This is a genomic window from Herbaspirillum sp. SJZ106, from assembly GCF_006715495.1.
In the GTDB taxonomy this organism is placed as follows: domain Bacteria; phylum Pseudomonadota; class Gammaproteobacteria; order Burkholderiales; family Burkholderiaceae_D; genus Herbaspirillum.
The window spans coordinates 1-115,343 of record NZ_VFNI01000001.1 but is presented as its reverse complement, the minus strand read 5'-3'; the positions used below and the strand labels follow the sequence as shown (position 1 = coordinate 115,343).

At 64.3% G+C, this 115,343-nt stretch carries 105 protein-coding genes (1 of these 105 running past the window's edge); 40 read left to right on the top strand and 65 right to left on the bottom strand.

Translation table 11 applies throughout. From position 1 onward, the window contains the following. The 4 genes from hpxZ to FB598_RS00510 all read right to left on the bottom strand — a co-directional run. Positions 1-47 carry the 5' end (the start) of an oxalurate catabolism protein HpxZ gene (gene hpxZ, locus FB598_RS00525; protein WP_141911539.1) on the bottom strand. Its footprint begins 352 nt before the window's first position, so 47 of the gene's 399 nt are visible here — the first part of the coding sequence; its start codon is at positions 45-47; its stop codon lies off the left edge, out of view. A gap of 11 nt (positions 48-58) precedes the next feature. Next, the gene (locus FB598_RS00520; RefSeq protein ID WP_141911536.1) at positions 59-2,641 is read right to left on the bottom strand and encodes an ATP-binding cassette domain-containing protein; all 2,583 of its coding nucleotides are present in this window, start codon (positions 2,639-2,641) and stop codon (positions 59-61) included. Next, on the bottom strand, positions 2,638-3,516 hold the full coding sequence (locus FB598_RS00515; protein WP_141911534.1) for a branched-chain amino acid ABC transporter permease: 879 nt from the start codon (positions 3,514-3,516) through the stop codon (positions 2,638-2,640). The genes FB598_RS00520 and FB598_RS00515 overlap by 4 nt, the downstream gene beginning before the upstream one ends. A gap of 139 nt (positions 3,517-3,655) precedes the next feature. Beyond that, positions 3,656-4,843, bottom strand: coding sequence for an ABC transporter substrate-binding protein (locus FB598_RS00510; protein ID WP_141911531.1), 1,188 nt, complete (start codon positions 4,841-4,843; stop codon positions 3,656-3,658). 278 nt (positions 4,844-5,121) lie between these two features. Here FB598_RS00510 and FB598_RS00505 point away from each other — a divergent pair, with 278 nt between their 5' ends. Genes FB598_RS00505 through FB598_RS00495 form a run of 3 tightly spaced genes read left to right on the top strand, consistent with a single transcriptional unit; the run spans position 5,122 to position 8,296 of the window. Then, positions 5,122-6,093 (top strand): polysaccharide deacetylase family protein, encoded by a 972-nt coding sequence (locus tag FB598_RS00505; protein WP_141911528.1) that lies wholly within the window; start codon positions 5,122-5,124, stop codon positions 6,091-6,093. A 15-nt stretch (positions 6,094-6,108) separates the two neighbouring features. Beyond that, the gene (locus FB598_RS00500) at positions 6,109-7,329 is read left to right on the top strand and encodes an amidase (RefSeq protein ID WP_255463939.1); all 1,221 of its coding nucleotides are present in this window, start codon (positions 6,109-6,111) and stop codon (positions 7,327-7,329) included. A gap of 58 nt (positions 7,330-7,387) precedes the next feature. Next, a complete protein-coding gene (locus FB598_RS00495; RefSeq protein ID WP_370454978.1) occupies positions 7,388-8,296 on the top strand; it encodes a GntR family transcriptional regulator in 909 nt (302 codons plus the stop codon). Positions 8,297-8,403: 107 nt separating this feature from the next. Here the strand turns inward: FB598_RS00495 and FB598_RS00490 are convergent, their stop codons facing one another. The 4 genes from FB598_RS00490 to FB598_RS00475 form a co-directional block, all read right to left on the bottom strand. Further along, complete coding sequence (locus tag FB598_RS00490; RefSeq protein ID WP_141911524.1) at positions 8,404-9,414, bottom strand: LLM class flavin-dependent oxidoreductase; 1,011 nt, start codon at positions 9,412-9,414, stop codon at positions 8,404-8,406. Between the two features lie 78 nt (positions 9,415-9,492). After that, on the bottom strand, positions 9,493-10,521 hold the full coding sequence (locus FB598_RS00485) for an NADP-dependent oxidoreductase (protein WP_141911522.1): 1,029 nt from the start codon (positions 10,519-10,521) through the stop codon (positions 9,493-9,495). 69 nt (positions 10,522-10,590) lie between these two features. Continuing rightward, a complete protein-coding gene (locus FB598_RS00480; protein ID WP_141911519.1) occupies positions 10,591-11,190 on the bottom strand; it encodes a TetR/AcrR family transcriptional regulator in 600 nt (199 codons plus the stop codon). 224 nt (positions 11,191-11,414) lie between these two features. After that, positions 11,415-12,686 (bottom strand): MFS transporter, encoded by a 1,272-nt coding sequence (locus FB598_RS00475; protein WP_141911516.1) that lies wholly within the window; start codon positions 12,684-12,686, stop codon positions 11,415-11,417. 99 nt (positions 12,687-12,785) lie between these two features. On the opposite strand from FB598_RS00475, the gene FB598_RS00470 reads away from it, so the two are divergent. Then, entirely contained in the window at positions 12,786-13,766 is a 981-nt protein-coding gene (locus FB598_RS00470) for a GlxA family transcriptional regulator (protein ID WP_141911513.1), read from the top strand. 26 nt (positions 13,767-13,792) lie between these two features. Here the strand turns inward: FB598_RS00470 and FB598_RS00465 are convergent, their stop codons facing one another. Then, positions 13,793-14,950: a metallophosphoesterase gene (locus FB598_RS00465; RefSeq protein ID WP_141911511.1), complete on the bottom strand. Its 1,158-nt coding sequence runs from the start codon at positions 14,948-14,950 to the stop codon at positions 13,793-13,795. A 118-nt stretch (positions 14,951-15,068) separates the two neighbouring features. Continuing rightward, the gene (locus tag FB598_RS20590; protein ID WP_183405779.1) at positions 15,069-15,242 is read right to left on the bottom strand and encodes a hypothetical protein; all 174 of its coding nucleotides are present in this window, start codon (positions 15,240-15,242) and stop codon (positions 15,069-15,071) included. Between the two features lie 55 nt (positions 15,243-15,297). Here FB598_RS20590 and FB598_RS00460 point away from each other — a divergent pair, with 55 nt between their 5' ends. Then, positions 15,298-15,840, top strand: coding sequence for a hypothetical protein (locus tag FB598_RS00460; RefSeq protein ID WP_141911508.1), 543 nt, complete (start codon positions 15,298-15,300; stop codon positions 15,838-15,840). 103 nt (positions 15,841-15,943) lie between these two features. On the opposite strand, the gene ppk2 is transcribed toward FB598_RS00460, so the two are convergent. Next, positions 15,944-16,855 (bottom strand): polyphosphate kinase 2, encoded by a 912-nt coding sequence (gene ppk2, locus FB598_RS00455; RefSeq protein ID WP_141911505.1) that lies wholly within the window; start codon positions 16,853-16,855, stop codon positions 15,944-15,946. A 195-nt stretch (positions 16,856-17,050) separates the two neighbouring features. Between ppk2 and FB598_RS00450 the strand changes: the two genes are divergently transcribed. Then, on the top strand, positions 17,051-17,998 hold the full coding sequence (locus FB598_RS00450) for a LysR substrate-binding domain-containing protein (protein ID WP_141911503.1): 948 nt from the start codon (positions 17,051-17,053) through the stop codon (positions 17,996-17,998). Between the two features lie 148 nt (positions 17,999-18,146). On the opposite strand, the gene FB598_RS00445 is transcribed toward FB598_RS00450, so the two are convergent. From FB598_RS00445 to ugpB, 4 genes are all read right to left on the bottom strand, one after another. Continuing rightward, a complete protein-coding gene (locus FB598_RS00445) occupies positions 18,147-19,235 on the bottom strand; it encodes a sn-glycerol-3-phosphate import ATP-binding protein UgpC (RefSeq protein ID WP_141911501.1) in 1,089 nt (362 codons plus the stop codon). Positions 19,236-19,252: 17 nt separating this feature from the next. Then, the gene (gene ugpE / locus FB598_RS00440; RefSeq protein WP_141911498.1) at positions 19,253-20,104 is read right to left on the bottom strand and encodes a sn-glycerol-3-phosphate ABC transporter permease UgpE; all 852 of its coding nucleotides are present in this window, start codon (positions 20,102-20,104) and stop codon (positions 19,253-19,255) included. Further along, the gene (ugpA, locus tag FB598_RS00435; protein WP_141911495.1) at positions 20,101-20,985 is read right to left on the bottom strand and encodes a sn-glycerol-3-phosphate ABC transporter permease UgpA; all 885 of its coding nucleotides are present in this window, start codon (positions 20,983-20,985) and stop codon (positions 20,101-20,103) included. The genes ugpE and ugpA overlap by 4 nt, the downstream gene beginning before the upstream one ends. Positions 20,986-21,119: 134 nt before the next feature. Next, complete coding sequence (ugpB, locus tag FB598_RS00430; RefSeq protein ID WP_370454977.1) at positions 21,120-22,439, bottom strand: sn-glycerol-3-phosphate ABC transporter substrate-binding protein UgpB; 1,320 nt, start codon at positions 22,437-22,439, stop codon at positions 21,120-21,122. Between the two features lie 249 nt (positions 22,440-22,688). Between ugpB and ubiA the strand changes: the two genes are divergently transcribed. Beyond that, positions 22,689-23,543, top strand: coding sequence for a 4-hydroxybenzoate octaprenyltransferase (gene ubiA, locus FB598_RS00425; RefSeq protein ID WP_141911493.1), 855 nt, complete (start codon positions 22,689-22,691; stop codon positions 23,541-23,543). Between the two features lie 47 nt (positions 23,544-23,590). Beyond that, positions 23,591-24,250, top strand: coding sequence for a thiopurine S-methyltransferase (locus FB598_RS00420; RefSeq protein ID WP_141911490.1), 660 nt, complete (start codon positions 23,591-23,593; stop codon positions 24,248-24,250). 384 nt (positions 24,251-24,634) lie between these two features. On the opposite strand, the gene FB598_RS00415 is transcribed toward FB598_RS00420, so the two are convergent. From FB598_RS00415 to FB598_RS00400, 4 genes are all read right to left on the bottom strand, one after another. After that, the gene (locus FB598_RS00415) at positions 24,635-24,862 is read right to left on the bottom strand and encodes a hypothetical protein (protein ID WP_141911488.1); all 228 of its coding nucleotides are present in this window, start codon (positions 24,860-24,862) and stop codon (positions 24,635-24,637) included. Between the two features lie 17 nt (positions 24,863-24,879). After that, positions 24,880-25,620 carry a peptidoglycan DD-metalloendopeptidase family protein gene (locus FB598_RS00410; protein WP_141911486.1) on the bottom strand — a complete coding sequence of 247 codons (741 nt, stop codon included), beginning with the start codon at positions 25,618-25,620 and terminating at the stop codon, positions 24,880-24,882. After that, positions 25,620-26,432 carry a pyrroline-5-carboxylate reductase gene (gene proC / locus FB598_RS00405; protein ID WP_141911484.1) on the bottom strand — a complete coding sequence of 271 codons (813 nt, stop codon included), beginning with the start codon at positions 26,430-26,432 and terminating at the stop codon, positions 25,620-25,622. The genes FB598_RS00410 and proC overlap by 1 nt, the downstream gene beginning before the upstream one ends. 68 nt (positions 26,433-26,500) lie before the next feature. After that, positions 26,501-27,202 (bottom strand): YggS family pyridoxal phosphate-dependent enzyme, encoded by a 702-nt coding sequence (locus tag FB598_RS00400; protein WP_141911482.1) that lies wholly within the window; start codon positions 27,200-27,202, stop codon positions 26,501-26,503. A gap of 75 nt (positions 27,203-27,277) precedes the next feature. Here FB598_RS00400 and FB598_RS00395 point away from each other — a divergent pair, with 75 nt between their 5' ends. Together FB598_RS00395 and FB598_RS00390 are read left to right on the top strand one after the other, a co-directional pair. Beyond that, positions 27,278-28,321 carry a type IV pilus twitching motility protein PilT gene (locus tag FB598_RS00395; protein WP_141911479.1) on the top strand — a complete coding sequence of 348 codons (1,044 nt, stop codon included), beginning with the start codon at positions 27,278-27,280 and terminating at the stop codon, positions 28,319-28,321. A 48-nt stretch (positions 28,322-28,369) separates the two neighbouring features. After that, complete coding sequence (locus FB598_RS00390) at positions 28,370-28,855, top strand: glutathione peroxidase (protein WP_141911477.1); 486 nt, start codon at positions 28,370-28,372, stop codon at positions 28,853-28,855. 37 nt (positions 28,856-28,892) lie between these two features. On the opposite strand, the gene FB598_RS00385 is transcribed toward FB598_RS00390, so the two are convergent. The 3 genes from FB598_RS00385 to FB598_RS00375 all read right to left on the bottom strand — a co-directional run bounded on the left by FB598_RS00385 (position 28,893) and on the right by FB598_RS00375 (position 32,312). Further along, the gene (locus tag FB598_RS00385) at positions 28,893-29,537 is read right to left on the bottom strand and encodes a glutathione S-transferase (protein ID WP_141911474.1); all 645 of its coding nucleotides are present in this window, start codon (positions 29,535-29,537) and stop codon (positions 28,893-28,895) included. Between the two features lie 485 nt (positions 29,538-30,022). Then, positions 30,023-31,039 carry a ketol-acid reductoisomerase gene (gene ilvC / locus FB598_RS00380; RefSeq protein WP_141911472.1) on the bottom strand — a complete coding sequence of 339 codons (1,017 nt, stop codon included), beginning with the start codon at positions 31,037-31,039 and terminating at the stop codon, positions 30,023-30,025. Between the two features lie 154 nt (positions 31,040-31,193). Then, entirely contained in the window at positions 31,194-32,312 is a 1,119-nt protein-coding gene (locus FB598_RS00375; protein WP_141911469.1) for a sigma-54-dependent Fis family transcriptional regulator, read from the bottom strand. 175 nt (positions 32,313-32,487) lie between these two features. Between FB598_RS00375 and FB598_RS00370 the strand changes: the two genes are divergently transcribed. After that, positions 32,488-33,390, top strand: coding sequence for a LysR family transcriptional regulator (locus FB598_RS00370; protein WP_141911467.1), 903 nt, complete (start codon positions 32,488-32,490; stop codon positions 33,388-33,390). A gap of 466 nt (positions 33,391-33,856) precedes the next feature. On the opposite strand, the gene FB598_RS00365 is transcribed toward FB598_RS00370, so the two are convergent. The 4 genes from FB598_RS00365 to FB598_RS00350 form a co-directional block, all read right to left on the bottom strand. Further along, on the bottom strand, positions 33,857-34,654 hold the full coding sequence (locus FB598_RS00365) for an SDR family NAD(P)-dependent oxidoreductase (protein ID WP_141911465.1): 798 nt from the start codon (positions 34,652-34,654) through the stop codon (positions 33,857-33,859). A 14-nt stretch (positions 34,655-34,668) separates the two neighbouring features. Next, entirely contained in the window at positions 34,669-35,439 is a 771-nt protein-coding gene (locus FB598_RS00360) for an SDR family NAD(P)-dependent oxidoreductase (protein ID WP_141911463.1), read from the bottom strand. A gap of 100 nt (positions 35,440-35,539) precedes the next feature. After that, positions 35,540-37,423 carry a TRAP transporter large permease subunit gene (locus tag FB598_RS00355; protein ID WP_141911461.1) on the bottom strand — a complete coding sequence of 628 codons (1,884 nt, stop codon included), beginning with the start codon at positions 37,421-37,423 and terminating at the stop codon, positions 35,540-35,542. 29 nt (positions 37,424-37,452) lie between these two features. Next, positions 37,453-38,487, bottom strand: a complete 1,035-nt coding sequence (locus tag FB598_RS00350; RefSeq protein ID WP_141911459.1) for a TRAP transporter substrate-binding protein — start codon at positions 38,485-38,487, stop codon at positions 37,453-37,455. A 514-nt stretch (positions 38,488-39,001) separates the two neighbouring features. Here FB598_RS00350 and FB598_RS00345 point away from each other — a divergent pair. From FB598_RS00345 to FB598_RS00330, 4 genes are all read left to right on the top strand, one after another. After that, on the top strand, positions 39,002-40,183 hold the full coding sequence (locus tag FB598_RS00345) for an acetyl-CoA acetyltransferase (protein ID WP_141911456.1): 1,182 nt from the start codon (positions 39,002-39,004) through the stop codon (positions 40,181-40,183). Positions 40,184-40,289: 106 nt separating this feature from the next. Further along, positions 40,290-41,912, top strand: coding sequence for an acyl-CoA synthetase (locus tag FB598_RS00340; RefSeq protein WP_141911454.1), 1,623 nt, complete (start codon positions 40,290-40,292; stop codon positions 41,910-41,912). Then, complete coding sequence (locus tag FB598_RS00335; RefSeq protein ID WP_141911452.1) at positions 41,909-42,475, top strand: PCC domain-containing protein; 567 nt, start codon at positions 41,909-41,911, stop codon at positions 42,473-42,475. The genes FB598_RS00340 and FB598_RS00335 overlap by 4 nt, the downstream gene beginning before the upstream one ends. Then, on the top strand, positions 42,472-42,927 hold the full coding sequence (locus tag FB598_RS00330) for a PPC domain-containing DNA-binding protein (protein WP_370454731.1): 456 nt from the start codon (positions 42,472-42,474) through the stop codon (positions 42,925-42,927). The genes FB598_RS00335 and FB598_RS00330 overlap by 4 nt, the downstream gene beginning before the upstream one ends. 106 nt (positions 42,928-43,033) lie before the next feature. On the opposite strand, the gene FB598_RS00325 is transcribed toward FB598_RS00330, so the two are convergent. From FB598_RS00325 to FB598_RS00300, 6 genes are all read right to left on the bottom strand, one after another. Next, positions 43,034-44,323 (bottom strand): dicarboxylate/amino acid:cation symporter, encoded by a 1,290-nt coding sequence (locus FB598_RS00325; protein ID WP_141911449.1) that lies wholly within the window; start codon positions 44,321-44,323, stop codon positions 43,034-43,036. A 330-nt stretch (positions 44,324-44,653) separates the two neighbouring features. Continuing rightward, the gene (gene glcF / locus FB598_RS00320; RefSeq protein WP_141911446.1) at positions 44,654-45,898 is read right to left on the bottom strand and encodes a glycolate oxidase subunit GlcF; all 1,245 of its coding nucleotides are present in this window, start codon (positions 45,896-45,898) and stop codon (positions 44,654-44,656) included. 21 nt (positions 45,899-45,919) lie between these two features. Further along, entirely contained in the window at positions 45,920-46,993 is a 1,074-nt protein-coding gene (gene glcE, locus FB598_RS00315; RefSeq protein WP_141911444.1) for a glycolate oxidase subunit GlcE, read from the bottom strand. 1 nt (position 46,994) lies between these two features. Continuing rightward, positions 46,995-48,482, bottom strand: a complete 1,488-nt coding sequence (locus FB598_RS00310) for an FAD-linked oxidase C-terminal domain-containing protein (protein WP_141911441.1) — start codon at positions 48,480-48,482, stop codon at positions 46,995-46,997. A 384-nt stretch (positions 48,483-48,866) separates the two neighbouring features. Beyond that, positions 48,867-49,757 carry a LysR substrate-binding domain-containing protein gene (locus FB598_RS00305; protein ID WP_141911439.1) on the bottom strand — a complete coding sequence of 297 codons (891 nt, stop codon included), beginning with the start codon at positions 49,755-49,757 and terminating at the stop codon, positions 48,867-48,869. Between the two features lie 98 nt (positions 49,758-49,855). Next, positions 49,856-51,271, bottom strand: a complete 1,416-nt coding sequence (locus tag FB598_RS00300) for an FAD-binding oxidoreductase (RefSeq protein WP_141911437.1) — start codon at positions 51,269-51,271, stop codon at positions 49,856-49,858. 293 nt (positions 51,272-51,564) lie between these two features. On the opposite strand from FB598_RS00300, the gene FB598_RS00295 reads away from it, so the two are divergent. Then, positions 51,565-52,122, top strand: coding sequence for a cob(I)yrinic acid a,c-diamide adenosyltransferase (locus tag FB598_RS00295; protein ID WP_141911434.1), 558 nt, complete (start codon positions 51,565-51,567; stop codon positions 52,120-52,122). A gap of 73 nt (positions 52,123-52,195) precedes the next feature. Here the strand turns inward: FB598_RS00295 and dxs are convergent, their stop codons facing one another. The 3 genes from dxs to FB598_RS00280 all read right to left on the bottom strand — a co-directional run bounded on the left by dxs (position 52,196) and on the right by FB598_RS00280 (position 55,337). Then, a complete protein-coding gene (gene dxs / locus FB598_RS00290) occupies positions 52,196-54,061 on the bottom strand; it encodes a 1-deoxy-D-xylulose-5-phosphate synthase (protein ID WP_141911432.1) in 1,866 nt (621 codons plus the stop codon). Between the two features lie 83 nt (positions 54,062-54,144). Further along, the gene (locus tag FB598_RS00285; RefSeq protein ID WP_141911429.1) at positions 54,145-55,077 is read right to left on the bottom strand and encodes a polyprenyl synthetase family protein; all 933 of its coding nucleotides are present in this window, start codon (positions 55,075-55,077) and stop codon (positions 54,145-54,147) included. Beyond that, entirely contained in the window at positions 55,077-55,337 is a 261-nt protein-coding gene (locus FB598_RS00280; RefSeq protein ID WP_141911427.1) for an exodeoxyribonuclease VII small subunit, read from the bottom strand. The genes FB598_RS00285 and FB598_RS00280 overlap by 1 nt, the downstream gene beginning before the upstream one ends. A gap of 267 nt (positions 55,338-55,604) precedes the next feature. Between FB598_RS00280 and FB598_RS00275 the strand changes: the two genes are divergently transcribed. The 3 genes from FB598_RS00275 (at position 55,605) to FB598_RS00265 (ending at position 58,829) form a co-directional block, all read left to right on the top strand. Then, positions 55,605-56,723, top strand: coding sequence for an aromatic ring-hydroxylating dioxygenase subunit alpha (locus FB598_RS00275; protein ID WP_141911424.1), 1,119 nt, complete (start codon positions 55,605-55,607; stop codon positions 56,721-56,723). A 292-nt stretch (positions 56,724-57,015) separates the two neighbouring features. After that, positions 57,016-57,933, top strand: a complete 918-nt coding sequence (locus tag FB598_RS00270) for a DMT family transporter (protein ID WP_141911422.1) — start codon at positions 57,016-57,018, stop codon at positions 57,931-57,933. Between the two features lie 38 nt (positions 57,934-57,971). Beyond that, positions 57,972-58,829 (top strand): sulfurtransferase, encoded by an 858-nt coding sequence (locus tag FB598_RS00265; RefSeq protein WP_141911419.1) that lies wholly within the window; start codon positions 57,972-57,974, stop codon positions 58,827-58,829. Positions 58,830-58,859: 30 nt separating this feature from the next. On the opposite strand, the gene FB598_RS00260 is transcribed toward FB598_RS00265, so the two are convergent. From FB598_RS00260 to FB598_RS00230, 7 genes are all read right to left on the bottom strand, one after another. Then, positions 58,860-59,783: a LysR family transcriptional regulator gene (locus FB598_RS00260; protein WP_141911416.1), complete on the bottom strand. Its 924-nt coding sequence runs from the start codon at positions 59,781-59,783 to the stop codon at positions 58,860-58,862. A 282-nt stretch (positions 59,784-60,065) separates the two neighbouring features. Then, positions 60,066-65,126 (bottom strand): Hpt domain-containing protein, encoded by a 5,061-nt coding sequence (locus FB598_RS00255; RefSeq protein WP_141911414.1) that lies wholly within the window; start codon positions 65,124-65,126, stop codon positions 60,066-60,068. A 37-nt stretch (positions 65,127-65,163) separates the two neighbouring features. Next, complete coding sequence (locus FB598_RS00250; protein WP_141911411.1) at positions 65,164-67,347, bottom strand: methyl-accepting chemotaxis protein; 2,184 nt, start codon at positions 67,345-67,347, stop codon at positions 65,164-65,166. Positions 67,348-67,421: 74 nt separating this feature from the next. Then, entirely contained in the window at positions 67,422-68,054 is a 633-nt protein-coding gene (locus FB598_RS00245) for a chemotaxis protein CheW (RefSeq protein WP_141911409.1), read from the bottom strand. Further along, positions 68,051-68,416: a PleD family two-component system response regulator gene (locus tag FB598_RS00240; RefSeq protein WP_141911406.1), complete on the bottom strand. Its 366-nt coding sequence runs from the start codon at positions 68,414-68,416 to the stop codon at positions 68,051-68,053. The genes FB598_RS00245 and FB598_RS00240 overlap by 4 nt, the downstream gene beginning before the upstream one ends. A gap of 32 nt (positions 68,417-68,448) precedes the next feature. Next, positions 68,449-68,847 carry a response regulator gene (locus FB598_RS00235; protein WP_183405781.1) on the bottom strand — a complete coding sequence of 133 codons (399 nt, stop codon included), beginning with the start codon at positions 68,845-68,847 and terminating at the stop codon, positions 68,449-68,451. A gap of 370 nt (positions 68,848-69,217) precedes the next feature. After that, positions 69,218-69,370 carry a rubredoxin gene (locus tag FB598_RS00230; protein WP_141913301.1) on the bottom strand — a complete coding sequence of 51 codons (153 nt, stop codon included), beginning with the start codon at positions 69,368-69,370 and terminating at the stop codon, positions 69,218-69,220. Positions 69,371-69,580: 210 nt separating this feature from the next. On the opposite strand from FB598_RS00230, the gene FB598_RS00225 reads away from it, so the two are divergent. Beyond that, the gene (locus FB598_RS00225) at positions 69,581-70,411 is read left to right on the top strand and encodes a hydroxymethylpyrimidine/phosphomethylpyrimidine kinase (RefSeq protein WP_141911400.1); all 831 of its coding nucleotides are present in this window, start codon (positions 69,581-69,583) and stop codon (positions 70,409-70,411) included. A 44-nt stretch (positions 70,412-70,455) separates the two neighbouring features. After that, entirely contained in the window at positions 70,456-71,742 is a 1,287-nt protein-coding gene (gene hemL / locus FB598_RS00220) for a glutamate-1-semialdehyde 2,1-aminomutase (RefSeq protein WP_141911397.1), read from the top strand. Between the two features lie 115 nt (positions 71,743-71,857). Here the strand turns inward: hemL and erpA are convergent, their stop codons facing one another. The 6 genes from erpA to rplM form a co-directional block, all read right to left on the bottom strand. Next, complete coding sequence (gene erpA, locus FB598_RS00215) at positions 71,858-72,223, bottom strand: iron-sulfur cluster insertion protein ErpA (protein ID WP_141911395.1); 366 nt, start codon at positions 72,221-72,223, stop codon at positions 71,858-71,860. Between the two features lie 57 nt (positions 72,224-72,280). Further along, positions 72,281-72,676, bottom strand: coding sequence for a polymer-forming cytoskeletal protein (locus tag FB598_RS00210; RefSeq protein ID WP_141911394.1), 396 nt, complete (start codon positions 72,674-72,676; stop codon positions 72,281-72,283). Between the two features lie 9 nt (positions 72,677-72,685). Further along, a complete protein-coding gene (locus FB598_RS00205; protein WP_141913300.1) occupies positions 72,686-73,390 on the bottom strand; it encodes a DUF6776 family protein in 705 nt (234 codons plus the stop codon). Between the two features lie 23 nt (positions 73,391-73,413). Beyond that, positions 73,414-74,451: an N-acetyl-gamma-glutamyl-phosphate reductase gene (argC, locus tag FB598_RS00200; protein ID WP_141911393.1), complete on the bottom strand. Its 1,038-nt coding sequence runs from the start codon at positions 74,449-74,451 to the stop codon at positions 73,414-73,416. A 263-nt stretch (positions 74,452-74,714) separates the two neighbouring features. Next, complete coding sequence (rpsI, locus tag FB598_RS00195) at positions 74,715-75,107, bottom strand: 30S ribosomal protein S9 (protein ID WP_050469370.1); 393 nt, start codon at positions 75,105-75,107, stop codon at positions 74,715-74,717. A 9-nt stretch (positions 75,108-75,116) separates the two neighbouring features. Next, a complete protein-coding gene (gene rplM, locus FB598_RS00190) occupies positions 75,117-75,545 on the bottom strand; it encodes a 50S ribosomal protein L13 (protein ID WP_050469369.1) in 429 nt (142 codons plus the stop codon). A gap of 641 nt (positions 75,546-76,186) precedes the next feature. On the opposite strand from rplM, the gene FB598_RS00185 reads away from it, so the two are divergent. Continuing rightward, the gene (locus FB598_RS00185) at positions 76,187-76,645 is read left to right on the top strand and encodes an OsmC family protein (protein WP_141911392.1); all 459 of its coding nucleotides are present in this window, start codon (positions 76,187-76,189) and stop codon (positions 76,643-76,645) included. A gap of 69 nt (positions 76,646-76,714) precedes the next feature. Here the strand turns inward: FB598_RS00185 and coq7 are convergent, their stop codons facing one another. The 10 genes from coq7 to FB598_RS00135 all read right to left on the bottom strand — a co-directional run bounded on the left by coq7 (position 76,715) and on the right by FB598_RS00135 (position 88,230). Continuing rightward, positions 76,715-77,341, bottom strand: a complete 627-nt coding sequence (coq7, locus tag FB598_RS00180; protein ID WP_141911391.1) for a 2-polyprenyl-3-methyl-6-methoxy-1,4-benzoquinone monooxygenase — start codon at positions 77,339-77,341, stop codon at positions 76,715-76,717. 22 nt (positions 77,342-77,363) lie between these two features. Continuing rightward, positions 77,364-78,398 (bottom strand): dihydroorotase, encoded by a 1,035-nt coding sequence (gene pyrC / locus FB598_RS00175; protein ID WP_141911390.1) that lies wholly within the window; start codon positions 78,396-78,398, stop codon positions 77,364-77,366. A gap of 228 nt (positions 78,399-78,626) precedes the next feature. Continuing rightward, a complete protein-coding gene (locus tag FB598_RS00170) occupies positions 78,627-79,355 on the bottom strand; it encodes an amino acid ABC transporter ATP-binding protein (protein ID WP_141911389.1) in 729 nt (242 codons plus the stop codon). A gap of 71 nt (positions 79,356-79,426) precedes the next feature. After that, the gene (locus FB598_RS00165; RefSeq protein ID WP_141911388.1) at positions 79,427-80,122 is read right to left on the bottom strand and encodes an amino acid ABC transporter permease; all 696 of its coding nucleotides are present in this window, start codon (positions 80,120-80,122) and stop codon (positions 79,427-79,429) included. Between the two features lie 3 nt (positions 80,123-80,125). Continuing rightward, entirely contained in the window at positions 80,126-80,875 is a 750-nt protein-coding gene (locus FB598_RS00160; RefSeq protein ID WP_141911387.1) for an amino acid ABC transporter permease, read from the bottom strand. 246 nt (positions 80,876-81,121) lie between these two features. Further along, complete coding sequence (locus tag FB598_RS00155; RefSeq protein WP_141920713.1) at positions 81,122-82,072, bottom strand: amino acid ABC transporter substrate-binding protein; 951 nt, start codon at positions 82,070-82,072, stop codon at positions 81,122-81,124. 463 nt (positions 82,073-82,535) lie between these two features. Further along, positions 82,536-83,465 carry an amino acid ABC transporter substrate-binding protein gene (locus tag FB598_RS00150; protein WP_183405782.1) on the bottom strand — a complete coding sequence of 310 codons (930 nt, stop codon included), beginning with the start codon at positions 83,463-83,465 and terminating at the stop codon, positions 82,536-82,538. Between the two features lie 79 nt (positions 83,466-83,544). Beyond that, entirely contained in the window at positions 83,545-84,837 is a 1,293-nt protein-coding gene (locus FB598_RS00145; protein ID WP_141911380.1) for a Glu/Leu/Phe/Val dehydrogenase, read from the bottom strand. Between the two features lie 374 nt (positions 84,838-85,211). Continuing rightward, complete coding sequence (locus tag FB598_RS00140) at positions 85,212-86,222, bottom strand: LysR family transcriptional regulator (RefSeq protein ID WP_141911377.1); 1,011 nt, start codon at positions 86,220-86,222, stop codon at positions 85,212-85,214. 124 nt (positions 86,223-86,346) lie between these two features. After that, on the bottom strand, positions 86,347-88,230 hold the full coding sequence (locus tag FB598_RS00135; protein WP_141911375.1) for an ABC transporter ATP-binding protein/permease: 1,884 nt from the start codon (positions 88,228-88,230) through the stop codon (positions 86,347-86,349). 252 nt (positions 88,231-88,482) lie between these two features. On the opposite strand from FB598_RS00135, the gene FB598_RS00130 reads away from it, so the two are divergent. The 4 genes from FB598_RS00130 (at position 88,483) to FB598_RS00115 (ending at position 91,710) form a co-directional block, all read left to right on the top strand. Continuing rightward, on the top strand, positions 88,483-88,950 hold the full coding sequence (locus FB598_RS00130) for an acyl-CoA thioesterase (RefSeq protein WP_141911372.1): 468 nt from the start codon (positions 88,483-88,485) through the stop codon (positions 88,948-88,950). A 141-nt stretch (positions 88,951-89,091) separates the two neighbouring features. Beyond that, positions 89,092-90,033 carry a 2-hydroxyacid dehydrogenase gene (locus FB598_RS00125; protein ID WP_141911370.1) on the top strand — a complete coding sequence of 314 codons (942 nt, stop codon included), beginning with the start codon at positions 89,092-89,094 and terminating at the stop codon, positions 90,031-90,033. 8 nt (positions 90,034-90,041) lie between these two features. Next, positions 90,042-91,013: a 2-dehydro-3-deoxygalactonokinase gene (locus tag FB598_RS00120; RefSeq protein WP_141911368.1), complete on the top strand. Its 972-nt coding sequence runs from the start codon at positions 90,042-90,044 to the stop codon at positions 91,011-91,013. Between the two features lie 70 nt (positions 91,014-91,083). After that, entirely contained in the window at positions 91,084-91,710 is a 627-nt protein-coding gene (locus tag FB598_RS00115) for a 2-dehydro-3-deoxy-6-phosphogalactonate aldolase (protein ID WP_141911365.1), read from the top strand. 112 nt (positions 91,711-91,822) lie between these two features. Here the strand turns inward: FB598_RS00115 and FB598_RS00110 are convergent, their stop codons facing one another. The 3 genes from FB598_RS00110 to FB598_RS00100 all read right to left on the bottom strand — a co-directional run bounded on the left by FB598_RS00110 (position 91,823) and on the right by FB598_RS00100 (position 97,059). Then, entirely contained in the window at positions 91,823-93,526 is a 1,704-nt protein-coding gene (locus FB598_RS00110; protein ID WP_141911362.1) for a long-chain fatty acid--CoA ligase, read from the bottom strand. A 304-nt stretch (positions 93,527-93,830) separates the two neighbouring features. After that, positions 93,831-94,943 carry an aminopeptidase gene (locus FB598_RS00105; RefSeq protein WP_141911359.1) on the bottom strand — a complete coding sequence of 371 codons (1,113 nt, stop codon included), beginning with the start codon at positions 94,941-94,943 and terminating at the stop codon, positions 93,831-93,833. A gap of 10 nt (positions 94,944-94,953) precedes the next feature. Further along, entirely contained in the window at positions 94,954-97,059 is a 2,106-nt protein-coding gene (locus FB598_RS00100; protein WP_141911356.1) for a molybdopterin-dependent oxidoreductase, read from the bottom strand. A 107-nt stretch (positions 97,060-97,166) separates the two neighbouring features. Here FB598_RS00100 and FB598_RS00095 point away from each other — a divergent pair, with 107 nt between their 5' ends. Beyond that, positions 97,167-98,009 (top strand): AraC family transcriptional regulator, encoded by an 843-nt coding sequence (locus FB598_RS00095; RefSeq protein WP_141911353.1) that lies wholly within the window; start codon positions 97,167-97,169, stop codon positions 98,007-98,009. On the opposite strand, the gene FB598_RS00090 is transcribed toward FB598_RS00095, so the two are convergent. Continuing rightward, entirely contained in the window at positions 97,995-98,624 is a 630-nt protein-coding gene (locus FB598_RS00090) for a LysE family translocator (RefSeq protein ID WP_141911351.1), read from the bottom strand. The two genes, FB598_RS00095 and FB598_RS00090, sit on opposite strands and share 15 nt — an antisense overlap. Before the next feature lie 165 nt (positions 98,625-98,789). Continuing rightward, entirely contained in the window at positions 98,790-99,257 is a 468-nt protein-coding gene (locus tag FB598_RS00085) for a hypothetical protein (RefSeq protein ID WP_141911349.1), read from the bottom strand. 318 nt (positions 99,258-99,575) lie between these two features. Between FB598_RS00085 and FB598_RS00080 the strand changes: the two genes are divergently transcribed. Together FB598_RS00080 and FB598_RS00075 are read left to right on the top strand one after the other, a co-directional pair. Then, complete coding sequence (locus FB598_RS00080) at positions 99,576-99,929, top strand: DUF1304 domain-containing protein (protein ID WP_141911346.1); 354 nt, start codon at positions 99,576-99,578, stop codon at positions 99,927-99,929. A gap of 173 nt (positions 99,930-100,102) precedes the next feature. Further along, on the top strand, positions 100,103-100,822 hold the full coding sequence (locus FB598_RS00075; RefSeq protein WP_141911343.1) for a DUF4088 family protein: 720 nt from the start codon (positions 100,103-100,105) through the stop codon (positions 100,820-100,822). A gap of 72 nt (positions 100,823-100,894) precedes the next feature. Here FB598_RS00075 and FB598_RS00070 read toward each other — a convergent pair whose 3' ends face one another. Further along, positions 100,895-101,701, bottom strand: coding sequence for a DUF3047 domain-containing protein (locus FB598_RS00070; protein WP_255463941.1), 807 nt, complete (start codon positions 101,699-101,701; stop codon positions 100,895-100,897). A gap of 204 nt (positions 101,702-101,905) precedes the next feature. Next, positions 101,906-102,880, bottom strand: a complete 975-nt coding sequence (locus tag FB598_RS00065; protein WP_141911338.1) for a LysR family transcriptional regulator — start codon at positions 102,878-102,880, stop codon at positions 101,906-101,908. Between the two features lie 283 nt (positions 102,881-103,163). On the opposite strand from FB598_RS00065, the gene araD1 reads away from it, so the two are divergent. From araD1 to FB598_RS00005, 11 genes are all read left to right on the top strand, one after another. Then, positions 103,164-104,159, top strand: coding sequence for an AraD1 family protein (gene araD1 / locus FB598_RS00060; protein ID WP_141911335.1), 996 nt, complete (start codon positions 103,164-103,166; stop codon positions 104,157-104,159). 269 nt (positions 104,160-104,428) lie between these two features. Further along, on the top strand, positions 104,429-105,112 hold the full coding sequence (locus tag FB598_RS00055; RefSeq protein WP_141911333.1) for an amino acid ABC transporter permease: 684 nt from the start codon (positions 104,429-104,431) through the stop codon (positions 105,110-105,112). Between the two features lie 276 nt (positions 105,113-105,388). After that, on the top strand, positions 105,389-106,039 hold the full coding sequence (locus tag FB598_RS00045; RefSeq protein WP_141911330.1) for an amino acid ABC transporter permease: 651 nt from the start codon (positions 105,389-105,391) through the stop codon (positions 106,037-106,039). Then, positions 106,023-106,757 (top strand): amino acid ABC transporter ATP-binding protein, encoded by a 735-nt coding sequence (locus FB598_RS00040; protein ID WP_141911328.1) that lies wholly within the window; start codon positions 106,023-106,025, stop codon positions 106,755-106,757. The genes FB598_RS00045 and FB598_RS00040 overlap by 17 nt, the downstream gene beginning before the upstream one ends. Positions 106,758-106,845: 88 nt before the next feature. Beyond that, positions 106,846-107,652 (top strand): transporter substrate-binding domain-containing protein, encoded by an 807-nt coding sequence (locus FB598_RS00035; protein WP_050469340.1) that lies wholly within the window; start codon positions 106,846-106,848, stop codon positions 107,650-107,652. A 66-nt stretch (positions 107,653-107,718) separates the two neighbouring features. Further along, positions 107,719-109,254, top strand: coding sequence for a UxaA family hydrolase (locus tag FB598_RS00030; protein WP_141911325.1), 1,536 nt, complete (start codon positions 107,719-107,721; stop codon positions 109,252-109,254). A 196-nt stretch (positions 109,255-109,450) separates the two neighbouring features. Beyond that, positions 109,451-110,626, top strand: a complete 1,176-nt coding sequence (locus FB598_RS00025) for a fumarylacetoacetate hydrolase family protein (RefSeq protein ID WP_141911323.1) — start codon at positions 109,451-109,453, stop codon at positions 110,624-110,626. Positions 110,627-110,636: 10 nt separating this feature from the next. Then, positions 110,637-111,401 carry an SDR family oxidoreductase gene (locus FB598_RS00020; protein ID WP_141911320.1) on the top strand — a complete coding sequence of 255 codons (765 nt, stop codon included), beginning with the start codon at positions 110,637-110,639 and terminating at the stop codon, positions 111,399-111,401. A 185-nt stretch (positions 111,402-111,586) separates the two neighbouring features. Continuing rightward, on the top strand, positions 111,587-112,495 hold the full coding sequence (locus tag FB598_RS00015) for an SMP-30/gluconolactonase/LRE family protein (RefSeq protein WP_141911317.1): 909 nt from the start codon (positions 111,587-111,589) through the stop codon (positions 112,493-112,495). Between the two features lie 67 nt (positions 112,496-112,562). Continuing rightward, complete coding sequence (gene glpK / locus FB598_RS00010) at positions 112,563-114,068, top strand: glycerol kinase GlpK (RefSeq protein WP_141911315.1); 1,506 nt, start codon at positions 112,563-112,565, stop codon at positions 114,066-114,068. A gap of 203 nt (positions 114,069-114,271) precedes the next feature. Next, the gene (locus FB598_RS00005) at positions 114,272-114,826 is read left to right on the top strand and encodes an acyloxyacyl hydrolase (protein WP_141911313.1); all 555 of its coding nucleotides are present in this window, start codon (positions 114,272-114,274) and stop codon (positions 114,824-114,826) included. The last annotated feature ends 517 nt before the right edge of the window (positions 114,827-115,343 follow it).

Genomic DNA, 115,343 nt, shown 5'->3' with positions numbered 1-115,343 from the left:
GCCAGCACTTCCGGGATGTTCACCTCGAACGGCAACGTCGGTTCCACTACGAATCTCCTCAATGCCCGCCAAGATAAGCCTTGGCCAGCGCATCATTGGCCGCGATCTCGGCCGCACTGCCCTGCGCCACCACCCGCCCGCCTTCGATCACATAGGCGCGGTCGGCCAGCGACAAGGCCAGCGCCGCCATCTGGTCGACCAGCACGATGGTCATGTTCTCGTTGCGCAGCCGATCCAGCGCCGCGAACAGTTCGGCAATCACCTTCGGCGCCAGGCCCAGCGACGGCTCGTCCAGCAACAGCACGCGCGGGCGCGACATCAAACCGCGCGCGATCGCCAGCATCTGCTGCTCGCCGCCGGAGAGCAGGCCGGCGCGCTGGTGCAGGCGCTCGCGCAAACGCGGGAAACGCCCCAGCATTTCCTCCACGCGCGCCTCCACATCCTGCGGATAAAGGAAAGCGCCAAGGCGGATGTTGTCCAGCACGCTCAGTTCCGGGAAGACCTGCCGTCCCTCCGGCACCAGCACCACGCCATGGCGCACGATCTCTTCGGCGCGCAGGTCCATCAGGTTGACGCCGCCGGCATGGATGCCGCCCTGCACCGGCCGGTGCAAGCCGGCCAGCGCGCGCATGAGCGTCGACTTGCCGGCGCCGTTGGCGCCCAGCAAAGCCACCATCTCGCCCTGCTTCACCTGCAGGTTGATGCCGTGCAGCACCGGCTCGGCGCCATAGCCGGCGACCAGCTCGCCCACGCCCAGCAATTCAGCCGCGCCCGGCGTCGCCACGCGCGCCGCAGTGGCCGCCGGTTGCTGCGCCTCCTCGCCAAGATAGGCCTGGCGCACCGCCGGGTCGTTCTGCACCTCTTGCGGAGTGCCGATGGCCAGGCGCTGGCCGGCGTCCAGCACCACGATGCGGCTGGAGATCTGCATCACCAGCTCCATGTCGTGCTCGACCACCACCACGCTGATGCCCGCGGCGGCGATCTTTTGCAGCAGGCGCGCCAGCATCGACTTGTCCTCGCGCGACAGGCCGGCGGCCGGCTCGTCCAGCAACAGCACATCCGGATCGGCGGCCAGGGCGCGCGCGATTTCCACCAGGCGGCGGTCGACGTGCGCCAGGTCGGCCGCGGCGATATCGATGGCGCCGCGGTAACCGCAATACGCCAGCAGGCTGGCGCAGCGCGCACGCACCGCGGCATCGCCGAAACCGCGCGCCGACAGCAGCCCGCCCAGGCGGCCGCGGCCGCAGGCCAGCGCGACGTTGTCGGCCACGCTGAGGCTGCCGAACAGTTGCGAGGTCTGGTAGGTGCGCGCCACCCCGTGGCGGGCGATGCGAAAGGCCGGCAAGCCCGCCAGCGCCACCCCGCCCAGCGCGAAGCTGCCGGAGGTCGGGCGGTAGAAGCCGGAAAGCATGTTCAGCGCCGTGGTCTTGCCGGCGCCGTTGGGGCCGATCAGGCTGGTGACGGCCGCTGCCGGCACTTCGAATCCCAGGTTGCCGACCACGCGCACGCCGCCGAACACCATGGTCAGGCCGTCGGCCGAGAGGGTGCGGCGGGTGCGCATTGGCAGCGCCGCCTCATCGCCTGCCGGCGCCAGCGGAGGAATGGCCGCGGCTGGCTGGCGCAATGCGGCCACCAGCTTGCGCAACAGGCCGGTCACGCCGTCCGGCGCGATCCACAGCACCAGCAGCAGGAGCGCGCCGAAGAACAGCAGGCGATAGTCCTCCATGCTGGATAGCAGTTCGGGCAGCGCGCCGACGATCACCGCGCCGACCACCGGCCCCATGATGGAACCGGCGCCGCCGATCACCACCACCAGCACGAACAGGATGGATTGCATGAAACTGAATGTGTCCGGCGTGACGAAGGTCGACAACGGCGCGAACAATCCGCCGGCCAGGCCGGCCAGGGCGGCCGAGATGGCGAAGGCGGCAGCCTTGACCACCAGCGGGTTCAGGCCGATCGATTCGGACGCGGTCTCGCTGTCGCGCACCGCGCGCATGGCAGCGCCCCAGCTGCCGCGCGAGAGCCAGCAGTAGCCGGCCAGCACCACCGCCACCGACGCCAGCCCCAGGATGGCGATGGCGCGCTCGCCCTGCAGCCCGAGGAAGGCGGGAGCGGCCAGGCCCATGATGCCGTTCTGGCCGCCGGTCACATCCCGCATCTCGATGATGGCGTGCTGCACGATGAAGCTGAAGGCGATGGTGATCATGGCCAGGTAGGGACCCTTCACGCGCAGCGCCGGCAAGGCCAGCAGCACGCCCAGCGCCCCCGCGGCCAGCGCCGCCAGCGGCCACGCCAGCCAGAACGAGAAGCCGGCCTTGGTGGTCAGGATGGCGACCGTATAGGCGCCGATGGCGTAGAAGCCGATATGGCCGAACGAGACCTGCCCGGTCAGGCCGATCAGCACGTTCAGGCCGATGCCGACGATGGCCACCAGCGCGATGCCGGCCAGCACGAAGACGTAATAGCTGTTGACCGACAGCGCCAGCGTGGCGGCGGCGATGAAGCCGAGCACGCACCAGGCCAGCGCGGCCGGCGTGCCCAGCCCCAGGCGCACCTGGGCGCGCGGGGCGGCGGCCGGCGGCGCGGGTTGGGCCGCGCGGCGCAGCGCCGCGGTCACGGAATGCGGAAGATTGTTCATACCTTTTTCACCTGTGCGCGGCCGAACAGGCCGTTGGGACGAATCGCCAATACCGCGATCACCAGCGCGAAGGTGATGATCTGGGTATAGCCGGAACCGAGGGTGGCGGTGATCAGCGCCTCGGCGATGCCGAACAGCAGGCCGGCGATCATCACGCCCCAGGCGCTGGTGATGCCGCCCAGGATGGCCACGGCGAAGGCCTTCAGGCCGAACAGCGTGCCCATGTCGGCGTTGACGTTGAACAGCGGCGCGATCAGCACGCCGGCCACGCCGGCCAGCAGGGTCGACAGCGCGAAGGCGGCGGCGATGGCGCGGGTGATGGGGATGCCCATCAGGCGCGCGGCGTCGCGGTTCTGCACCACCGCCAGCAAGGCCGTGCCCCAGCGGGTGCGGCGCGAGACGGTATGCAGCAGCGCCGCCAGCGCCAGGCCGACGGCGGGGATCAGCAGGTGCAGCGGATACACGCCCAGGCCGATGCCGCCCACTTCGATGGACGACAGCGCCAGCGGCGACGGCAGGCTGCGCGGTTCCTTGCCGAAGGTGTGCATGACCAGGTTGTCCAGCACGATGCCCAGCGCCACGGTGGACATCAGCCAAGCGTTCGAACCCTGCCGGGCGAAGGGGCGCACCGCCAGCACTTCGACCAGCACGCCATAGGCGGCGCACAAGGCCAGCGCCAGCACGACGGCCAGCCACATCGGCCAGCCCAGCGTCTGGGCGAAGGTGAAGCACAGCACGGCGCCCAGCATCATGGAGCTGCCCTGCGCGAAATTGACGGTACCGGAGACGGCATACGTCATGTAGAAACCGAGCGCCATCAGACCGTACATGCTGCCCAGTCCGAATCCGCTGATGAGTGCCGACAGCAGCAACATCGTGTTCTCCCTGCCCCGCCGCGTTGCCGGCGGCGGCTGTTGATCGTTGGTATTGCGCTGATGCGTTGCCCGCATTGCGCATGGATTGGCCGCCGCGCAAACCGCTGCTCCCGGCCGGCGCGGCGCTGCCGGGGCGGCCTTATTGCGCCAGGCCTACCGGCAGGATGCGGTTGTCGATGAACTGCGCCCAGACGTAGTCGTCGGCCTGCAGCGCATCGTGCACGGCCGGGCTGAACGGCTTGACGTAGGTCTTGATCAGGCCTTCGTAGCGGTCGATCTTGTAGAAGCCCTCACGCACCGCGTCGCCGTTGGTGGAACCTGCCTTGGCGATGGCCAGCGCGGCCAGCTGCATGCCGTCATAGGCGTTGGCCACGCCGACGGCCGGGGTGATGTCGTCCGGCCCCTTGATCGCGGGGTACTTGGCCTTGAGCTCGCTCACTACCTTCTCGCCCACCGGCGAGAGCTTGCCGAAGAAGCTGAAGGTCTGGATGAAGTGCACGTTCCTGGCGTTGGGGCCGGCCAGTTCGGTGAAGCGGCCGCCGGCCGGGCCCCAGTGCGACACCACCGGCACCTTCCAGCCCATGCGGTCGAGCGACTTGACCACCTGCGCCGAGGGGCCGACGTTGCCGACCAGGTACAAGGTGTCGGCGCCGGCGGCCTTCAGGCGCGTGAGCTGCGGCACAATGTCGACGTCGCTGCCTTCGAACTTCTCCACCCCGGCCGGCTTCAAGCCCTTCTCTGCCAGCGCGGCGACGATGCCCTTCTCGTTGGATTCGCCCCAGGGATTGTTGACCAGGATCAGGCCGGCCTTGCTGCTCTTGAAGGTCTTCTGCGCGTAGTTCAGCATGGCCTTGTCGACCAGTTCATCCACCGCCGACACGCGGAACACGTAGTTCGGGTTGGCGCCGTTCTTGGTCACTCCGGTGCCGGCCGCCCACGGGCCGACGAAGGGCACCTTCTCCTGGTTGACGATGGGCACGATGGCCATCGACACCGGGGTGTCCAGGCCGCCGAACAGCACCGCCACCTTTTCCTTGAAGATCAGTTCGCGCGCGGCCACCACGCCCTTGGCCGGATTGCCTTCGTCGTCGCGGCGCACCAGCTCCAGCTTGCGCCCGCCCAACAGGCCGCCCTTGGCGTTGATCTCGTCGATGGCGATGGACATGCCGCGGGTCAGCGCCTCGCCGGCTTGCGCCGACTGGCCCGACAGCGCGGTGACCAGGCCGATCTTGATGGGGTCGGCGGCCAGGGCCGGCGAGGCAAAGGTAGCAGCGGCGACGGTGGCGGCTGCGGCGGCAATCAGGGTACGGCGGGTGAAATGGATCATGGTGGCTTCCCTCCAGGTTGGCTAAGAGACGGTTGGCATTGTTCCCGGCATGACTTATGCAAGGGCTATGCCAAGCGCCGCATGCGAAGATAATTTTTGCCGACAATATTTACCTTATATAGGCAGCAAATATCTTCATTTATTGCCGCTGATAACCAATCAAGTTTGCAGCCAATAACGCACGACTCTTGTGCAGAAGATGGAGAAAATGATGCACGCCGCACCATCATCAACCACGATCCAGGGCGCCGGCCTGGCCGCATCGTGAGGGAACCGGCATGAACCAGCCCACCCTCCCGCCCACCGTCCCTGCCGTCGAAGGCATCGCCCGCCCCTTCGGCCCGCTGCCCGGCCACGGCCGTTTCGGCTATTCGGCCATCCACCGCCGCCCCGGCTATCGCTGGCCCAACGGCGCGCGGCTGGCGGTCTACCTCGGCTTCAACATCGAGCACTTCGCCTTCGGTTCGGGCCTGGGCGCGCGCCTGGGCCCGGCCTGCCCCGAGCCCGACGTGCTCAACTATGCCTGGCGCGAATACGGCAACCGCGTCGGCGCCTGGCGCTGCCTGGAACTGTTCGAACAGCTGGCGCTGCCGGCCGGCGTGCTGGTCAACACCGCGCTGTACGACCATTGCCCGGAACTGGTGGCCGCCTTCGCCGCGCGCGGCGACGAGATCATCGGCCACGGCCACAGCAATTCGCAACAGCAGGGCACGCTGCCGGAAAGCGCCGAACTGGCGCTGCTGCGCCACTGCCGCGACCGCATCGCCGCCGAAAGCGGAGCGGCGCCGGCCGGCTGGCTTTCGCCGTGGATCTCGGAAAGCCTGCTCACCCCCGACCTGCTGCGCGAGTCGGGTTACCGCTACAACCTGAACTGGGCGCACGACGACCAGCCGGTGCGCATGCGCACGCGCGACGGCGGCAGCCTGTGGTCGATCCCCTATCCGCAAGAACTCAACGACATCCCGATGATCGTGGCGCGCCAGATGGACGGGAAGGATTTCGCGCAGATGATCGTCGACAACTTCGACGAGATGCTGGAGCAATCGACGCGGCAGCCGCTGGTGATGGGTATCGCCCTGCATCCTTACCTGGTGGGCCAGCCCTATCGCCTGCGCCACTTGCGCCGCGCGCTGCAACACCTGGCCGCGGCGCGCGACCGCGGCCAGGTCTGGTTCACCACGCCGGGCGCCATCTGCGCGCACGTGGATGCGCTGGAAGAATTGCAGCAGCCTCCTGCGCTGCTGCCCTGATCATTGGAGAACCGCTTGAACCATCCCCGCTTCGCTCCCGTCCCGGACGGTATCGGCGCCTTCGTGCCGCACGGGCGCTTTCGCATCGCCGGCGCGGCCGCCGGCCCGCTGGCCGGCCTCGCCTTCGGCGCCAAGGACCTGTTCGACGTGGCCGGCCACGTCACCGGCGCCGGCAATCCGGACTGGCTGCGCACGCATGCCCCGGCCACCGCCACCAGCCCGCTGGTGACGGCCCTGCTCAACGCCGGCGCCACCCTGGTGGGCAAGACCCTGACCGACGAGATCGCCTACAGCATCCACGGCGACAACCACCACTACGGCACCCCCATCAACCCGGCCGCGCCGGGCCGCGTGCCGGGCGGCTCCTCCAGCGGTTCGGCGGCGGCGGTGGCGGCGCGCCTGTGCGACTTCGCGCTGGGCACCGACACCGGCGGCTCGACCCGGGTGCCGGCCAGCTACTGCGGCATCTGGGGCCTGCGCACCACGCACGGCCTGCTGTCCTGCGAGGCCATGGCGCCGCTCTCCCCCAGTTTCGATACCGCCACCTGGCTCGCGCACGAGGCCGGCGCCTTCGCCCGCGTGGGCGAGGTGCTGCTGCCGCAGACCGCCGGCCGCGACTTGCGGCGCGTCCTGCTGCCCCTGGATGCGCTGGAACAGGCCGACCCGGTGTTCCAGCCGGCCGTGCAGCGCGTCTACCAGGCGCTGTGCGCGCGCATGCAGGGCCGGCACTGCCGCCTGTCCGGCGACGGCCCGGATGCACTGGAACGATGGCGCCGCGCCTACGTCGTGGCCTCGGCGCACGAAGCCTGGCAAACCCACCGCGACTGGATCGAGCGCGAAACGCCGCGCTTCGGCCCCGCCGTGCAGGGCCGCTGGGACATCGCGCGCGCCATCGACATCCAGGCCGAACGCCAGGCGCGCGAGCGCCAGCAGGTGGTGCGCCGCCAGGTGCATGCGCTGCTGGGCGATGACGCGGTGGCGGTGATCCCGTCCGCGGCCAGCGTGGCGCCGCCACTGGACGCCGCCCCCGGCGAGGTCGACCTGGTGCGCGCACGCACCTTCCGCATCACCTGCATCGCCGGCCTGTGCGGTTTGCCGCAGGTCAGCATCCCGCTGGCCACGCCCGCCGGGCTGCCGATCGGCGTATCATTGCTGGGGCCCGCGGGCAGCGACCTGTCCCTGATCAGGCTGGCCGCCGAGGTATGGCGCATGCTGCAGCAGGGCGCGCCGCACTGACCCGCGGCGCATGCCCAACCGGGCGCCGCGCCTTCCGCGCCAAAGGAAGCGCGGCGCGATGAACACCAAGTACAAGACGATGAGCGAAACCTCTCCCCGCAACGCGGGCAAGCGCACCGCCGGCACGGCCGCCAAGTCCGCGGCCAAGAGCGCCAAAAGCACCAAGAGCACCAGGGGCGCGGCCGCGCACCCTGCCGACGACGCCCCGGCCCCAGCTCGCCAACAACGCGCCGGCCGCCCGCGCGTGCGCCACGACACGCTGGCCGATGCGCCGGCCCTGCAGCCCGACGCCGAGGCCGGCGACGACATCATCGGCCGCATCTATGCCACCGTGTTCGACAGCGTGATGAGCCAGCGCCTGGCGCCCGGCACCAAGCTGCCCGAGGCGGCCCTGTGCGAATTGTTCGGCGTGGGCCGCACGGTGGTGCAGAAGGCGCTGCAAAAGCTGGCGCACGAACACATCGTCGAGCTGCGCCCGAATCGCGGCGCGGTGGTGGCCATGCCGACGCCGGAAGAAACGCGCGAGATCTTCGAGGCGCGGCGTTCGCTGGAAGCCGCCATCATGCGGCTGGCGGTACGCAACGCCACGCGCGCCGACCTGGCCCGGCTGCGCCGCCAACTCAAGGAAGAACACCAGGCGATGCACAGCTACGCGCAGACGCGCTGGGCGCGGCTGGCCTCATCCTTCCACATGCAGGTGGCCGAACTGGCGCGCAACGCCACGCTGCAGCGCTACCTGGGCGAACTGGTGTCGCGCTGCTCGCTGATCGTGGCGCTGCACGAACCGGCCGGCTACGCCTCCTGCGAGCATGAGGAACACACCCGCATCGTCGACCTGATCGAGCGCGGCGACACCGAAGGCGCGGTGACGGCGATGGAGTCGCACCTGGTGACGCTGGAGGAACACATCCACCTGGTCAGCGGCAAGAGCGGGAACAACCTGGCGCGCATGCTGGGGATGGAATAGGGATTTCTCTTCCTCAAAGAAAAAACGGCATTGCCTGTTGCGGGCAATGCCGTTTTTCTTGTCGTGTTCCTTGTCGTTTTTCTTTTATCGGAGCCTGAACAGCGAACTCAGATCGCCACCCGGCCCTCCAGCTCCTGGCGCACCTCGGCCACGATTTCAAAGGAATGCAGGCGCGCCGCATGGTCGTAGATCTGGGCGGTGATCATCAGCTCGTCCGGCGCGGTGTCGTCGATGAAATTCTGCAGGCCCTCGCGCACGCTCTCGCGGTCGCCCACCACGGCGCATGCCAGCGAGCGTTCCACGTGCGCCTGCTCGCCCGGCTGCCAGTAGTCGGCGATGTCGTCCACCGGCGGGTTGAGCTGGCCCGGCGTACCGCGGATCAGGTTGATGAACTGCTGCTGCAGCGAACTGAACAGGCGCACCGCTTCGCGCCCGGTATCGGCGGCGAACACGTTCAGGCCCAGCATCACATACGGTTTTGGCCACGCAGCCGAGGGCTTGAAGCGAGCGCGGTAGATCTCCACCGCCGACTTCATGAAGCCCGGCGCGAAGTGCGAGGCGAAGGCGAACGGCAAGCCGAGTTCGGCCGCCAGCTGGGCGCTGAACATGCTGGAGCCGAGCAGCCAGATCGGCACGTTCAGGCCGGCGCCGGGCACCGCGCGCAGCGACTGGTAGTCCGACGGCTCGGCGAAATAGTCCTGCAGCTCCTGCACATCCTGCGGGAAATTCTCGGCGGTGTCGCCACCCATGTTGCGGCGCAGGGCCCGCGCGGTGCGCTGGTCGGAACCCGGCGCGCGCCCCAGGCCGAGGTCGATGCGGCCGGGGTAGAGCGACTCCAGCGTGCCGAACTGCTCGGCGATCACCAGCGGCGAATGGTTGGGCAGCATGATGCCTCCGGAACCGACGCGGATGCTCCTGGTATTGGCCGCCACGTGCGAGATCACCAGCGAGGTGGCGGCGCTGGCGATGCCGGCCATGTTGTGGTGCTCGGCCAGCCAGTAGCGCCGGTAGCCGAGCTTCTCGGCCAGCTGCGCCAGCTCCTTGGTGTTGTTGAAGGCCTGGGCGGCGGTGCTGCCCTTGTTGATCGGGGACAGGTCGAGGACGGAAAACGGAATCATGAATGAGATCCTTAGAGCGCGTGATCAACTATTTCAGTCGCCACGCCGGGTTGCCGGGGTGTTCGCCCGGATCGATGCTTAATCCAGCTTGACTACCAGCTTGCCGAAGTTCTTGCCTTCGAGCATGCCGATGAAGGCTTGGGGAGCGTTCTCCAGCCCTTGCACCACGTCTTCGCGGTAACGCAGCCGGCCTTGCTTGAGCCAGCCCGAGACATCGTGCTGGAACGCCGCCAGCAGGTCGGGGCGGTTAACGTAGTAGTCGAAGATGATGAAGCCGCGTATCTGGATGCGTTGCGTCAGCACGCGGCGCAGCAGCGCGCTGACGTCGGACTCGACACGGCCGCCGTTGTAATGCGAGATCAGGCCGCATACCGGGATGCGGGCGTGCACGTTGAGCAACGGCGCCACGGCATCGAACACGGCGCCGCCGACATTCTCGAAATAGACGTCGATGCCCTGGGGGCAGGCCGCTTTCAGTTGCGCGGCAAAATCCGCCGAGCGGTGGTCGATACAGGCGTCGAATCCCAGTTCCTTGACCGCGTATTCGCACTTCTGCGCGCCGCCGGCCACGCCGACCACGCGGCAGCCCTTGATCTTGGCGATCTGCCCCACCAGCGAACCGACCGCGCCGGTGGCGGCGGCCACCACCACGGTTTCGCCGGCGCGCGGCTGGCCGATGTCGATCAGGCCGGCATAGGCGGTATAGCCGGGCATGCCGAGCGCGCCCAGCGCATGCGAAGGATGGTCGAAGCCGGCCGGCAACCTGGTGGCGCCGCTGCCGTCGGAGAGGGCGTATTCCTGCCAGCCGGTGTAGGCCATCACCAGGTCGCCTTCATGGAAATCGGCATGGCGCGAAGCCACCACGCGCGAGACGGTGCCGCCGGTCATCACCGCGCCGATATCGACCGAGGGCGCGTAAGACGGCGCGTCGCTCATGCGCCCGCGCATATAGGGATCGAGCGAAAGCCACTCGGCGCGCAGCAGCACCTGCCCTTCTCCAGGCGCCGGCACGGCGGCTTGCTCCAGACGGAAATTGGCGGCCTCAGGCGCGCCGGTAGGGCGCGAGGCGAGGACGATCCTGCGGTTGACGGCGTGCTTGGCGCTCATGGGAAGTCCTTTGGAAATGGGGGAATTTAATTGGGAAATTTGAATGCGCAATGAAGAGGAATGGCCGGCCTATTGCGGCGGAACCAGCACGCGGCGGGTGACGTGCATTGCGCTTTCCATCGGCACGCGGTCGCGACTGAGCTTGGACAGCAGGCTGGCGCCCAGCCATAGCTGGTACAGCATGGTGGCGGTGGCCAGCGGCTCCAGCACGGTATGCAGCGAGCCGTCGGCAACGCCGTCCTCGATGCAGCCGGCAATGCAGGCGATAAAGCGCCCGGTGCCTTGATGCAAGGCCTCGCGCATGTCGTCGGACAGGTCGGCCACTTCGGCGCTGAGCTTGACCACCAGGCAGCGCTGCTCGAACTCCTGGCAGCACTGGCTTTCCAGCCAATAGCCCCAATAGGTCAGCAGCCGCTCGCGCGCGCTGGCGCCATAGGCATCCGCGCCGAGCACCTTGCCCAGCAGATCAAGGTAGCCCTCGACATAGTGTTCGATGAGCTCGCGCCCATACTGCTCCTTGGAGCCGAAGTAGTGGTAGAACGACCCCTTGGGAATTTCCGCCGCCGCCAGGATTTCGGACAGCCCGACGCCGGAGAAGCCTTTTTGCGCGATGATCGCGCGCCCGGCCATGAGGATGTTGCGTTTGTTTTCGCCGTAGTTTTCTCGCATGGCGACATTCTAACCAAAAATTAGACCGGTCGTCTAAAGAACCTGTTCGGGGCCTCTCCAGGAGTGTCCCAATGCCCTTTCAGGCGGTCTGCGGCGTTGCAAAGCCTCGCCGGGCCACCAGCCCGGCTGCGTTTTGCGCCTTGCATCTCATCCTGAAATGACGTTGGTCCAACTCCCGACGAGACCCCGAACAGGTTCTACTTTTTCAAGCCCCAGCTCCCCCATCAAGGCTTCTCCGGCGGTGGAAATAACGGCCATACCGCCAGCGCCACCAGCGCCATCGCCAGCCAGACGGCGGCCCAGCCCCGCCATTGCAGCAGCGGCGGCACCGCCTGCGCGGTCAGGAAGAACACCGTGAATACGCAGCTGTTGCCCAACCCCAGCGCGGTGCCGATCTGCGCCGGCCCGGCCTGCACCGCCAGTTCGGTATAGGCCACGCCGTGCCAGGCCGACACCGCGATGCCGGCGACGGCAAGCGACAAGGCCAGCGGGACCAGCGTTGCGCCGGAGAACGCCAATCCGCCCAGCAGCGCGAACAGCCCGGCGCTCAATAAGGCGCAACCGCGCAGGAAACCGCGGCGATTGCCGCGACGATCGGTCCAGCGCCCGCTGGCGATGCGCGAAACGGCGGCGCCGACTTGCACCACCGTCATCACCGCGCTGATCAGCACCAGGCCGGCATGGCTAAAGTCGTGCAGGAAGATGCCGCCGAAACTGATCAACGCCACCTGCGGCGCGCACAGCAAACCGGTGCCCAGCGCCAGGCGCCAGACCGTAGCGTTGCGCAAAGCCGGGGTTGCGGCACGTTCCTGGCGGATCGTCTGCTGCGGCGGCGCCGATGGCGGCGGCTCGCGCAGCCACAGCAAGGTCAGCCAGACGCTGGCCAGGCAACCGGCGATCAGCGCGCCATAGACCGCGCCGAAGCCGGCATGGGCCGCCAGCGACGGCAGCAACAGCGCGCCGATGCCGCCGCCCAGCGGCACCGCGGTCTGGCGTATGCTCATCGCCAGGCCGCGCTCGCCATCGTGAAACCATCCCATCACCGCCCGGCCGCTTGAGCCATTGACGCTGCCGCCCAGCAAGCCGGCCAGCATCAGCCCCGCGCACAACCATCGGAACGTGGTGGCGCCCTGCCCCGGCAGCGCGAACAGCACCAGCAGCCACAGCGCGGCAACGGTGCCCAGCAAGCCGGTCAGCAGCACCTTGCGGTCGCCCAGGCGGTCGGTCAATATGCCCCACGGCAGTTCGCCCAGGGCCACGCCCAGGCTCAGCAGGCCCAGCGCCAGCCCAAGCTGGGCATTGCTGAGCTGGTAGTCCGCGCGCAAGACCACCGAGGTCACGGGAATGCCGGAAAAGATGGCCGAGAAACTGGCGTTGGCGGCCACTCCTGCGGCCAGGACTTTCCAGCGGTGGCGCGCGGCGGCAGGGGCAGCAGGGTTGGCGGGAGTGGAGGAAGTGGCGTCGCGCGCTTCGGCGACGGCGGCGGTTCGGTCCATGGCAGGCTCCGGTGATATCGACCTGCGCAGTGTGCGCTGCACGCTTATGTCTAAAATGCCATAATTCACGCATTTCAAGCCATCCCGACGCCTGTCCAGATGCCCATGCGCGATACCGCCTTCCTGATCTTCTCCGATTGCAGCATGCTCGACTTCACCGGGCCGCTCTCGGCTTTCGACGCCGCCAACCGGGTCGCGGGCAAGCAGCTGTACCGCCTGTCGCTGCTGTCGGAGCCGGGCGGCATGATCCGCAGTTCGGCCGGCGCCTGCATCCAGACCGAACGCATCGGCGCGGCCAGTTTCGACACCCTGGTGGTGGCCGGCGGCGGCGCGCCGCGCGAAGGACTGGTATCGGAACAATTGCGCAGCTACATCGTGCGCGCGGCCAAACGCTCGCGCCGCATCGCCGGCGTGTGCACCGGCGCCTTCGTGCTGGCGGCGGCCGGTGTGCTGGATGGCAAGCGCGCCACCACGCACTGGCGCATGGCGGCCAAGCTGCAGAAGATGCATCCCAAGGTGCTGGTCGACAGCGACCGCATTTATTCGCGCGACGGCTCGGTGTGGACCTCGGCCGGCATCTCCGCCGGCATCGACCTGGCGCTGGCCCTGATCGAAGACGACCATGGCGCCGACCTGGCGCGCGCGGTGGCGCGCGAACTGGTGGTCTACCACCGCCGTCCGGGCGGGCAATCGCAATTCTCGGCGCTGCAGGAAATGGATGGCGGCAGCGACCGCATCCGCCGCGCGCTCAGCTTCGCGCGCGAGCATTTGCAGCAAGAATTGACGGTGGATGCGCTGGCCGAAGTGGCATGCCTCTCGCGCCGCCAGTTCGACCGCGCCTTCGCTGCCGAAACCGGCCAGACGCCGGCCAAGGCGATCGAGCAGATGCGCGCCGAGGCAGCCCGCATCCGTATCGAAGAGTCATCCGACTCGCTGGAGCAGATCGCCCGCGCCACCGGCTTTGGCGACGCCGAACGCATGCGGCGCGCTTGCATGCGCCTGTTCGGGCAGCCGCCGCAAACGCTGCGCCGGCTGGCGCGAGGGCATGAAGAACAAGGCCGCCTGGAAACGGCGGCCTGAAGCGTTGATGTCGATGATGCGCGGGATCAACCCGCCGTCAGCCTCACCCGCGTGATTTCGGAAGGCGCCAGCAGCCGCTTGGGCGGCCCCCAGTAGCCGGTTCCGCGGCTAACGTAAATCCACAGCTTGTGCAGGCGGTTCAGGCCGGCCACATAGGGTTGCTGCAGCGGCACGAAAAAATTCCAGGGAAAGAACTGGCCGCCGTGGGTGTGGCCCGACAGTTGCAGGTCGAAGCCGGCCTCGGCCGCGGCCGCCGCCGAGCGCGGCTGGTGCGCCAGCAGGATGCGCGGACTGCCGGCGGGAGCGTTTTCAATGGCGGCCTGCGGGTCGCTGCGCTGGGCCGGGTCGAACTGGTGGGCGGTGAAATCGGTCACGCCGGCCAGCACCAGGCCGGCGCCTTCATGGCTGAGCACCACATGCTCGTTCATCAGCACGGTCAGGCCGAGGCGGCGCACTTCTTCTATCCATTCATGCGCGTTCGAGTAGTACTCATGGTTGCCGGTGACGAAATAGGCGCCATGGCGCGCCCTGATCTGCGCCAACGGTTCGGTATGCGATGCCAGCTGGCGCACGCTGCCGTCGACCAGGTCGCCGGTGATGGCCACCACATCGGGCTGCAGCGCATTGACCTTGTCGACGATGGCTTGCAGGTAGGGGCGCTTGATGGTGGGGCCGACGTGGATGTCGCTGATCTGCACGATGGTGAAGCCCTCAAGCTGCGGCGGCAGGTTGGCGATGGGCACGCTGACGTTGACCACGGCCGCGGTGCGGCGCGCGTTGAGAAAGCCCACCACGGTGGCGGCGGCGGCCAGCGCCAGCACCAGCCAGGCGGTAGCGACGTCGAGCTGGCGCAGGTGGATGGCCGACAGCTCCAGCAGCGGCGCCAGCGCCAGTGCGATGGCGCGCAGCACGGTCAGCAGCAGCGCCGAGGAGAAAGCGCCCATGGCCAGCATGCCGGCCCACGCCAGGCGGTCGGCCGCGCCTTCGGCCATGCCGCGCCGTTTCAGGATGGGCGCGAACAGGGCGGCGGGCATCAGCAAGAACGACATGGCCAGCACGACGGCGCCGGCCGCGATCCAGCCGGCGTCTCCGGTCAGCGCGGGCAATAGTTGCCAGCCTATCCATGCATGCAGGGCGGCGAGGATGCCGAGAAACACGAAGACTCCAATGTAGGTACGGCGCATGAGGGCTTTCTTGTTGTTGGGGAAAGGCGCTGAAGCTCAGCACCGGGACGGCGTGGCCGGGAAAACGCGATTAAATACTTGCATCGAAAGGATGATATGGCGTCCTGATGGCAAGATTTCAACCACAAACCGCACAAATCCCCTGCAAACCCTTGCCCGGCATGGCATTGCCGCCGATTCCCCCGACCGGCGGCGCAGAAAAATTCGGCCTCGGGCATGCAAGATGACGAACAGAGGAGGATAATATTGTCTCGATCCCCGCTTTTTTATTTTGCGCGACCTTGGCGGCCATCGCCGCATCGATCCCATCGATACAAGGACGCGCATGCCTCATTGGAAGATTTATTTTGAGTTCAAGCAAAACCAAGCGCTGGCATGGCAACGTCGAGGCCATCAAGCCTGAATTCCTCAACGGCGTCATCGGGCAGATGGCCGCCTACGGCGACCGCGTGCATTTTTCCATGTTCGGTTCGGTGCAAAAGCCGCACTACGAAGTCATCAACAGCTTCGACAAGAAGATGGCCTTCGACGGCAACCATCATCTGCATCGCGCGGAAGACGACGAATTCGGCGCCGGCAACGTCACGCCCATCTTCACGCTGGAGCAGATCAAGCGCATCATCGCCACCGGCGGCAGCGGCGTGCGCAGCAGCACGCCGCGTTCGGCGCGCGCGGCCTCGGCCCGCAGCGCCGGCGGCGCCCGCCCGATGACCGCGGCCGCACGCGCGCGCGAAGCCATCGACGGCGAGAAGTACGCCTACTTCAAGGCCAACCGCGAGATGCTGCCGGAAGGCATCAACCAGTATTCGGACGACATCAGTGCGCTGATGTTGAAGGGCATGTCCGCCGAACAGGCGTTCGGGGAAATCATCGAAAAGCATTTCGGCTGATCCGTTTTCCTTCAGCCTCACTACCTCACAGACACAAATGACCGGTGCGATGCACCGGCCATTTTCATTTCTGCCGCGGTCGACAATGCCCGCCAGGCAGTGCTCAGTAATACTCGGGCACGATCATGTTGTCCGGCACCGGATGGCGTTCGTAGTCTTCATGGCGCTCGCGCTCCGGCAGGACCACCGGGACATGCGGCACTTCCTGGTAAGGCATCTGCTGCAGCAGGTGCTGGATACAGTTCAGGCGCGCCTTCTTCTTGTCCACCGCCTGCACCACCCACCACGGCGCCTCGGGGATGTGGGTGCGTTCCAGCATCACTTCCTTGGCCTTGGTGTATTCCTCCCAGCGGCGGCGCGACTCCAGGTCCATCGGGCTGAGCTTCCATTGCTTCAATGGGTCGTGGATGCGGGAGAGGAAGCGCAGGTGCTGTTCCTCGTCGGTAATGGAAAACCAGTACTTGATCACCTGGATGCCGGCGCGCGTGAGCATGCGCTCGAACTCCGGCACCGAACGGAAGAATTCCTCGTACTGCTCGTCGTTGCAAAAGCCCATGACGCGCTCGACGCCGGCGCGGTTGTACCAGCTGCGGTCGAACAGCACGATCTCGCCGGCGGCCGGCAGGTGCGATACATAGCGCTGGAAATACCATTGCGTGCGCTCGCGGTCGTTGGGCGCGGGCAGCGCCGCCACCCGCGCCACCCGCGGGTTGAGGCGCTGGGTGATGCGCTTGATCACGCCGCCCTTGCCGGCCGCGTCGCGGCCTTCGAACACGATCACCACCTTGTGCCCGGTCTTCACCACCCAGTCCTGCAGCTTGACCAGCTCGCCCTGCAGGCGGAACAGTTCGCGGAAGTAGCGGCGGCGATAATCCTTCTCGATGTCGCCATGCGCGCTGGAAATCTCGCCGGTTACCGGGTCGACGGTGCGGTCTTCGATTTCCAGCTCCATCTCTTCGTCATAGCTGTCGGCCAGTTCGCGGTGAATGCGCTTGACCAGTTCTTCGTTGTCCATTGTTTCCCTTTGAGCAAGATTAACGATGATCGGCGGACGTTTCCGTCCGCCGTAAAGTGCGTGACAACATACCTGCCGATTATGACCAAGCCGTGACAGCGCCCGCAGGCGCCGCCTGCACGTCGCCTGATGCGGCGCGGAACCTCCGGTTCAAAAATACGCTATAGTCCTTGAAATCGGATTTAGCCTATCAGCATGACACTCACAGAACTCAAATACATCGTGGCGGTCGCCCGCGAAAAGCACTTCGGCCATGCGGCGGAAGCCTGTTTCGTGGCCCAGCCCACGCTGTCGGTCGCCATCAAGAAGCTGGAAGACGAACTGGGCGTGGTGATCTTCGAACGCGGCGGCACCGAGGTATCGGTCACGCCGCTGGGCGCGCAGATCGTGGCGCAGGCCGAGCGGGTGCTGGAACAGACCGCGGCCATCAAGGAAATCGCCAACCAGAACAAGGACCCGCTGTCGGGCCCGCTGCGCCTGGGCATCATCTATACCATCGGCCCCTACCTGCTGCCCTCGCTGGTCAAGACCATGATCGAGACCGTGCCGCAGATGCCGCTGATCCTGCAGGAGAATTTCACCACCCGCCTGATCGAGCTGCTGCGCCAGGGCGAACTGGATGCGGCCATCATGGCCCTGCCCTTCCCCGACCACGGCCTGAACGTGCTGCCGCTGTACGACGAGGAATTCGTGGTGGCCCTGCCGCGCCACCACAAATGGGCCGACCGCAAGGCCATCGACGCCCGCGACCTCAAGAGCGAAACCATGCTGTTGCTGGGCAACGGCCATTGCTTCCGCGACCAGGTGCTGGAAGTCTGCCCCGAGATGTCGCGCTTCTCGACCAGCGGCGACGGCATCGCCCGCACCTTCGAGGGTTCTTCGCTGGAAACCATCCGCCACATGGTGTCGTCGGGCATCGGCATCACCGTGTTGCCCAAGGCCTCTATTTCCGACCTCAACGCGCGCGACGGCATGGTGCGCTACGTGCCCTTCATCGCGCCGGCGCCGTCGCGCCGCGTGGTGATCGCCTGGCGCAAGAGCTTCACCCGCCAGGCGGCGATCGACGCCGTGCAAAAGGCGGTGTTCGCCTGCAACCTCGGCGGCGTGGATATGCTGCACGAGACGGAGTTGGCCGCGGGCTGATACTCCCCCCACCGCCGCTTCGGCCTGGGCCAGCCACACGGTCCGACCGGATTCCTTTTTCGCGCCCGATTGCCGCCTGCAGGGAAAACTACCGTCCAGTTCTCAACAGAACGGACGGCATGCTTGCTTTTCGTCTCCCGCGGCGCGCTTACAAGCGATGCGTAGTCTGCGCATCGAACCAGTGCACATCGGCCGGGCCGAACGCGGCGCCGATGCGCTGGCCGGCGGCGACCCGGAGATGGGCCGGGCAGCGCAGCACCAGCGGCTGCCCGCCGCAACGCCCGTGCACCAGCAGCTCGGCGCCCAACGCCTCGACCAGTTCCACATCCAGCGCCAACTGCGCGGGCGAACCGTCGAACACCGGCAACAGGTGTTCGGGACGCACGCCCCAGATGCGCTCATGCCCCGCCGCGGCCGCCGGCTGCGGCAGTCGGATCGTACCGCGCTCGCCGCCTTGTTCGGCTTCGAACGCCGCGCCGTCGGCCGCCAGCTTGCCGCGCAACAGGTTCATCGGCGGCGAGCCGATGAACCCCGCCACGAAGGTGGTGGCCGGGCGCGCATAGACTTCGGCCGGGGTGCCGATCTGCTCGGCGCGCCCCTTGTTCATGACGATCATGCGCTGGCCCAGCGTCATCGCCTCGACCTGGTCGTGCGTCACGTACAGGCTGGTGGTGCGCAGCGAGGCATGCAGTTTCTGGATCTCCAGCCGCATCTGCACGCGCAGCTTGGCGTCGAGGTTGGACAGCGGCTCGTCGAACAGGAATACCGCGGGCTTGCGCACGATGGCGCGGCCCATCGCCACGCGCTGGCGCTGGCCGCCTGAGAGCTGGCGCGGCGTGCGCTCCAGCAAGGCGCCCAGTTCGAGAATGGCCGCCGCGCGCTGCACGCGATCATCGATCTCGGCCTTGGGCAGGCCGGCGATCTTCAGGCCGTAGGCCATGTTTTCATACACGCTCATGTGCGGATACAGTGCGTAGTTCTGGAACACCATGGCGATGTCGCGCTCCTTGGGTTCCAGTTCGTTGACCACGCGATCGCCGATGACGATCTGGCCGCCGCTGACTTCTTCCAGGCCGGCCACCATGCGCAGCAGCGTGGACTTGCCGCAGCCGGAGGGGCCGACCATGACGATGAATTCGCCGTCGGCAATCTCGGCATCGATGCCGTGGATGACGTCGACCGCCTTGGCGCCGCGGCCATAGGTCTTGCGGACTTGCTTGAGATGGATCGCTGCCATATTCGCCCTGCGTAGGATTATTTCTCGGAATCGACCAGGCCCTTGACGAACCATTTCTGCATCACCACCACGATCAGCCCGGGCGGCAGCATGGCCAGCATCATGGTGGCCATCACCATGTTCCACTCGACGGCCGAATCGCCGCCGGAGATCAGGGTCTTGATGCCGATGCCGATCGGGTACATGTCCTGTTGCGTGGCGATCATCAGCGGCCACAGGTACTGGTTCCAGCCGTAGATGAACATGATCACGAACAGCGCGATCACGTTGGTGCGCGACAGCGGCCACAACACGTCCTTGAGGAAGCGCAGCGGCCCGGCGCCGTCGATGCGGGCGGCCTCGGCCAGCTCGTCGGGCACGGTCAGGAAGAACTGGCGGAACAGGAAAGTGGCGGTGGCCGAGGCGATCAGCGGCACCGTCAGGCCGGCGTAGCTGTTCAACATGCCGAAGTCGGACACCACCTGGTAGGTCGGCGTGATGCGCACTTCCACCGGCAGCATCAACGTGACGAAAATCATCCAGAAGAACAGGTTGCGCCCGGGGAAACGGAAATACACGATGGCGAACGCCGACAGCATGGAGATGGCGATCTTGCCCACGGCGATCACCAGCGCCGTCACCAGGCTGACCCACAGCATGTTGATCACCGGCGGCGCGATGACCTGGCCGGAGGCGCCCTTGAACAGCACGGTGCCGTAGTTGTTGAGCAGCTCGCCGCCGGGCACCAGCGAAATCGGCGACATGGCCGACTGCTCGGCGGTCTGGGTGCTGGCGACGAAGGCGACATAGAGCGGAAACACCACCGCCAGCACGCCCAGGATCAGCACCAGGTGGCTCACCGCGTCCAGGATTGGCCGTCTCTCGATCATGTGTATTGGACCTTCTTTTCAACGTATTTGAACTGCACCACGGTCAGCAGGATCACCACCGCCATGAGCACCACCGACTGCGCCGCCGCGCTGCCCAGGTCGCCGCCCTTGAAGCCGTCCGAGAACACCTTGTAGACCAGGATCTCGGTGTCCTTGCCGGGGCCGCCGCGGGTGGTGGCTTCGACGATGGCGAAGGTGTCGAAAAAGGCGTAAACCACATTGACCACCAGCAGGAAGAACGTGGTCGGCGAGATCAGCGGGAACACGATGGTGAAGAAGCGCTTGACCGGGCCGGCGCCATCGATAGCGGCCGCTTCGATGAGCGACTTGGGGATCGACTGGAGGCCGGCCAGGAAGAACAGGAAGTTGTAGCTGATCTGCTTCCACACGGCGGCGATCACGATCAGGATCATCGCGTGGCGGCCGTTGATCATATAGTCCCAGCCGATGCCGAGCCGCCCCAGCAGGTGCGACAACACGCCCAGCGAAGGACTCAGCAGGAACATCCACAGCACCCCCACCACCACCGGCGACACCGCATAGGGCCAGATCAGGAAGGTTTTATAGATCGACGCGCCGCGGGTGACGCGGTCGGCGAAGACCGCCAGCAACAGCGACAGCGTCATGCCGAAAAACGCCACCAGCAGGGAAAATACCGCCGTGGTGCGGAAGGATTCGAGATAGGTCGGGTCGCCGAACAGGGCGGCGAAGTTGTCCAGCCAGACGAATTCGGAATAGCCGCCGAAGGCGTCCTGCAAGAGAACGGACTGGTACAGCGCCTGCAGCGCCGGCCAGAAGAAGAACAGCAAGGTGACCAGGATCTGCGGTGCGACCAGCAGATACGGCAGCCACTTGGATTTGAATCGCGCGCGTTTTTCCACGTTGGTTCAGGCCAGGAAAAAAGGTTCAGGAAAGCGCAAACCGGCGGCGCCGCGCCCTCCCATCGGAACGGGCGATGCCGCCGGCCGCGCGTGCGCGATGGGCAGCGCGGCCGGCGGCGCAATCAACGCCGGTATTACTGGTTGCCCTTGTTGGCCCGCTCGAAGCGCGTCAGCAATTCGTCGCCGCGCTTGACGGCCGAGTCCAGCGCGTCCTTCGGGGTCTTCTTGCCGCTCCAGACGTTTTCCAGTTCCTCGTCGAACACGGTGCGGATCTGCGCGTAATTGCCCAGGCGCAGGCCGCGCGACTTCTCGGTGGTTTTGACGATCATCTGCCTGGCCGCGACATCGGTGCCGGGGTTGCGTTCATAGAAACCGGCCTGCTTGGTCAGCTCGTAGGCGGCCTTGGTGACCGGCAGGTAACCGGTGTCCTGGTGCCACTTGGCAGCCACTTCCGGCTTGGAGAGGTAGGTGAAGAACTTGGCCACGCCCTTGTACTCATCCGCCTTCTTGCCGCCCATCACCCACAGCGAGGCGCCGCCGATGACGGTGTTCTGCGGCGCGCCCGGCACGTCGTTGTAGTACGGCAGCGCAGCCACGCCGAACTTGAACTTGGCGTTCTTGCGAATATCGGCATACGCGGAGGAGGAGCCGGTGATCATCGCGCACTCGCCGGCATTGAACTTGGCGTTGGCCTCGTCCTTGCGGCCGGCATAGGTGAAGTAGCCTTGCTTGGCCCAGTTCGCCAGGTTTTCGATATGGCGCACGTGCAGCGGGCTATTCATCTTCAGGCGCGCATCGAGGCCGCCGAAGCCATTGTTCTTCGATGCCAGCTCGACGTTGTGCCAGGTTGAAAACGATTCCAAATGCACCCAGGATTGCCAGGTCGTGGTGTATGCGCACGATGCGCCGCTGGCCTTGATCTTGGCGGCCATGCCGACGAACTCCTGCCAGGTCACGGGCGGCTTCTCGGGATCGAGGCCGGCCTTGGCGAACATGTCCTTGTTGTAGAACATGATGGTGGTGGAGCTATTGAACGGGAAGGACATCATGCCCTTGGGCGTGGAGTAGTAACCCGCCACCGCCGGCACGTAGGCATTCTGGTCGAACTTCTCGCCGGCCTGGTGCATGACTTCATACACCGGCTTGACCGCGCCGCGGGCGTAGATCATGGTGGCGGTGCCGACCTCGAATACCTGCAGGATGTCGGGCGCATTGCCGGCCCGGTAGGCGGCGATGGCGGCAGCCATCGACTCATCGTAGGTACCCTTGTAGACCGGAACCACCTTGTAGTCGGACTGGCTCTTGTTGAAGTCGTCGGCCAGGGCATTGACGCGTTCGCCCAGGGCGCCGGTCATCGAATGCCACCAGGAGATTTCGGTTGCGGCATAGGCGGTAGAGGCGGAAGAGGCGATCGTCGCCAGCAAGCCGGCCGCGACCAGTGTTTTGAATTTCATCAGAGACCTCCAGAAAAGGGGTTTTGATGCTAACAATGCTCCATGACAGCCGCGTTACATTAACGGCAGCCAAGGCGCTGCGCAAAGAAAACCGATGTCGCTATGCAGCAGAAAATGATCAATAAGATATTTTTCCCAACCATTTTCTGCCCGGCGGGAATCCGTTGTCAGCCGCACGTCAGCCCCTCAGCCCGGAAGCAGTCGCCACGGCAGCGATTTATAATGCGGCTTTCCTTTTCCGGACCAGGCATGAACAGGCTCAAGCTTTACGCGCTGCTGGTGCGCGCACACAAACCCATCGGTATCCTGCTGCTGCTGTGGCCCACGCTGATCGCCTTGTGGCTGGCATCGGGCGGCGTTCCTGCGCTGGGCGTGCTGGCCATCTACGTGGTCGGCACCGCACTGATGCGCTCGGCCGGCTGCGCCATCAACGACTACGCCGACCGCGACTTCGACCGCTTTGTGAAACGCACCGAGCAACGCCCGCTGACCGCCGGCAAGATCAAGTCATGGGAAGCGCTGATGGTGGCCGGCGTGCTGGCGTTGGTGTCGTTCCTGCTGATCCTGCCGCTCAACGCGCTGACCAAGCAGTTGTCGGTCGCCGCGCTCATCATCGCCGCCACCTACCCCTACTTCAAGCGCTTCTTCGCGATCCCGCAGGCTTACCTGGGCATCGCCTTCGGCTTCGGCATTCCCATGGGCTTCGCTTCGGTGACCGGCGACGTGCCGCCGGCGGCCTGGGTGCTGCTGGTCGCCAATGTGTTCTGGGCGGTGGCCTACGACACCGAATACGCCATGGTCGACCGCGACGACGACCTCAAGATCGGCATCAAGACCTCCGCCATCACCTTCGGCCGCCATGACGTGCTGGCGGTGATGCTGTGCTACGCCGTCGCCCTGGCCCTGATCTGGGCGGTAGGCCTGCAATACGGCCTGGGCCTGTGGTTCTCGGCCGGCATGCTGGCCGCCTGCGGCTTCGCCATCTATCACTACACGCTGATCCGCGAGCGCGACCGCATGCGCTGCTTCGCCGCCTTCAACAACAACAACTGGCTGGGCGCGGCGATCTTCGCCGGCGTGGCGCTGGATTACCTGCTGCGCTGACAACGCAAACGACAACGCAAACGGATTGACGATAACGAGGAGACACGATGGAAGCAGAATTCTGGCTGGAACGCTGGCGCGAAGGACGCACCCATTTTCACCAGTCGCGCGTGACGCCGCTGCTGCAGAAATACTGGCCGACGCTGGCGCTGCCGGCCGGCAGCACGGTGCTGGCGCCGCTATGCGGCAAGTCGCTGGACATGCTGTGGCTGGCCGAACAGGGCCACAAGGTGCTGGGCGTGGAACTGTCGCAGCTGGCGGTCGAACAATTCTTCGCCGAAAACCAACTATCGCCGCAAGTACGCGAATCCGCGCAAGGAACCCATTACTCGGCCGGCGCCATCGAAATCATCTGCGGCGACATCTTCAGGCTCGATGACGCCACCCTGGCCAACTGCGCCGGCGCCTACGACCGCGCAGCGCTGATCGCCCTGCCGCCGGAAATGCGCGCGCGTTACGCCGAACAAGTCTACGGCCGCCTCCCGACCGGCGCGCGCAGCATCCTGATCACGCTGGAATACGCCCAGGAACAAATGGATGGGCCGCCGTTCTCGGTGCCGGAAAAGGAAGTCCTGGAGATTTACGCCTCTCATACGGAAGCGCAGGCAATCGACCGCCGCGACATCCTGGAGAAGGAGCCCAAGTTCATCGAACGCGGATTGAAAAAACTGGATACGGTGGTGTACCGCTTGCAGCGCAAGGACTGAGTACAGCGCGGCGAAACGACGACCGCACAACATCCGTACCAATCCCGATGCCGCAGGCGAGGCAGTTACGCTGTCCCCTTGTGGGCCAGCCGCCGGAGCGCGGTAAAAAATGGATCAGCGAGGCAGTCGGAGCGCAGCGACTCTGCCTCGCCCATTTTTTACCGCGCTCCGGCGGGAACCCCGAAGGGGCTGGCACTTAGGGGCCACCTTTCTTTGCTTACTTTCTTTGGCGGGCCAAAGAAAGTAAGCGGCTGCCGGGCCGCCCCCGGCGCTCCCCTCCGACCGAAGAAAGAAAAGACTAAAGCCAGAGCACCAACCAGCAGCAAGACCAGACTACCCCCTAAGTACCTTCAGACATCTAATACGACGCAGTAAATTAAAGCATCACACTTCAGCAGTAGTCCGAACCACAGTCACCCGACTGATCAGAAACTCCCCATCCACCACCACCCGAAACGGCGTCCCGGCAACATTGAAACCGGGCCCGCCATCATCGTCCCACACCTGCGCCAGCGCATCGAACTCGCGCGGATTCAACTGCAGCATCTGTGCGCTGATGACAAAGGTCGCTCCCGCCTTCTGCTTCCTGACGATCTCTTCAAGCTTGGCCATGACAATTCCTGAACGGTTCAGCGCGGCGGCAGCAAGGCCATCACATTGACCGGCTTGCCGTTGCGGCGGATTTCGAAATACAGCTTGACCTTGCTGGTGTCGCTGTTGCCCATCGCGGCGATCTGCTGGCCGCGCGCAACCATCTGGCCTTCCTTGACCGCGATGCTCTTGTTGTGCGCGTAGACCGACAGCAACGCAGGCGTGTGCTTGATGATCACCATGTTGCCATAGCCGCGGATGCCGTGGCCGGCGTAGGTCACCTTGCCGGCGGCGGCGGCCACCACGGCCTGGCCATCGTTACCGGCGATGTCGATGCCCTTCTTGTAGCTGTCGCTGCTGGGCGCCGACTTGCCCTGCGTGGGCCAGATCCAGTCAAGCTTGGCATCGGCTGGCGCCGGCGCATCGTCGTCGCTGCCCTTGGCCGCCGCTTTGGCCGCGGGCCTGGCGGCCGGCGTGGCCTTGCGCGCCGGGGCAGGCGATGCGCCGCGGCTGGTCTGGCCGGCGCCGGTACGCGCCACAATCCCGGTCGGCGGCTTCACCAGGATGCGCTGGCCGACTTCCAGGTCGTTGGGATTGCGCAGGCGGTTCCAGGCGGCCAGGTTGGACGGGTTCTGGTCGAAGTCGCGGCCGATGCTGTAGAGGGTGTCGCCGCGGCGCACGGTGTAATAGCCGTCGCTGTCGGCGGTCGAGGCGCAACCTGCCAGCAGCAGCGCGCCCGCCAGCGGCAGCGCCGCAATAATGCTTGCAATTCTCTTCATCAGGCCTTGCCGAATTCGTCGCCGAGTTCCTTGCTGCGGGCGGCGGCAGCCTTGAGCGCGGTGACGATGGAATCCTTGACGCCGGCCTGCTCCATCGACACCAGCGCGGCGTAAGTGGTACCGCCCTTGGAGGTTACGCGTTCGCGCAAGGTGGCCACCGGTTCGTCGGAGCGGCGCGCCAGCTCGGTCGCGCCTTCGAACGTGGCCTTGGCCAGTTGCATGCCATCGGCCGGCGACAGGCCCAGTTCGGCAGCCGCCTTTTCCATCGCCTCGAGAAAGTAGAAGACGTAGGCCGGGCCGCTGCCGGAAATCGCGGTGACCGCGTCGAGCTGCTCTTCGGACGACACCCACAGTGTTTCGCCGACCGCCTTGAGAATCGAGTCGGCCTGGGCGCGCTGCAACGTCGACACTTCCTGCCTGGCCGCCACGCCGGTGATGCCGCCGCCGATCAGCGCCGGCGTGTTGGGCATGGCGCGCACAATGGCCTGGTGACCATCCAGCCAGCGCGACATGTCGGCAATGCGGATGCCGGCGGCAATGCTCAGCACCAGTTGCGCGCCGATGAAGGGTTTCAGGGTAGCCACCACGTCATGGATCTGCTGCGGCTTGACTGCCAGCACCACCACGTCGCAGGAGGCCACCGCGCCATCGATGGCGGTGGCGGTAGTGACGCCGAACTTGCCCTGCAGCGCCTGCAGCGAATCGGCATTGAGGTCCACCACGTGGATATTCTGCGGCTCTGCCACCTTGCCGACCAATCCGCCGATCAAGGCGGTCGCCATGTTGCCGCCACCAATAAACGCTATCTTCACTTCCACTCCTTGTGTCTTCGCCGTAAAGCGCTGTTCCAATAAAAAATGCAGATGCCCCGCAACGCCGCTTACACGTAATTGCGCGCACCGAAGATGGCGCTGCCGATACGCACGATGGTGGCCCCTTCGGCCACCGCCGCTTCCAGGTCCGCCGACATGCCCATCGACAGCGTGTCCAGCGGCAAGCCATCGGCGCGCAGCGACTCATACAGGCCGCGCACCGCGGCGAAGGCCGCGCGCTGGCGCGCGACGTCGCCGCTGGGCGCGGGGATCGCCATCAGCCCGCGCAGCGCCAGGTTGGGCAATGCCGCCACCTGCGCCGCGACCGCGGGCAGTTCTTCCGGCGCCAGGCCGCTCTTGCTCGGCTCGCCGCTGATGTTGACCTGCAGACAGATGTTGAGCGCTCCCAGTTCCGGCGGGCGCTGTTCCGACAGCCGGCGGGCAATCTTTTCGCGGTCCACCGAATGCACCCAGTCGAAGCTCTCGGCTATCGACCGGGTCTTGTTGCTCTGGATCGGGCCGATGAAATGCCACTGCAGCTGCGCCGCCGGCGCCAGCGCTTTCATCGCGGCGATCTTCTCCAGCGCTTCCTGCAGGTAATTCTCCCCGAAGGCCAGTTGCCCCGCCTGCACCGCCGCCATCACCGCATCGGCGCCGAAGGTCTTGGAGACGGCCAGCAATTGTATCGATGACGGTGTGCGATGCGCGCGTTCCGCGGAGACTGCGATCTGGCATTGCACGTGTTGCAAGTTTTTGGCGATTGGCGACATAATCCGGTGCCGGGAGGGGCTCGGCTGCGGGGAATATAAATAGATTGCTGAGTGCTTTCCTTGCAAGGATTATAAATGGACATTGCCGGACTACTGGCATTTGGCGTCAGAAACCAGGCTTCCGACCTGCATCTGTCGGCCGGTTTGCCGCCCATGCTGCGCGTGCATGGCGACATTCGCCGCATCAATCTCAGCCCCCTGTCAGACGAACTGCTGCAGGGGATGCTGCTGTCGCTGATGAACGAGGAACAGCGGCGCGCCTACGCCGAACGGCTGGAATGCGATTTCTCGTTCCAGCATCAGTCCCTGGGGCGGTTCCGCATCAATGCCTTCCGGCAACAGCGCGGCGCGGCCATCGCCATACGGCACATCCCGCAACAGATCCCGACCCTGGACAGTGCCGGCGCACCGGCCATCTGCGCCGACCTGGCAGCGCGCCCACGCGGGCTGGTGCTGGTAACCGGCCCGACCGGTTCGGGCAAGAGCACCACGCTCGCCGCCATGGTCAACCACATCAACGAGCATCGCGCGGCCCATATCCTCACCATCGAGGATCCGATCGAGTTCGTCCACGAACCGCGCCGCTCGCTGGTCAGCCAGCGCGAGGTCGGCGTGCATACGCGTTCCTTCGCCAATGCGCTGCGGGCGGCGCTGCGCGAGGATCCCGATGTATTGCTGGTAGGCGAACTGCGCGACGCCGAAACCATCCGCCTGGCGCTGACCGCCGCCGAAACCGGCCATCTGGTGTTCGGCACGCTGCACACCGCCTCGGCCGCCAAGACCGTGGACCGTATCGTCGACGCCTTCCCCGCCGGCGAAAAGGAAAGCGCGCGCGCCATGCTGGCCGAATCGCTGCAGGCGGTGATTTCGCAAACGCTGCTCAAGACGCTCGACGGCAACGGCCGGGTGGCGGCGCACGAGATCATGCTGTGCACCCCGGCGATCCGCAACCTGATCCGCGAAGGCAAGACCGCGCAAATGTATTCGGCCATCCAGACCGCCACCGGCATGGGCATGCAAACCCTGGAAGGCAGCATGGGAGAACTGGTGCACCGCGATCGCATCTCGCTGGAAACGGCCCGCAGCCACGCCCGCTCGCCCGATTATTTCCCCTTGTGAGAAAGGGGTTCACGCTAAAATACGCCCAGCAAAGACTCAGGGGCTGCCATGACAACCGTCTACGAATTCCAGCCGAAACTGGCTGACGATACCGAATTCCCGCTGGAACAGCTGCGCGGGAAGGTAATGCTGATCGCCAATACAGCCAGCAAGTGCGGCTTCACCCCCCAATATAACGGGCTGGAACACATCCACCGCCAGTTCAAGGAACGCGGCCTGGCGGTGATGGCCTTTCCCTGCAACCAGTTCGGTGCGCAGGAACCGGGCAACGCCGAGGAGATCGGCGCCTTCTGCGAGAAAAACTACGGCGTGAGCTTTCCGCTGTTCGCCAAGATCGACGTCAATGGCGACAATGCCGCGCCGCTGTTCAAGTTCCTCAAGAAGGAAGCGCCCGGCCTGCTGGGCAGCAAGGCGATCAAATGGAACTTCACCAAGTTCCTGGTGCGCAAGGACGGCAGCGTCTACAAGCGCTACGCGCCGCAGACCCGCCCCGAGGAAATGGTGTCCGACATCGAGAAGCTGCTGGCCGAATAAGCGCAATCAATAAGCACAACAAGCGCGCCAGCGCGCCTCAGGCGGGCTGGCGGTAAGTCCCTGCGCCATGCGGCGCGGCCGCGAATTCGGGCAACTGCTCGGCCGCCGCCGACAGCGCCGCCAACGCCGGATAGCGTTCCGCCGGCACGACATCGGGCACCATCTTCTGCGTGAATTGCCAGGCCACCGCCGTCGTCAGCGCCGCCTGGTCGATGGTCGCGCTGGCGACGGCGACCTGCTGCTTTTCAAAGACCGCTTCCAGCGCGTCATAGGCGGCCAGCAACTGGCCCGACACGCGCGCCAGCCAGGGCTGGTGCAGCTTCTCCGCCGGACGCAGGTTATGTTCGTAAATGATTTGTACGCTTTTCTCGCTGGCCGCCAAGGCCAGGCCGGTCACGCGCAGCGAGCGCTGCAGGCCGGCGATATCGGACGGCACCAGGCTGTGCCCGGAAACCGAAGCCGACAACGCCTCGGCGTATTCCAGGATCAGGGTGGAGTCCATCAGCACCACGCCATCGTCGCAAATCAGCGTCGGCGCCTTGACCACCGGGTTGATGTCGCGGAACTGGTCGAAGGTACGGAAAACCGATACCGACTGGTGCTCGAACGGCAAGCCAAGCAGTTGCAGGGAAATCGCGACGCGACGCACGAAGGGCGAATCGAGCATGCCTATCAGTTGCATGGGACACTCCAAAAATGGGAAACAAAACCGGAGTGGCGATGTTACTGCATACAAGCACAACTTGTGCGAGACGGGCACTGTGTACGGCCATGATGCTATCGGTCGTGATTAAAGCCCTTGATCAGTTCTTGGTCTGGCCGACCAGTTTCACGGCCCCCGTTCGGGCTGAGTAGGCCCGCCAGGGCCGTATCGAAGCCAGCGTACAAGCGTTGGCGCTCTTGCCTGCCCTTCGATACGCTGCTGCGCAGCTACTCAGGGCGAACGGAATCTGGACTCCACAAACAAAAATGCCGTTCAGCGCTTAACTGAACGGCATTAACGCAGAAGCGTCCTTTACTTTTTTTTTGCGACTAAACCAGCTTGTTGGCCTTGATCCAATGCAGGCTGGCCGGGGTTTCGCGAAGCACCGCTTCGCGCCGGCCTGTCCAGGGCGCGCTTGCAAGCGCGTCCTGCCATGATGCTACTGGTCGCGACTAGAGCCGGTATTAGTTCTTGGTCTGGTCAACCAGTTTGTTAGCCTTGATCCAGGGCATCATGGCGCGCAACTTCTCGCCCACAACTTCAATCTGGTGCTCGGCATTGATACGACGACGCGACAGCAGGGTCGGCGCGCCCGCCTTGTTTTCCAGGATGAAGCTCTTGGCGTATTCGCCGGTCTGGATGTCGGTCAGCACTTGCTTCATGACCTTCTTGCTCTCTTCGTTGATGATGCGCGGGCCGGTCACGTATTCGCCGTACTCTGCATTGTTCGAGATCGAGTAGTTCATGTTGGCGATGCCGCCTTCGTAGATCAGGTCGACGATCAGCTTCAGTTCGTGCAGGCATTCGAAGTAGGCCATTTCCGGCGCGTAGCCGGCTTCCACCAGTGTTTCGAAACCGGCCTTGATCAGTTCCACGGTGCCGCCGCACAGCACGGCCTGTTCGCCGAACAGGTCGGTTTCGGTCTCTTCGCGGAAGTTGGTTTCGATGATGCCGGCGCGGCCGCCGCCGTTGGCGGTGGCATACGACAGGGCCACGTCACGCGCGGTGCCCGACTTGTCCTGGTACACCGCGATCAGGTGCGGCACGCCGCCGCCCTGGCTGTAGGTCGAACGCACGGTGTGGCCGGGGGCCTTGGGGGCGATCATGATCACGTCCAGGTCGGCGCGCGGCACAACCTGGCCGTAGTGGATGTTGAACCCGTGCGCGAACGCCACGGTGGCGCCCTGCTTGGCGTACGGCGCGACGTTTTCGGCATAGACCTGGCCGATGTTCTCGTCCGGCAGCAGGATCATGATGACGTCGGCTTCCTTGACCGCGTCGTTGACTTCCGCCACCTTCAGGCCGGCCTTCTCGGCCTTGCTCCACGAGGCGCCGCCCTTGCGCAGGCCGACGGTGACCTTGCAGCCCGAATCCTTCAGGTTCAGCGCGTGCGCGTGGCCTTGCGAACCGTAACCGATGATGGTCACGTTCTTGTTCTTGATCAGGGACAGGTCTGCGTCTTTGTCGTAAAAAACTTTCATGGTCTTCCTAAGCGAAATGGATAAGCCGGGCGCCTGCCCGGACTTTATTGGTTACGGTGGTCTGCCGCGCCGGCGGATGCGGCGAAGTTCCCTCTTGATTCAAACGTATCCGGCAGCGTGCGCAAGCTCCCCGGCTTGCGCGCGCCATGCCGGTTCAGGCGACGGCATACGCCGGCATCGCCTGGTCGCGCACATGCGGAATATCCAATTGGCGCAACTTGCGATACAGCGAGGCGCGGCACATCCCCAGTTGCCGCGAGGCGGCGGAGATGTTCCAGCGGCTGCCGACCAGCGCATCGATAACGCGCGTGCGCTCATCCCGGAGCGGGTCGCCTGATTGGCGGGAGGGAAACGCCGCCGCATCGGCTTGTGGCACGATGGGACGGACATTGGCGGCGAGGCCGGTATGGCCCACGATCTGGGTCAAATTCGCCGCCGTGAATTGCATCAGTTCTTCGGGCAAATCGCGCACTTCGATGCGCCCGTCATTCATCACCGCGCAGCTGTAGCGGATCACCGCATGCATCTGGCGCAGGTTGCCCGGCCACGGATAAGCCAGCATGCGCTGCAAGGCGGCCGGCGCGATCACGTGTTCGCCGGCCCCGCCGCCCAGCTCGTCGGCGATCATCTGCATGATCAGGCGGCGGCGGTCGGCGCGCTCGCGCAGCGCCGGCAGGCGCAGCACACCGCCGGCGATGCGGTAGTAAAGGTCTTCGCGGAAACGCCCTTCGGCGATCAGCGTCTTCAGGTCCTGGTGCGTGGCGCAGATCAGTTGCACATCCACCGGCACCGGATGCGGCGCGCCCAGCGGGATCACTTCGCGCTCGGAGAGCACGCGCAACAGGCGCGTCTGCAACGCAAACGGCATGTCGCCGATCTCGTCCAGGAACAGCGTGCCGCCGTCGGCCTGCTGCACCCGGCCTTTCATGCCGCCCGGCAGCGCGCCGGAAAAGGCGCCCTTGCAATAACCGAACAGTTCGCTCTCGGCCAGGCTCTCGGGAATGGACGCGCAATTGACCGCCACCCAGGCGGCCCGGCGGCGCTCGCTGTATTCATGCAGGGCGCGCGACAGGTATTCCTTGCCGGTGCCGGTCTCGCCGAGGATAAGAACGGGAATGCCGCGATCGATCAGGCGCTTGCCGCGCTCGACCAGGTCGAGCATGGCCGGATCGCCGCCGGTGAGCTGGTCGATTGAACGATAACGGGGGGAATTCGAACGAGCTGTTCTGACGTCGTTTTTTGCCAAAGGTAACGCTACCGTTTGTGTCGGCATGATTGTCTCCTGTCTTGAACTGCTTTTTCTTCTTATCTACGGCGACGGCGCTTGTGACGCCTGACGATCGCACTGAGGCGATCGCAATGTGTCACCTCTGCGTCGAAGAATAACGAGACAATCCGATGACTTCCAATACAATGTACAGACACAATCAATACCTTCAAGGTATCAAATGATAGAACTGAGACACCTGACCTATTTCCGCACCGTAGCAGAAACGCTCCATTTCGGACGCGCCGCAGCGCTGTTGCATATCTCGCAACCCCCGCTCACACGGCAGATTGCGGCCCTGGAGAAGGAGCTGGGCGCGCAATTGTTCGACCGCAGCAAACGCGCCATCCAGCTGACCCCGGCCGGCAAATATTTTTATCGCGACACAACAGAAATTTTCAAGGCACTGGAACGGGCGAAACGTAACGTATCGTCATCCAGCACCGGCAAGAGCGGCTCGCTGAAGGTCGGCTTCATGATGTCCTCGGCCTATAACATCCTGCCCTCGGTCACGCGCCATTACTCGGCCGCCTTCCCCGAAGTCGACATGCGCCTGACCGAATACGTCCCCAACCTGCTGGCCACCGACATCGAAGACGAGCGGGTCGACGTCGGCATCATGTACCGCCCCGAAGACTGCAGCCGCCTGGTCAGTCACACGATCTACGCCGAACCGCTGCTGGCGGTACTGCCGCGCGAGCACCGGCTGGCGGACAAGCCAGAGATTTCGGTAGCCGAACTGGCCGAGGACTCCTTCATCAGCATCCCCCGCAGCATCGCCCCGGTGGTGTTCGACATCATCGTCAACCACTGCCAGTCCAACGGCTTCCGCCCGCGCATCGTGCTCGAAGCCAACCTGCAGCAAACCATCGTCAACCTGGTCGGCGAAGGCCTGGGCGTAGCGCTGGTACCGACCTCGATGCAGGCGATGCACCTGGAAACCACCGTATTCAAACCGCTGCGCAATGCGCCGATGGTGGAAGTGGCCGTGATCTGGAACAAGGAGAATTCGAATCCCTGTATCCGGACATTCGCGGATACGGCGGTGGAGGTATGGAGGAAGTTGCGGCCGGTGGGGAGTTGAAGCTGATGTGGAATGCTGAACGACGCTGGGTCCTGATTTTCGTCAGGACCCAGCGTCGCTACGATAGCGATCAAAAACACCGAAGCCGCAGGCGAGAAGCAAGCACCGCGAGGCCGAAGGCGAGCATGAGACAAGGCAATGCCGAAGGCGAGCCGGTAACGATTTCCCCTTGTGGGCCAGCCGCCGGAGCACGGTAAAAAATGGATCAGCGAGGCAGTCGGAGCGCAGCGACTCTGCCTTGCCCATTTTTTACCGCGCTCCGGCGGGCACCCCGAAGGGGCTGGCACTTAGGGGCCGCCTTTCTTTGCTTACTTTCTTTGGCGGGCCAAAGAAAGTGAGCGGCTGCCGGGCCGCCCCCGGCGCTCCGCTCCGACCGGAGAAAGAAAAACATAGAGCCAGTACATCGACCAGCAGCAAGACCAGACTACCCAGCCCACCGCCAATACCAAAACAACAGCCAATAAAATCAAGTGCACTTCAACGACAACCCACCATCCACAATCAAATCCAACCCCGTGATATAGCGCGCATTATCAGAAGCCAAAAACAAGGAAGCATGCGCCACATCCCAGGCATCCCCCATGAACCCCATCGGACACTGCGCATGCCGCTTGGCCCGCATCGCCTCGATGTCACCGCCATAGGAAGCCTTCAGCGGCTCGCGGATCATCGGCGTATCCATCAGCCCCGGCAGCACGCAATTGGCGCGAATCCCCACCGGCGCATACTGCATCGCCACGTTCTTGGTGAACGCCAGGATCGCCGCCTTGGTCGCGGTATAACCCAGATAAGGAAAGCCGATCCAGCGCAACGCCGCCAGCGACGAAATGTTGACGATGGCGCCCTTCTTCTGCTTCTCCATGATCGGCAGCACGAACTTGTGGGTCAGGAACAGGCTGGTCTGGTTGACCGCCACCAGGCGGTTCCAGCTCTCTTCGCTGGTTTCCACCGGGCCGCCGGTCTCGGCGATGCCGACATTGTTATGCAGCACGTCGACCCGGCCGAAGTAGTCCATGGCCGCATCGGCAATCGCCTTCACGTCCGCCGACTTCGAAACGTCGGCAGCGATCACCTCGCATACGCCGCCTTCGCTGCGGATGATCTCCTGGGTCTGCCTGGCGGCCTCGATGCTGCGGTCCACCGCCAGCACCTTGCCGCCTTCGCGCGCATACAGCGCCGCGGCGGCCTTGCCGTTGCCCCAACCCTCGCCCACCGAACCGGCGCCGGTGACGATGATGACCTTGTCTTCCATCTGTTTTTGCATGTCAGTCTCCTCGTTCAGATATCCAGCACGCCGCCGGCGACAAAGCCGCCGTCGACCGGGATCACATGGCCGGTGATGTAGGACGACTCGTCGCCGGCCAGGAAGGTCACGGCGGCGGCGATCTCGTCGGTGCTGCCGTAGCGGCGCATCGGCACCAGCCGGTAGTAGCTCTGGCGCGTCTCTTCCGAGTGGATGGCCTGCGTCATGGGAGTATCGACCGGGCCCGGCGCCACGCTGTTGACGGTGATGCCATGCTGGGCCAGCTCGATGGCCATCTGGCGCGTCAGGCCGATCACCGCCGACTTCGAGGTGCCGTAGGCGGTGCGTCCGGCGCCGGCGCGGATGCCTGAGATCGACGAAATGTTGACGATGCGGCCCCACTTGTTCTTCAGCATCAGGCGCGCCGCCAGTTGTCCCGCCACCAGCACGCCGGTGACGTTGATGTTCATGGTCTGCACCCAGTTGTCGATGGGGAAGTCGAGGAAGGGATAGGTCTTGGCGATGCCGGCGTTGTTGACCAGCACGTCGCAGCGGCCGTAATCCTTCTCGACGGCGGCGAAGGCCTTGGCGATCGACTCCGGGCTGCCCATGTCCATCTGCAGCGGCGCCGCCTTGTGGCCCGCCCCGACCAGGGCGGCGGCGGTCTTGCCGGCAGCCTCCAGGTTGATGTCCGATACCAGGACGGTATAGCCCTTGGCCGCCAGTTGCTGGCAAATCGCGGCGCCGATGCCCATGGCTCCGCCCGTCACGAGCGCCACGCGGGCGCCGCTATCGCTTTGGTTCATGTTGTCTCCGTGAATTGAGGCGGCCCCGGGGAAGAGGTGGGGCCGCCGTTTTTAAGTCGTTACCTTGTCGGTGATCGGTCTCGTGTGACTTGGCAGGGAATCAGAGGAAGCCGATGGAAATCCACGGCACGAAGGCCACCACCAGCAGCGCCACCACCAGTGCGGCCAGGTAGCCCCACACGCGGTTGAACACGCCGTCCGGCGAAACCTTGCCGATCGCGCAGGCGGCATAGAAGCCGACGCCGAAGGGCGGCGCGAACAGGCCGATGCCCATGGCCAGGATCACCACCATGGCGTAGTGCACGTCATGCACGCCCAGCGAACGCGCCACCGGGAACAGCAGCGGGCCGAACAGCACGATGGCGGGAATGCCTTCCAGCAGGCTGCCCAGCACGATGAAGATGACGATGGTGATCAGCAGGAAACCCGCGCCGCCGCCCGGCACGCCTTGCATCAGCGCCACCAGCTTGGCCGAGAAGCCGGACTGGGTCAGCGCCCAGGCCATCGAGGTGGCCATGCCGATGATCAGCAGGATGGCGCCGGACAAGGCCGCCGACTCGATCAGGATCGGATAGAGGCGCTTGAAGTCCAGGTGCCCCTTGAACATATGCATGATCAGGCCGACCACGATGGTGTAGGCCACGCCGATCGTCGCCACTTCGGTGGCGGTGGCCACGCCTTCGATCACCGCAACGCGGATGAGCATCGGCAGCGCCAGGGCGGGAATCGCGGCGATCATGGTCTTCATGATCAGCGACATCGGCGCGCGCTTGACGTCCGGCATCGGTTCGCGGCGCGCGCGCATCCAGCACACCACGGCAATGGCGATGGTGGCGATGGCCGCCGGCATCAGGCCGCCGATGAACAGCGCCGTGATCGACACGCTGCAGACCGCGCCGATCGTAATGAGCACCAGGCTGGGAGGAATGGTCTCGGTCATCGCGCCGGACGACGACAGCAAGGCCACCAGCTCTTCCGGCTTGGAGCCGCGCTTTTTCATCTCGGGGAACAATGCCGGCGCAATGGCCGCCATATCGGCCGCCTTCGAGCCGGAGATGCCCGAGACCAGGAACATCGCCCCCAGCAGCACGTATTGCAAGCCGCCGCGCACGTGGCCCAGCAGCGAAGCCATGAAATCGATGAGCGTCTTGGCCAGCCCCGACATTTCCAGGAGCGAGCCGAGCAGCACGAACAGCGGCACCGACAGCAGGATCAGGCTGGACATGCCCTCGTCCATGCGGCTGACCACGATCATCAGCGGCGCGGTGGTGGCCAGCGCCAGGTAAGCCATAGTGGCGGTGCCGAAGGCGAAGGCGATGGGAATGCCGCCGATGACGCAGACGCCGATCAGCAGCACGAAGAAGACGATCAGGTTGTAGTTGCCCATGCCCAGCAGGAGCGGCTTGGCCAGGAACAATGCGACGGCGATCACCGCCACCACCGCCAGCGCGGACAGCAACAGCCGGAAGGTGGTCATCGCCGCCATGCGCGAGATCGCCGCCAGCAGCATCAGGATCGCCCCCACCGGCAAGGCCGCGGCGCGCAGGCCATCGGGAATTTCCAGCGCCGGCGTGGTGATCGCCATCTGTTCGACCGCGTGATCCACCGCCGGGTGGATCACCATCAGCACGAAGATGCAGACCACCAGGGCCGCGACCGTCTCCAGCCAGACGCGGCCCTTTTCCGAACACTTGTTGATGACGGCGGTCAGCCGCATGTGCTCGCCCCGGTTCAGCGCCAGGACGGCGCCCAGCATCGACAGCCAGATGAACAGGATCGAGGCCAGTTCATCCGACCATACCAGCGGATCGTGCAGCGCATAGCGATAGATGACGCCGGTCAACAGCACCACCGTCTCGGCCACCACCAGCGCCGCCGCGGCGGCGCCCACCACATGCATCACCATGCGGTTGAGCGCCACCAGGGCGCGCGCGGCCGGGTTCATATTTACCGGCTCGCGGTAAGTCATTGCAGCTTCCATCATCAACCTCCAGCAGATCCAGCGGATTCAGTTCAGGCCAGCTTGCCGGTGTACTTTTCCAGCAATGCCCAGGGCTCATCGCCGAACTTCTTGTGCCATTCGGCGTAGAAGCCAGCGCTGCGCAGCTTGGCGCGGAACGAGTCGTTGTCGGTATCGTTGAAGGCCAGGCCCTTGCCCTTCATCTCGCCGACCAGCGAGTCGTTGAGCTTCTTGACGTCGGCGCGCTGGTTCATGCCGGCTTCGTTGATGTTGCGGGCCATGATTTCCTGCAGGTCCTTGGGCAGGCGCTCGAAGGACTTCTTGTTGCCCAGGAACCAGAAACCGTCCCACATGTGGTTGGTGATGGAACAGTACTTCTGCACTTCGTACAGCTTGGCGGTGGAGATGATCGCCAGCGGGTTTTCCTGGCCTTCGACGATCTTGGTCTGCAGCGCCGAATACACTTCGGCGAAGTTGATGGAAGTCGGCGCGGATTCCACGGCGCGGAACATCGAGGTCCACAGCGGGCTCGGCGGCACGCGCAGCTTCATGCCCTTGAGGTCGTCGGCGCTCTTGATCGGGCGGGTGCTGTTGGTGATCTGGCGGTAACCGTTGTCCCAGATCTTTTCAAAGGCGAACAGGGTCGACTTGGCTTCGATCTGCTTGCGCACGTGCGCGCCCAGTTCGCCGTCCATGGCGGCCCACACCTGGTTGTAGTCCTTGAAGGCGAAGCCGATGCCGGAAATCTGCGCGGCCGGCACCAGGGTGCCCAGGATCAGCGGCGACAGCGTGAAGAAATCGATCGCGCCGGCGCGCACCTGCGACAGCATGTCGGTGTCGGTACCCAACTGGTTGTTGGGATAGATCTGCAAATCGATGCGGCCCTTGGATTGCTCCGCGATCTTGGCGGCCATTTCCTTGGCGCGCGTGTTCATCGGGTGCGACACCGGGAGGTTGTTGGCGTACTTGAAGGTGAACTCGGCGGCATGCGCGGACGTACCGTACAGGCCGGTCGCGGCGGCAGCCGAGGCAACCGAGGCGGTCTTCAGAAAAGAACGGCGCGTGATCTTGCCAGTGGGATTTCCCATCTGTTTATCTCCTGTTTGTAGTTTTATATGAACCGGAACCCGGATGCCGGAATGCAAACGGTTCCCTTGTTGTCGGCACTGCTTAGCGTCAACAGAGCAATTTGGATGCCAAGCCGCCAATCCTCCCCCGGCGGCGCGTGCGTCCCTTCCCTGTCATCGGCATTGCGCCTGTATTCTCTGCGATAACGGCGCCAAAGGACAAGGGCGGACAGGCCCCCGGCAGCAATTTATTTGATGGAAATTGATGCGACACCTGTCGCATTTTCAGCTGACAACTGTCGCAGCGCGGACAGTTGTTCCATCCAATTTCCACTACATTGGTCTTGCGCATCGCAGCAAATTCACCCGCTGCGCAGTCGTGCTATCTTGGTTCCACCGGCCCCGGCGCAGGCCACCCCGCCCATCCGCAACGAAGCCCACAAGGCCTCTGAAGACAGTTCGGATGCGTGGCACCGATTTTGCATATTGCGTCCACATCAACCGTACCGACCACGTCTTACAAGGACAAATTAAAATGACTTCTTCTGCATCCGCACCCTGCATTACCGGCTGGCACCACTCCCAATTCGGCAAGCTCGACGGCATCGATCCCGAAGTGCTGATCGGCCAGGTCGCCAAGGCCGCCATCGAGCATGCCGGCCTGCAGCCGGAAGATATCGATTCCATCCACGTCGGCACCTTCAATGCCGGCTTCCTGTACCAGGACTTCCCCGCTTCGCTGGTCTTCAACAGCCTGCCGCAACTGCGCTTCAAGCCGGCCGTGCGGCTGGAGAACGCCTGCGCCACCGGCTCGGCGGCGATCCACTCGGGCCTGCAATCGATCAAGGCCGGCGAATCCAAGCACGTGCTGGTGATCGGCTTCGAGAAGATGACCGAACTGGCCACGCCGCAGGTGGGCGAGGTGCTGCTCAAGGCTTGCTACGCCAAGGAAGAGGCAGGCATCCCCGGCGGTTTCGCGGGCGTATTCGGCAAGATCGCGCAGAGCTACTTCGACCGCTTCGGCGACCAGTCCGACGCGCTGGCCGCGATCGCCGCCAAGAACCACAAGAACGGCATGTCCAACCCTTACGCCCACATGCGCAAGGACTTCGGTTTCGACTTCTGCCGCAACGTGTCGGAGAAGAACCCGTTCGTGGCCGGCCCGTTGAAGCGCACCGACTGCTCGCTCATCTCCGACGGCGCCGCCGCCATGGTGATCAGCGCCGCCGATGTCGCCAAGTCGATGCCGCGCGCGGTGCAGTTCCGCGCCGCGGTGCACGTCAACGATTACCTGCCGCTGTCGCGCCGCGACCCCACCCGCTTCGAAGCGGCCGAGCTGGCCTGGAAGCAGGCGCTGGGCAATGCGCGCCTGTCGCTGGGCGACCTGTCGCTGGTGGAAACGCATGACTGCTTCACCGTGGCCGAACTGCTGGAATACGAAGCGATGGGCCTGGCGCCGCACGGCCAGGGCGCGCGCGTGATCCTCGACGGCGTCACCGCCAAAGACGGCAAGCTGCCGGTCAACCCTTCCGGCGGCCTGAAATCCAAGGGCCACCCGGTCGGCGCCACCGGCGTGTCGATGCACGTGATGGCAGCCATGCAGGCCTCGCACGGCGCCGGCGACATGCAGATCGCCAACGCCAGATACGCCGGCGTGTTCAACATGGGCGGCGCGGCGGTGGCCAACTACGTCAGCATCCTGGAACGCGTCCACTGATCTGTTTCCCTGGAACGTGTTATGTACTTCCCTGCCGCCCGCTGGCATCCGCGGGCGGCAGGCAGCATCCGCATGAGCGCAGCAACGAACTAAAAAAGCAACGCCAATTTCAATTAGAACGAGTGAGACGATGTTAAAGAAAGTCATGAACCTGGGCCGCCTGCTATCGGACGTGGCGCGCCGCTTCCCCGACCAACCGGGCCTGATCCTGAGCCGCGGCGGCGTCAATGGCGAAGACAGAATCATCACCTGGAAGCAGATCAACGACCGCGTCGATGCCCTGGCGCATGCGCTGGCCAAGCGCGGCGTGAAGAAGGGCGACAAGATGCTGGTCCATTCGCGCAACAACCAGCAGATCTTCGAAAGCGCCTGGGCCGCTTTCAAGCTGGGCGTGGTCTGGGTGCCGACCAACTTTCGCATCACGCCTTCCGAAGCGGCCTATCTCGGCCAGTCCAGCGGCGCCTCGGTGATGCTCTACGACCAGGGCTTCGCCAACTACGTGGATGCGGTCAAGGCGGCCTCGCCGGTGCTGGAACACGTGATCGCGCTGGCCGACCCGCGCCCGGGCGAGCTGGATTTCGAGACGCTGGTGGCCGACGCCGGCCGACAGGCCTTCGATGAAGTCGAGGTCGATTACGAAGATCCGCTGTGGTTCTTCTACACCTCCGGCACCACCGGCCACCCCAAGGCCGGTATGCTGGCGCACGGGCAGATGGCCTTCGTGGTCACCAACCACCTGGCCGACCTGATGCCGGGCCTGAACCATGAATCGCGCTCGCTGGTGGTCGCGCCCCTGTCGCACGGCGCCGGCATCCATGCCGTGATCAATACCGCGCGCGGCGCGGCCAGCATCCTGCTGTCGTCGGAACGGCTGGTGGTCGAGGAAGCCTGGCAACTGGTCGAGAAATACAAGGTGGACAATCTGTTCACCGTGCCCACCATCGTCAAGATCCTGGTGGAAGACGAATCGGTCGACCGCTACGACCACTCCTCGCTCAGGCACGTGATCTACGCCGGCGCGCCGATGTACCGCGCCGACCAGGTGTATGCGCTCAAGAAACTGGGCAAGGTGCTGGTGCAGTACTACGGCCTGGGCGAAGTGACCGGCAACATCACCTTCCTGCCGCCCTACATGCACCACGAGGACGATGCCCATCCGCAGGCGCGCGTAGGCACCTGCGGCATGCCGCGCACCGGCATGGAAATCGCCATCCTGGACGACGACGGCAACAAGCTCAAGCCTTTCGAGACCGGCGAGATCTGTGTGCGCGGCCCGGCCGTGTTCATGGGCTACCACAACAATCCGGACGCCAACGCCAAGGCCTTCAAGCACGACTGGTTCCACACCGGCGACCTCGGCCATGTGGACCAGGACGGCTTCCTCTACATCACCGGCCGTTCGTCCGACATGTACATCTCGGGCGGCTCCAACGTCTATCCGCGCGAGATCGAGGAGGCGCTGCTGACCCATCCGGCGGTGTCCGAGGTGGCGGTGCTGGGCGTGCCCGATCCCAAGTGGGGCGAGAGCGGCCTGGCCGTGATCGTGCCCAAGGCCGGGCAGCAAGTGGGGCCAGAGGCGCTGCTGGCGCATCTGGAAGAGCGCATCGGCAAGTACAAGTGGCCGCGGCGCTTCGTGTTCTGGGAGACCATGCCGAAGTCGGGCTATGGAAAGATCGTCAAGAAACAGATCAAGGCATTGCTTGAGGAGAAAGGTGACTATCGCTTATGAAACTCTCCAACAAACCCGCTGACGGCCATCCGGGATTTGTCGAGGTCCGCAAGTTCCTGCACGCAGGCCAGCAGAGCTATCCGCGCACGCTGGACCTGGAGGCCAACCCGGCCGAGGAACTGCGCATCACGCTGGCGCCAGGCACCAGGGTCGGCGAGGCGTTGCGCAAGGTATTGGCGCGCTACGGCCAGCGCGGCGGCGTCGGCCGCATGTGCGGCGGCACCGCGCGCAGCCTGCACTACCACCGCATCGAGAACACCCGGGACCAGAACCGCCCGTATGACTACGGCCCGCCGCATGTACTGGAAGGCGCGATCACCTTCGTGACCGGCGCCATCACGGTGGGCCAGAACCAGGAAGGAAAGGTATTATTGCACTGCCATTCGGGCTTCATCGATGGCGATGGCGTCATTCATGGCGGCCATCTTTTGCTTGATACTGTGGAAGTGGGCGACGATCCGCTCATCATCCGCATGTGCTTGTTTTCCCAAGGCGCCTTTGTCGTCAACAGCGATGAAGAGACGCACTTCAGTCTATTGCATCCGACACCCATGGAATCATGATGACGAACCTAAACACAACGACAACCGAGACAGACGACAACATCCAGGTAGAAGAAGGAACCTTGGGCAAGCTGGTGATGGCCCGCCTCAAACCCAACCAGGACCTGACCGAGAGCGTGGAAGCGCTGTGCCGCCAGCACGGCATGAAAACCGCCATCGTGCGCGGCGCCATCGGCAGCCTGGTTGACGCCCAGTTGCAATACGCCACCGCCGGCGGCCTGCGCGTGATGGAAATCAACGGCCCCGGCGTCGAGATCCTCAACGTCTTCGGCGAGATCGGTTTCTCGGACGGCAAGTCCAACCCCAATCCGCTGCAAGGCGTGGTGGCCGACACCGACGGCAAGATCTTCGCCGGCCGTTTCCTGCGCGGCGCCAACCTCTCGTTCATCACCATCGAGATCACGCTGCAGGAATGGATTCCGGCCAAGGTGCGCGAAGCCGTGCCGGCCTGAACGCCCTCCCTTTTCCAAAGAATCTGTTTCAAAAAAAAGGAGCAGGCCGGTTTTATCCGGCGTGCTCCTTTTTTGCTTGCCTGCCGCGCAGATGGCGGCAAGCGGTTCAACCGTGCAGCTTGAGTTCGGCTTCCCGCTCGATATCCTGCTCGGCGGCGCGCGCTTCTTCTTCGCTCAGCAAGCCGCCTTCCCACTTGGCGACCACTGCCGATGCGATCGAGTTGCCCACCGCGTTGGTGGCCGAACGCCCCATGTCGAGGAAGGTGTCGATCCCCAGGATCACCAGCAGGCCCGCTTCCGGGATGTTGAACTGGTGCAGCGTGGCGGCGATCACCACCAGCGAGGCGCGCGGCACGCCGGCGATGCCCTTGGAGGTCAGCATCAGCACCAGCATCATGGTGATCTGGGTCGACAGCGGCATGTGGATGCCGTAGGCCTGGGCGATGAACAGCGTGGCGAAGGTGCAGTAGATCATCGAGCCGTCGAGGTTGAACGAGTACCCCATCGGCATCACGAAACTGGAAATCTTGCGCTTGACGCCGAAGCGGTCCAGCGCATCCAGCAGCTTGGGATAGGCCGCTTCCGAACTGGCCGTGGCGAAGGCCAGCAGGAAGGCTTCCTTGATCAGCGCCAGCAGGTGGAAGATGCGTTTTTTCAGGAACACGAAGCCGGCGGCGATCAGCAATGCCCACAGCAGCACCAGCGAGAAATAGAAGTCGCGCATGAAGACCGCGAAACTGACCAGGATGTCCAGGCCATTGACCGCGACAGTGGCGGCCATGGCCGCGAACACCGCGACCGGCGCCATTTTCATCACATAGCCGGTGATCTTGAGCATGGCGTGCGACAGGTCGTCCACCACCGCCAGCAGGTTCTTGCCGCGCTCGCCCAGCGCCGCCAGCGCCACGCCGAAGAACATCGAGAACACCACGATCTGCAGGATCTCGTTTTGCGCCATGGCTTCGGCCACCGACTTGGGCACCAGGTGGTTGAAGAATTCCTTGACGGTGAACTGCCCGGTCGCCAGGCCGGCGCCGGCCGCGTCGGGCGGCGGCAACGATACGCCGGCGCCCGGCTGCAGCAGGTTGGCCATGATCATGCCCAGCGCCAGCGACACCAGCGAGGCCAGCATGAACCAGGCCAGCGATTTGCCGAAGATGCGGCCCACCGACTTGGCGTCGCCCATGTGGGCGATGCCGACCACCAGCGTGGAAAACACCAGCGGCGCGATCACCATCTTGATCAGGCGCAGGAACATGTCGGAGGCGATCGAGATGTAGCCGGCCAATTCCTTGGCTTCGGCCTTGCCGTAATGGGTGAAGATCAGGTAGCCGACCAGGATGCCAAGGAGCATGGCGACGAAGATGTAGACGGCGGGTGGGATGCGTTTTTTCAAGATGGTCTCCAGCCCCAACGCGCAGGCGGGCCAAACAGTCTGGCGCCGTCAGCGACGGGGGCTTTTGTTGCTTGCTGCTGCTGGTCGTTGCGCCGCCCGCTGTCAGGCGGATGCGCATCGGATTGTCGTGGATCGCGTCGGTTTCCGATGAGAAATACCCAAGGCTTTTTCCCGGCGAGCGATAAAAAGCACGAAGCTTATTGATTTATGGGGCCGTCCGTCAAGCCGGGATAGCCCGAATGCCGCCAAAATGCGCAGAGTGTGAGCATTTTGACCATAAAAAAGCCCCGAATCGCGGGGCTTGGGGAAAGTGAAGCCGGAATCGCCCGCTCAGGCGCGCTCCCGCAAGGCGGCGTCGAGCAGCTCGATCCAGTGCTTCACCGGTGTTTGCGTGCCGGACTGCAAGTGCGTGACGCAACCGATGTTGCCGGTGACGATCATGTCCGGATCGGTGGCGGCCAGGTTCTTGAGCTTGTTGTCGCGCAGCTGGTACGACAGCTCCGGTTGCAGCAGCGAATAGGTGCCGGCCGAACCGCAGCACAAATGGCTGTCGGCGCATAGCTGCACGTCCACGCCGGCCGCGCGCAGGATCGATTCGACCTTGCCGCGGATCTTCTGGCCGTGCTGCAGCGTGCAAGGCGGATGGTAGGCCACGCGGCGGCCGGCGTAATCCTTGAGCTTCTCCTGCAGCTGCGCTTCGAAGTCGGGCAGGATTTCGCTGATGTCGCGCGTCATGTGCGAGATGCGGCGCGCCTTTTCGGCATAGGCATGGTCATGCTGCAGCAGGTGGCCGTATTCCTTGACGGTGACGCCGCAGCCGGAGGCGTTCATCACGATGGCCTCGGCCTTGATGCCGTCCTTTCCTTCCACATACGGCCACCAGGCGTCGATGTTGCGGCGCATGTCGTCCAGCCCGCCGTCCTGGTCGTTCATGTGGAAACGGATGGCGCCGCAGCAGCCGGTCTTGGGCGGCACCAACAATTGCACGCCGAGCGCATCGAGTACGCGCGCGGTGGCGCTGTTGATGTTGGGCGACATCGACGGCTGCACGCAACCGTCCAGCAGCAGCATCTGGCGCGCATGCGAACGCGCGGGCCACACGCCGGCATCCTGCGGCGCCGGCACCTTGTCCTGCAAGGCCTTGGGCAACAGCGGGCGCACCATTTGCCCGGCTTTCATCGCCGGACGGAAGATCCATTTGCGCGGCACCAGCTCCTTCAGGGCGGTGCGCATCACGCGCTGCGACAACGGACGCGGCACCTGCTGCTCCACCACCTTGCGGCCGATATCGACCAGGCGGCCGTACTGCACGCCGGACGGGCAGGTCGATTCGCAGTTGCGGCAGGTCAGGCAGCGGTCCAGGTGCGATTGCGTGGCCGCCGTGGCCGGCTTGCCTTCGAGCACCTGCTTGATCAGGTAGATGCGCCCGCGCGGGCCGTCCAGCTCGTCGCCCAGCAACTGGTAGGTCGGGCAGGTGGCGGTACAGAAGCCGCAATGCACGCAGCTGCGCAGGATGCTGTCGGCTTCCTGGCCTTCGGGAGTGTGGCGGATGAAATCGGCTAAGTTGGTTTGCATGATTGTCTGTTGGCTTTCGGCTTACAGGCCGGCGTACATGCGACCGGGATTGAAGATGCCGGCCGGATCGAACTGGGTCTTGAGATTGCGGTGGATCTTTTCCACCGCAGGCTGCAGCGGATGGAACACGCCGATCGCCTTGTCGCCGCCGCGATGCAGGCTGGCGCTGCCGCCCGCTGCCAACGCCGCGGCACGGATGGTCACCGCGTCAAGCGGGCCTTGCGGACGTAGCCAGCGCTGGGCGCCGCCCCACTCCACCAGTTGCGCGCCGGGCAGATCGACCGGCGGCGCCACCGAGGGCAGCGACAGGCGCCACAGCGGCGCATCCGGGTCGGCGAAGTAGGCATGCGTCTGCTCGCGCAGGTCGCGCCAGAAGTCGTCGCCGTTGGAGAGCTCGCTGCCGCCCAGTTTTTTGACGGCCGCATCGACCGCGGCCTGCGCGCCGGCCAGGCGAATGGTCAGCACGTTGTTGCTCCAGGCGCTGGCGGCCAGCGGCAGCGGTTGGCCGCCCCACTGGTTCAGCAAGCGCAGCGCGCCCTCCTGGTTGATCTCGAACACGCGCGTGCTGCTGGCGAAAGGCTTGGGCAACACCTTGAGCGAGACCTGCAGGATCAGGCCCAGGATGCCGAGCGAACCGGCCAGCAGGCGCGAGACGTCATAACCGGCGACGTTCTTCATCACCTGGCCGCCGAAGTGCAGCTGCTCGCCCTGCGCATCCATCAGCACCGCGCCCAGCACGAAGTCGCGCACGGCGCCGGCCGAACCGCGCGCCGGGCCGGACAGGCCGGCGGCCACCATGCCGCCCACAGTGGCCGCGCCGCCGAAGCGCGGCGGCTCGAAGGCCAGCATCTGGTTGTTCTGCGCCAGCGCGGCGTCGATCTCGGCCAGCGGCGTGCCGCAACGCGCGGTGATCACCAGTTCGGTCGGCTCGTAGTCGATGATGCCGCTGTAGGCGCGCGTATCGAGCACCTCGCCTTGCGGCGCCTGGCCGTACCAGTCCTTGGTGCCGCCGCCGCGGATCTGCAGCGGCTTGCCCTGCGCGATGCGCTGGCGGAAGGTGTCCAGCACCGCATTCATATGTTGTTGCTCGCTCATCTCAGAATCTCGGCAAATCGGGGTGGCTCAGCTGGCCGCGCTGCACGTGCATCTTGCCGTACTCGGCGCAGCGGTGCAGGGTCGGGATGGCCTTGTCGGGGTTGAGCAGGAAGGCGGTATCGAAGGCGCGCTTGACCTTGAAGAAGGCCTCGCGCTCGGCCGGCGCGAACTGCACGCACATGGAGTTGATCTTCTCGATGCCCACGCCATGCTCGCCGGTGATGGTGCCGCCCACTTCCACGCACAGTTCCAGGATCTCGGCGCCGAACAGTTCGGCGCGGTGGAATTCGTCGGCAATGTTGGCATCGAACAGGATCAGCGGATGCAGGTTGCCGTCGCCGGCGTGGAACACGTTGGCGCAGCGCAGGCCGTATTTCTTTTCCATCTCGGCGATGCCCAGCAGCACCTGTGCCAGCTTCTTGCGCGGGATGGTGCCGTCCATGCAGTAGTAGTCGGGCGAGATGCGGCCGGCGGCGGGGAAGGCATTCTTGCGGCCGGACCAGAAGCGCAGGCGCTCGGCCTCCGACTGCGAACAGGCGATGGCAGTCGCCCCGCTGGCGTTGAGTACCTCGGTCATGCGGCCGATCTCTTCTTCCACTTCTTCCATCGTGCCGTCGGACTCGCACAGCAGGATGGCTTCGGCATCGACGTCGTAGCCGGCCTTGACAAAGGGCTCGACCATGCGCGAGCTGGTCTTGTCCATCATCTCCAGGCCGGCCGGGATGATGCCGGCGGCAATCACGTTGGCGACCGCATTGCCGCCCTTCACCACATCGTCGAAGGACGCCATGATCACGCGCGCGGCCTGCGGCTTGGGCACCAGCTTGACGGTCACTTCGGTGACCACGCCCAGCATGCCCTCGGAACCGATGAACACCGCCAGCAGGTCCAGGCCCGGCGCATCCAGCGCTCCACTGCCCAATTCAACCACGTCGCCCTCGATGGTCACCATGCGCACGCGCAGCACGTTGTGCACGGTCAGTCCGTACTTCAGGCAGTGCACGCCGCCGGAGTTCTCGGCAACGTTGCCGCCGATGGTGCAGGCGATCTGCGAGGATGGGTCGGGCGCGTAGTACAGCCCGTGCGGCGCGGCCGCTTCGGAAATGGCCAGGTTGCGCACGCCGGGCTGGACCACGGCGGTGCGCGAATACTTGTCCATCTTCAGGATCTTGTTCAACTTGGCGGTCGACAGCACCACGCCGTCGGCGATCGGCATGGCGCCGCCGGACAGGCCGGTGCCGGCGCCGCGCGGCACGATCTGCACCCGCAGGTCATGGCAGACCCGCATGACGGCCACCACCTGCGCCTCGTTCTCGGGCAGCACGACCACCATCGGCAATTGCCGGTAGGCGGCCAGGCCGTCGCATTCGTAGGGGCGGGTGTCTTCCTCGTCGGCCAGCACGCAATGCGCGGGCACGGCGCGGCGCAGGGCGTCGACGACTTCGCGCTGGCGGGCGGGCGCGAAGGATGGATGGGCGGGAGCATTCATGCTGGACCTCGGCGTTGGGCTAGGGGGACCGCAGGACATCGTTGGCATCGCTGGCATCGTTGGCATCGTTGAGATCGTCCAACGGCGACGGCCCGGAGGCTGCCGGAGTGCGACGGCGGTCCGCCTGCCGGCTGCACCACGCCTGCTGTCTCGCTTGTTCTTGGCCGCGCCGATGCCGTTTTCCAGCCGGCGACGCGGGCCTTTATCAAGGTTCCAAGTGTAACGAATTTCGCTGGCGCCCAGCCGGATTGTTGCTGGGGCGCGCACTGAAAAGAATTTTTGGCGGGAATGAATTATTTTCAGCGGGACAACCCGCGCCGGCAGGCAGCCATGCTGCCGGGACGATGGCAGCAATGGCGCAACGAAAAAAGGAGGAACCGCGCGTCAGATATTCTTGAACGCGTTCTGCATCCAGTTGATGAAGGCGTCGACCTCGGGCCGTTCGCGCACCGAGCGCTCGTAGACCACGTAGTAGGCATGCGGCGGCGTGCGCAGGCGCACGTCGAACAGTTCGACGATCTCGCCGCGCGCCAGCAGTTCTTCGGCGAAGTGCTGGCGGGTCAGGCCGATGCCGTAGCCGTGGCGCACCGCTTCCAGCAACAGGCCCAGGTCGTCCACGCGCAGGCCGGCAGACGGCTCGGTCCAGTCCTTCAGGCCGGCCGCTTCGAACCACGGCTGCCAGGGCTCCAGCGCCGAGCGCAGCAGGTTGGCGTGCTGCAGGTCGGCCGGCGTCTTCATCGGCGGCAGGGTCTTGAGGTAGTTCGGGCTGGCGACCGCGAAGGCCGGCTCTTCGAACAGCTTTTCGGTGACGATGTTGGGATAGTTGCCGGCGCCGAAGCGGATCTCGACGTCGCTTTCCGACAGCGACAGGTCGTACAGCGGCACCGACAGGTAAAGCTCGACCACGATCTCCGGATGGCGCTGGGTGAAGTCGACGATGCGCGGCATCAGCAGGTGGCGCGCGAAGGTCGGCGGCAGCATCACCTTGATCTTGGGCTGCACCGCGGCGTTGCGGTGCGGCATCGGGAAGTCGGTCAGCGTGCGCAGCGCCGAACGCACCACGTCCAGGTAACGGCGGCCGAACTCGGACAGGCCGATGGAGCGGCCGTCGCGGTAGAACAGGCGTTCGCCGACAAACTCTTCCAGCAGGCGGATGCGGTGCGACAGCGCCGAAGGAGTGATGCAGAGCTCTTCCGCGGCGATGGCGAAGGAGTTATGCCGGGCTGCCGCTTCGAATGCGGACAGGGCGTGGACGGGTGGAAGGCGGGTGGCCATGGAATCTTTCGTACTGGTGATGCGGAAAAACGGACTGCTGCCGACGGGTGAAGACAAACCTGACAGATGCCGGCGGCAGGCCGCCGGCATCGCGCCGCTTACTGCTCCCAGCGCAGGATCTTGCCGGGGTTCATGATGTTCTTGGGATCCAGCGCATGCTTGATCGCGCGCATCACGTCAATGGCGCCGTTGCCATGCTCTTGCACCAGGAAGTCCATCTTGTGCAAACCCACGCCGTGCTCGCCGGTGCAGGTGCCGTCCATGGCAATGGCGCGCGCCACCATGCGTTCGTTGACGCCTTCGGCACGGGCGACATCGGCCGGGTCGTTGGGGTCGACCATCATCTGTACGTGGAAATTGCCGTCGCCGACGTGGCCGATGATGGCGTGGATCAGGCCTTGCGCCTCGCAGTCGGCCTTGGTTTCCAGCACGCATTCGGCCAGGCGCGAGATCGGCACACAGCAGTCGGTGGAGATGGCGCGCGCGCCCGGGCGCAGCTGCAGCAGCGCAAAGTAGGCGTTATGGCGCGCAGTCCACAGGCGGGTGCGGTCCTCGGGACGGGTGGCCCATTCGAAGCCGGTGGCGTTGTTGTCGTTGGCGATGTCCTGCACCACCTCGGCCTGTTCCTTGACGCCGTTTTCGCTGCCGTGGAATTCGAACAGCAGCAGCGGATTGACCGGCAGGCTCAGCTTGTCATGGGCGTTGATGGCCTTGACGCCGTTCTCGTCGAGCAGCTCCACGCGCGCCAGCGGCACGCCGACCTGGATGGTCTGGATCACGGTGTTGACGGCGTCGGCCACGCTGGGAAAGGAGCAGATCGCGGCCGAAATCGCTTCCGGCTGCGGGTACAGGCGCACCGTGACTTCGGTGATGATGCCCAGCGTGCCTTCGCTGCCCACATACATGCGGGTCAGGTCGTAGCCGGCCGAGGACTTCTTGGCACGGGTGCCGGTCTTGATGATGTTGCCGTCGGCGGTGACCACCGTCAGGGTCAGCGTGTTTTCCTTCATCGTGCCGTAGCGCACGGCATTGGTGCCGGAGGCGCGGGTCGAGGCCATGCCGCCCAGCGAGGCGTCGGCGCCCGGGTCGATCGGGAAGAACAGGCCGGTGTCCTTGATTTCCTGGTTCAGTTGCTTGCGGGTCACGCCGGCCTGCACGGTGGCGGTCAGGTCTTCCGGATTGATCGCCAGCACGCGGTTCATCTGCGACAGGTCGATGGTGATGCCGCCTTGCAGCGCCAGAATGTGGCCTTCCAGCGAGGTGCCGGCGCCATAGGGAATGATCGGGGTTTCGTAGCGGCTGCACAGCTTGACGAAGGCGGCGACTTCCTCGGTTGTGTGCGCGAACACCACCGCGTCGGGCAGCATCGGGTCGTACGAGGATTCATCGCGGCCATGGTGTTCGCGCATGGCCATGGAGGTCGACAGGCGGCTGCCGAAGAGGGTCTGCAGTTCATCCAGCAAAGCCTGGGGAACCGGTTTCTTGAGTTTCTGGGCGTCAACGATGTGATTCATGGGTCTCTCTCGGGTGTCTCTGTCGTCTCTTTTATTAGATTTGCAACTACGGCGCCATGACCGGCATCCCCTGCCGGCGAATTGGCCTTACCACTGATTCAACTGATGAATTTTACTCTCTTGCGGCAAAGTGATTCGGCAAATCTCCGATGCCTTTTCGGCTCGCCCGCCAAATCAAGTGAATTCTTTATCGTTTTTTGCTTGCCGGCCAGGCCAGGCAAGATGCCGTGCCGGCCTTGCACAAGCGCTGCGCGCAGCTTAAGCTCGCGCAACTTCACACAGGGAGAAATCACATGGGCAACCGCCTCTCAAAGATCGCCACCCGCACCGGCGATGACGGCAGCACCGGCCTGGGCGACGGCAGCCGCGTCGGCAAGGACAGCCTGCGCATCCAGGCGCTGGGCGATGTGGACGAACTCAATTCGCAGTTGGGACTGCTGCTGTGCGAGGACTTGCCGGACGATGTGCGACAGGCGCTGCTTTCGATCCAGCACGACCTGTTCGACCTCGGCGGCGAACTGTGCATCCCGGGCTATACGGTGCTGGCCGACGCCCACCTGGCGCGACTGGATGCGCTGCTGGAACAGTACAACGGCGCCTTGCCGCCGCTCAAGGAATTCATCCTGCCCGGCGGCTCGCGCGGGGCGGCATTGGCGCACGTCTGCCGCACCGTCTGCCGCCGCGCCGAGCGCAGCGTGGTGCTGCTGGACAAGGCCGAAGCCGGCACCGTCAACGCCCCGGCGCGGCAATACCTGAACCGCCTGTCCGACCTATGCTTTGTGCTCGCGCGCATACTGAACCGCGCCGCGGGCGGGCAGGACGTGCTGTGGGAAAAGGATCGGGCGCGCTGATCGCCGATCGGTATGCGCCAAACAAAACGCCCCGCATTCGCGGGGCGTTTTGTTTGCAACGGATAGATCTCAATCAGCCGTTGCTGACCACCAGCCGCGGCTGGTCCTTGCCGAAACGCTGCACGATGGACTGGGCGATGCCGGCGGCGTCCAGCCCGCATTGCGCCAGCAATTGGCCCGCATCGCCGTGGTCGATGAAACGGTCGGGCAGGCCCAGGTGCAGCACCGGCCTGGAGATGCCGGCGGCGGCCAGCGCTTCCGACACGGCGGCGCCGGCCCCGCCCATGATGCAGCCTTCTTCCACTGTCACCAGCGCTTCGTGGGTGGCGGCCAGTTGCTTGACCAGCTCCACGTCCAGCGGCTTGATGAAGCGCATGTTGGCGACCGTGGCGTTGAGCTTGTCGCCCGCGCCCAGGGCCGGCGCGACCATGGTGCCGAAAGCCAGGATGGCGATGCCCTTGCCCTCGCGGCGGACTTCGCCCTTGCCCCAGGGCAGCACATCCAATGTCTTTTCCACGGCGGCGCCAATGCCTGCGCCGCGCGGGTAACGCACCGCGGCCGGGCCGTTGTGCTGGTAGGCGGTGGACAGCATCTTGCGGCATTCGTCCTCGTCGGACGCGGCCAGCACCGCCATGTTCGGGATACAGCGCAGGAAGGCCAGGTCGTAGTTGCCGGCGTGCGTGGCGCCGTCGGCGCCGACCAGGCCGGCGCGGTCCAGCGCGAAGGTCACGTCCAGGTTCTGCAGCGCCACGTCATGGATCAACTGGTCGTAGGCGCGCTGCAGGAAGGTCGAATAGATCGCCACCACCGGCTTCATGCCCTCGCAGGCCATGCCGGCGGCGAAGGTCACCGCGTGCTGCTCGGCGATGCCGACGTCGTAGTAGCGTTCGGGGAATTTCTTTTCGAAGCCCACCATGCCCGAGCCTTCGCGCATGGCCGGCGTGATGCCGACCAGCTTGTCGTCGGCCGCGGCCATGTCGCACAGCCAGTCGCCGAACACTTGCGTATAGGTCAGCTTGCCGCCGGCGCTGGGCTTGATGCCTTCGCTGGGATTGAACTTGCCGGGGCCGTGGTACAGCACCGGGTCGGCCTCGGCCAGCTTGTAGCCCTGGCCTTTCTTGGTGACCACGTGCAGGAACTGCGGCCCCTTGAGGTTCTTCAGGTTCTGCAGCGTGGGGATCAGCGAGTCGAGGTCGTGGCCGTCGATGGGGCCGATGTAGTTGAAGCCGAATTCCTCGAACATGGTGGCCGGCACGATCATGCCCTTGGCATGCTCTTCCAGGCGCTTGGCCAGTTCCAGCATCGGCGCCGGCAGCACCGACTTGCCCATGTCGCGCGCACGGGCGTAGAACTTGCCCGACATCAGGCGCGCCAGGTAGCGGTTGAGCGCGCCCACCGGCGGCGAGATCGACATGTCGTTGTCGTTGAGGATCACCAGCAGGTTGATGTCGTCATGGACGCCGGCATTGTTGAGCGCCTCGAAGGCCATGCCGGCGGTCATCGCGCCATCGCCGATGACGGCGATGGAATGGCGGTCCGAACCCTGCGTCCTGGCGGCCAGGGCCATGCCCAGCGCCGCCGAGATCGAGGTCGACGAATGCGCGGTGCCGAAGGTGTCGTAGTCGCTTTCCGCGCGGCGCGGGAAACCGGAGATGCCGTCCTGCTGGCGCAGCGTCGACATGCGGTCGCGGCGGCCGGTGAGGATCTTGTGCGGATAGGTCTGGTGGCCGACATCCCACACGATGCGGTCTTGCGGCGTGTTGAACACGTAATGCAGCGCGATGGTCAGCTCCACCGTACCGAGGTTGGACGACAGGTGGCCGCCGGTCTTGGACACCGAGTCCAGCACGAAACCGCGCAACTCCTCGGCCAGCGGCTTGAGTTGGGGGCGGGACAGGCGGCGCAGGTCGGCCGGGTCGTTGATGGTATTGAGCAGCATACTGTGTTGTTACCGTTGTTACCGTTTGATTGGGTCTGAAGACCGTGCGCCCATGCACGAATGCGATGGCTGCGCGGTCGGCCTCATGCCTTACGTTGCACGATCAGGTCGGCCAGTTCGCGCAGGCGGCGCGCCTTGTCGCCGAACGGCGCCAGCGCCTGGTGCGCGTTGCCGCGCAGCTTTTCGGCCAGCGCCTGCGATTCGCCCAGGCCGAGGATCGAGACATAAGTCGGCTTGTTGTCGGCCGCGTCCTTGCCGGCGGTCTTGCCCAGCGTGGCCGAGTCGGCGGTGGCGTCGAGGATGTCGTCGACCACCTGGAACGCCAGGCCGATGGCGCGCGCGTAGTCGTCCAGCGCCGCGCTCTCCCCGGCCGTCAGCGCCTTGCCGCCCAGCGCGCCCAGCAGCACCGCCGCGCGCAGCAGGGCCCCGGTCTTGAGGCGATGCATCTGTTCCAGCTCGGACAGCGACAGCGTCATGCCGACGCTGGCCAGGTCGATCGCCTGGCCGCCGCACATGCCGACCGAACCGGCGGCCTGCGCCAGCAGGTTCAACATGCGCAGCTGGCGCGCCGGCATGCCGGCGTCGGCGACGCCCAGCTCGGCCTCCAGCGGCGCCGACAGCGTGTCGAAGGCTTGCGCCTGCAAGGCATCGCCCACCAGCAGCGCGGTGGCCTCATCGTACTGGATGTGGACGGTGGGCTTGCCGCGGCGCAGGGCGTCGTCGTCCATGCACGGCATGTCGTCATGCACCAGCGAATAGACGTGGATCATCTCGACCGCGGCGGCGGCGCGCTCCAGCAGCGGCAGCGGCGTATCGAACACGTCGCCGGCGGCGTATACCAGCAGCGGGCGCACGCGCTTGCCGCCGTCCAGCGCGGTATAGCGCATGGCCTCATGCAGGCGCGCCGGCACCACCGACAGCGGCGGCAGGAAGCGGTCGAGCACGGTTTCCATGCCGGCCTGCACTTGCTGCATCCAATCGAGGAAAGACAAGGAGGCTCCCAGGCGCGCTGTCATCAATCCTCCTCGCCGGTGTTGGGCTCGGCGCTGAAGGGCTTGAGCATCTCGCCTTCGAGCACCTTGACCTGGCTGTCGACCTTGTCCAGTTGGGCCGCGCAGAACTTCACCAGCTCCGAGCCGCGCTTGTAGGCGGCCACCGAAGCTTCCAGCGGCAGTTCACCGGCTTCCATCTGCGCCACGAGCTGCTCCAGCTCTTGCATGGCTTGCTCAAAGGACGCGGGCGCATTGGCGGCGGCAGTGGCTGAGGTTCTTGGCATATCGACCCATTTGAAAATCTAACCTGCTATTTTAGAACAAACCGCCGGTTCCAAAATCAATTCAACATAGGAATTGCAGCGGCACGGCAGGTTCAACAGCGCGAACTCAGCCGAAATGCTGTCTAAATGACCTCAAAACCGGGAACCTTATGGGGGTTTTGAGGTATAATCCCCGGTTCTGTCCAAAATTTCCTCTTCATATTATTTGAACACAGGTTTTTGCGGATTTTCTTCCTTAGGTTGGTGCAAATTAATTTGGGGGCGGAAATGTCCGATCTTGCTACTTTTGCCAAATTGGCGCGCTCAAACGCGCAACTTCCGGTCAACGTCTACTTCGACGAGCCGCTTTACCAGCGGGAACTCCACACCTTATTCCAGCAAGGACCACGCTACGTCGGCCATGAGCTGATGGTGCCGGAAACCGGCGACTACGCCACGTTGCCTTGGGAAAACGAAGGCCGCATGCTGGTGCGCAACGCGCACGGCATCGAGCTGGTGTCCAACGTATGCCGCCACCGCCAGGCCAAGATGCTGGACGGCCGCGGCAATGCGCGCAATATCGTGTGCCCGCTGCACCGCTGGACCTATGACCTCAAGGGCGAGCTGATCGGGGCCCCGCATTTTGGCGAAACGCCCTGCCTGAACCTGTCCAAGACGCCGCTGCAGAACTGGAACGGCCTGCTGTTCGAGGCCAACGGTGCCAATGTGGCGCAGCAGTTGAAGCACCTCGGCGTGGCTCGCGACCTGGATTTCTCGGGCTACCTGTACGACCACACCGAAGTCCACCAGTGCGATTACAACTGGAAGACCTTCATCGAGGTCTACCTTGAGGATTACCACGTCGAGCCCTTCCATCCGGGCCTGGGCAACTTCGTCAGCTGCGACGACCTGACATGGGAATTCGGCCGCGACTACAGCGTCCAGACCGTGGGGGTGAACCACGGCCTGGCCAGGTCCGGCTCGCCGACCTACGCCAAGTGGCAGGAAAAGCTGCTCAAGTTCGGCAACGGCACGCCGCCCAAGTACGGCGCGATCTGGCTCACGCTCTATCCCAACATCATGGTCGAGTGGTATCCGCATGTGCTGGTGGTGTCGACGCTGTGGCCCAACGGCCCGCAGAAGACCACCAACGTGGTCGAGTTCTACTATCCGGAAGAGATCGCCCTGTTCGAACGCGAGATGGTGGAGGCCGAACGCGCCGCCTACATGGAGACCTGCATCGAGGACGACGAGATCGCCCTGCGCATGGATGCAGGCCGTCGTATACTGATGGAGCGCGGCACCAGCGAAGTCGGCCCCTACCAGTCGCCGATGGAAGACGGCATGCAGCACTTCCACGAGTGGTACCGCACCCAGCTCGAGGTGCCGGCAGGCGCGCAAGAATAGATAAATAGACAGACATGCCCGCGCATGACGCGGGCTCTCCAGGGGAGGCGGCACATGCAGGCGCAGCGGCAGGGATCAGGCAAGACCGAACCTTACTGTCGCAGTTGCCCCGCCATGGTTGCCAAAACGCCAACCTCGATTGCAGTTGCAGTATCGGATCGGCAGCATCGGACTCGTCCGGCGCTGCCGATTTTGTTTTTGCGGGCGCGGGACGGCAGTCCTTCAACCGGCCGCCCCGCGCCGCGCACCGATAACGTAAAAACCGCCCCATCCACAACCAACCATCACCGCCATGCAATCGCTCTGGATGCTCGTCGCTTCTTTCCTGTTTTCCATCATGGGGGTGTGCGTCAAGCTGGCTGGCGACTACTACACCACCGCTGAGATCGTCCTGTGCCGCGGGCTGGTGGGCGTGGCCGTGATCTGCGGCATCGTGTTCGTGCGCGGCGGCACCTTCCGCACGCCCTTTCCCAGGGATCACCTGATCCGCGGCGGCGTCGGCGTAGTCTCGCTGTGGATGTGGTTCTATTCGTTCAGCCTGCTGCCGATCGCCACCGCCACCACGCTCAACTACATGTCCTCGATCTGGATCGCGGCCATGCTGTTCGCCGCCAACTGGTGGAAAGGCGCCAAGAAATTCGAATGGGGCCTGGCCGGCACCGTGCTGATGAGTTTCATTGGCGTGGCGCTGCTGATGCGCCCATCGCTCGACGCCAACCAGTTGCTGGGCGGCATGGTGGCGCTGGTATCGGGCGTGCTCTCGGCGCTGGTCTACCTGCAGGTGCGCAAGCTGGGCCTGCTGGGGGAACCCGAATACCGCGTGGTGTTCTACTTCTCGTTGACCGGCTTGGTGGCCGGGTTGGCGGGCAGCCTGTTTACCGGCAAGATCCCGTTGCTGCACACGCATTCGGCCACCGGCGCGCTGCTGGTGTTGGCCATCGGCCTGACGGCGACGCTGGCGCAAATCGCCATGACGCGCGCCTATCGTCTGGGCAACACGCTCCTGACGGCCAACCTGCAATATACGGGCATCGTGTTTTCCAGCCTGTTCGGGGTAGTCATCTGGAACGACGCGCCGGGCTGGGTCGGCTGGAGCGGCATGGCCATCATCCTGGCCAGCGGCATCTTCGCCACTTACCGCAACCAGCGCAGCAGCCAGACCACCGCCAAGAACGTGCCCAAGGTCGACCCCATCGCGACAGAAGTGTGAACCCCGATTATCCGAATCCGACAACCAGGAGAGACCGCATGACCTACAACACCCTGATCAGCGCCGCCGAACTGAAATCGCGTGCGCAATACCTGAACCTGGTCATCGTCGATTGCCGCCACGACCTGGCCAACCCGAACGCCGGGCGCGACGCCTATGCCGCCGGCCACATCGCCCAGGCGCGCTTCGCCCATCTGGACGACATCCTGTCCGGCCCCAAGACCGATGCCGAAGGCCGCTTCCACGGCCGCCATCCGCTGCCCGACCGCCAGCGGTTCGTCGAGGCGATGCGCACGCTGGGCATCAACAACGATACCCAGGTGGTGGCCTACGACGCCCACGGCGGCATGTTCGCCGCGCGGCTGTGGTGGCTCTTGCGCTGGATCGGGCACAGCGACGTGGCGGTGCTGGATGGCGGCCTGTCCGCCTGGCAGGCCATCGGTGAACAGTTGACCGCGGAAGTGCCGCCGCCGGCCGCCCATGGCAACGTCCAGGACCTGACCTCGATCGTCAAGACGGTCGATGCGCATGCGCTGGTGGAGAATCTGAAATCGCAAACGCTGCAGGTCGTGGATGCGCGCGCGCCGGACCGCTTCCGCGGCGAGAACGAAACCATGGATGCGGTCGGCGGCCACATCCCGGGCGCCCGGAACCGTTTCTTCAAGGACAACCTGCAGGCCGATGGCAGCTTCAAGGATGCCGCCCGGTTGCGCGAGGAATGGCTGTCGGTGATCGGCGATCCGCATGCCGCGGTGATGCAGTGCGGCTCGGGCGTGACGGCCTGCCACAACCTGCTGGCGCTGGAAGTGGCCGGACTGGGCGGCGCCCGCCTGTATCCGGGCTCCTGGAGCGAATGGAGTTCGGACCCCAGGCGCCCGGTCGCGACCGGCGCCTGAACCGCTTCCCGACTCGCCGCGCCGGCCGCATCAGTTCCCGTGCGGCGCCTGCAAGCCCGCCGCCCTCAAGCCCCCGATGAAGGCCTGCACGAACTGCATCACCATGGCCGGCGCATCGCGCCGCCGCAGCAGCGCGACCTCCGAATAGAAATCGGCGTCCTTGACCGCCGGAAAGCTCACGCCCGCTGCCAGCGAAATACTGGCCATGCTCTGCGGCACCACGGCGATGCCGAAGCCGGCGTTGACCAGGCTCAGGAGCGAGTTCTTGCGCGAAGTGGCGCGCGCCACGCGCGGATAGAAGCCGTGCGCGATGCAGCGCTCGGCCACCAGGTAACTCAACCCGCCGCGGTCGCGGTGCGGCACCGAAACAAACTGCTCTTCGCGCAACTCCGATATCTCCACCTCGTCGCGCTGCGCCAGCCGGTGCGTGGCCGGCACCGCCGCCACCAATCGCTCGCGATACAGCACCGTGCTCTCCAGGTTGGGATGCTTGCGCAGGATGGGCAGGCGCGCCAGGCCGATGTCGGCGCTGCCCTCGTCGATTTCGCGCGCCTGGTATTCGGACGGCGCCTGCGAAATCTCCAGCGAAATGCCGGGAAAGGCCTTGAGCGCAGCGTTCAGGGTCGGCCCCAGCGGCGCCGACAGCGGCACCGAACTGGAATGCAGCAGGCGCAACGCGCCATGCTCGCCCTTGCCGATGGTGCGCGCCTGGGCCACGGCACGGTCGATATCGAGCAGGATCTTGCGGCTGCGCTCGTAGAAATCCTGCCCGGCATCGGTGAGCTCGAACTGCTTGGCGTCGCGCCGCAGCAGCACCACGTCGAGATCCCCCTCCAATTCCTTGATCTGCCGGCTCAGTGCCGACTGGGCGATGAACAGGCGTTCCGCCGCGCGCGTATAGCCGCCGGCTTCGACGATTTCGACGAAGTACCTGAGCTGCCGAAATGAAATCATGTCTCCTCCCAGAGTCTCCATATCGTTTTGAGATGGCGCCCCGCCCCATTTGATATTGGCGCGGCGGGCGGCGCACGCATACAGTGAAGCCATCCACAACGCCCGCGCCATGCGGGCCCTTTTCCCAAGGACCCATTGTGCTTGACGACCTGTTGTTGTTCCTCGGCCTGCTCGGCCTCGTTTTCAGCATCGGCATCCGCTGGACGATGCGGCGCGGAAGCAAGCGTAACGGCAATCCGCGCTAAAGCGCACTGAAGCGCACTGAAGCGCACCAACGCGCGCTCAATACAAGACGTCGCGAAAGTCGTCTTCGCCCCGCACGCCGGCATCGCCGGTGAAGTGCCGGATCAGTTCCAGCAGCTTGTCATCCCGGTAAGGCTTGCCCATGTAATGGTTGACCCCCACCTCCATCGCGCGCTCGCGGTGCTTGGCGCCGGTGCGGGAAGTGATCATGATGATGGGCTTGTGGCGCGTGGACTCGTTGTCGCGCAGGTGGCGCACCAGAGTATAGCCGTCCATGCGCGGCATCTCGATATCGACCAGGAAAATGTCCGGCGTCAGGTCGTGCAACTGGGCGATGGCGTCATAGCCGTCGGTGGCCGTCGCCACCGCATAGCCTTCGCGCGCCAGCAGGCGCTGCATCACCTTGCGCACCGTGAGCGAGTCGTCGACCACCATCACCAGTTTCTGTTCGGGGCGCGGCGCGGCTTCGGCCTGGCGGCTTGGCGACCGGCGGATTGCGGTGCGGCGCGCCAGCAGCAGTGGATTGATGATCAGGGCGATCTCGCCGTTGCCCAGCACGGTGGCGCCGACCACGCCGACCAGGGTGTCGAGTTGCGGCCCAAGCGGCTTGGCGACCACTTCCCGGTTGCCCAAGACCTGGTCCACCAGAATCGCCACCAGGTCGTTGCCGCCCTTGACGAACAAGGCATAGCTCGACGCCTGCGGCAAGCGGCCGTCGGCACGCGGCTCGTCGAGCAACCGCTCCAGCGGATGCAGCGCCACCATGCGCCCGCCTTCGGCCAGGGCCCCCGTGTCCAGCGCCTGCTGCATCTCCTTGCCGCGCAACTGCACCACCTTGTCGACCAGCATCGATGGAATCGCATAGGTCTGCTCGCCCTGCCGCAACAGGCAGACCTGCTTGACGGCCAGCGACAACGGCAAATGGATCGTGAAATGCGTGCCCGCGCCGGCCTGCGACTGCACCGAGATGCGCCCGCCCAACGCCGTCACTTCGGAGCGCACGACATCCATGCCCACGCCACGCCCGGCCAGGGACGACACTGCCGATGCGGTGGTGAAACCGGGTTCGAAGATCAGTTCGCTCACCCGCGCGTCGTCCAGCGCGGCATCGGCGCCGATCAGCCCCTGCGCGGCGCCCTTGCGGCGGATGGCGGCCAGGTCGAGGCCGCGGCCGTCGTCGGCGATGCGGATGATGGCTTCGCTGCCCTCCTGCGCGGCCTGCACGCTGAGCCGGCCGGCCGCCTGCTTGCCTGCCGCGGCGCGCTCGGCGCCGGCCTCGATGCCATGCACGGCGGCATTGCGCAGCAAGTGCTCGAAGGGTCCGATCATCCGCTCCAGGATGCCGCGGTCCAGTTCGACGTCGCCGCCGCCGATGTCCAGCGCCAGCGCCTTGCCGGTTTCATTGCCCAACTGCCGCACCAGATGCTGCAAGCGCTGCTCCAGGCTCCTGAACTTGACCATGCGGGTGTACATCAGCTCCTGCTGCAACTCGCGCGTGAGGCGCCCTTGCCGCCGCAAGCCTTCCTGCGTCTTGCCGGCCGAATCGATCAGCTGTTTTTGCAGTGACGCCGCATCGTTGACGCTCTCGGCCATCATGCGCGTGAGTTCCTGCAAGTAGGTGAAGCGATCCAGCTCCAGCGGGTCGAAACGCACGCTCTCGCCGCCGGCATGATGGGAAGCCTCGATCTGGATCTCCGCCTGGATTTCCACATCGCGCAACTGGGCCGACAACTTGGCGATATTCTCCGCCAGTTCGCGTGCGCCCTTATGCAAGGCATCGACTTCGTTTTCCAGCTGCGAGCGCGCGATGGACACTTCACCGACCTGGTTGAGCAACTTGTCGAGCACGCTGACCTTGATGCGCACCAGCGGCGAAGCCAGCTTGCGTTCGCTTTCGGACAAGCGTTGCAGCGGCGCGGATGCGCCATCGACGGCGCCCAGCGCGCCCAGTTGCTCCAGGGCTTCGAACTGCTTGAGCGCCTGGTCGTACAGCACCAGCAAGCCGGCCACGGCATCCGGCCCGTCTTGCTGGCGCAGCATGCGCTGCACGCCGCTTTCCAGCTCATGCATCAGTTGCCCCAGGCGCAAGGCGCCGGCCATGCGCGCGCTGCCCTTGACGGTATGCAGCGGCCGCTGCAATTCGGAAATGGCCGCGCGATCGGAAGCGTCGCGCTGGAAGCGCTGCAATCCCTCGCCCACCGCCGCCAGCAGATCCTGCCCCTCTTCCAGGAAGACCGGCAGCAGGTCGTGGTCGATTTCGTCGCGCAACTCGCCGGCCGCGTCGGCAAGCGGGAGCGGGGCCGCCGCCGCACCGGGGGAAGGGCCGGCTGCCGGCGCGGCATTGGCGCGCGGCTGGCGCACATGCTGCAACAGTGCCGACAAGGCTTCGCTCTCCCGCGCCGGCGCCGGCGGCAGGTCGCCCTGCCGGTACTGCTCCTGCATGGCCTCCATGGCATCGACCGCACGCTCCACGGTCGCCAGCTGGTCGCCGTCGAGCCCGCCGGCCGCCGCCTTGACCTGCTCCAGCAAGTCATCCAGCAAGGCGGCCAACTGCTGCATGCCGGCAAACCCGGCCGTGGCGCTGCAGCCGCGCAAGGTATGGACGGCGCGCATGAACAAGGGCGGCGCCGGCGCAATCAGGCCGCTGTTTGCCTTGGCGCGCCAACTGCTGCCATGCTGGCGCAGGGTCTTGAACAACTGGCGGGCCTCGTTCAGATAGATGTCGCGCAACTGGGGATCGACAGTGGCGGCATTGACTGCATCGGATGATCGGGCAACGGCGGGAGCGGCTGCCGGCGGGTTATCGGCCGCCGTATCGGCCGGCGTTTGCCGCAAGGCGGGGACAACCGGGTTTTCGCGCTCCGGCGGCTGCGCTGCCGCCACGCCATTGCGCAAGGCCAGGGCCGCGGCCACCAGCGACGGCGCGGTGCGGCACGAGCCGCCTTGCGTGGCGAGGTCCCCGATCCATTCCTCCAGCAACAGCCGGCTGTTTTCCAGGAACGTCAGTACCGGCGGCGCCAGCACGGCGCGCCCGGCCGTGCGCGCTTGGGCGAGGCAGGCATTGAGCAGTTTCTCCACCGCATGCGCGGCATCGGCAAGCGCCGCCAGCCCGACCATGCGCCCGCTGCCCTTGAAGGTATGAAAGCAACGGCGCACGCTGGCCAGCAATTCCGGATCGGCGAGCCCATCTGCAAGCCTGGGCAGCTCCTCGCGCAAACTGCCGAGCATCTGGTGCGCCTCGGTCAGGAATACGTCCATCATCTCCGGGTCGCGCTCCTGCGGCTGCCACTGGCCAAGGGCGTCCTGCGCGAAATGGCCCGAGGCTGGCGCTGCCGTCGCATCGGCCGGCACAGGCGCGTCGCCGTCCTGGTCGAGCGCGCGCCGGATGTCGGCCAGCAGCGCCGGATCGGCCGGCGCCGCCAACGCCCGGCCCTGGCGTTTGTCCCAGCGGTTGAAAGGAGATCGGCAAGCCTGCTCAAGCAATTGCCCCAGGCGGGCGATGTCGCGCACCAGCGCCGCGCGCCATGCATCGCCGCGTCGCTGCGCCTGCAAGTCCGCGCCGGCGGCAGGCAGGCGCAAGGTACCGGGCAAGCGGGCGGCGGCCTGGACGCGCAAGGTCCTGGCCAGTTCGCGTATCTCGGCCGACCGCAGTTGTGCCGCCAGCCCCTCGATCTTGGCAAAAGCGATGTCGATGTCCGCCGCCGACAGTACCGGCGCCCGGCCCGGCCCGGCCGGCGACCACAACGCCTCCAGCGCCTGCTCGATGCCGGCGAGCTTGCCTTGTATTTTCCGCTCCACCACACCGTCCATGCGGCGCGCCATGTCTGCGCGCAATTCGCGCGAGAACCAGGGAAAGGGTTCGGGCTCGACATCCCCATGGGCAAGCATGGCAAGATGGTCGACGATGCAATCGACCTGCCTGCTGAAGTCCTCTTCGCTGTAGAGACGGCGGCGCAGGCATTCGTCGAAGAAGATCAGGCAACTGCTCACCTCGCGGTCGCGGCCATCGGCCCGCTGCGACATCGCCAGGTCCAGTGCCAGGCGGCCCAACGCGTCCAGGAAACCCGACATGCCCGGCGCGCGCAGGCGCGGCCAGATCCTGCGGCTGACCGCGCCTGCGCGCAATACGATTTCGCACCATTCCCAGGCGGCGTCGATACGTCCGGCGGCGGCGCCAATGCCGACGCAACGGTCCCACGCGACCAGCAAGTCGGCTGCCAGCAGCATCAGCCTGAGCATCTGTTGCGACTCGTCGCCCGGCCGCGGCTTATAGAGCGCCTGTTCATCCGCCATGGCCTGCAGGAAGGCGATGCGGCGCGAGACAAAGGCGGTGCGCGCGGCAAGGCTGGAGGGATCGACGGTCGTTGCCGCCAGCAAAGCGGCCAGCGATGACAGCACCGACAGCGCGTGCGCATCCAGCGGCTGGATGCCGGCGGCGATACGGCCGACGAATGCCTGCGCCGGCGCCAGTTCGGGCAGGCCGGACAAGGCGGCCGCCATCGCCCGCACGGCAGCCAAGGCGGCGTCGACACCGCGGTCGGCTTCGAGTTCAGCCAAGGCATGCGCAAAAGCCGCGCTGCGTTCCCTGTCGCTGCCGGGAGGCGCGGGCTTGGCAACGTCTGCGTCTGCGTCTGCGTCTGCGTCTGCGTCTGCGTCTGCGGCCGCATCGTCATGCGCAGGCTGCAGCCGCAGGCTGGCCGTCAGCAACGGCCAGTCGCAGATATCGCTGCTGCCGCCCTTGTCGTACAAGGCATCGAGATAATCGTGCATGCTCCACAGCGCCTGCACGATCGGGGTACTGCCTGCGGGGGGCCAGGCGGATGGGTCTTGTCCGGCACAGCGCAGCAGGCGCGCATGGGCCGTGGCCATCAGCCGCGCCGCGGCATCGGCCCCGGCCAGGGCGAGCACGTGCATCAGTTCGGACAGGCCGGCGGCCGCAAGCGCTGCCTGCTGTGCCGGCGGCGCCTGGCTGGGGGCGCCATCCAGATTGGCGATGAGCTGGTCGAGCGCCTCATGCAGCGCCGCCGCCAGCATCCTCAGGTTGTCCGAGATCTGCGCGCGCGGCTGCAGCCTTGCAGCCGGGGTAGCGGAGATGGCCATGGCGGCCTCCATCGATGACATTGCGGCAGGCAAAAGGTCAGGACACGGTCACGCGGAAGCGCGACACCGAGCTTTCCAGCTCCCGGGCCGCATCCCACAGCTCGTGATACAAGGTGGTCACCTGCTCGCGGCTCTGCTCGATGATTTCGTTTTCGGTGAGGATGCTCTGGATATTCTGCGCCACGCCATTGGCCGAGATCGCCTGCTGTTCGGTCGACAGCGACATGCCCTGGATCAGTTCGGCCAGCTGGTTGGACACGCTGCGGATATCCGACAGCGCGGCGCCGGCGGCATCGGAGAGCACCGCCCCCTCCACCACGCCGGCGGTGGATTTCTCCATCGCCGCCACGGCGTCGTGGGTATCGGTCTGGATCATGCGCACCAGGGCGCCGATTTCGCGCGTGGCGGCGCTGGAGCGCTCGGCCAGGCGCTGCACCTCTTCGGCCACCACCGAGAAACCGCGCCCGGCCTCGCCGGCCGATGCGGCCTGGATGGCGGCATTGAGCGCCAGCACGTTGGTCTGTTCGGTAATGTCGGAAATCAGTTCGGTGATCTCGCCGATGACCTGCGAAGACTCGCCCAGTCGCTTGATGCGCTTGGAGGTTTCCTGGATCTGTTCGCGGATCTCGTTCATCGCCTTGACCGCATCCTCCACCGCCTTGGCCCCGCGCTCGGCCACCACCACCGAATGGCGGGCCACATCGGCCGATTCGCTGGCGGAAACCGAGACGTCGGTGATCTGCATCGACATCTCCAGCATGGATTGCCCGGTCTCCTGGATGCGCCGCGCCTGCATGCGGGCCGCGTTGGCCAGTTCGGTGGTGGTGCTGCGCACATGGTCGGAGGATGCCGCCACCTTCGATGCCATCTGCGTGACCTGCCCCACCAGGCCGCGCAGCGCCTCCACGGTGTAGTTGACGGAGTCGGCGATGGCGCCGGTGATGTCTTCCGATACGGTGGTATGCACCGTCAGGTCGCCGTCGGCGACTTTCTGCAATTCATTCATCAGGCGCAGGATGGCCGCCTGGTTGGCGACATTGGTGCGCATGGCCTTTTCTTCCTGCTGCTGCGCCAGCAGGCGTTGCGCCTCGGCTTCCTGGCGCCGCGCTTCGGCGTCGGCGGCATTGTTGCGGCTGTTTTGCAGTTGCACCAGCGCGATGCCGATGGCGCTGATCAGTGCGCAGACCATCGCCGCCAGCATGGCCCAGAAGGTCCAGCCGCGCGACTCCTGGACGATGCGATAGTCGGTCTGCAATACGGTCAGGTGATTTTTCAGCAGCTCGTTCTCAAGAAAAACCAGTTGCTCGGATTGCTTGGCGGCGATGAAATTCTGCAGGTTGCCCAGGATGCCGGCCACCTGCGGCTGGTATTCGCCGAAGACCCGTTCCAGTTCGACCAGCTTGTCGCGCGTTTCCGTGTCCGACACCGGCTTGAGCCGCAACAGTTCGCTGCCGTTCAGGAAGCCGTCGATGATGTCGTGGAAGGTATTGACGTCCTTGCCGAGCAGGAAGGCGGTTTCGGGGTTGACGCCTTCCGAGGTCAGGAATTCGTTGGCGCTGCGCCCCAGGCGCAGCGTCAGCAGCACCAGTTGCCCGGCCGCGTTCATCTCGCGCGGGCTGGCCGAGCCTTGCGAGTACAGCATGGAAATCTGCTCGCTCAGGTCGAGCATGGTCGGCAGCAGGAGGTTGAGGCGCTTGAGGGTGACGCCGAATCCGGTGAGCTCCTTTTCCAGCCTGAGAATGGTTTCCGACGCGCGGTTGGTGTGCTCCCAGATCTTTTGCACATCGCCCAGCACCGGCTTCATCGCGGCATCGGGAAGGCTGATCCGGTAGCCCTGATAAGTGCCGCCGGCCGTCAGCAGGCCCAGGTCACGGTTGAATTCGTTACGGCTTTCGGCAAGCTGGGCAAACGCTTCCTTGTTGCCCTGGATGGCATTCGGCACGGCCTTGCCGATGCGCTGCGAATGCATGACCAGGTCGGAGGCGATGTGCGTCTGCAAGGTGGCATGGATATAGTTGCGCGAGCCTTGCCACAGGAAAAAGAAGGTGCTGGCCAGCGACAAGGCGAGAATGCCCAGCAGGATGCGGGTCTGCTTGCGCAGCGAGAAACGGTTGATGAAGGGCAGCCGGGTCAGGCGCGATGCTGACGCGGCGGGACTCCCCTGCCCTTTCTCGGCTGCATGTCTTTGCTTTTTTGGCAGACGCGGCAAACTCAGTGCCATGACTGGTGCTCCTTTGTAATGTCAGATCGGCATACCCCTTGCCGCGGCCATTGCGCCGCCGGCCCCTCGCCGTACTACCGGCCGATATGCAAGAAAGCGGCCTCTTTCAGCAGCGCGGCCAGGCCGATTTCACGCCACTCGGTCCCGGCCTTGTCTTTATAACGCCCAATAACTCCAATTAATTCGTTTTCATCGTCGTAATTATTCGATATTTGTGTCATTTCGGAGATATGCCGCAAGCCCAGCACGGAGGACAACAGCAAACCGCAGTTGGGCGCCAGCGCAGGAGAAAACACCAGCACGCGGCTATCGCGCTCGCGCGCCTGGGCTTCGTACCCGCTCAACACGGCAAGATCGACAATGCCGACCAGATTGCCGCGGAGATTGACCAGGCCGAGATACCAGGGCTGCGTCAAGGGCACCCGCACCGGCGCGGGCAGGCTGGACAACGGCAGGATTTCTCCGGCATCGGCCAGGCGGATGAGGCAATGGGCCGTTCCGATCGTCACGGCCAGGCGACGGGCCTGCAACTCCTCGCTGCTGGCCGCTTCCATGCGGGCCAGCAGCGAGGCCTGGAAGGCCTGCAGCCCGCCCTCCTTCCTGCCGGCGTCGGTCAGGCTCCGTACCGGCGGGGCGTCGCCGGCAGCGGCCGGCGGCTGGCGCGCGCCCGCTGCATCGGGATGGGTATTGTCTTGCCCCGCTGTCATTCGATGGCGCCGATCTTCGCCAATAGCTCGTCCGGGTCGACCGGTTTGACGATGTAGTCGCAAGCCCCCTGGCACAGCGCCCAGATGCGGTCGGTTTCCTGGGCCTTGACGCTGCACATCACGATCGGCAGATCCTTCAGGCTGGGGTCGCGCGCAATCTGGCGCGTGACCTGGTAGCCGTTCTTCCCGGGCATGACAACGTCGAGCAACACCAGTTGCGGCTTGTCTTCGCGGATCTTTTGCAGGGCATCTTCGCCGCTGTCGGCCATGGCAACGGAAAAGCCGTTCTTTTCGAGAATGTTGGCCAACACGTATCGGTCAGTCGGCGAATCATCGACCACGAGTACCTTTTTTATTCTCATGCTTCCCCCTTGCTCCGAAATGACAACCCAGCTCAGGCGCCGTCAACGCCATCGACATGCGCCCTGACGACTTGCAGCAATCCCTCTTCGGAAAACGGCTTGGCCAGATAACCGTCGGCACCGGCCATGGCGCAGCGCGCCTGGTCGAACAGCCCGGCCGCATCGGACAGCATGACGATGGGCAAACCGGCATGCCGCTCATTGCGGCGAACCAGCATGCAGGCGCTCAGGCCATCCAGGCGCGCCAGGGCCACGCCGCACATGAGCATATCGGGCGCCTCCCGCTCCAGCAGGGCCAGCGCCTCGATGCCGTCGACGGCCGGCAATACCTGGTAGCCGGCGGCGGCCAGCACTTGTCCGGCGGTGTCGCGCACGGCCGGACTATCGTCGGCAAGCAGGATTTTCTTCGCGGGCTGGGGCCGGGACGCCATGTCTTTCTTCCACATCGTTGGAGCTTATCGGGCCACTTTAGCAAATGCCAGCCCCATCTAGCACCGAAACAGCAGCAACTTCGCTGCTTTATTGAAAACACTGGAATGATGCCTACCAGCAAATTCAGTTTCCATAAAAACAAGTTTGATGCGGAAAATGGCGGCCCCCGGAACCGACAGCGATTGCCGGCAGGGAAATGGCTGGCGGCAGCGCCGGCAAATGCGCCGCGACAAGTCCGCCGGGAGCGCTTCCAACAGAAAATTGCGCCTGCGCCTGATCCTGGTCAAACGCGCGAAAAGAAGGGAATAGGGAAATGCCTGCGGCGGCAGGCGTAGACAAACAGGCCGCCGCATGGAGGAGGGAAAATGTTCAGATCTCGACCATTTCGAAATCTTCCTTGCGCGCGCCGCACTCGGGACAGGTCCAATTGATGGGGACGTCTTCCCAGCGGGTGCCAGGAGCGATTCCCTCTTCCGGCAGGCCTGCCTCCTCGTCGTAGATCCAACCACAGATCAGGCACATCCAGGTTTTGAATTCGGTTTGGCTGCTTTGGCTGCTTTGGCTATCTGTCACGGCTGACTATCCCTCAAATCAATTCAAGTAAAATGCTTGAAACCCGCTTCATCGGGAAACCCCGGCAAGCCGCGAAACGGCAGCCATGAAAAGTCAAACAGCCGCTCTGCGAAAGCTTGATGAAACGAGTTCCAAACACGCTATCTTAATCTACTCGACGTGCAAAACCAAACCTCCCCTCTCATCCTGACCTTCGGCGCCGCCGATCCGGTCGGCGCCACAGGCATCCAGGCCGATCTCGCCACATTCGCAGCCATGGGCTGCCATGGCCTGTCGGTCGTGACCGCTCTGCTTATCGGGGATACCGCCCGCGTGGAAGACGCGCAGATCATCGAAGTCGACTGGGTGGCGGACCAGGCGCGCGTCATCCTCGAAGACATGCCGGTGGCCGCCTTCAAGGTCGGCGCCGTGGGCAGCATCGAGAACATCTCGGCTATTGCCGAGATCGTCTCGGACTATCCCGACGTGCCGCTGATCCTCGATCCCTTCATCTCTTCCCTGTCCAACCTGGAGGAGGAAGAAGAGCGCCTCATCGCCATTCGCGAACTGCTGGTGCCGCAGACCACGCTGATGCTGGCCTCCGCTGCCGAACTGGCGCGGCTGGCCGAGACCTGGCGCGAACCCGTGCCCGGCGAAGCGCTGATGCTCGATGCCATGCGCATCATCGAAATGGGGTGCGAATACCTGTTCGTCACCAACACGCAAACCGATCTGCAAGAGATCGGCAATACCCTCTTCGACGAGTCCGGCCTGGTGCGCCAGGATGCCTGGCAGCGCCTGCCGGGCTCCTTCACCGGCGCCGGCTCCACGTTGTCGGCCGCGATTGCGGCGATGCTGGCCAATGGCCTGGAAATCCCCGAGGCGGTCACCGAAGCCCAGGAGTTCACCCTGGCCGCGCTGGCCAACGCGCAACGCTTCGGCATGGGCAAGCTGGTGCCGGACCGTTACTTCTGGGCACGCGAAGCGGAAGATCCCGGCCACCCCGGCTAACGTATTTGCAGTTGAGAATTTAAGTATTTGAATCGGTAAGGAATATGTCCAAGTCCAGCAATGAATCCCTGTTCGCCCGCGCCCAGAAAACCACGCCGGGCGGCGTCAATTCCCCGGTGCGCGCCTTCCGTTCGGTGGGCGGCACGCCGCGCTTCATCGAACGCGCCGACGGCCCCTATTTCTGGGATGCCGAAGGCCGCCGCTACATCGACTACATCGGCTCCTGGGGCCCGGCCATCGTCGGCCATGCCCATCCCGATGTGATCAAGGCGGTGACCGATGCGGCCGCGCGCGGCCTGTCCTTCGGCGCGCCGACCGAGGCCGAAATCGAGATGGCCGAAGAGATCATCAAGCTGGTGCCGTCGATCGAGCAGATCCGTCTGGTTTCCAGCGGCACCGAGGCCACCATGAGCGCGCTGCGCCTGGCGCGCGGCGCCACCGGCCGCGACAAGATCGTGAAGTTCGAAGGCTGCTACCACGGCCACGGCGACTCGCTGCTGGTCAAGGCCGGCAGCGGCTTGCTGACCTTCGGCAACCCGACCTCGGCGGGCGTGCCGGAAGATTTCGCCAAGCACACGCTGGTGCTGGACTACAACAACACCGCGCAACTGGAAGAGGCCTTCAAGACCGCCGGCAACGAGATCGCCTGCGTGATCGTGGAACCGGTGGCCGGCAACATGAACCTGGTGCGCGCCAGCGACGAATTCCTGCAGGCGATGCGCCGCCTGTGCACCGAGTACGGCGCCATCCTGATTTTCGATGAAGTGATGTCAGGCTTTCGCGTGGCGCTGGGTGGGGCGCAGGAACTCAACGGCATCACCCCCGACCTGACCGCGCTGGGCAAGGTGATCGGCGGCGGCCTGCCGGTGGCGGCCTTCGGCGGCCGCGCCGATATCATGAAGCACCTGGCGCCGCTGGGCGGCGTCTACCAGGCCGGCACGCTCTCGGGCAACCCGGTGACCGTGGCGGCCGGCATGGCCACGCTGAAGATCATCCAGCAACCGGGCTTCTACGCCCGGCTGGGCCAGCAGACCAGGAAGCTGGCCGACGGCCTGGCAGCGGCGGCCGGCAATGCCGGCGTGACCTTCGCCGCCGACGCCATCGGCGGCATGTTCGGCCTGTATTTCGCGGCATCGGTGCCGGACAGCTATGCCGCAGTGATGAAGGGCGACAAGGAAAGCTTCAACCGCTTCTTCCACAAGATGCTGGACGCCGGGGTCTACTTCGCGCCCTCGGCATTCGAAGCAGGCTTCGTCTCCGCGCAGCACGACGATGCGGTGATCGACGCCACCATCGCGGCCGCGTCCAAGGCGTTTGCCGAACTGGGCTGAAACGCAAAGGCTGCTGGCGCATGCCGCAGCCTTTTCTTTCCGACAATAAAAAAGGACGCCGAGGCGTCCTTTTTTATTCGGTAAAACCTTGTGTCCGGTAAAACTTTTCCCCGGATCAGGCCGAGAACGACGAGCCGCAACCGCAAGTGGTCGTGGCATTCGGGTTCTTGATCACGAACTGCGCGCCTTCCAGGTCGTCCTTGTAGTCGATCTCGGCGCCGACCAGGTATTGGTAGCTCATCGAGTCGATCAACAGCTGCACGCCGTTCTTGGACATGGTGGTGTCATCTTCGTTGACGATTTCATCGAAGGTGAAACCATACTGGAAACCCGAGCAGCCGCCACCCTGCACGAATACGCGCAGTTTCAGGTCGGGGTTGCCCTCTTCTTCGATCAGCTGGGCCACCTTGGCGGCGGCGCTGTCGCTGAAGTTGATCGGGGTCGGGATATCGGTTTGTTGCAGTTCGGCTACGGCATTCATGTTGGGCTCCTGCTTGGCTTGGGCGGACAATGACTCATTATAAGCGCTTGCGGATTTTCATGCTTCGGACGACGCGGCCAGCTTCAGCAGCGGCGTTTCTTCCGCCTGGTCATGGCTGAGCTTGCCGGAAACCAGCGCGCCGCCATGCATTTCCAGCGCCTTGTAATAGACATTCCCAGTAATGCGGGCTTTGGGCTGCAATTCAAGCAGTTCGGTCGAATAAACGTCGCCGACGATCTCGCCATTGACGATCAGGTGCGCGGCGCGCACCTCGCCGACCACCTTGGCATGCTCGGAAATGACCAGCACGCTGGATTGGCCGCTCTCGCCGCTGATGTTGCCATTGATATGGCCGTCGATGCGCAGGCCGCCCTTGAAGCCGACCTCGCCCTTGATGCTGGTCGACATGCCGATCAGGCTGTCAATCGTGCTTTTGGTCTTGCGTCCGAACATGAAATCACCTCACAGGTCTACCGACTGCTGGGCGCGCACCTGGCCGCGGTCGAGAACACGAACTGCAACCGCTTTAATGGTCGCTCCCTCCGGCACATTCAACACGCCTTCAACCCGCTGGTAGTACTTGAATGCGAGCCTGTAACGCGCCAGGTCGGTCGAATTGGATTCCGGAAAATTGATAATAGCACTCTTGCCCGCCTGCCAAATCGTGATACTGAGCTGTAAATTCCCGGCAAATTGCTGGGTACCGCCCCCGCCTTGCATGACCAGGACCCGGTAGCGCAACTGACTGGGGCCGGCCAGTTCGGCCTTGAAGCGCTGGATGGTGATCCCCGGCGCGCCGAGGTTGGTCGGCAACAGGCTGTCGAAAAAGGCAAGATCCTCTTTCTGGCGGTTGTTTTCCGCTTCCAGGTTCTTCACCTGGTTCGCCAGTTGCGCCTGGGCGGCCTGGGCGATCTTCAGCTCGTTCTGCGAGGCGTTCGAGGCGGTCTGCAGCCGCTCGTTTTCCGCCGACAGTTTTTTGACCTGCACCGACAGCTCCGCCAACTGCTCGCCGGCATCGCTCTGGATCCCGGGCAGGTTGTTGCGCCCAAGTTCATAAGTCCATACTGCCAACGCTACCCCGCCCCCCAGCACAACCGCCCACAACAGGGCCTGCAGCGGCCACGGCAGATGGCGCTTGATGGTCATCTTCGGCGCGGAAATCGTCAGGCGCCGTTGCCATAACCTGTACTTCACGGCAGGACGGGCACTTGCAACAGACCGGTGGTTTCTTCCAGGCCGAACATCAGGTTCATGCACTGCACCGCCTGGCCGGAGGCGCCCTTGACCAGGTTATCCTGCACCACCAGCACCACCACGGTGTCGCCATTGTCCGGACGATGCACGGCCAGGCGCAGCATGTTGGAAGCGCGCGTGGTGCGGGTTTCCGGATGCGAACCGAACGGCATCACGTCGACGAACGGCTCGTTCTTGTATGCGTCTTCGAACAGGGCCTGCAGCGCGGCATTGTCGATATCCTTGGTCAGGCGCGCATACAGCGTGGAATGCATGCCGCGGATCATCGGTACCAGGTGCGGCGTGAACAGCAGGCCGACCTTTTCGCTGGTCAATTTAGAGAGACGCTCGATGGTTTCCGGCGAATGGCGATGGCCGGATACGCCGTAGGCCTTGAAATTGTCGGAGGCTTCCGAGAACAGCAGCGACAGCTCGGCCTTGCGTCCCGCGCCGGACACGCCGGACTTGCAGTCGGCGATCAGGTGCGAGGCATCGATCACGCCGGCCTTCAACAGCGGCGCGAAACCCAATTGCATGGTGGTCGGATAGCAGCCCGGATTGCCCACCACGCGCGCGCTGCGGATCTGTTCGCGGTTGAGCTCCGGCAGGCCGTAGGCGGCTTCCTTCAACAGCTCGGTGCAGCTGTGCGGCAGCTTGTACCATTTTTCAAAGGCGGCCACATCCTGCAGGCGGAAATCGGCGGCGAGGTCGATCACCTTCACGCCCGCAGCCACCAGCTCAGGCGCCTGGGCCATGGCCACGCCGTGCGGGGTGGCGAAGAAGACCACGTCGCAATCGGTCAGGCGGGCCTTGTCCGGCGAAGAAAACGCCACGTCGACGCGGCCGCGCAGGGACGGATACATTTCCGCCACCGGCATGCCGTCTTCCTTGCGCGAGGTCACGGCCTGCACGCGGGCTTGCGGATGGCTTGCGAAAATACGCAGCAATTCGACGCCGGTGTAACCGGTTCCGCCGACGATACCTACCTTGATCATGTCTTGTCCTTGCGAAAAAAGGCGAACAGAAAGCTTCGCGGAAGCAAAGTTTCCCAAACTTTTTCATTCTAGCAGGAGAATATTTCCCGCTGATTTCTGTTGGGGAAGTTATTTCACCGGCAATCCTCAAAAATCCCGCCATGCGGGAACCGCGGCGACGCCCGGCAAACCGCACTCGCGCGCGGCCCGACAGCATGCCAAACCGCGCAAAAAGCAAAAAGCCGCCAGCAAATGCCGGCGGCTTTCTGTGATGCGAGAAACGATTAACGCTTCGAGAATTGCTTTGCGCGACGTGCCTTGCGCAGACCAACCTTCTTACGTTCGACTTCACGCGCGTCACGGGTGACGTAGCCTGCGTTCGACAGGGCTGGCTTCAGGCCTGCGTCGTAGTCGATCAGGGCGCGGGTGATGCCGTGGCGCACTGCGCCGGCCTGGCCGGACTCGCCGCCGCCGTGCACGTTGACCATGATGTCAAAACGCTCGACGTTGCCGGTCAGTTCCAGCGGCTGACGGATCACCATCAGGCCGGTTTCGCGGGAGAAGTATTCAGCGGCGGGCTTGCCGTTGACGACGATGTTGCCAGAGCCTGCCTTGATGAAAACACGAGCCACAGCACTCTTGCGACGGCCGGTTCCGTAATTGTAGTTACCGATCATGTCTGTTCCTTAGAGCGCGAGGGGTTTCGGTTGCTGGGCGGAGTGCGGATGGTTGCCATCTGCATACACCTTCAGCTTCTTGATCATGGCATAGCCCAGCGGGCCCTTGGGCAGCATGCCCTTGACAGCCTTCTCCAGCGCGCGGCCGGGGAAACGCTGTTGCATCTTCAGGAAGTTGGTTTCGTAGATGCCGCCCGGATAGCCGCTGTGACGGAAATACGTCTTTTCAGTAGCCTTGGTGCCGGTGACGCGCAACTTGCCAGCGTTGATCACGACGATGAAATCGCCGGTGTCGACGTGGGGGGTAAATTCCGGTTTGTGCTTGCCGCGCAGTCGGAGTGCCACTTCGCTGGCAACACGTCCGAGGACCAAGTCCGTCGCGTCAATCACGAACCACTCGCGCTGAACCTCATGGGCTTTAGCGGAAAAGGTCTTCATGTTTGACTTCCTAAATGAAAAAATAACGCTCAAAGTGGCGGTTCCGTTCGTCCGTGCCGGCCGTGCCTAGATGTATCTAGACGGGCCTTCACGCCTGGCGGACTCATCCTTTTATCTTCCCGAGCGCATGGGAAAGCCGAGAATTATAGCCTTTTCAAAGACTTAGCGTCAAAAGGTTTGACGGCTTTTGTCGCATTCCGTGGCGCCGGGGCATGGGACGGGCCGCGCACGCGCCTTTTACGATGGCAAACAGGCAAGTTTTCCGGCAGTCCCGGCCGGGATCGCGGAAAAACGGACAAAAAAAACCCGGAAACAGTGGTTCCGGGTTCAATCCACACCAATGAGGAGGGTGGAGGAGACATCGTTACGTGCTGCAAATACATCCGTTGAAACCAATATAGCAAAGCGAATTGTGCATTGCAATATGCGTCCGGATATTTTTTCAAAAACCTTTAAAAGGCACGCCATTGTTGGGGTTATGCGACTCGACCAGGCTTGGAATAGAATAACAAACAGGCAATTTTCCCGCATCGCAAAATGACATATCCGGGCGCAACTGCGCGCCCGTGCATCGCCACGGCAGCGGCCCTGCCCGCCAAAAGCTACAATACGCAGCTCTTTCAACCAATTTGGACTACACGATGGAATGCACAGTGCGCTGGACCGGATTGTCCGGCATGACCTTTACGGCGGAAACAGGTTCGGGACATCTGGTCACCATGGACGGCGCGCCCGACGGCGGCGGCCGCAACCTGGCCCCGCGCCCGATGGAAGTGGTGCTGGCCGGCACCGGCGGCTGCACCGCCTATGACGTGGTGGTGATCCTGCGCAAGAGCGGCCAGGATGTGCGCGGCTGCGACGTCACGCTCAAGTCCGAGCGCGCCGAGACCGACCCGAAAGTGTTCACCAAGATCCACTTCCACTTCACCGTGCGCGGCCGCAATCTCAAGCCCAACGTGGTCGAACGCGCCATCAAGCTGTCCCACGAAAAATACTGCTCGGCCTCGATCATGCTGGAAAAGACCGCGGAGCTGACTCACTCCTTCGAGATCGTCGACGACCTCGCCGAGGCCGCGCCGGCGCTGGGCCAGCAGCAGTAAACAAGGAGCACGACAAAAAAACGCCGCACGGCTTGCGCCGGTGCGGCGTTTTTTTACATTCGGGGCAGCTCAGACGTAGTAAGCCACGCCCGTCATCACTTTCGACATCGCCTTCATCAATCCCTTGACGGGCGCCGGCATCTCGGCCGCGCCCAGCGCCTTCGCCGCCTGGCCGTGCTCGACCTCATCGATGCGCATCTGCTCGACGATGGCGCGCGACTTGTTGTCCTGCGCCGGCAGCTTTTCCAGGTGGCTCAACAGGTGCAATTCAACCTGGCGCTCGGTCTCGGCCACAAAGCCGAGGTTGCGCGCATCGCCCACCCGGGACGCGATGGTGCCCAGCACGTAGGAACCGGCATACCAGAGCGGATTCAACAGGCTGGTGCGCGAACCCAGCTCGCGCAAGCGCTCGGCGGTCCAGGCCAGGTGATCCTCCTCTTCGATGCCGGCATGTTCGAAGGCCTGCCGGATCTCGCGCTTCTGGGCGAATCGCCCCTGCGCGTCGTACAGCGCCTGGGCGCATACCTCGCCGACATGGTTGACCCGCATCAGGCCGGCCGCATGCCGCTTCTCGGCCTCATCCATCACGCCATCGGCCAGGCCGCGCCCGGGATTGGGCCGGCTTTCGGAGACCACGCCGCTGACCACGCGCAGCGCTTTATCGAGATCGGTAATCAGTCGGTCGACGAATTGCATGCGTAACCTTTCAAATGCTGGCTCAGGCCATCTTCCAGTTGATCTGCTCGCCGGCCGACAGCGGCACCACGGTGGTATCGCCCATCGGCAATTCGGCCGGGATGGTCCAGCTGTCGCGCTTGAGGGTGACGGTGCCCTGGTTGCGCGGCAAGCCGTAGAAGGCCGGGCCGTTGAAGCTGGCAAAGGCTTCGAACTTGTCCAGCGCGCCGGCCTGGTCGAAGGCTTGCGCGTACAGTTCCAGCGCGTGCAGCGCGGTGTAGCAGCCGGCACAGCCGCAGGCATGCTCCTTCAACCCCTTGGCGTGCGGCGCCGAGTCGGTGCCGAGGAAGAACTTGTCGTTGCCGGAAGTGGCCGCGGCCACCAGCGCCTGGCGGTGGGTCTCGCGCTTCAATACCGGCAGGCAGTAGTAATGCGGGCGGATGCCGCCCTTGAAGATCTCGTTGCGGTTGAACAGCAGGTGGTGCGCGGTGATGGTTGCGGCGGTCGGGCCCTCGCCGGCCAGCACGTAGTCGGCGGCTTCCTTGGTAGTGATGTGCTCGAACACCACTTTCAGCTCAGGCATGGCCTGGCGCAAGGGCTTCATGATGCGCTCGATGAACACCGCTTCGCGGTCGAACAGGTCGATCGCCGGATCGGTGACTTCGCCGTGGACCAGGAACGGCATGTCCAGTTCCTGCAGCACTTCCAGCGTCTTGTAGCACTTGCCGAGGTCGGTCACGCCGGCGTCGGAATTGGTGGTGGCGCCCGCCGGATACAGCTTGACGGCCTTGACGAAGCCGCTGTCCTTGGCGCGACGGATCTCATCAGGCGGGGTATTGTCGGTCAGGTAGAGCACCATCAGCGGCTCGAACTGCATGCCGTCCGGCAGCGCCGCCAGGATGCGCTCGCGGTAGGCCGCGGCCTGCTCGGTGGTGGTGACCGGCGGCTTCAGGTTGGGCATGACGATGGCGCGCGCGAACTGGCGCGCGGTGTGCGGCAACACATCCTTCAGGGTGGCGCCGTCGCGCAGGTGCAGGTGCCAGTCGTCCGGGCGGGTGATGGTCAGTTCATTGCTCATTGGATGTTCTTTCTGGTCTGGAATTGGCGGATGGCGGGCATCCCATGGCCGCGCCCGGCCGTGCGGGCCGGGGCTTCACCATCAAGAGCGATATTCTACCGTAGCCGTCAAGCCCCCAGCCGGCCCGGCGCGCGCCGGTTTGATGCCGGACAAACAAAAAAGGCTGCATCGTCGCCGATGCAGCCTTCTCTCCTTCGGATGCGCCCAAGGGGCGCTACCGGAACCGGATCAGTGGGTGATGATCTTGGCCAGGAAATCGCGCGCGCGTTCCGAACGCGGCGAGGCGAAGAACTCGTCCTTGGCGCAATCTTCCACCACCAGGCCCTTGTCCATGAACACGACGCGGTTGGCGACCTTGCGGGCAAACCCCATTTCGTGGGTCACGACCATCATGGTCATGCCTTCCTGGGCCAGGCCGACCATGACATCCAGCACTTCATTGATCATTTCCGGGTCGAGCGCCGAGGTCGGCTCGTCGAACAGCATGGCGATCGGGTCCATCGACAGCGCGCGGGCAATCGCCACGCGCTGCTGCTGGCCGCCGGACAGCTGGCCGGGGAATTTGTCCTTGTGCGCCAACAGGCCCACGCGGTCGAGATACTTCAGGCCCTTCTCGGTCGCCTCTTCCTTGCTGCGGCCCAGCACCTTGATCTGGCCGATGGTCAGGTTCTCGCGGATGGACAGGTGCGGAAACAGTTCAAAGTTCTGGAACACCATGCCGATGCGCGCGCGCAGCTTGGACAGGTTGGTCTTGGGGTCGCCCACCGAGATGCCGTCCACGGTGATGTCGCCCTTCTGGAACGGCTCCAGGCCGTTGACGGTCTTGATCAGCGTCGACTTGCCCGAACCGGAGGGGCCGCACACCACCACCACGTCGCCCTTTTTCACCGAAGTCGTGCAATCGGTGAGGACCTGGAAGCTGCCATACCACTTGCTGACGTTGTTGAGTTCAATCATTTGTTTCTCCTGGATTTCTGGATTCGTTGGGCGGCCGGCGGGTCATCCGCGCCGCGCCGCCGTCATTGGGCTTAACGGATGATGGCGATCTTCTTCTGGAAGCGTTTGACCAGTTGCGACAGGCCAAAGCTCAGGATGAAGTACACCACTGCCACGAACAGGTACATTTCCACCAGGCGTCCGTCGCGCTGCGCGATCTTGGAAGCGCTGGTGACGAAGTCCGGCACCGAGCCCAGCACATACACCAGCGACACGTCCTGGAACAGGACGATGGTCTGGGTCAGCAGGATCGGCGTCATGTTGCGGAACGCCTGCGGCAGCACCACGTTGCCCATCATCTGCCAGTAGTTCATGCCGATCGCGTAGCCGGCAAACACCTGGCCGCGCGGAATCGACTGGATGCCCGAGCGCATGATTTCGCAGTAATAGGCCGCCTCGAACAGGATGAAGGTGATCAGCGCCGACTGGAATGCGCCGACCCGGATGGGTTCGGACGCGCCGATGATCCACGCCCCGATGAACGGCACCAGGAAGTAGAACCAGAAGATCACCAGCACCAGCGGGATCGAGCGGATCAGGTTGACGTAGGTGGTGGCGATGAACGACAGCGGCTTGTTGCTGGACAGGCGCATCATCGCCAGCAGCGTGCCGATGATGATGCCGCCCAGCATGGCCGAGAAGGTCAGGACAAGCGTGAATTTCAGGCCGGTGGTGAACAGGTAGACCCAGGAACGCTCGATGACGTCGAAGTCGAAATTGCTGAACATGGATCAATGCCCTCCCGCACTGGTGCTACCGCTGGAGATATAGCCAGGGACAGCCGTTACCTTTTCCAACAGGCGCGCCAACAGCAGCGCAATGGCGGAAATGAGGATGTAGATGATGGTTGCGCCGGTCAGCGCCTCGAAGGTCTGGAAGGTGAATTCGCGCATCGAGTAAGTGGCGGCGGTCAGTTCGATCAGGCCGATGGTCAACGCCACCGAGCTGTTCTTGATGATCGCGGCGAATTCGTTGGTCAGCGCCGGGATGATGATGCGAAACGCCATCGGCAGCAGCACGTAACGATAAGTCTGCGCCGGCGTCAGGCCGAGCGCCTGGCCCGCCATGCGCTGGCCGCGCGGCAGCGCCTGGATGCCGGTCGTGACCTGCACCGCGACACGGGCCGAGGTAAAGAAACCCAGCGCCAGGGTGGCGGTGACGAAGGATGCGTCGGGCAGGCCCTTGAGCCAGTCGCCGATCGAGCCGGGCATCAGTTCCGGCATCACGAAATACCAGAGGAACATCTGTACCAGCAAGGGAATGTTGCGGAACAGTTCCACGTAGCCGTTGGCGAGGCGAACCGCCCATGGTTTTGTTGTTGTACGGATGGTGCCGGCGATGGTGCCGAGGATCAGCGCCATGATCCAGGCGGATATCGCTGTCGCGAGGGTCCATTTCAGGCCCGCCATCAGCGTATCGATATAGGGGATGCCGTCGGGAGACATCTCCCAGAAGATTCCCCAGTTCCAGTTGTAATGCATAAGTGGCCTCGTCTCTGTTTCGAGTCAGTCTGTCAGGCGCGATCACCAGGCAAATGCCGCGCCATGGATATTCCGGTCAGTCACCGGCCGCTGTGGATAAAAGCAATTGCACCGCGGCAACCGCCTTTGCCGGCCGGTTAAACAAAACGGGGGACAACGCCCCCGTTTCGTCAAGACGGATTGATTCGTCTTGGGATAAAACGGGTCGCCCCGTTTTATCACTCATTGCCAAAGGCAATCAGCCGATTACTTCTTCTTGGAAGAAGATTGCTTCTGTGCTTCCGGAACGGCCGCATAAGCAGCCGGGTCGCCCGAATCGGTCGGCTTGGCCAGCACAGCTTGCAGCTGCGGGCTCATCGGCACGTTCAGGTTCACGCCCTTGGGCGGAATCGGCGACTGGAACCACTTGGCATAGATCTTCTTGATCTCGTCACCCTTGTAGACCACGGTCAGGGCATCGTCGACCACCTTCTTGAAGGCGACGTCATCCTTCGGCAGGATCAGGCCATAGGGCTCGACCGACAGGGCTTCCGAAGAAACCTGGTAGTCGCCCGGCGCCTTGGAGTTGGCAGCCAGCGAGGACAACAGGATGTCGTCCATCACGAACGCTGCGGCGCGGCCGGTTTCCACCATCAGGAAGGCTTCGGCGTGGTCCTTGGCGGCCAGGATGTTCATGCCCAGGTTACGCTCTGCGTTCAGGGAAGTGATCTGCTTCAGGTTCGAAGTACCCGAGGTCGACACGACGGTCTTGCCCTTCAGGTCGTCCAGGGTCTTCAGGTTGGCTGCCTTCTTCGACAGGAACTTGTTGGCGGTCACGAATTCGGTCACCGAGAAGGACACCTGCTTCTGGCGCTCCATGTTGTTGGTCGCGGAGTCGCACGAGATGTCGGTGGTGCCGTTGGCGATCAGCGGAATACGGGTCGCCGAAGTCACCGGAACCATCTTGATGTTGAGCGACGTCAGGCCCAGCTTCTTCTGGATCGCGGTAGCGGCCTTCAGGCACAGGTCGATCAAGTAGCCCTGGTAGGACTGCTTGTCATCGAGATAGGAGAACGGGATCGAGGAATCGCGCACGCCCAGTGTCAGGGTGCCGGTATCCTTGATCTTCTTCATCCGGCCGGTGAATTCTTCCGCATGGACCGAACCCATCAGAACGCTTGCGCCGACCAACACCCCTGCTAGCTTCAATAACTTCATTGTGTGACCTCCTGGAAAAATTTTTACGTAGTGTACCAAAAGCCCTCTTCCAAAAACAGCCTGAGCAGTCCATGGAGCAAGGCTTAGCGGTCCTGTTGCCATGCCTCTTTTTTATTGTTAAGCCATATCTTCGCAGGCTTTTTTCATCCGCTTGCGGCCGCTGCCGCCAATCGATGGCGGCACGCAACCCATAGCAGTGATCCAGAGCGAGGCATGCGGCGGCGGCATTTTACGACAGATCCCCAACGCCAATCGCCCGCATGCGCCAATATTCCCAATATTCCATTTCCGATGAAGCATCCGTCATCTGCGGCGCTGCAGCGGCCGATTCCCCCTCGGATAGCCGACACATCTTACATGAGCATCCCGCCTGGCCGGTTATGCTTTCGCGGCATCGCCTCCGATTGCCCGCCCAGACCGCCACGATAACCCCTTATGGTCAGCAATATCCATGCCAGAACAACTATTTTGCGATCTTATCCGAGGGGAAGCGGAACGAATCGCGCAGCACATACCCCATCGGCAGCCCCAGCGCCTGCTTGCGCGCTCCCGCCGGCCGCATGAACCAGCGCTGATACATGTCCTGGATCTCGCCATCGAAAATCATGCGCGCCATCTCGCGGTCGACCAGCGCCTTGAAGGCGGCATCGCCCTTGCGCATCATCATTGCATAGGGATCGACCGACAATGCCTCGCCGACGATATCCAAGGCTTCCGGCGTCTTGATTTCGGCGCGGTATGCATACAGCAACACGTCGTCGTCGGCATAGGCGTCGGCGCGCCCCTCCAGCACCAACGCCACGGCTTCCTCGTCCGTGGTCGCCTCGATCCAGCGCATATCGAGCACGCCCGCGGCGTCGCGCGCCTTCACATAGGGCAGGATGGAACTGCCGCGCAGCGTCACCACGCGCTTGCCGCGCATGTCGAGCCACGAGTGGATGCCCGAGTCCTTGCGCACCATCATGCGCGTGGTCGTATAAAAGTGGGGAACGGTGAAATCGAAACGGCTTCTGCGCGAAGCGTTGCTGGTGGTTGTGCCGCACTCGATGTCGGCGGCGCCGCTGGCGATAGCCTCGAAACGGCCATCGATATCGACCTGCTGGAACCTGAGCTGCAGCTGTGGCAGCCGGGCCTCGCGCCGGACGGCATCTGCGATCTTCCGGCAAATCTCGATGGAGTAGCCCACCGGCCCGCCATCGCTGCCGGCCTCGGCGAACGGGAAATGGTTGGCCGGGAAGGCGATCACCATCGTATTGGTGCGCCGGATCTTGTCCAGCGTAGTTTCGGCGTGCGCAAGCAACGGCGCCAGGCACAAGCATGCCAGCACCGCCATTGCCAGTTTCACGCACCGCACGGCATCAGCGCCGCCGGCGCGCACGCGCACACGAACCACGTCTCCTCCCATACCGCTTTTACGCAGCCGACGATCTTATGCTGTCGCCTTGGCCGCCCATACTGTAAATAAAGCCCTATTACGGGTACAAACCCCGCATTTCACGCGCCTGCAGCACGCGTGTGCATGCCACGATGAACGCTGCGGTACGCAGTGACACCTTCTTCTCGTCCGCCAGTTGCCAGACTGCGGCAAAGGCTTCGCGCATGATGCGGGTCAGGCGCAGATTGATCTCGTCCTCGGTCCAGAAGAAGCTGGAGAAATCCTGCACCCATTCGAAGTAGCTCACCGTCACGCCGCCGGCGTTGGCGATCACGTCGGGCACGATCAGCACACCCTTGTCGCGCAGGATATCGTCGGCCGCCGGCGTGGTCGGGCCGTTGGCGCCTTCCAGGATGATCTTGGCCTTGATGTTGTTGGCATTGGCTTCGGTGATTTGCTGTTCCAGTGCGGCAGGCACCAGAATGTCGCAATCCACCGACCAGAATTGGGCGCGGTCGGCAATCTCGTCGGCGCCGGAGAAACCCTTGACGCTGCCGTTTTGCGCGACATAGGTCTGCAGTGCGGCGACATCCAGGCCGCCGGCATTGAACACCGTCGTCACATGATCCTGAACCGCCACCACCTTGGCGCCGGCTTCGGCGAACAGGCGCGCGGCGATGCCGCCGACGTTGCCGAAACCTTGCACGGCGACCTTGGCGTCCTTGATGTCGAGGCCGCGCTTGGCGGCCGCTTCGCAGCCCACCACGAACACGCCGCGACCGGTCGCCTCATGCCGTCCCAGGCTGCCGCCCAGCGAGATCGGCTTGCCGGTGACCACGCCCGAAGAGGTGCTGCCCTGGTTCATGGAATAGGTGTCCATCATCCATGCCATGATCTGCGAATCGGTGTTGACGTCCGGCGCCGGAATGTCCTTGTTGGGGCCGATGATGATGCCGATTTCGCTGGTGTAGCGGCGCGTGACGCGCTGCAGCTCGCCGCGCGAGAGCGTCCTCGGATCGACGCGGATGCCGCCCTTGGCGCCGCCGTAGGGAACGTTCACCGCCGCGTTCTTGACGGTCATCCAGGCCGACAGCGCCATCACTTCCGACAGCGTCACATCCTGGTGGAAACGCACGCCGCCCTTGCCCGGGCCGCGCGAAGTGTTGTGCTGGACGCGATACCCCTCGAAGTGGGCGATGGTGCCGTCGTCGCGCTCGATGGGGACGTCGACCACCAGTATGCGCTTGGGGCGCTTGAGGGTTTCCACCCAGCGCGCCAGCGAGCCCAGGTAGGGCGTCACGCGGTCGATCTGCTCAAGGTAGACGCCCCACGGACCGATGCCGTGCGGGACAAGGTAGGAAGGCACTTCGTGGTTAGGTACGTTCGACATGATGCAATCGCTCCTTTTGTTTGCCGTGCTGTTCAAGACGCTGCAAAGAAATCGAGACCTGCCGAGCATAGTACTCCGCCCCGGCCAACGATCAAGGTGCGCCGCGCTACCCGGCATTGCAAGCCGATGGCGCGGGCATCCTGGCCGGCCGCTCTCGCAGTGCGCAAGCGCCTGAAATCTTCTCCGTCCGAATCAGCGACGCAATCGTAGCCAGCCGGACAATTCAAGGCTAATGCTTTGTGAGCATGCAACTATGCACAGGATGCATAACCAGCGAACATCCCCTGTGATGGCGGGATTGCGGAAGATTGACACCCTCGCCGGGCGGTTTTCGCGGCCCTCGCGCGGCCACTTCGGGCGGGCCTTCCCCAGGCTCAGGATTCGCGCTTTTCGGCATGGCGGGCCGCCTTCGACGCCGCCCTGCCGGAACCGGCCGCGCCCCCCTTCTGGCGTTCGGCCCGCGCCGCATCCTGCTCCACCAGGTATTCCCACAGGCGCGCCACCAGCGCCTTGCCGACGCGCTGCGCGGTAGGCCGTTCGCGGTACAGGCGAATCTCCATCTCCACCTCCCACTCGCCGGCCGGCCCATCGGTGCGCGCCAACTGGCGGTTGCGCACCTCGCGCACCACCGAAGACTCTGGCAGGAAGGCCACGCCATGGCCCTCCAGCGCCATCATCTTGAGGCTTTCCGACATATCGGTCTCGTAGTGCTTGAGCAGGTGCAGCGGACGTTTCACATCCGACATCATCAGCTCCACCATCCGGCCCAGGTAGGCATTGCTGGTGTAGGACAGGAACGGCACCGGCGCCTTGGAGGTGCCGGGAAACAGGTAATCGGGCGTGCCGTTACGGTCGCAGCGCGAATACGGGCGCAGCGTCTCGGTGCCCATGGTCAGCATGTCGTAACGGCTGGCGTCGAGCTGCACCGGCTGGCGCGGATGGTGATAGCACAGCAGCAAGTCGCAACCGCCCTCGACGATGGTCATCACCGCATCATGCACGTTCAGCGCGATCAGGCGCGTGTTGATAGAGCCGAAGCCCGACTCCAGCGAACTGAGCCACTTGGGCATGTAGGTCAGCGAAAGCGTATGCGGCACCGCAAAATCGATGGTGGTCTGGGCCGTCGGGCGCTTGCCGCGCAGCAGGGCACGGGTATTGTTGATCTGCCCCAGCATCTCTACCGCCTGCTCATAGAACACCTCGCCGGCCGCGGTCAGCCTGGTCGGGTAGGAAGTCCGATCGATCAGGTCGGCGCCCAGCCAGGCCTCCAGCGACTGGATACGGCGCGAGAAAGCCGGCTGCGTGACATGCCGCAAATCGGCGGAACGGCTGAAACTGCGGGTTTCAGCCAGGGAGACGAAATCTTCAAGCCATTTGCTTTCCATTGCCCGCCCACTTCTCGTTCTTTTAAGAATTCATGCGAATCGACGAATTGTGCCGCCGCGCCAGTCGCCGCGCAAGCGAACGCTGTAGCGGATAACCCTTAGCCGGGGAAGCGGGAACCGCCTCTCACCTGCTGGCCGTGGGCATCAGCACCGTCGGCTCGTCGCCGGCATCCGCCCCGGGCGCCGGCGATGCGCCCTCGTCATCGGCGCCGGCCTGCTGGCGCAGCCACATCTGGGCGTACAGGCCATTGGCCAGCAACAGCCCGGCGTGCGTGCCGCGCTCGACGATGCGGCCGTGATCCAGCACCAGGATCTGGTGGGCATCCACGATGGTCGACAGGCGGTGCGCGATGACCAGCGTGGTGCGCTCGCGCGCGATCTCCGCCAGTTGCTGCTGGATCGCCTGCTCGGCGCGCGAATCCAGCGCCGATGTCGCTTCGTCGAAGATCAGGATGGCCGGGTCCTTGAGCAGCGTGCGCGCGATCGCCACCCGCTGCTTTTCGCCGCCCGACAGTTTCAGTCCGCGCTCGCCCACCATGGTGGCGTAACCGTCGGGCAGCGATTCGATGAACTCATGGATATACGCCGCCCTGGCCGCCGCCACAATCTGCTCGCGGCTGGCGCCCGGCTTGCCGTAGGCGATGTTGTATTCGATGGTGTCGTTGAACAGCACCGTATCCTGCGGCACGATGCCGATGGCCTGGCGCAGCGAAGCCTGGGTCACCTCGCGCAGGTCCTGGCCGTCGATGCGGATGGCGCCGCGGTCGACGTCGTAGAAGCGGTACAGCAGCCGCGACAGCGTCGACTTGCCCGAACCGCTGTGGCCGACCACCGCGGTCGTGGTGCCGGCCGGCACGGTGAAATCGACATCGAACAGGATCTGGCGCTTGCTCTCGTAGCTGAAATCGACATGCTCGAAACGCAATGCCGCGCCGTGCGTCCTGAGCGGCACGGCAGCGTCGCCGTCGGCCACTTCGCGGTTTTCTTCCAGCAGCGAGAACAGGCGTTCCATGTCCGCCAGGCTCTGCTTGATCTCGCGATACAGCACGCCCAGGAAATTGAGCGGGATGTAGAGCTGGATCATGAAGGCATTGACCAGCACCATGTCGCCCAGCGTCATCGTGCCGTCGATCACGCCCGCCGTGGCGCGCCACAGGATCAGCGTGACCGCGATGGCGATGATGGCCGACTGGCCGGTATTCAACAGCGACAGCGAGCTCTGGGACTTGACCGCGGCGCGCTCGTAACGCTGCAGGCCTTCGTCGTAGCGGCGCGCCTCAAAACTCTCATTGCCGAAATACTTGACCGTCTCGTAGTTGAGCAGCGAATCGATGGCGCGAGTGTTGGCGCGCGAATCCAGGTCGTTCATCGTACGGCGGAAATGCGTGCGCCATTCGGTCACGGTGATGGTGAAAAAGATGTACAGCGCCAACGCGCCGGCCGTGATGACGGAAAACCAGATGTCGTAATGCAGCACCAGGTAGGCCAGCACCAGCAGGATCTCGATGATGGTGGGCAGGATCGAAAACAGCGTGTACGACACCAGGGTGGAAACGCCGCGCGTGCCGCGTTCGATATCGCGCGTCATGCCGCCGGTCTGGCGATTCAGGTGAAAGCGCAGCGACAGCGCGTGCAGGTGCTGGAACACCTGCAAGGCAATCGTGCGCACCGCGCGCTGGGTCACGCGCGCAAACATCAGTTCGCGCAACTCGGTAAAGACCGAAGTCGCCAGCCGCAGCGCGCCGTAAGCGGCCAGCAAACCCAGCGGCAGCACCAGCAAGGCTTGCGGATGCGCAACTGCGGCGCTCATCTGGTCGACCAGTTTCTTCAGGATCAGCGGCACGCCCACGTTGGCCACCTTGGCCCCCACCAGGAAGGCCAGCGCCAGCATGACGCGCCACTTGTAGGTCCACAGATACGGCAACAGCGTCCTGACGATGGCCCAGTCGCTGCGTTGGCGCGGCGCGGCATTGGCTTGCGGGGAGGAGCTATTCGGATAACGGCGCATGTGGTGGCTGGAAAATGGCTGGCGGCAAGGCCCGCTGCGGCGGGGCAACATCCGATAAACTATGGCTCTCGCGCGCCATTGGCGCGACAATGATCCATAAACGATTCATCTGTGCTTTAGTTGTGCTTTACGTGCCGGTTTGACAAGTGAGGACGCCTGCAGCGCGCCTCGCCGTCATCCAGGCGAGCGAAGCTGGAATTATAAGAACCTATTCGGAATCTCGCCGGACTTTACGCTTTCAAGGAAAAAGCAATGACCACACCGCTCAGCACCCGGCTGCCTGCCGGGAAATCCCCGCAACTACGCGTCATGCCCATGCCGGCCGACGCCAACGTGTACGGCGACGTCTTCGGCGGCTGGATCATGGCCCAGGTCGACGTGGCCGGCTCGCTGCCCGCCACGCGCCGCGCCAATGGCCGCGTGGCCACCGTCGCCGTCAATTCCTTCCTGTTCAAGAATCCGGTGTTCGTGGGCGACCTGCTCTCCTTCTACGCCGACATCGTCAAGGTCGGCAATACTTCCATCACCGTCAATGTCGAGGTATACGCCGAGCGCAACCGCCTGCAGACCGAGGTCGTCAAGGTCACCGAAGCCACGCTCACCTATGTCGCCACCGATGAAAGCCGCAAGCCGCGCGCACTGCCGCCGCTGGGGCCGGACGACAATATCGGCGAGCTCAACGCCATGCAGGACCTGGGCGGCGGCTGGCACGCCATTTGACATTGCCAGTTGAGGCTGCCAACACATCCCGCGCGGCCGCCATGTTGAAAAGAATTCAGCACGCGGGCCGCGCTTAGTTTGTATCGTTACGATCCTTCATCATCGTTACTCCGTCCCCGGATCTTCACCATGCCCCCATCCATGCCTTCCCGTCCAGATATCCTGATCGTCGCACGCCTGCCGCAACACCTGATGCAACTGCTGCACGACAATTTCAACTGCCACAACCTGCTCGATGGCCTGAGCGAAGAGAAGCTCGGCCAGATCGCCCCGACCATCCGCGCCATCGCCGCCAACGGTGAGGCCAAGGTGCCGCGCGAATTGATGGCGCGCTTGCCGGCGCTGGAAATCGTCTCGGTGTTCGGCGTCGGCTATGACGGCGTCGACGTGCCGGCCGCGCGCGAACGCGGCATCCACGTCACGCACACGCCCGACGTGCTCACCGACGATGTCGCCGACATGGCCATCGCTCTGATGCTGGCCGTGGCCCGCAACGTGGTGCGCGCCGACCGCTTCGCCCGCAGCGGCGAATGGAAAAACGGGCCGTTCCCCTTCACCACCAAGGTCAGCGGCGCCAGGCTGGGCATTGTCGGCCTGGGCCGTATCGGCGAAGCGATCGCCCGGCGCGCGGCCGGCTTCGACATGGATATTTCGTATCACAACCGCTCGCAAAAGGATGTGCCTTACACCTACTACGGCGACATCAAGTCGCTGGCCGCGGCAGTCGACTTCCTGGTAATGATCACCCCTGGCGGCGCCGGCACGCGCGCCCTGGTCAATGCCGAGGTGCTCGAGGCGCTGGGCCCCAAAGGTTTCCTGATCAACGTCGCACGCGGCTCGGTAGTGGACGAGGCGGCGCTGACCCAGGCGCTCAAGGACGGCAAGATCGCCGGCGCCGGCCTCGACGTGTTCGAAAACGAACCCAATATCCCGGCCGAACTGGCGGCGCTGGAGAACGTGGTGCTGACCCCGCACATGGCCAGCGGCACGCTGGTCACGCGTACCGCCATGGCCGACCTTGCCTTCCATAACCTGCAAGCGCATTTCGCCGGCAAGCCTGTGCTCACGCCGGTGCCGAACTGAAAACGACGATGGCTGACTCCTCCAAACTGATTGCGCTCGACTGGGGCACCTCCTCGCTGCGCGCCTATCGGCTGGGCCGCGGCGGCGTGGTGCTGGACAAGCGCGCGCTGCCCTGGGGCATCATGAACCTGCCGGTGGTCGAGGCATCGGGCGTCGGCGCCAAGGCCGGTTTCGAACAAGCCTTCAACGAAGCCTGCGGCGACTGGCTGCGCGATGCGCCCGCCACTCCCGTGCTGGCCGCGGGCATGGTCGGCAGCGCCCAGGGCTGGCGCGAAGCGGCCTATCTCGACGTGCCGCTGCAAGTCGCCGACATCGGCGCCGGCCTGACCGCGGTCCCCACCCGCGGCGGCGCGGTGCTGCACATCGTGCCCGGCCTGATCGAGCGCGGCGCGTTGCCCAATGTGATGCGCGGCGAAGAAACGCAGGTGGTCGGGGCGCTGGAAGACGGCGCCGACGAGGAACTGCTGATCGGCCTGCCCGGCACGCATTCCAAGTGGGTGCGCATCGCCGGCGAACGCTTCATGCACTTCGATACCTTCATGACCGGCGAGGCATATGCCGCCCTTTCCATGCACACCATCCTGGGCCGCACCATGCAGCGCGGCGCGGATTTCAACCTGCCGGCCTTCGAACGTGGCGTGCGGGTCGCCACCGACCGGGCCGGCATCAACGGCGTGCTGTCGACCATCTTCAGCACGCGCACGCTGGGCCTGACCGGCGCGCTGGATGGCGCGGCCCAGGCCGACTACCTCTCGGGCTTGCTGATCGGGCACGAGATCGCGGCGTTGCGCGACAGCCGGGCGGCGGCCAGGCTGGCAGGCGACCCGCGCATCGTCCTGATCGGCGATGGCAAGCTGTGCGAACGCTACCATCGGGCGCTGGCGATTTGCGGCTACACCAATGTCGGCGCGTCGGCGCAGGCGACCGAGCGCGGCCTGTGGAAAATCGCCGCGCAAGCGGGACTGGTGCGCCAGGACTGAGCGCGCCGGCCATATTTATCCCATCCACCTCAACGTGGACGAAAATCCAAGACACCATGCGAGAGACACCATGTTCAAAGAAGCCATGAAGAAATGCCGGCTCATCGCCATCCTGCGCGGGGTACGCCCCGACGAGGTGGAGGCGGTCGGTCGCGCCATCTACGATGCCGGGTTCCGCATCATCGAAGTCCCCCTGAACTCGCCTGAGCCGCTGGAAAGCATCCGCATCCTGCGCAGCGCGCTGGCGGCCGACTGCGTGGTCGGCGCCGGCACCGTGATGTCGCCGGCCCAGGTGCAGCAGGTGGCGGATGCCGGCGGCCAGTTGATCGTGATGCCGCACAGCGACCCGGCCGTGATCCGTGCCGCCACCGACGCCGGCCTGGCCAGCGCGCCGGGCGTGGCCACGGTCACCGAAGCCTTCGCCGCGCTGGCCGCCGGCGCCGACATCCTCAAGATGTTCCCGGCCGAGCAACTGGGCCCCGCCGTGGTCAAGGCCTGGCGCGCGGTGGTGCCTGCCAGCGTGGTGCTGGCGCCGGTGGGCGGAATCACGCCGGACAGCCTGCAAGCCTTCATGCAGGCCGGCGCCACTGCCTTCGGTTTGGGATCCGCACTGTACAAACCCGGCATGAGCGCGCAAGAAGTCGGGACCAATGCCAAGGCGTTCATCGACGCATTGCGCGCCTGCGAACCGGCCTGACCCCCTCATCGGCCATCCCGCCGTTCACGCCGGACCGGGATGGCGGCAAAACAAAAGCGCCGCTGCGAATTTCTTCACAGCGGCGCTTTTTGCCTGACACCTGGATACGATATCAGGCGGCCTTCTTTTCTTCCTGCGCTTTCTTTTGCTCGTCGCGCAGCTCGCGGCGCAGGATCTTGCCGACATTGGTCTTGGGCAGCTCGTCGCGGAACTCGATGTACTTGGGCTTCTTGTAGCCGGTGAACTGCTCCTTGCAATACGCCATCAGTTGCTCGGCGGTGAGCGACTTGTCCTTGCGCACCACGAACAACTTGACCGCCTCGCCGGTGTGCTCGTCCGGCACCCCCACGCAGGCGCATTCCAGCACGCCCGGATGCAGCGCCACCACGCCTTCGATCTCGTTCGGATAAACATTGAAACCGGACACCAGGATCATGTCCTTCTTGCGGTCGACAATCCTGGTGTAACCGCGCTCGTCCATCACGCCGATATCGCCGGTCTTGAAGAAACCGTCGTCGGTCATGACCTTGGCGGTCTCGTCCGGGCGCTGCCAGTAGCCGGCCATCACCTGCGGGCCGCGAATGGCGATCTCGCCCGGCTGGCCCAGCGCCACCGGCTTGCCGTTGTCATCCAGGATGGCGATGTCGGTCGCCGGCAGCGGCAGGCCGATGGTGCCGGTGTATTCGTCGATGGTGCAGGGATTGGCGCTGGCGATGGGCGAGGTTTCCGACAGGCCGTAGCCTTCGATGATGGGGCAGCCGGTCAGTTTCTTCCACTTGTCGGCCACGCTCTTTTGCACCGCCATGCCGCCGCCCACGCAACAGCGGTAGCCCGAAAAATCCAGCTTGGCGAATTCGGCGTTGTTCAACAGCGCGTTGTACAGCGTATTGACCGCCGGGAAGGTGTTGACCTTGTACTTGGCCAGCTCCTTGACGAAACCGGGGATGTCGCGCGGATTGGGGATCAGCAGGTTCAGCGCGCCTTCGCGCGTGCCCAGCATGTTGCAGACCGTCAGCGCGAAGATGTGGTACAGCGGCAGCGCGCAGACGAACACCAGCTGGTCGATCGGCTTGCCCGACTTGAGCGCCGGGTTCAGCCACTCTTCGGCCTGCAGCACGTTGGCCACAAGGTTGCGGTGGGTCAGCACGGCGCCCTTGGCCACGCCGGTGGTGCCGCCGGTATATTGCAGGAAGGCGATATCCTCATGCCCCAGCGCCACCGGCCGCAACTGCTTGCCGGCGGCCTGTTGCAGCGCCTGGCTGAAGGTGATGGCGTGCGGCAGGGACCAGGCCGGCACCATCTTCTTCACATGGCGCACCACCAGGTTCACGATGGCGCCCTTCAGGGTGCCCAGCAACTCGCCCATGCTGGCGACCACGATATGCTTGACCCGGGTTTTCTCCAGCACCTTCTGCAAGGTGCAGGCAAAGTTTTCCAGCACGAAGATGGCTTCGGCGCCCGAGTCCTTCAACTGGTGCTCCAGTTCGCGCGCGGTGTAGAGCGGATTGACGTTGACCACGGTATAGCCGGCGCGCAGGATGGCGGCGATCGCGATCGGGTATTGCAGCACGTTGGGCATCATGATCGCCACGCGCGCGCCCTTTTCCAGGCCCAGGCCCTGCAGCCATGCGCCCAGCAGGCGCGACAGGCGATCCAGTTCGGCATAGCTCAGGTACTTGCCCATGCACACGTAGGCGTTGCGATCGGCATACTTGGCGAAGGCCTCGTCGATCATCTGCACCAGCGAGCCATAGCGGCCGGGGTCGATCTCCGCAGGCACGCCCGCGGGGTAGGAAGCAAGCCAGAATTTTTCCATGTTGTTACCTCTGTCTCCGGTCAGAACTTGCGCTGGGCTGAGCGTTGATAGGACATCATTGCCTTGGCGCGCACAGCAAAAAAAAGCACGAGTGTTTTTTATTTAGTGCAGATGCTATCCAGCATTGGCCGCTTGGGCAAGTAGTTTAAGAGGTTTTTTGCGTAAAACCGTCCCCGCGCCCTTCTCGCATGGCCCGTATCCGGCCTGTCTTGCTTCCCGGACAAATCCTCGGGCTTTTGCATCATACCCTTGGGCGCCATGCCCGTGCGTCCTGGCACGCCTTGCGGAAACGCACCTTCCAAGGTCACAGCGGCGCGCGCTCGGTCTTGCGGTCCCGCTGCCGGCCCGGCTCCCCCGCCGGCAACGGATCGCCCAGGGCGATGTGGCGCGCGGCCTTGTCCATCTGCGCCAGTTGCTTCACCTTGGCATAGAAGTCCGGGAACCCGCTGCTGCGCGCGAACAGCGCCTTGAATGCCGGCACCAGGTCGTGGTACGCGCCGACCAGCGCCAGGTGCGCATTGGACAGCGGCATGGCGAACCAGCGATCGTAACCGGCATAGCCGTCCCAGCGCTGCGCCTTCATCTGCGCATACTCCGCGCGCAGTTGGCCGAAGATCTGCTGCTTGCGTTCGCGCTTGGCATCGTCCGGCGCATCGCTGTCGTAGTTGGCTTCGAGCTTGTCGCGGTATTTGTCCAGCAAGGCCAGGAAATCCTGCTTGCGCGCATCGAAGCGGCGGTACGCCTCGATCAGCGTGGCGTCATGCCGGGATGCCAGCCAGCGCTCGACGCCGATTTCCTCGACCGCCACGGCGAAGCCTTCGTTGAACGGCGTATCGTCGCGCGCGTAGACGGTCTGGTGCGCCAGTTCATGGAAGATCAGGCGCGCCAGCTCGCCGTCTGGGTAATTGATGAAGGTGGAAATCACCGGATCGTTGAACCAGCCCAGCGTCGAGTACGCCGGCACGCCCACCACCTGCACGTCATAGCCCCGCCGTTGCAACTGCGCGCCATACGCCTGCGCCGCCTGCTGGCTGTAATAGCCCCGATAATCGACGCAACCGGCAACGGGGAAGCACCACTGATGCGCCTTGAGCGACAACTCGGGCGCCGCCACCACGTTCCACAGCACGAAAGGGCGGTCCAACTGGGCATAGGTCTTGTAGCTGCCGTTGTCAGGCAAACCCAGTTGATCGACGGCGAAACGCCGGATTTCACGGATGGTCTGCAATTTGGCCTTCAGGCCCGGTTTGGCATGCGGGTCGGCGATCCAGTCGTCGAACGGCTTGGCCTGGGCCAGCAAGGAGAACTGGCCGTGGGCCGCCTGCGCGTAATAGGAGACCGAGGTGCAGCCGGCCGCCGATACGACTACCGCAGCCAGCGCCGCCAGCGTCGGCGCCCGCAGCGCACGCCATTTCATGCGCAAGGGATCAGGCTGCGGCGGCCGCATCCCCGGCCATCCTTTCAACCTGCACCAGCACATCGTAGAAAGTCGGCGCGTTGCCCATATCGGTCAGGCGCTGGCTGGTGACTTCGTTGGCGTTCTTGCCGTCGGCGGCGAACTTCTTCCACCAGATCGACAAGCCGACCACCAGGCCCAGGCGCGCCTTGTCGGTCACGCGCACACGCGCCTGCATGCTGCCGCGGTCGTTGAAGATGCGCACCATGTCGCCGTCGGCGATGCCGCGCGCGGCGGCGTCGGCCGGATGCATGTCGAGGTGCGGTTCGCCTTCGGTGTCGCGCAGGCTTTGCACGTTGACGAAGGACGAATTGAGGAAATTGCGCGCCGGCGGCGAAATCATCGCCAGCGGGTATTTCGCGCCCAATTGCGGATTGCTGGCCACCGATTCGTAAGGCGGGGTGTAGGCCGGCAGCGGATCGAGTCCGGCCGCCTTCATCTGCTCCGAATAGAACTCGCACTTGCCCGAGGGCGTGGCGAAACCGCCTTCGGCGAATGGCGCAATGGGCATGGCCAGGCGCTGCCAGCCCTTCTCCTTCAATTCGTTCCAGTCGTAGCCGGCGCTGCGCGGATGGTCGCGGCGGAAGGCGGAGGCGGCGATGGCATCGTCGCTATCCTTGAAGCAATCCTCCTCAAAACCCATGGCCGCGGCCAGCAGGCGGAAGATCTCGGTGTTCGGCTTGGCCTCGCCCAGCGGCGCGATGGCGGCATTGTTGGCCATCATGTAGACGTGGCCGTAGGCGCTGTGCACATCCACGTGTTCCAGCTGGGTGGTGGCCGGCAGCACGATGTCGGCATAGTCGGCGGTATCGGTCTGGAAATGCTCCAGCACCACGGTAAACAAATCCTCCCGCGCGAAACCTGCGGCCACCTTGGCCGACTCCGGCGCCACCGCGACCGGGTTGGCGTTATAGACGACCATGGCTTCGATCTGCGGGCCGAACGCGGGCGAGGCCGGTTTCAGCAGTTCGTCGCCGATGGTGCTCATGTTGATCACGCGGGCCGGCGCGCCGTGGCGGGCCGCCAGATCGGGGCGCGACAGCGCGGCATGGTCCCTGGGGAAGGAATCCGAGGTCGACATCTGGATGCCGCCGGCCGGATGGCGCCATGCGCCCACCAGCGCCGGCAGGCAGGCAATATTGCGCGCCGCCATGCCGCCGCCGCGCACGCGCTGCAAGCCATAGTTGGCGCGGATCATCGCGCCTTCGCCGGCCAGCGCCACGCGGCCGTATTCGCGCGCCAGTTCCTGCACTTCCTCAACGCGGATGCCGCACACCTCGGCGGTGCGCTGCGGCGTCCATTCGGCGACGCGTTCCTTCAACTGTTCGAAGCCCAGCGTGTGGCGTGCGATATAGTCGTGGTCCAGCAGGCCTTCGGCGGCCAGCACATGCATCATGCCCAGCGCCAGCGCGGCATCGGTGCCCGGCAGCAAGGCAATGTGCCAGTGGCATTTCTCGGCCGTCAGCGAACGATAGGGATCGATGGCGATGATGCGCGCGCCGTTGCGCTTGGCGGCCTGCACCCGGGTCCAGAAATGCAGGTTGGAGGCGATCGGGTTGCCGCCCCAGATCAGGATGAGCTTGGCATGGTCGACCTGTTCCAGGTCGGTGCCGATGCGCGCGCCGACGGTATAGCGATAGCCGGTGCCGCCAGCGGAGGCGCAAATGGTGCGCTCCAGTTGCGAAGCGCCCAGGCGGTTGAAGAAGCGCCCCGCCATCGACTCGCCCTGCACCAGACCCATGGTGCCGGCATAGCTGTAGGGCAAGATCGCCTGCGGATCGCGCAGCGCGATGGCGCCCAGGCGATCGGCGATGGTCGAAATCGCCTCGTCCCAACTGATGCGCTCGAATCTGCCTTCGCCCTTGCGGCCCACGCGGCGCAGCGGATACAGCAGGCGGTCCTTGTGGTAGGTGCGCTCGGTGTAGCGCGAGACCTTGGTGCACAGCACACCGGCAGTCGGCGGATGCGCGGGGTCGCCGCGCACTTCGGTGGCGACGCCGTCTTTCACGGTCACCAGCAAGGCGCAGGTATCGGGGCAATCATGCGGGCAGGCGGCCCGGACTATCGTGGTGGACATGGCAGATCGGCAGGAAACGTAAAGACAGGATGAACCATCACCGGTCCATAGCAAAGCGGATACTTTATCTTAAAATGCACCAACCCGAGCCTCCAGCACACGCAACCATGCAACCTACCCTCCATTTCTGGCGCGACCCCGCCCTGCCCTTCCTGGAAGGGCGACGCGCCACCGGCAGCCTGTCGTGCTATGCGCCGCATACGCACCCGACCTTCTCGATCGGCATCGTCGACGCCGGCCGCAGCACCTTCGCGCTGACCCAACGCAGCATGCCCATCGTCCCCGGCGACGTGGTGCTGGTGCGCGCGGACGACGTGCATAGCTGCAACCCGGAAGACCTGCAACGCTGGAGCTACCGCATGTTCCACATCGACCCGGCCTGGCTGCACGACTTGCTGGCGGAATCGCCGGACACATGCCGCCTGCTGGCCGCGATGGAGTCGCAGGTGATCCGCTCGCCGCAAGCGGCGCTGCTGCTCGACCGCATGACCGCGGCGCTCGACGGCAACGACGGTACGGCCAAGGAAGCGGAAGTCATCACCTGCCTGCACGAGCTGATGCTGCTGTGCGCCGAAGCCGGCAGCATGCCGCCCGTGGAAGAAAGCGACAATCCCGATGGCCTGCAGCAGGCTCACGATTACCTGTTGGCGCATTGCCGCGAACGGGTTGACATCGACACCCTGGCGCAAGTGGCCGGCACCGGCCGCTACCAACTGATCCGGCTGTTTCGCCGACGCTACGGCCTGACCCCGCATGCGCTGCAGCTGGACATGAAAATCAACCAGGCGCGCGCCCTGCTCAGGCAAGGCGCCAGTGCCGCCGACGCCGCCTACGACACCGGTTTCTCCGACCAGAGCCACTTCCACCGCGCGTTCAAGTCGCGCGTGGCGGCCACGCCGGCGCAGTATCAAAAGCGCCGGACCGCCAACAAGCTGTCAGCTCCGGGATAAGGCCAGCGCCGCGGCCGCCGCCATCAGCAACAACCCGGCCCCGCGCTCGACCATCGGCAAACTGCGCGCCAGCCATGCCATCGCCCGGCGCTGCGATAGCGCGCACACCAGCGCCGCATCCCATGCGAACACCGCGACGAACATCCACACGCCGTAGACAAGCTTGAGCCCGAAGCCGGTCTGCGCCCCCACGATCAGCGTGAACAGGCCGAAATAGAAAATGCCGTTCTTCGGATTCAATATCGCCGACAAAAAGCCCGCCCCCATGCCTGCAGCAAACCCCGCATGGCGGCGTGCCCCTGCCGGACCGACACCGGCCAATGCCTGCGGCTTCAGGCTGGATTGCATGAACAGCCATCCCAGCCATGCAAGATAGACGCTGGCCGCCCATTTCATGATAGTCAGCCATGCCGGGCTCTGCTGCAACAGGCTGAACCCTGCCAGCGCCAGCGCGATGTACAGGCCATTGGCCAGAGCAATGCCCAGGCTGGCGCCGATACCGTTGCGCCGCCCGTGGCGCAAGCAATTGCGCACCAGCAACAGGAAGTCCGGGCCGGGGCTGGCCAGCGCCAGGAAATGGGCCGAGGCCAGCAGGAAGAATTCGGAAGTCAACATGGGTGCACGCGGCTCATGGCAATGATGGAGCAACGCATGCTAGGCAAACCGCGCCAGCCTGTATTGAACAAAATTGCGCAGGCTGGAACCGCCGCATCGCAATGGCAATGGCAATGGCGCCGGTATCCACCGGCGCCGTTTTTCATTGCGGCATGACGGACAATCTCAATGCGCCAGGATCGCCACCGCCTGTGTGCCGTAGGCGATCAGGTAACCGCCATGTTCGCGCTGCCAGCCTTGCGCGGCCGCCATGTCGGGGAACCAGTTGGTCTCGAAATCGCGGAACATGCCCAGTTCCATGCGATAGCGGTCCAGCAGCGCAGACGGGCGTGCATCGACCTGGCGCACGCACAGCTCCCAACTGGCAAAACCGACTTCGCGCGCCAGCGTATGCAGCACATGCTTGAGTTGCAGGCTGCGGCGCAAGGGGTGGAGTTCGGCCACGGAAATTTCCGGCGTCACCTGCATGGCGACAATGCGCCGCAGAACGGGCAATGCCTCGCTGCTGCGCTCGGAATGCGCGGCGCGCAGCAGCCGCTTGGCATAGCGGCGCAGGAAATCGCTGTTGGCGAGGCTGCGGCCGAAGCCGGGTTCGACGATATGGATGGCGTGGGGGAATTGGGTAGACCACATTACGTTTGTTCCTTTCAAGCGTCGTCTCCCGCCACGACTATCAAGGTTCAACGTCTGTGTTCAAGAACCTGGGCAGGTTCCAAGAAAGGTACTTCCGCAGACGGCAGGTGCATCGGCTTTCGCGGGACTGGGCGCCCTGCCGCGCCCGTGGCCGCATTCTATCCGCAGCGGAGCAGGTCTGCCAAGCCGGCGGTGGCGGCGATGCGACAGCCGTGCCGGTACAGCGTCAACATTGGCGGGGCTGGCGCTTTCGGGCATGATCGCAAAAGCGCCCAGCCCTGCCTGGGACGCGCCCCATAACGAAAAAAGGAGAACCCCTTGCAAACGCTCGCCACTGCCCTGCTCATCCTGATCGCCATCGAACATGTCTGGATCCTGGTGCTGGAGATGTTCCTGTGGACCAAACCCATCGGCCTGAAGACGTTCGGCCAGTCGAAACAAGCCGCCGAGGCTTCGCGGGTGCTGGCCGCCAACCAGGGCCTGTACAACGGCTTCCTGGCCGCAGGACTGTTGTGGGGAGTCGCCGCGGGCGAACGTCCGGTGCAGTTGTTCTTCGTCGCCTGCGTACTGGTCGCCGGCATCTACGGCGGGCTCACCGCGAAACGCTCCATCCTTTATGTCCAGGCCCTGCCGGCCCTGCTAGCCTTGCTCGCCTTGCTGGCCGCACGATGACCTGCGCGCCCTGCGGCAGCGGCGGCCGGAATTTCCCCGGATAAAGTTTTCGGCCGATCTGGCCGATAATCACTATTCAAGCTTGCTTTCTCACAAAAACGTGAAGAAATGACAACCTCCGGCTGCGCCTGCGATGCCGGCGCGACCACCTCAAACACGCTCGGGGAAGGGCAATGAAACAAATCAAACTCAACCTCAAGGACGAGGTATACGAATCGCTGCAACGCGATTACAAGAACTTTGTTCGCCTGTCGACGAAAATCGATTCAGGCTTCGTCTCCCCGACATTCGACGGTTTCTTGCTGGCCAAGGTCTCGGAAAACCCTCACTTCCTGACCGAGGACGGCGTCCAGCACCTGATGCTCTCGGGCCAGTACGCCTGGGCCAAGCGCGCGCTGGACAAGGATTTTCCGGATGTGGTGGAGATCCTGATCTCGCAGGCCTCCAACTACGGCTTTTACATCGCGGTGCGCCATGACTGGAGCACGGACGACCTGCTGGCCGCTTCCAAGGCCTGGGCCGCCTCCATCGTCAAGCAAGCCAAGGGCGACGAGTCGCAGATCGATATCCTGGCCGCGCAGATCAAGAATTCGGTGACCAACATCACCGTGGTGCAGGAAAAACTGAAAACCCCGGCTTCGCAACTGGCGCACGCATTGGTGCAGGAACTGCGCGAAACGCACATCGCCATCGAGCATGCCTCCGGCGCGGTGGCCCGCGAAAAGCTGGGGGCGCTGCGCAGCCTGCTGCGGCTGGGACGCGCCTACGGCAATGTGTCGGAAAAGGCGGAGCAGGAGATGATCGAGCGCCTGAGGGCGCAGAAGCCCTGGCTATTCACGGAAGGGCCGAAGGGATTCTGGGGCCATGTCGCCGCATGGTGGCGCGGCGTGTGATGGATTAATGCAATCAACGCCAACAAGGCCTGCCGGCGCACGTCCGGCAGGCCTTGTTTGTCTGGCGCCTGTTCACGCGCCGGCGTCAACCTCGCGCATCAGCCTGATGTCGCCATACCAGGCTTCCACCTTTTGCCCGGTGTTATCGGTATCGGTGAGCACGCCCACGCCGATCAGCCGTCCCGGCTTTTCGCCGAACGCCTTTTCGTAATCCTCCACCACATTGCGCCTGTATTCCACCCATTGCCCGACATTGGCCGGGCCGCTTTCGGCCACCAGCATCTGGATGCGCCCGGTGCGGGAATTGGCGATCACGCTGCCTGCCGGCGCCTTGTTTTCCCAGATGTACATCAGCGTGGCATAAGGCAGCTCGTGGCCGGTCAGCAGCTTGGCCGTGTCGAACAGGATGGTGTCCATCAACGACAGCTTGTCATGGTCGCCGTCGAACGCCAGCACGATGCGCACCGGCGAATCCTCGGTCTCGCGCTGGGTATTGTCGGCGCTGGGAATCAGGGCCGAGGTCTTCCAGCTCCATGACAGCCAGGGTTTCTTGTTGATGTCGATATTGACCTGGTGGCGCAGGCCGGACGATGCCTTGTTCGCATACGCGCGCAGCACCGTGCGGCCGGCCTTCTCGACCAGCAGGTAGTCGGTGCTCTTCTTCTTGCGCGCCAACGCCAGCGGCTCCCATTCTGCCGGCAGTCCTCCCGGCGCATTGGCGGAGAACAACGCCAGGGCCCGGTCCAGCCGCGCCTGCCTGGCCGCCGCCTCAGGCGACAACGGCGCCTGCTTTTGCCCGGCGCAGCCTGCCAGCGCCAATGCGGCGATGGCCAATGCCGCCACCCGCAACGGCTGGCGAAAACGGGGAAAAGGACGCAAGCCCGGAAGGAGCAATCCAACAGCAGGGACAAGCCAGAACCGCAAGCAACGCAATGTCATGGAAACAACCAGAGGAGCCGGCCTAGTCGGCCGCAATAACGGAAACTGCGTGAAACCACCGCCATCGTCGTACGAGCGCGGTGAACAGGCAGGGGAAAATCGCCCCACATCATACGCCAAGCCGTGGCCGGCCCGACAGCATCCTCAATTCTGCTGGCGCAAGATCTGGATGAACATCTTCGATAACGAAGACAAGGTCGTATTTTTACGCGTGACGATGCCGTAATGTTCGATCCGGGTTTTCAACCCGACCGGCAGGATGCACAGCATCTGCTTGGCGGCGAAGAAATGGGCGATGTCCAGCGGCATGACGGCCACCATGTTGGACTGCGCCAGCAAGGTCACCGTGACGAAAGGCGATGCCGTCTCGATCACATTGCCCGGTACTTTCAGGCCATCCAGCTTGAACTCGTGTTCGATCCAGATGCGCATGGGCATATTGCTCGAATACAAAATCCAGGAGGCGTCCGACAGCTCCTGCAGCCGCACCTTCTGCGCGGTGGCCAGCGGATGGTCGATGCCGCTGACGATGCACATGGGTTCGCCGCGCAGCATCTCATAGTTGTACAGGTTGGGTTGGGAACTGACCGAGGAGCGCCCGATCATCAGGTCGATGCGTCCCTGGTCGAGCAGCAGCAACTGGCGCGCGCTGGTGTCTTCGGTAATTTCGATGGAAACGTCCGGCTGGATCTCGCGCAGGCGCGACAGCGCGCGCGTGACGAAGGGCGCCGCGCCCATGATGGTGCCGATGGACAGGCGTCCGCCGCGGCCGCTGATCATGTTCTGCAGTTCGTCGCGCAGGTTGGCGACGTCGCTTTGGATCAGGCGCGCATAGCGGATCACGCAACGCCCCAGCTCGGTAGCTTCGATGCCGCGCGGCGAGCGGTCGAACAGGGTGACGCCCAGGGCATCTTCCATTTCATGCAGGGCCTTGGTGGCGGCCGGCTGCGTCATGTGCATCACTTCGGCCGCCTTGTGCAGCGAACCCTGCTCATCGAGCGCCGTCAGCAGGGCGACTTGCCGGAAACGCAGGCGGCTGACAATGGAACCGACCGAGGGCAATTCCCCCCCGGCCATCCTGAGTTGGTTATCACCCGATGAATTAAGCTCATTAGACATCGTTTTGTAAGCCTCTTATATTCGGTGCTGCGAAAAACCACAATGCTAGCGCATCTATCGTCCAGCCAAAGCGATGCGTGAAAAAAGCAGGAGACTTTTGCGAAATCGACCTGGCGGCGTGCGCATTCCCGCCGACTGCGAATCACTGGCATCCGCTTGCCCTGGCGCCTATCGTGCACTGCAGCGTAACGGGAACGGGTGCCGCGCCAGTCCGATCCCGCAACAGCCGATACGACATGGGAATCGCGCCGTTCAAGCAACAAGAATGACCATCGGAGACAAGGTGAGGCTGATTCAATTTTCGGATCGTGAGGGTGCGCGCCGCGTCGGCATCGTCAACGGGACGCATATCCAGGCGCTGTCGCAGGTCGCCACCATGCGCGAGCTGGCGCTGCTGGCCGTGCGCAGCGGCAATGGCCTGGAGCGCCAGGCCCAACTGCTCAATGGCAACCAGCAGGAAGACTACGCCGCCATCCTGAAGGAACAACGCATCCTGGCGCCGCTGGACCATGAGGATCCGGCGCATTGCCTGGTCTCCGGCGCCGGCGTTACCCACTTGAGCAGCGCCTCCACGCGCGACAAGATGCACCGCACGATCGATGGCGAAGACATGGCCAAGACCGACATCATGCGCATGTTCGAATGGGGACTGGAAGGCGGCCGCCCGGGCAAGGGCAAGGTCGGCGTGCAGTCGGAGTGGTTTTACAAGGGCGACGGCGGCATCGTGGTCGCCCCTGGCCAGCCATTCCCCAGTCCCGACTTTGCGCTGGATGCCGGCGAAGAGCCGGAACTGGTCGGCCTGTACGTGATCGACGACGAAGGCTGCCCGCGGCGCCTGGGATTTGCCATCGGCAATGAATTTTCAGACCACGTGATGGAGCGCAGGAATTACCTGTACCAGGCGCATTCGAAACTGCGCCATTGCTCCTTCGGGCCGGAACTGCTGGTAGGCATGCCGCCTTCGCACCTGGTCGGGATGACCCGCATCCGCCGCAATGGCCGCGTGATCTGGGAACAGGAATTCCTGGCCGGCCAGGACAACATGTGCCACGACATCGAGAACCTGGAGTACCACCACTTCAAGTACAACCAGTTCCTGCGTCCCGGCGACGTCCATGTGCATTACCTGGGCGCGGCCAACCTCTCATTCGCCTCCGGCGTGCGCACGCAGACTGGCGACAGCTTTGAGATCAGCATTCCCGACTTCGGCGCGCCGCTGGTCAATGGCATTGAAAAAGCCGAAACGAAATTCGGCATCGGCGGCGCCAAGGCCTTGTAAGCCCAGCGCAAACCGCCAGTGAAAGATCGCCGCAAGGCGTAGCAGCAAGCAGTAATAGCAGCAACAAGCCCCCCTGGCGCACAGGCCGACAAGAGCCTGCCCACCGGTAGCCGGATCCTTCTGTGCAACCGGCTGCACGCCAGGCGTCAGACCTCAGGTAACAGAAAGGAGAACACTTCATGTCAACAACACATCACTCCCGGCCGGGAACGGCGCATATCTGCCGCCACACGTAATCCTGCCACCCGCCCCGTTCCACCGGAGTATCAATGAATTACACATTTGATTTCATGAGTGTGTTCGCCAACTGGGACCGCCTGCTGTACGGCGCCTGGCTGACGATCCAACTCTCCGCCCTGTCCATTGTGCTCGGCTTCGTGGTCGGCACATTGTGCGCGATCGCCTACCGGAGCAAGAACCCGCTGCTGCATGGCCTGGTGAAGGCCTACGTGGAGATCATCCGCAATACGCCGCTGCTGGTGCAGGTGTTCCTGGTGTTCTTCGGCCTGGCCAGCATCGGCTGGAAGCTGACCGCCGAAACCGCCGCCGTGATCGCGCTCACGCTCAACGTCGGCGCCTACACCACCGAGATCATGCGCGCCGGCATCAACTCCATCCATCCCGGCCAGATCGAGGCGGCCGAATGCCTGGGCATGTCCAAGCTGCATGTCTACTGGCATGTGGTGCTGCTGCCGGCGGTGGAGCGCGTCTACCCGTCGCTGACCAGCCAGTTCATCCTGCTGATGCTGGCATCGTCGATTACCTCGCAGATCTCGGCCGAAGAACTGACCGCCACCGCCAACCTGGTGCAGTCGGAAACCTTCCGCAGCTTCGAAGTGTATGTGGTGATCGCAGTGGCTTACCTGGCGCTGTCCTTCCTGTTCCGTGCGGCATTCTGGCTGATCAGCCAGGTCGCGTTCGTCCGCAAGCGCAAGCTCGGCACCAACCTGTGAGCGTGTTATGAACTATTTCAACTCCCACGTTCGGATGAGAAGGGATGCAGTGCAAGGCGCGGCGCGCGGCACAGGGTGGCCCCCTGTGCAAGCGCCGCAACGCCGCAATGCGCCCTTCTCACCCGAACCCTTCGGGCAGCCCCGGCAATGGGCCGCCTGCTGCGTTACTCCTCCTTGCCGTGGCACCACCACGGCGCGTCGTCGTGCCTTGCATTCAGCCCATTGCCGGGGCTGCGTGGGGGCTGAAATAATTCATAACACGCTCAAGGAGACAACGTGAACTCATTCAGTTTTTTGCACGTTGAATACCTGCTGCAGGCGGCCGTCTGGACCGTGGTGCTGTCGCTGGTGGCCTTCGTGTTCGGCGGCATTGCCGGCATCGTGATCGCGCTGTGGCGCGTCTCGCCCAACAAGGCGCTGCGCACCATCGCCAGCTGGTACATCCAGATCGTGCAGGGCATCCCGCTGCTGGTGATCCTGTTCGTGGCCTACTTCGGCCTGGCCATCGCCGGCTTCAAGCTCACGCCGCTGGTGGCGGCCGGCATTTCGTTTGCGATCTACTGCGCGGCCTTCCTCGGCGAGATCTGGCGCGGCTGCATCCAGGCGGTGCCCAAGACCCAGTGGGAAGCGTCGGAATGCCTGGGCTTCAACCGCTTCGAGCAGTTGACCAAGGTGATCCTGCCGCAGGCGATGAAGATCGCCACCCCGCCGACGGTGGGCTTCATGGTGCAGATCGTGAAGAACACCTCGCTGGCCTCGGTGATCGGTTTCGTCGACCTCGCGCGCGCCGGCCAGATCATCAACAACTCGACCTTCCAGCCCTTCACCGTGTTCGGTTGTGTGGCGCTGATCTATTTTTGCCTGTGCTACCCGCTATCGGCGTTGTCCAAGCATTTTGAAAGGAAATTGAATGTCAGCAATCGTTAAGATCAAGGACCTGCACAAGAGCTTCGGCACCAACAAGGTGTTGAACGGCGTCTCGCTGGATGTGCAGAAGGGCCAGATGGTGGCCATCATCGGCCGCAGCGGCTCGGGCAAGAGCACCCTGCTGCGCTGCCTCAACGGCCTGGAGAAGGTCGATGCCGGCGACATCAACGTCTGCGGCCACGACATCCACCATCCGGACAAGCTCAACCTGCGCGAACTGCGCAAGCAGGTCGGCATCGTGTTCCAGAGCTACAACCTGTTCCCGCACCTGACGGTGGAGCGCAACATCACGCTGGCGCTCACCACCATCAAGAAGATGTCTTCCGACGAAGCCAGGAAGATCGCGCAGAACGTATTGCAACTGGTCGGCCTGGAAAACAAGAAGGAAGCCTATCCCGAGCAGCTCTCGGGCGGCCAGCAGCAGCGCGTGGCGATCGCCCGTTCGCTGGCGATGGCGCCGGAACTGATGCTGTTCGATGAAGTGACCTCGGCGCTGGACCCGGAGCTGACCTCGGAAGTGCTCAAGGTCATGGAAGACCTGGCCAAGCAGGGCATGACCATGGTGCTGGTCACGCACGAAATGGCCTTCGCCCGCAAGCTGGCCGATGTGCTGGTGTTCATGCACCAGGGCAAGGTATGGGAAGTGGGTCCGCCGGATGAGCTGTTTTCCAATCCCAAGACCGCCGAGCTGCAGAAGTTCGTAGCCAGCGACCTGTAATCGCGCAGCATCCCGATCGCATTAGCCGTATCAGCCGCATCATCAAGACGACGTACCCAAGCAGTACCTTTCATCTCAGGAGACATCAATGAAAAACCTTTTGAACTTCACCAAAAAAGCCGCCGCCGTGGTGCTGGGCATCGCCTGCTTCGCACAGGTCGCGCACGCCGATGCGCTGGCCGATATCAAGGCCCGCAAGAAAGTGCTGGTCGCCATCGACCTGGGCGCGCCGCCGTTCGGCATGACCAGCGCCAAGCTGGAGCCGCAGGGTTCGGACGTGGAAACCGCGCGCGCCCTGGCCAAGGACCTGGGCGTGGAACTGGAAATCGTGCAGGTCACCGGCCCCAACCGCATCCCCTTCCTGATGACCGGCAAGGCCGACATGGTGATCGCCTCGTTCTCGATCACGCCGGAACGCCAGAAGGTGGTGTCGTTCTCGCAACCGTACGGCGCCTCGCAATTCGTGGTGGCCGCGCCCAAGGGCGAAAACATCAAGGGCCTGAATGACCTGGTCGGCAAGCGCGTGGCCGTGGTGCGCGGCAATATGCAGGATTCGCTGCTGACCCCGATCGCTCCCAAGGGCGCGACCATCGTGCGCTTCGATGACGACGCCACGGTGACCGCCGCCATCGTCTCGGGCCAGGTGGATGCTTTCTGCACGCCCAACTCGCTGGCCTCGGCCGTGTCCAAGCAGAACCCTTCGAAGAACATCGAAACCAAGTTCGTGATCAAGGACATCCCTTACGCCATCGGCATCCGCAAGAACGAGCCGGCGCTGGAAAAGTGGCTCAACGACTGGATCGGCGCGAACCTGAAGAACGGCAAGCTGGCCGGCATCTACCAGCAATGGGTGGGCAGCCCGATGCCTGACCTGTCGCAGTTCGCCGCGAAGTAATCCTGAAATCCGCGCCGGCGATTCTGCCGGACGCGGATTGTTTGAAACGCTCTCACCGAGATCACCATGAAACCTATTTCTCCCATCATTCGATTGAATCCGGTCGATGATGTCGTCATTGCGCGCCGCCAGCTCATTTCCGGCACCGTGCTGGAAGAGGAAGGCGGCCTCAAGGTCGTCGGCCTGATCCCCGCCGGCCACAAGATGGCGACCCGCGCCATCGCGGCCGGCGAGCCGGTCAAGCGCTACGGCCAGATCATCGGCACCGCCAGCCAAGCCATCGAGCCAGGCCAGCACGTGCACACGCACAATCTGGCGATGGCGGAATTCTCCCGCGAGCACCACTTCGGCGCCGACGTCAAGCCGGTCGACTTCGCCGCGCAGCCGGCGACCTTCATGGGCATCGTGCGCCCGGACGGCCGCGTGGCCACGCGCAACTACATCGGCGTGCTGACTTCGGTGAACTGCTCGGCCACGGCCGCGCGCGCCATCGCCGACCATTTCCGCCGCGACATCCATCCGGAAGCGCTGGCCGATTTCCCCAATGTCGACGGCGTGGTGGCGCTGACCCACGGCCTGGGCTGCGCGGTGGATTCGCTGGGCGAACCGCTGCAGATCCTGCGCCGCACCCTGGCCGGCTACGCCAAGCATCCCAACTTCGCTGCCGTGCTGGTGGTGGGCCTGGGCTGCGAGACCAACCAGATCTCGGGCCTGATGGAAAGCCATGACCTGAAGGAAGGCGAATACTTCCATACCTTCACGATCCAGAGCACCGGCGGCACCGCCAAGACGGTGGCGCTGGGCATCGAGAAGATCAAGAAGATGCTGCCCAAGGCCAACGACATCAAGCGCGAACCGGTGCCGGCCAAGCACCTGACGCTGGGCCTGCAATGCGGCGGCTCGGACGGCTACTCGGGCATCACCGCCAACCCGGCGCTGGGCGTGGCGGTCGACCTGCTGGTGCAAAACGGCGGTACCGCGATCCTGTCGGAAACGCCTGAAATCTATGGCGCCGAACACTTGCTGACGCGCCGCGCGGTGTCGCCGGAAGTGGGCCAGAAGCTGCTGGCGCGCATCGACTGGTGGGAAGAATACTGCCGCAAGAACGATGCCGAGATGAACAACAACCCTTCGGCCGGGAACAAGGCGGGCGGGCTGACCACCATCCTGGAAAAGTCGCTGGGCGCGGTGGCCAAGGGCGGCACCACCAACCTGGTGGATGTCTACAAGTACGCCGAGACCGTCACTGCCAAGGGCTTCGTGTTCATGGACACGCCGGGTTACGACCCGATCTCGGCCACCGGCCAGGTCGCCGGCGGCGCCAACATGATCTGCTTCACCACCGGCCGCGGTTCGGCCTATGGCTGCGCACCTTCGCCGTCGCTGAAACTGGCGACCAACACGGCGCTGTGGCAACGCCAGGAAGAAGACATGGACATCAACTGCGGCGAGATCGCGGACGGTACCGCGACGCCGCAGGAGATCGGCGCGCGCTTCTTCCAGATGATCCTCGATACCGCATCCGGCAAGAAGACCAAGAGCGAATTGCACGGATACGGACAGGATGAGTTCGTCCCCTGGCATATCGGCGTGTACACCTGAGCTGCATCCCCTGCTGCCGTTGGCGTCGCCGCCAACGGCAGTGTTGTTTGCGCCCTCCAGCGTTCTTCGTCAGATGCGGCGCCGCCGGCAAAGCATCCCCCTGGCTTTCATGCATCAGGGTGTTTTGCCAGCGGTGACGCCAACAAGCCAAGTCTGGCCAGCTTCATGCGGCCTCAACAACCTAGGAGTCAAGAATATGGCACATGCATTCACTATCCAGGCACACCTGCCTGAAGACCACGCGCAAGCGACGCTGATCGGGCGCGTCTGGCAGCCGGACGTCGGCCCGGTGCTGGTCAAGGTCGACGCCGATGGCGTGTACGACCTGAGCAAGCTTGCCGCCACCTCCAGCCAGTTGCTGGAACTGGACGATCCGGCCGCAGCGGTGAAGGCCGCGACCGGCCTGCCGCGCCTGGCTTCGCTGCAGGAACTGCTGGATAACGCCGACATTGCCAAGCGCGACACGGCCAAGCCCTGGCTGCTGGCGCCGATCGACCTGCAAGCGGTCAAAGCCAGCGGCGTGACCTTCGTGGCCAGCATGCTGGAACGCGTGATCGAGGAACAGGCGCGCGGCGATGCCGGCCGTGCGGAGTCGGTACGCAAGGCGATCACCGCCGTGATCGGCGACAACCTCTCCAGCGTGGTGCCCGGTTCGCCGGAAGCGGCCAAGCTGAAAGAAGTGCTGCTGGAACAGGGCGTGTGGTCGCAATACCTGGAGGTGGGCATCGGCCCCGACGCCGAGATCTTCACCAAGGCCCAGCCGCTGTCGTCGGTCGGCCTGGGCGACGAAGTCGGCATCCACCCGAAATCGGCCTGGAACAATCCGGAACCTGAGATCGTGCTGGCCATCAACAGCGCTGGCCGTGTGGTCGGCGCCACGCTGGGCAACGACGTCAACCTGCGCGACTTCGAGGGCCGCAGCGCACTGCTGCTGGGCAAGGCCAAGGACAACAACGCCTCTTGCTCGGTCGGGCCTTTTATTCGTCTGTTCGACGCAAACTTTTCAATTGACGACGTGCGTCGCGCCGAACTTACAATGCGGGTCGACGGTACGGAAGGCTTCACGCTCAAGGGCAGCAGCTCGATGTCGATGATCAGCCGCGATCCGCTGCAGCTGGTGGAACACGCGATCGGCCCCAACCACCAATATCCGGATGGCTTGGTACTGTTCCTGGGCACCATGTTCGCGCCGACCCAGGACCGTTTCGGTCCGGGCCAGGGCTTCACGCACCAGGTCGCCGACATCGTGACGATCGCCACGCCCAGGCTGGGCGCGCTGGTCAACACCGTGAACTTCAGCGACAAGACGGCGCCCTGGACTTTCGGCCTGACCGCGCTGCTCAAGAATCTGGCAAAACGACAACTCATCTAAAGGAATCAACATGGCCTCATCCACTGGACGCCTCGCCGGCAAGACCGTTCTGATCACTGCCGCCGCCCAAGGCATCGGCCGCGCCTCGACCGAACTGTTCGCCAAGGAAGGCGCGCGCGTGATCGCCACCGACATCAGCAAGCCCCACCTCGACGCGCTGGCCGGAATCGCCGGCGTCGAAACCCGCCTGCTGGACGTGACCGACGATGCCGCCATCAAGCAGCTGGTGGCCGACATCGGCACCATCGACGTGCTGTTCAACTGCGCGGGCTACGTCGCCGCCGGCAACATCCTGGAATGCGACGACAAGGCCTGGGACTTTTCCTTCAACCTGAACGCCAAGGCGATGTTCCACACCATCCGTGCGGTGCTGCCGGGCATGCTGGCCAAGAAGGCCGGCTCGATCGTCAACATCGCCTCGGCCGCTTCCAGCGTCAAGGGCGTGGCCAACCGCTTCGCCTACGGCGCCTCCAAGGCGGCGGTGGTCGGCCTGACCAAGTCGGTCGCAGCCGACTTCGTGGCGCAGGGCGTACGCTGCAACGCGATCTGCCCCGGCACCATCGAGTCGCCGTCGCTGGAACAACGCATCGCCACCCAGGCCAAGGAAACCGGCAAGAGCGAAGCCGAGGTGCGCGCCGCCTTCGTCGGCCGCCAGCCGATGGGCCGCATCGGCAAGGCTGAAGAAGTCGCCGCGCTGGCGCTGTACCTGGCCTCGGACGAGTCGAACTTCACCACCGGCTCGATCCACATGATCGACGGCGGCTGGTCGAACTGACCTGAGCATCGATCTGGGCATCGGCATCGCAGGACCGGGCCTGACCGCCTGAATGTCCGCCCAAAAAGAAAACGGCATGTGTTTCGACACATGCCGTTTTTCATTGCCGCCGCGCCTTGCTGTACAGGTTTGTGAATCGGCGGCTGCGGCGCATAATGTGTTTTTCCGTCATCCTTTGCCTTTCCATGACCGACACATCCCCGCCATCCGAACAGATCACGGCGGCCTTTGACCAACCGATGCTGCTGGGCGAATCGCCGTTGTGGCATGCCGAAGAGGCGGCGCTGTACTGGATCGACATTCCCGGCAAGGCGGTGCATCGCCTGCATATCGAAAGCCGGCAGCACAAATCCTGGCCGATGCCGCAAGAACCCGGCGCCATCGCCAAGCATGCCCGGGAAGGCCTGGTGGTGGCGCTGCGTTCCGGCATGGCGCACCTCAATACGCAGACCGGCGCGTTGTCGCCGCTGCTGGCGGCGCCTTACGATACCGCCCGCATCCGCTTCAACGATGGCCGCTGCGATGCCGCGGGCCGTTTCTGGTGCGGCACCATCTACGAACCGCGCGATCGCGAAGCCGGCACGTTGTACTGTTTCGAACGCAACAGCCTGCGCGATGCCCACCATCCGGTGACCACCTCCAACGGCGTGGCGTTCAGCCCCGACCAGCGCCTGCTGTACCACTCGAACACGCCGGCGCATCGCATCAATGTCTACGACTATGACCTGGCCACGGGCACGGCCGGCAACTGCCGCCTGCTGCGCCAGTTCGATGCCGACAAGAGCTCGCCCGATTATGGCGGCCGCCCCGACGGCGCCGCGGTGGACAGCGAAGGCGCTTACTGGTGCGCCATGTTCGAAGGCGGACGCGTGCTGCGGCTGTCGCCGCAGGGCGAGATCCTGCGGGAGATCCGCTTGCCGGCACGCTGCCCGACCATGGTGGCTTTCGGCGGCGCCGACCTGCGCACGCTGTACATCACGACCGGGCGCAATGGCCGCAGCGATAGCGAATTGCAGCAATATCCGCTGTCGGGATGCGTGCTGTCGGTGCGCGTGGATGTGCCGGGGCGCCTGGAATACAGCTACCGGCCCTGATTTTCCGGCACGCCGGATGACAAGAAGACCAGCATCGGAAGACTATGCCATGAGCCCCAGGAGCCCCATGAGCCGTTATCTGCTCGCCCTCGACCAGGGCACCACCAGTTCGCGCGCCATTCTGTTTGACCGCCAGGGCCGCATCGCCGCCATCGAGCAGAAAGAATTTGCACAGCATTACCCGCAATCCGGCTGGGTAGAGCATGACGCCAACGACATCTGGCGCTCCCAGCTCGACGTCGCCCAGGCAGTGCTGAAGAACAACCACGTGACAGCCGGCGAGATTGACGCCATCGGCATCACCAACCAGCGCGAGACCACCGTGGTGTGGGACCGCAAGAGCGGCGAACCGGTCTGCCCTGCCATCGTGTGGCAGGATCGTCGCACCGCCGGCCTGTGCGACCGGTTACGCAGCGAAGGCAAGGAAGAACTGTTCGCCCGCAAGACCGGCCTGGTGCTGGACGCGTATTTCGCCGGCACCAAGCTGAACTGGATCCTGGAGAACGTGCCCGGTGCCCGCGCGCGCGCCGAGCGCGGCGAGCTGGCGTTCGGCACCGTCGATTCCTGGCTGGTCTACAAGCTCAGCGGGGAACATGTCACCGACAGCAGCAATGCCTCGCGCAGCCTGCTGTTCGACATCCATCGCTGCGAGTGGGACGATGAACTCATGGCGGTGCTGCAAGTGCCGCGCGCCATGTTGCCGCGCGTGGTGGCCAGCAGCGGCGTGGCCGCGCAGGCCAACGCCGAATGGTTCGGGAGCGCCCTGCCGATTGCCGGCATCGCCGGCGACCAACAGGCCGCCACGTTCGGGCAGGCCTGCCTGCGTGAAGGCATGGTCAAGAATACCTACGGCACCGGCTGTTTCATGCTGATGCAGACCGGCGCGCAAGCCGCCGTGTCGAAAAACAAGCTGCTCACGACCATCGGCTGGACCCTGGCTGCAAAAGATGGCGCCCCGCCCCGGACCTCGTACATGCTTGAGGGCAGCATCTTTGTCGCCGGTGCGGTAGTGCAGTGGCTGCGCGATGGCCTGGGCGTGATCGAAAAATCATCCGATATCGAGGCGCTGGCGGCGCAGGCGCCGGACAACGGCGGCGTGTATTTCGTACCGGCCTTTACCGGACTCGGCACGCCGTATTGGGATCCTTACGCGCGCGGCAGCATCAGCGGCCTCACGCGCGGCTCCACCAAGGCCCATCTGGCCCGCGCCGCGCTGGAAAGCATCGCTTACCAGACCGCCGATGTATTGGAGGCGATGCAGAAGGATGCCGCCATCCCGCTCACGGAACTGCGAGTGGACGGCGGAGCCGCGCGCAATGACCTGCTGATGCAGTTCCAGGCGGACATGCTGGGGGTGCCGGTGGTGCGACCGCAGGTCACGGAAACGACTGCGCTGGGCGCCGCTTACTTGGCCGGTCTGGCCACCGGGTTCTGGCATTCCCAGGAAGAAATTTCCGCCATGTGGCAGGTCGACCGCCTGTTTGAACCGGCAATGGCGGCCGGATTGCGCGATGAACTCCTGATGCGTTGGCATAAGGCGGTGGGATGCTCGCAAGGATGGATGCAGGACTGAAATGCGTCGCGCGCCCGATGGCAACGCTCTTTTGCCTTTGCCCGATGAGGTATTCGCATGCGCACGAGGCCAAAATCAGACACGCGAGTATGCATTTTCGATGATTGTGAGAAAATACTGCATTATCGCGGGTACAGTATCCGCACCAGATTTCGTCTGACACCGACATCCATCAATACTATTTACGCGTCGAAAGAATATTTATGACTAAATTGAAGAGCCTGGTCGCCAAACTTGCATTCGTCGGCATCGCTTCCATCGCTGTCCAAGCACCGAGCTACGCCATCGACGGCATGTCGCTGGAATACGGCACCGGCAACAACACCCAGCTGGTTCGCCTCGGCGCCCAATGGAACTGGGGCCCGAACTGGAATTTCTGGCAGTCGAACGGCACGCATATCGGCGGCTACTGGGATCTGTCGCTGGCCAACTGGCGCATGAACCACTATAACAACACGAATGACAGCGGCAACCTGGTCGACCTCGGCCTGACTCCGGTGCTGCGCTTCCAGCGTGACGACGGCAAGGGCTTCTATGGCGAAGCCGGCATCGGCGTCCACCTGTTCTCCAAGCTGTATCGCAACAACGACAAGGTCCTGTCGACTGCATTCCAGTTCGGCGACCATATCGGCGCCGGCTATGTGTTCAGCAATGGCCTGGATCTTGGCATCCGCTTGCAGCATTTCTCGAACGGCGGCATCAAGCAGCCGAACGGCGGCGTGAACTTCGCCGTGGCGCGTGTGGCGTACAAGTTCTAAGATCCACAGCGAAAATTCGCAGTGCTAAAAAGCCGGCTTTGCCGGCTTTTTTTGTGCGCCTTAATCCATTCAACCGACTCTGGCAAGGCAAGTGCGCGAGTTCATCTATGAACGATTTCGGCGGCAATTGACGGCACCTGATTGTGTGTGAGCAAAGACAGAAGACGCCTCCATCCCGGGATAGGGCCCTTATTCTTCAAATGCCCGTCTCCGCAAACTGAAGAACTGATGCGCCCTATTGGAGGAGGCATCAAGATAATTTCGAGTGAATGCTTACAAGGTAATTTAAAAGGGTTTATCGCACGGCATGCGACGTATGCGGAATACGAATGGATCTGTCAGGGATGTGGTTCAGGAGCTGGCAGAGTCTGGGTGCCAGCTGAAAGATGAAGAGAGACTGAACCGGAAGGGTGAAGCGGGTGATGGAGGTACGCTCGCAGAGGCAGCCCAAGCTTCCAAGCCGAAGCGAAGCCCAGAGCCAGAAGGGCTAAACGCTAAAACGCTCCCCCAACGCGGC

Coding starts and splice junctions, on each gene's coding strand:
- FB598_RS00365 (WP_141911465.1), bottom strand. CDS start 34,654: ATGCAAAAACAGATGGAAGACAAGGTCATCATCGTCACCGGCGCCGGT.
- FB598_RS00135 (WP_141911375.1), bottom strand. CDS start 88,230: ATGCGCCGTTATCCGAATAGCTCCTCCCCGCAAGCCAATGCCGCGCCG.
- FB598_RS00295 (WP_141911434.1), top strand. CDS start 51,565: ATGGGCAACCGCCTCTCAAAGATCGCCACCCGCACCGGCGATGACGGC.
- FB598_RS00385 (WP_141911474.1), bottom strand. CDS start 29,537: ATGCAACTGATAGGCATGCTCGATTCGCCCTTCGTGCGTCGCGTCGCG.
- pyrC (WP_141911390.1), bottom strand. CDS start 78,398: ATGAGCAATGAACTGACCATCACCCGCCCGGACGACTGGCACCTGCAC.
- FB598_RS00040 (WP_141911328.1), top strand. CDS start 106,023: ATGTCAGCAATCGTTAAGATCAAGGACCTGCACAAGAGCTTCGGCACC.
- FB598_RS00480 (WP_141911519.1), bottom strand. CDS start 11,190: ATGCGAGAAAACTACGGCGAAAACAAACGCAACATCCTCATGGCCGGG.
- FB598_RS00095 (WP_141911353.1), top strand. CDS start 97,167: ATGCAACCTACCCTCCATTTCTGGCGCGACCCCGCCCTGCCCTTCCTG.
- FB598_RS00235 (WP_183405781.1), bottom strand. CDS start 68,847: ATGGCGTCCCGGCCCCAGCCCGCGAAGAAAATCCTGCTTGCCGACGAT.
- FB598_RS00100 (WP_141911356.1), bottom strand. CDS start 97,059: ATGTCCACCACGATAGTCCGGGCCGCCTGCCCGCATGATTGCCCCGAT.
- FB598_RS00495 (WP_370454978.1), top strand. CDS start 7,388: ATGAACACCAAGTACAAGACGATGAGCGAAACCTCTCCCCGCAACGCG.
- FB598_RS00065 (WP_141911338.1), bottom strand. CDS start 102,880: ATGTCTAATGAGCTTAATTCATCGGGTGATAACCAACTCAGGATGGCC.
- FB598_RS00335 (WP_141911452.1), top strand. CDS start 41,909: ATGAAACTCTCCAACAAACCCGCTGACGGCCATCCGGGATTTGTCGAG.
- FB598_RS00025 (WP_141911323.1), top strand. CDS start 109,451: ATGGCACATGCATTCACTATCCAGGCACACCTGCCTGAAGACCACGCG.
- FB598_RS00085 (WP_141911349.1), bottom strand. CDS start 99,257: ATGTGGTCTACCCAATTCCCCCACGCCATCCATATCGTCGAACCCGGC.
- FB598_RS00105 (WP_141911359.1), bottom strand. CDS start 94,943: ATGAAATGGCGTGCGCTGCGGGCGCCGACGCTGGCGGCGCTGGCTGCG.
- glcF (WP_141911446.1), bottom strand. CDS start 45,898: ATGCAAACCAACTTAGCCGATTTCATCCGCCACACTCCCGAAGGCCAG.
- FB598_RS00255 (WP_141911414.1), bottom strand. CDS start 65,126: ATGGCCATCTCCGCTACCCCGGCTGCAAGGCTGCAGCCGCGCGCGCAG.
- coq7 (WP_141911391.1), bottom strand. CDS start 77,341: ATGCAATTCGTCGACCGACTGATTACCGATCTCGATAAAGCGCTGCGC.
- ppk2 (WP_141911505.1), bottom strand. CDS start 16,855: ATGGACAACGAAGAACTGGTCAAGCGCATTCACCGCGAACTGGCCGAC.
- FB598_RS00145 (WP_141911380.1), bottom strand. CDS start 84,837: ATGTCGAACGTACCTAACCACGAAGTGCCTTCCTACCTTGTCCCGCAC.
- FB598_RS00185 (WP_141911392.1), top strand. CDS start 76,187: ATGGAATGCACAGTGCGCTGGACCGGATTGTCCGGCATGACCTTTACG.
- FB598_RS00075 (WP_141911343.1), top strand. CDS start 100,103: ATGAAACAAATCAAACTCAACCTCAAGGACGAGGTATACGAATCGCTG.
- argC (WP_141911393.1), bottom strand. CDS start 74,451: ATGATCAAGGTAGGTATCGTCGGCGGAACCGGTTACACCGGCGTCGAA.
- glpK (WP_141911315.1), top strand. CDS start 112,563: ATGAGCCGTTATCTGCTCGCCCTCGACCAGGGCACCACCAGTTCGCGC.
- FB598_RS00490 (WP_141911524.1), bottom strand. CDS start 9,414: ATGATTCCGTTTTCCGTCCTCGACCTGTCCCCGATCAACAAGGGCAGC.
- FB598_RS00505 (WP_141911528.1), top strand. CDS start 5,122: ATGAACCAGCCCACCCTCCCGCCCACCGTCCCTGCCGTCGAAGGCATC.
- FB598_RS00110 (WP_141911362.1), bottom strand. CDS start 93,526: ATGGAAAAATTCTGGCTTGCTTCCTACCCCGCGGGCGTGCCTGCGGAG.
- FB598_RS00270 (WP_141911422.1), top strand. CDS start 57,016: ATGCAATCGCTCTGGATGCTCGTCGCTTCTTTCCTGTTTTCCATCATG.
- FB598_RS00170 (WP_141911389.1), bottom strand. CDS start 79,355: ATGATTGAACTCAACAACGTCAGCAAGTGGTATGGCAGCTTCCAGGTC.
- FB598_RS00450 (WP_141911503.1), top strand. CDS start 17,051: ATGACACTCACAGAACTCAAATACATCGTGGCGGTCGCCCGCGAAAAG.
- FB598_RS00115 (WP_141911365.1), top strand. CDS start 91,084: ATGTTCAAAGAAGCCATGAAGAAATGCCGGCTCATCGCCATCCTGCGC.
- FB598_RS00475 (WP_141911516.1), bottom strand. CDS start 12,686: ATGGACCGAACCGCCGCCGTCGCCGAAGCGCGCGACGCCACTTCCTCC.
- FB598_RS00210 (WP_141911394.1), bottom strand. CDS start 72,676: ATGTTCGGACGCAAGACCAAAAGCACGATTGACAGCCTGATCGGCATG.
- FB598_RS00015 (WP_141911317.1), top strand. CDS start 111,587: ATGACCGACACATCCCCGCCATCCGAACAGATCACGGCGGCCTTTGAC.
- FB598_RS00260 (WP_141911416.1), bottom strand. CDS start 59,783: ATGATTTCATTTCGGCAGCTCAGGTACTTCGTCGAAATCGTCGAAGCC.
- FB598_RS00035 (WP_050469340.1), top strand. CDS start 106,846: ATGAAAAACCTTTTGAACTTCACCAAAAAAGCCGCCGCCGTGGTGCTG.
- FB598_RS00300 (WP_141911437.1), bottom strand. CDS start 51,271: ATGAATCACATCGTTGACGCCCAGAAACTCAAGAAACCGGTTCCCCAG.
- FB598_RS00345 (WP_141911456.1), top strand. CDS start 39,002: ATGACTTCTTCTGCATCCGCACCCTGCATTACCGGCTGGCACCACTCC.
- FB598_RS00390 (WP_141911477.1), top strand. CDS start 28,370: ATGACAACCGTCTACGAATTCCAGCCGAAACTGGCTGACGATACCGAA.
- FB598_RS00140 (WP_141911377.1), bottom strand. CDS start 86,222: ATGGAAAGCAAATGGCTTGAAGATTTCGTCTCCCTGGCTGAAACCCGC.
- FB598_RS00030 (WP_141911325.1), top strand. CDS start 107,719: ATGAAACCTATTTCTCCCATCATTCGATTGAATCCGGTCGATGATGTC.
- FB598_RS00330 (WP_370454731.1), top strand. CDS start 42,472: ATGATGACGAACCTAAACACAACGACAACCGAGACAGACGACAACATC.
- ubiA (WP_141911493.1), top strand. CDS start 22,689: ATGAACAGGCTCAAGCTTTACGCGCTGCTGGTGCGCGCACACAAACCC.
- rplM (WP_050469369.1), bottom strand. CDS start 75,545: ATGAAGACCTTTTCCGCTAAAGCCCATGAGGTTCAGCGCGAGTGGTTC.
- FB598_RS00285 (WP_141911429.1), bottom strand. CDS start 55,077: ATGACAGCGCGCCTGGGAGCCTCCTTGTCTTTCCTCGATTGGATGCAG.
- ugpB (WP_370454977.1), bottom strand. CDS start 22,439: ATGAAATTCAAAACACTGGTCGCGGCCGGCTTGCTGGCGACGATCGCC.
- FB598_RS00280 (WP_141911427.1), bottom strand. CDS start 55,337: ATGCCAAGAACCTCAGCCACTGCCGCCGCCAATGCGCCCGCGTCCTTT.
- FB598_RS00370 (WP_141911467.1), top strand. CDS start 32,488: ATGATAGAACTGAGACACCTGACCTATTTCCGCACCGTAGCAGAAACG.
- FB598_RS00155 (WP_141920713.1), bottom strand. CDS start 82,072: ATGAAGTTATTGAAGCTAGCAGGGGTGTTGGTCGGCGCAAGCGTTCTG.
- rpsI (WP_050469370.1), bottom strand. CDS start 75,107: ATGATCGGTAACTACAATTACGGAACCGGCCGTCGCAAGAGTGCTGTG.
- FB598_RS00090 (WP_141911351.1), bottom strand. CDS start 98,624: ATGTTGACTTCCGAATTCTTCCTGCTGGCCTCGGCCCATTTCCTGGCG.
- FB598_RS00020 (WP_141911320.1), top strand. CDS start 110,637: ATGGCCTCATCCACTGGACGCCTCGCCGGCAAGACCGTTCTGATCACT.
- FB598_RS00415 (WP_141911488.1), bottom strand. CDS start 24,862: ATGGCCAAGCTTGAAGAGATCGTCAGGAAGCAGAAGGCGGGAGCGACC.
- FB598_RS00360 (WP_141911463.1), bottom strand. CDS start 35,439: ATGAACCAAAGCGATAGCGGCGCCCGCGTGGCGCTCGTGACGGGCGGA.
- FB598_RS00520 (WP_141911536.1), bottom strand. CDS start 2,641: ATGAACAATCTTCCGCATTCCGTGACCGCGGCGCTGCGCCGCGCGGCC.
- FB598_RS00410 (WP_141911486.1), bottom strand. CDS start 25,620: ATGAAGAGAATTGCAAGCATTATTGCGGCGCTGCCGCTGGCGGGCGCG.
- FB598_RS00310 (WP_141911441.1), bottom strand. CDS start 48,482: ATGAATGCTCCCGCCCATCCATCCTTCGCGCCCGCCCGCCAGCGCGAA.
- FB598_RS00470 (WP_141911513.1), top strand. CDS start 12,786: ATGCCCATGCGCGATACCGCCTTCCTGATCTTCTCCGATTGCAGCATG.
- FB598_RS00055 (WP_141911333.1), top strand. CDS start 104,429: ATGAATTACACATTTGATTTCATGAGTGTGTTCGCCAACTGGGACCGC.
- FB598_RS00125 (WP_141911370.1), top strand. CDS start 89,092: ATGCCTTCCCGTCCAGATATCCTGATCGTCGCACGCCTGCCGCAACAC.
- FB598_RS00375 (WP_141911469.1), bottom strand. CDS start 32,312: ATGCCGACACAAACGGTAGCGTTACCTTTGGCAAAAAACGACGTCAGA.
- FB598_RS00420 (WP_141911490.1), top strand. CDS start 23,591: ATGGAAGCAGAATTCTGGCTGGAACGCTGGCGCGAAGGACGCACCCAT.
- FB598_RS00355 (WP_141911461.1), bottom strand. CDS start 37,423: ATGATGGAAGCTGCAATGACTTACCGCGAGCCGGTAAATATGAACCCG.
- erpA (WP_141911395.1), bottom strand. CDS start 72,223: ATGAATGCCGTAGCCGAACTGCAACAAACCGATATCCCGACCCCGATC.
- FB598_RS00510 (WP_141911531.1), bottom strand. CDS start 4,843: ATGATCCATTTCACCCGCCGTACCCTGATTGCCGCCGCAGCCGCCACC.
- FB598_RS00120 (WP_141911368.1), top strand. CDS start 90,042: ATGGCTGACTCCTCCAAACTGATTGCGCTCGACTGGGGCACCTCCTCG.
- FB598_RS00395 (WP_141911479.1), top strand. CDS start 27,278: ATGGACATTGCCGGACTACTGGCATTTGGCGTCAGAAACCAGGCTTCC.
- FB598_RS00400 (WP_141911482.1), bottom strand. CDS start 27,202: ATGTCGCCAATCGCCAAAAACTTGCAACACGTGCAATGCCAGATCGCA.
- glcE (WP_141911444.1), bottom strand. CDS start 46,993: ATGAGCGAGCAACAACATATGAATGCGGTGCTGGACACCTTCCGCCAG.
- FB598_RS00465 (WP_141911511.1), bottom strand. CDS start 14,950: ATGCGCCGTACCTACATTGGAGTCTTCGTGTTTCTCGGCATCCTCGCC.
- FB598_RS00245 (WP_141911409.1), bottom strand. CDS start 68,054: ATGACAGCGGGGCAAGACAATACCCATCCCGATGCAGCGGGCGCGCGC.
- FB598_RS00250 (WP_141911411.1), bottom strand. CDS start 67,347: ATGGCACTGAGTTTGCCGCGTCTGCCAAAAAAGCAAAGACATGCAGCC.
- FB598_RS00130 (WP_141911372.1), top strand. CDS start 88,483: ATGACCACACCGCTCAGCACCCGGCTGCCTGCCGGGAAATCCCCGCAA.
- ugpE (WP_141911498.1), bottom strand. CDS start 20,104: ATGATCGAGAGACGGCCAATCCTGGACGCGGTGAGCCACCTGGTGCTG.
- FB598_RS00515 (WP_141911534.1), bottom strand. CDS start 3,516: ATGTTGCTGCTGTCGGCACTCATCAGCGGATTCGGACTGGGCAGCATG.
- FB598_RS00275 (WP_141911424.1), top strand. CDS start 55,605: ATGTCCGATCTTGCTACTTTTGCCAAATTGGCGCGCTCAAACGCGCAA.
- FB598_RS00230 (WP_141913301.1), bottom strand. CDS start 69,370: ATGTGCCTGATCTGTGGTTGGATCTACGACGAGGAGGCAGGCCTGCCG.
- hemL (WP_141911397.1), top strand. CDS start 70,456: ATGTCCAAGTCCAGCAATGAATCCCTGTTCGCCCGCGCCCAGAAAACC.
- ilvC (WP_141911472.1), bottom strand. CDS start 31,039: ATGAAAGTTTTTTACGACAAAGACGCAGACCTGTCCCTGATCAAGAAC.
- FB598_RS00165 (WP_141911388.1), bottom strand. CDS start 80,122: ATGTTCAGCAATTTCGACTTCGACGTCATCGAGCGTTCCTGGGTCTAC.
- FB598_RS00160 (WP_141911387.1), bottom strand. CDS start 80,875: ATGCATTACAACTGGAACTGGGGAATCTTCTGGGAGATGTCTCCCGAC.
- FB598_RS00005 (WP_141911313.1), top strand. CDS start 114,272: ATGACTAAATTGAAGAGCCTGGTCGCCAAACTTGCATTCGTCGGCATC.
- FB598_RS00485 (WP_141911522.1), bottom strand. CDS start 10,521: ATGAGCGCCAAGCACGCCGTCAACCGCAGGATCGTCCTCGCCTCGCGC.
- dxs (WP_141911432.1), bottom strand. CDS start 54,061: ATGCTGCTCAATACCATCAACGACCCGGCCGACCTGCGCCGCCTGTCC.
- FB598_RS00350 (WP_141911459.1), bottom strand. CDS start 38,487: ATGGGAAATCCCACTGGCAAGATCACGCGCCGTTCTTTTCTGAAGACC.
- FB598_RS00265 (WP_141911419.1), top strand. CDS start 57,972: ATGACCTACAACACCCTGATCAGCGCCGCCGAACTGAAATCGCGTGCG.
- FB598_RS00445 (WP_141911501.1), bottom strand. CDS start 19,235: ATGGCAGCGATCCATCTCAAGCAAGTCCGCAAGACCTATGGCCGCGGC.
- FB598_RS00305 (WP_141911439.1), bottom strand. CDS start 49,757: ATGGCCACCCGCCTTCCACCCGTCCACGCCCTGTCCGCATTCGAAGCG.
- FB598_RS00240 (WP_141911406.1), bottom strand. CDS start 68,416: ATGAGAATAAAAAAGGTACTCGTGGTCGATGATTCGCCGACTGACCGA.
- FB598_RS20590 (WP_183405779.1), bottom strand. CDS start 15,242: ATGGCCGCCAAGGTCGCGCAAAATAAAAAAGCGGGGATCGAGACAATA.